This is a genomic window from Lutibacter sp. Hel_I_33_5 (genome assembly GCF_007827455.1).
In the GTDB taxonomy this organism is placed as follows: domain Bacteria; phylum Bacteroidota; class Bacteroidia; order Flavobacteriales; family Flavobacteriaceae; genus Polaribacter.
In genome coordinates, this window is record NZ_VISM01000001.1 from 115,344 (window position 1) to 230,686 (window position 115,343).

At 29.0% G+C, this 115,343-nt stretch carries 105 protein-coding genes and 1 tRNA gene (2 of these 106 cut by a window edge); 49 read left to right on the forward strand and 57 right to left on the reverse strand.

The genetic code is table 11. From position 1 onward, the window contains the following. The 10 genes from OD91_RS00530 to OD91_RS00575 form a co-directional block, all read left to right on the forward strand. On the forward strand, positions 1-607 hold the 3' portion of the coding sequence (locus OD91_RS00530) for a glycosyltransferase family 4 protein (protein WP_144894459.1). The gene continues 542 nt to the left of window position 1, outside the view; the window shows 607 of its 1,149 coding nt (coding positions 543-1,149); the start codon falls outside the window, past its left edge; it ends in the stop codon at positions 605-607. Continuing rightward, complete coding sequence (locus tag OD91_RS00535; RefSeq protein WP_144894460.1) at positions 597-1,598, forward strand: glycosyltransferase family 2 protein; 1,002 nt, start codon at positions 597-599, stop codon at positions 1,596-1,598. The genes OD91_RS00530 and OD91_RS00535 overlap by 11 nt, the downstream gene beginning before the upstream one ends. Further along, positions 1,595-2,710: a glycosyltransferase gene (locus OD91_RS00540; RefSeq protein ID WP_144894461.1), complete on the forward strand. Its 1,116-nt coding sequence runs from the start codon at positions 1,595-1,597 to the stop codon at positions 2,708-2,710. Before OD91_RS00535 ends, OD91_RS00540 begins: the two co-directional genes overlap by 4 nt. Continuing rightward, entirely contained in the window at positions 2,711-3,784 is a 1,074-nt protein-coding gene (locus OD91_RS00545; RefSeq protein WP_144894462.1) for a glycosyltransferase family 4 protein, read from the forward strand. Continuing rightward, positions 3,778-5,106 carry an O-antigen ligase family protein gene (locus OD91_RS00550; protein ID WP_144894463.1) on the forward strand — a complete coding sequence of 443 codons (1,329 nt, stop codon included), beginning with the start codon at positions 3,778-3,780 and terminating at the stop codon, positions 5,104-5,106. The genes OD91_RS00545 and OD91_RS00550 overlap by 7 nt, the downstream gene beginning before the upstream one ends. Beyond that, positions 5,093-6,073, forward strand: a complete 981-nt coding sequence (locus OD91_RS00555; protein WP_144894464.1) for a hypothetical protein — start codon at positions 5,093-5,095, stop codon at positions 6,071-6,073. The genes OD91_RS00550 and OD91_RS00555 overlap by 14 nt, the downstream gene beginning before the upstream one ends. A gap of 90 nt (positions 6,074-6,163) precedes the next feature. Next, a complete protein-coding gene (locus OD91_RS00560; protein WP_255513124.1) occupies positions 6,164-7,174 on the forward strand; it encodes a glycosyltransferase family 4 protein in 1,011 nt (336 codons plus the stop codon). Next, on the forward strand, positions 7,174-8,496 hold the full coding sequence (locus OD91_RS00565; RefSeq protein WP_186434360.1) for a phenylacetate--CoA ligase family protein: 1,323 nt from the start codon (positions 7,174-7,176) through the stop codon (positions 8,494-8,496). The genes OD91_RS00560 and OD91_RS00565 overlap by 1 nt, the downstream gene beginning before the upstream one ends. Beyond that, complete coding sequence (locus OD91_RS00570) at positions 8,489-9,238, forward strand: glycosyltransferase family 2 protein (protein ID WP_144894467.1); 750 nt, start codon at positions 8,489-8,491, stop codon at positions 9,236-9,238. The genes OD91_RS00565 and OD91_RS00570 overlap by 8 nt, the downstream gene beginning before the upstream one ends. A gap of 51 nt (positions 9,239-9,289) precedes the next feature. Continuing rightward, the gene (locus OD91_RS00575) at positions 9,290-10,672 is read left to right on the forward strand and encodes an exopolysaccharide biosynthesis polyprenyl glycosylphosphotransferase (protein WP_144894468.1); all 1,383 of its coding nucleotides are present in this window, start codon (positions 9,290-9,292) and stop codon (positions 10,670-10,672) included. Here OD91_RS00575 and OD91_RS00580 read toward each other — a convergent pair. From OD91_RS00580 to OD91_RS00590, 3 genes are all read right to left on the reverse strand, one after another. After that, positions 10,655-11,821, reverse strand: a complete 1,167-nt coding sequence (locus OD91_RS00580; protein ID WP_255513125.1) for a DUF4105 domain-containing protein — start codon at positions 11,819-11,821, stop codon at positions 10,655-10,657. The two genes, OD91_RS00575 and OD91_RS00580, sit on opposite strands and share 18 nt — an antisense overlap. Positions 11,822-11,823: 2 nt before the next feature. Then, positions 11,824-12,894, reverse strand: coding sequence for a PorV/PorQ family protein (locus tag OD91_RS00585; RefSeq protein WP_144894469.1), 1,071 nt, complete (start codon positions 12,892-12,894; stop codon positions 11,824-11,826). 80 nt (positions 12,895-12,974) lie between these two features. Next, complete coding sequence (locus OD91_RS00590; RefSeq protein ID WP_144894470.1) at positions 12,975-13,949, reverse strand: YheT family hydrolase; 975 nt, start codon at positions 13,947-13,949, stop codon at positions 12,975-12,977. An 82-nt stretch (positions 13,950-14,031) separates the two neighbouring features. Between OD91_RS00590 and OD91_RS00595 the strand changes: the two genes are divergently transcribed. Together OD91_RS00595 and OD91_RS00600 are read left to right on the forward strand one after the other, a co-directional pair. Next, positions 14,032-14,769, forward strand: coding sequence for a phosphatidylcholine/phosphatidylserine synthase (locus OD91_RS00595; RefSeq protein WP_144894471.1), 738 nt, complete (start codon positions 14,032-14,034; stop codon positions 14,767-14,769). Then, complete coding sequence (locus tag OD91_RS00600; RefSeq protein ID WP_144894472.1) at positions 14,766-15,983, forward strand: ATP-binding protein; 1,218 nt, start codon at positions 14,766-14,768, stop codon at positions 15,981-15,983. The genes OD91_RS00595 and OD91_RS00600 overlap by 4 nt, the downstream gene beginning before the upstream one ends. Here the strand turns inward: OD91_RS00600 and lptB are convergent. From lptB to OD91_RS00615, 3 genes are all read right to left on the reverse strand, one after another. After that, complete coding sequence (gene lptB, locus OD91_RS00605; protein ID WP_144894473.1) at positions 15,980-16,714, reverse strand: LPS export ABC transporter ATP-binding protein; 735 nt, start codon at positions 16,712-16,714, stop codon at positions 15,980-15,982. The genes OD91_RS00600 and lptB overlap by 4 nt on opposite strands. A gap of 76 nt (positions 16,715-16,790) precedes the next feature. Beyond that, on the reverse strand, positions 16,791-17,594 hold the full coding sequence (gene tatC, locus OD91_RS00610; protein ID WP_144894474.1) for a twin-arginine translocase subunit TatC: 804 nt from the start codon (positions 17,592-17,594) through the stop codon (positions 16,791-16,793). Between the two features lies 1 nt (position 17,595). Next, entirely contained in the window at positions 17,596-18,567 is a 972-nt protein-coding gene (locus OD91_RS00615) for an SIS domain-containing protein (protein ID WP_144894475.1), read from the reverse strand. 173 nt (positions 18,568-18,740) lie between these two features. Between OD91_RS00615 and OD91_RS00620 the strand changes: the two genes are divergently transcribed. Next, positions 18,741-20,924, forward strand: a complete 2,184-nt coding sequence (locus OD91_RS00620; RefSeq protein ID WP_144896888.1) for a RecQ family ATP-dependent DNA helicase — start codon at positions 18,741-18,743, stop codon at positions 20,922-20,924. A gap of 70 nt (positions 20,925-20,994) precedes the next feature. Here the strand turns inward: OD91_RS00620 and OD91_RS00625 are convergent, their stop codons facing one another. The 7 genes from OD91_RS00625 to OD91_RS00655 all read right to left on the reverse strand — a co-directional run bounded on the left by OD91_RS00625 (position 20,995) and on the right by OD91_RS00655 (position 32,510). After that, the gene (locus tag OD91_RS00625; protein WP_144894476.1) at positions 20,995-25,239 is read right to left on the reverse strand and encodes a T9SS type A sorting domain-containing protein; all 4,245 of its coding nucleotides are present in this window, start codon (positions 25,237-25,239) and stop codon (positions 20,995-20,997) included. Positions 25,240-25,323: 84 nt separating this feature from the next. After that, complete coding sequence (locus OD91_RS00630; RefSeq protein ID WP_186434361.1) at positions 25,324-25,965, reverse strand: response regulator transcription factor; 642 nt, start codon at positions 25,963-25,965, stop codon at positions 25,324-25,326. A gap of 81 nt (positions 25,966-26,046) precedes the next feature. Continuing rightward, the gene (locus OD91_RS00635; protein WP_186434362.1) at positions 26,047-27,945 is read right to left on the reverse strand and encodes a sensor histidine kinase; all 1,899 of its coding nucleotides are present in this window, start codon (positions 27,943-27,945) and stop codon (positions 26,047-26,049) included. Between the two features lie 37 nt (positions 27,946-27,982). Then, entirely contained in the window at positions 27,983-28,555 is a 573-nt protein-coding gene (locus OD91_RS00640) for a hypothetical protein (protein WP_144894478.1), read from the reverse strand. A 106-nt stretch (positions 28,556-28,661) separates the two neighbouring features. Further along, positions 28,662-29,339 (reverse strand): ZIP family metal transporter, encoded by a 678-nt coding sequence (locus OD91_RS00645; protein ID WP_144894479.1) that lies wholly within the window; start codon positions 29,337-29,339, stop codon positions 28,662-28,664. Next, positions 29,336-30,064, reverse strand: a complete 729-nt coding sequence (locus OD91_RS00650; protein WP_255513127.1) for a class I SAM-dependent methyltransferase — start codon at positions 30,062-30,064, stop codon at positions 29,336-29,338. Before OD91_RS00650 ends, OD91_RS00645 begins: the two co-directional genes overlap by 4 nt. Continuing rightward, positions 30,057-32,510 (reverse strand): T9SS type A sorting domain-containing protein, encoded by a 2,454-nt coding sequence (locus OD91_RS00655; RefSeq protein WP_144894480.1) that lies wholly within the window; start codon positions 32,508-32,510, stop codon positions 30,057-30,059. The genes OD91_RS00650 and OD91_RS00655 overlap by 8 nt, the downstream gene beginning before the upstream one ends. Before the next feature lie 62 nt (positions 32,511-32,572). On the opposite strand from OD91_RS00655, the gene OD91_RS00660 reads away from it, so the two are divergent. From OD91_RS00660 to OD91_RS00700, 9 genes are all read left to right on the forward strand, one after another. Next, positions 32,573-33,754 carry a class I SAM-dependent RNA methyltransferase gene (locus OD91_RS00660; protein WP_144894481.1) on the forward strand — a complete coding sequence of 394 codons (1,182 nt, stop codon included), beginning with the start codon at positions 32,573-32,575 and terminating at the stop codon, positions 33,752-33,754. Between the two features lie 944 nt (positions 33,755-34,698). Then, the gene (locus OD91_RS00665) at positions 34,699-35,790 is read left to right on the forward strand and encodes an AraC family transcriptional regulator (protein WP_144894482.1); all 1,092 of its coding nucleotides are present in this window, start codon (positions 34,699-34,701) and stop codon (positions 35,788-35,790) included. Between the two features lie 85 nt (positions 35,791-35,875). Beyond that, on the forward strand, positions 35,876-37,189 hold the full coding sequence (locus tag OD91_RS00670) for an amidohydrolase family protein (protein WP_144894483.1): 1,314 nt from the start codon (positions 35,876-35,878) through the stop codon (positions 37,187-37,189). Positions 37,190-37,242: 53 nt separating this feature from the next. Continuing rightward, entirely contained in the window at positions 37,243-37,815 is a 573-nt protein-coding gene (locus OD91_RS00675) for a hypothetical protein (protein ID WP_144894484.1), read from the forward strand. A 38-nt stretch (positions 37,816-37,853) separates the two neighbouring features. Further along, the gene (locus tag OD91_RS00680; protein WP_144894485.1) at positions 37,854-38,279 is read left to right on the forward strand and encodes a thiol-disulfide oxidoreductase DCC family protein; all 426 of its coding nucleotides are present in this window, start codon (positions 37,854-37,856) and stop codon (positions 38,277-38,279) included. Positions 38,280-38,385: 106 nt separating this feature from the next. Beyond that, entirely contained in the window at positions 38,386-39,117 is a 732-nt protein-coding gene (locus tag OD91_RS00685) for an NAD(P)-dependent oxidoreductase (RefSeq protein WP_144894486.1), read from the forward strand. A gap of 15 nt (positions 39,118-39,132) precedes the next feature. Next, positions 39,133-39,993 (forward strand): alpha/beta fold hydrolase, encoded by an 861-nt coding sequence (locus tag OD91_RS00690; protein WP_144894487.1) that lies wholly within the window; start codon positions 39,133-39,135, stop codon positions 39,991-39,993. Between the two features lie 10 nt (positions 39,994-40,003). Continuing rightward, positions 40,004-40,339: a hypothetical protein gene (locus tag OD91_RS00695; RefSeq protein WP_144894488.1), complete on the forward strand. Its 336-nt coding sequence runs from the start codon at positions 40,004-40,006 to the stop codon at positions 40,337-40,339. A gap of 11 nt (positions 40,340-40,350) precedes the next feature. Then, positions 40,351-40,926 carry a hypothetical protein gene (locus OD91_RS00700; protein ID WP_144894489.1) on the forward strand — a complete coding sequence of 192 codons (576 nt, stop codon included), beginning with the start codon at positions 40,351-40,353 and terminating at the stop codon, positions 40,924-40,926. 825 nt (positions 40,927-41,751) lie between these two features. Here OD91_RS00700 and OD91_RS00705 read toward each other — a convergent pair. Together OD91_RS00705 and OD91_RS00710 are read right to left on the reverse strand one after the other, a co-directional pair. Beyond that, positions 41,752-42,093: a P-II family nitrogen regulator gene (locus OD91_RS00705; RefSeq protein WP_144894490.1), complete on the reverse strand. Its 342-nt coding sequence runs from the start codon at positions 42,091-42,093 to the stop codon at positions 41,752-41,754. Between the two features lie 20 nt (positions 42,094-42,113). After that, positions 42,114-43,367: an ammonium transporter gene (locus OD91_RS00710; protein WP_255513128.1), complete on the reverse strand. Its 1,254-nt coding sequence runs from the start codon at positions 43,365-43,367 to the stop codon at positions 42,114-42,116. Between the two features lie 221 nt (positions 43,368-43,588). On the opposite strand from OD91_RS00710, the gene OD91_RS00715 reads away from it, so the two are divergent. The 4 genes from OD91_RS00715 to OD91_RS00730 all read left to right on the forward strand — a co-directional run bounded on the left by OD91_RS00715 (position 43,589) and on the right by OD91_RS00730 (position 47,061). Continuing rightward, a complete protein-coding gene (locus OD91_RS00715) occupies positions 43,589-44,575 on the forward strand; it encodes a sensor histidine kinase (RefSeq protein WP_144894491.1) in 987 nt (328 codons plus the stop codon). Positions 44,576-44,577: 2 nt separating this feature from the next. Further along, positions 44,578-45,300 (forward strand): LytTR family DNA-binding domain-containing protein, encoded by a 723-nt coding sequence (locus OD91_RS00720; protein ID WP_144894492.1) that lies wholly within the window; start codon positions 44,578-44,580, stop codon positions 45,298-45,300. 124 nt (positions 45,301-45,424) lie between these two features. Then, positions 45,425-46,261 carry a T9SS type A sorting domain-containing protein gene (locus OD91_RS00725; protein ID WP_144894493.1) on the forward strand — a complete coding sequence of 279 codons (837 nt, stop codon included), beginning with the start codon at positions 45,425-45,427 and terminating at the stop codon, positions 46,259-46,261. 131 nt (positions 46,262-46,392) lie between these two features. Next, a complete protein-coding gene (locus tag OD91_RS00730; RefSeq protein WP_370511749.1) occupies positions 46,393-47,061 on the forward strand; it encodes a pseudouridine synthase in 669 nt (222 codons plus the stop codon). 1 nt (position 47,062) lies between these two features. Here the strand turns inward: OD91_RS00730 and OD91_RS00735 are convergent, their stop codons facing one another. The 5 genes from OD91_RS00735 to OD91_RS00755 all read right to left on the reverse strand — a co-directional run bounded on the left by OD91_RS00735 (position 47,063) and on the right by OD91_RS00755 (position 51,980). Further along, positions 47,063-47,242 (reverse strand): CPXCG motif-containing cysteine-rich protein, encoded by a 180-nt coding sequence (locus OD91_RS00735; protein WP_144894495.1) that lies wholly within the window; start codon positions 47,240-47,242, stop codon positions 47,063-47,065. 2 nt (positions 47,243-47,244) lie between these two features. Next, positions 47,245-48,249 (reverse strand): NADP-dependent oxidoreductase, encoded by a 1,005-nt coding sequence (locus OD91_RS00740; protein WP_144894496.1) that lies wholly within the window; start codon positions 48,247-48,249, stop codon positions 47,245-47,247. Positions 48,250-48,263: 14 nt separating this feature from the next. Beyond that, entirely contained in the window at positions 48,264-50,252 is a 1,989-nt protein-coding gene (locus OD91_RS00745; protein WP_144894497.1) for a thiamine pyrophosphate-dependent enzyme, read from the reverse strand. 105 nt (positions 50,253-50,357) lie between these two features. Next, entirely contained in the window at positions 50,358-50,849 is a 492-nt protein-coding gene (locus tag OD91_RS00750) for an Lrp/AsnC family transcriptional regulator (RefSeq protein ID WP_255513271.1), read from the reverse strand. An 81-nt stretch (positions 50,850-50,930) separates the two neighbouring features. Next, entirely contained in the window at positions 50,931-51,980 is a 1,050-nt protein-coding gene (locus tag OD91_RS00755; protein ID WP_144894499.1) for a M14 family zinc carboxypeptidase, read from the reverse strand. Positions 51,981-52,310: 330 nt separating this feature from the next. Here OD91_RS00755 and OD91_RS00760 point away from each other — a divergent pair, with 330 nt between their 5' ends. Then, positions 52,311-52,676, forward strand: a complete 366-nt coding sequence (locus tag OD91_RS00760) for a helix-turn-helix domain-containing protein (RefSeq protein ID WP_144894500.1) — start codon at positions 52,311-52,313, stop codon at positions 52,674-52,676. A gap of 112 nt (positions 52,677-52,788) precedes the next feature. Here OD91_RS00760 and OD91_RS00765 read toward each other — a convergent pair whose 3' ends face one another. Beyond that, complete coding sequence (locus OD91_RS00765) at positions 52,789-53,994, reverse strand: NADH:flavin oxidoreductase/NADH oxidase family protein (protein WP_144894501.1); 1,206 nt, start codon at positions 53,992-53,994, stop codon at positions 52,789-52,791. A gap of 193 nt (positions 53,995-54,187) precedes the next feature. On the opposite strand from OD91_RS00765, the gene OD91_RS00770 reads away from it, so the two are divergent. Then, positions 54,188-54,976 carry a peptidase MA family metallohydrolase gene (locus OD91_RS00770; protein ID WP_144894502.1) on the forward strand — a complete coding sequence of 263 codons (789 nt, stop codon included), beginning with the start codon at positions 54,188-54,190 and terminating at the stop codon, positions 54,974-54,976. Positions 54,977-55,130: 154 nt separating this feature from the next. Further along, positions 55,131-55,607, forward strand: a complete 477-nt coding sequence (locus OD91_RS00775) for a GNAT family N-acetyltransferase (protein WP_144894503.1) — start codon at positions 55,131-55,133, stop codon at positions 55,605-55,607. Between the two features lie 123 nt (positions 55,608-55,730). Here the strand turns inward: OD91_RS00775 and argH are convergent, their stop codons facing one another. From argH to OD91_RS00830, 11 genes are all read right to left on the reverse strand, one after another. Continuing rightward, positions 55,731-57,011 carry an argininosuccinate lyase gene (argH, locus tag OD91_RS00780; protein ID WP_144894504.1) on the reverse strand — a complete coding sequence of 427 codons (1,281 nt, stop codon included), beginning with the start codon at positions 57,009-57,011 and terminating at the stop codon, positions 55,731-55,733. Between the two features lie 102 nt (positions 57,012-57,113). Beyond that, positions 57,114-58,181, reverse strand: a complete 1,068-nt coding sequence (locus OD91_RS00785; RefSeq protein ID WP_144894505.1) for a M20 family metallo-hydrolase — start codon at positions 58,179-58,181, stop codon at positions 57,114-57,116. Between the two features lies 1 nt (position 58,182). Further along, positions 58,183-58,959 (reverse strand): acetylglutamate kinase, encoded by a 777-nt coding sequence (gene argB / locus OD91_RS00790; RefSeq protein WP_144894506.1) that lies wholly within the window; start codon positions 58,957-58,959, stop codon positions 58,183-58,185. 96 nt (positions 58,960-59,055) lie between these two features. Continuing rightward, positions 59,056-59,994, reverse strand: coding sequence for an acetylornithine carbamoyltransferase (locus tag OD91_RS00795; RefSeq protein ID WP_144894507.1), 939 nt, complete (start codon positions 59,992-59,994; stop codon positions 59,056-59,058). Between the two features lie 7 nt (positions 59,995-60,001). After that, positions 60,002-60,766, reverse strand: coding sequence for a glutamate 5-kinase (proB, locus tag OD91_RS00800; RefSeq protein ID WP_144896892.1), 765 nt, complete (start codon positions 60,764-60,766; stop codon positions 60,002-60,004). A 1-nt stretch (position 60,767) separates the two neighbouring features. Next, the gene (locus OD91_RS00805) at positions 60,768-61,961 is read right to left on the reverse strand and encodes a glutamate-5-semialdehyde dehydrogenase (protein ID WP_144894508.1); all 1,194 of its coding nucleotides are present in this window, start codon (positions 61,959-61,961) and stop codon (positions 60,768-60,770) included. An 11-nt stretch (positions 61,962-61,972) separates the two neighbouring features. After that, complete coding sequence (locus OD91_RS00810) at positions 61,973-63,103, reverse strand: aspartate aminotransferase family protein (protein WP_144894509.1); 1,131 nt, start codon at positions 63,101-63,103, stop codon at positions 61,973-61,975. A 1-nt stretch (position 63,104) separates the two neighbouring features. Continuing rightward, positions 63,105-63,899 (reverse strand): pyrroline-5-carboxylate reductase, encoded by a 795-nt coding sequence (proC, locus tag OD91_RS00815; RefSeq protein WP_144894510.1) that lies wholly within the window; start codon positions 63,897-63,899, stop codon positions 63,105-63,107. Between the two features lie 10 nt (positions 63,900-63,909). After that, on the reverse strand, positions 63,910-64,887 hold the full coding sequence (gene argC / locus OD91_RS00820; protein WP_144894511.1) for an N-acetyl-gamma-glutamyl-phosphate reductase: 978 nt from the start codon (positions 64,885-64,887) through the stop codon (positions 63,910-63,912). A gap of 3 nt (positions 64,888-64,890) precedes the next feature. Continuing rightward, positions 64,891-66,069, reverse strand: coding sequence for an argininosuccinate synthase (locus OD91_RS00825; RefSeq protein WP_144894512.1), 1,179 nt, complete (start codon positions 66,067-66,069; stop codon positions 64,891-64,893). After that, positions 66,066-66,686, reverse strand: a complete 621-nt coding sequence (locus OD91_RS00830) for a GNAT family N-acetyltransferase (protein ID WP_144894513.1) — start codon at positions 66,684-66,686, stop codon at positions 66,066-66,068. Before OD91_RS00830 ends, OD91_RS00825 begins: the two co-directional genes overlap by 4 nt. 433 nt (positions 66,687-67,119) lie before the next feature. On the opposite strand from OD91_RS00830, the gene OD91_RS00835 reads away from it, so the two are divergent. Then, positions 67,120-68,058 carry a hypothetical protein gene (locus OD91_RS00835; RefSeq protein WP_144894514.1) on the forward strand — a complete coding sequence of 313 codons (939 nt, stop codon included), beginning with the start codon at positions 67,120-67,122 and terminating at the stop codon, positions 68,056-68,058. A gap of 7 nt (positions 68,059-68,065) precedes the next feature. Here OD91_RS00835 and OD91_RS00840 read toward each other — a convergent pair whose 3' ends face one another. From OD91_RS00840 to OD91_RS00860, 5 genes are all read right to left on the reverse strand, one after another. Continuing rightward, positions 68,066-70,510, reverse strand: a complete 2,445-nt coding sequence (locus OD91_RS00840) for a M1 family metallopeptidase (RefSeq protein WP_144894515.1) — start codon at positions 70,508-70,510, stop codon at positions 68,066-68,068. Positions 70,511-70,636: 126 nt separating this feature from the next. Then, positions 70,637-71,179 (reverse strand): DUF4252 domain-containing protein, encoded by a 543-nt coding sequence (locus OD91_RS00845; protein WP_144894516.1) that lies wholly within the window; start codon positions 71,177-71,179, stop codon positions 70,637-70,639. Positions 71,180-71,190: 11 nt separating this feature from the next. Further along, entirely contained in the window at positions 71,191-71,727 is a 537-nt protein-coding gene (locus OD91_RS00850; RefSeq protein WP_144894517.1) for a DUF4252 domain-containing protein, read from the reverse strand. A 33-nt stretch (positions 71,728-71,760) separates the two neighbouring features. Next, positions 71,761-72,189, reverse strand: coding sequence for a hypothetical protein (locus OD91_RS00855; protein WP_144894518.1), 429 nt, complete (start codon positions 72,187-72,189; stop codon positions 71,761-71,763). Beyond that, on the reverse strand, positions 72,176-72,685 hold the full coding sequence (locus OD91_RS00860; RefSeq protein ID WP_144894519.1) for an RNA polymerase sigma factor: 510 nt from the start codon (positions 72,683-72,685) through the stop codon (positions 72,176-72,178). The genes OD91_RS00855 and OD91_RS00860 overlap by 14 nt, the downstream gene beginning before the upstream one ends. Positions 72,686-72,840: 155 nt before the next feature. On the opposite strand from OD91_RS00860, the gene OD91_RS00865 reads away from it, so the two are divergent. From OD91_RS00865 to OD91_RS00875, 3 genes are read left to right on the forward strand one after another with little or no spacing between them, the layout of a single operon-like run. Beyond that, complete coding sequence (locus OD91_RS00865) at positions 72,841-74,304, forward strand: S41 family peptidase (RefSeq protein WP_255513130.1); 1,464 nt, start codon at positions 72,841-72,843, stop codon at positions 74,302-74,304. Next, complete coding sequence (locus OD91_RS00870; RefSeq protein WP_144894520.1) at positions 74,305-75,741, forward strand: S41 family peptidase; 1,437 nt, start codon at positions 74,305-74,307, stop codon at positions 75,739-75,741. Continuing rightward, positions 75,671-76,186, forward strand: a complete 516-nt coding sequence (locus tag OD91_RS00875; protein ID WP_186434363.1) for a hypothetical protein — start codon at positions 75,671-75,673, stop codon at positions 76,184-76,186. The genes OD91_RS00870 and OD91_RS00875 overlap by 71 nt, the downstream gene beginning before the upstream one ends. Here the strand turns inward: OD91_RS00875 and OD91_RS00880 are convergent. Continuing rightward, the gene (locus tag OD91_RS00880) at positions 76,183-77,136 is read right to left on the reverse strand and encodes a patatin family protein (protein ID WP_144894522.1); all 954 of its coding nucleotides are present in this window, start codon (positions 77,134-77,136) and stop codon (positions 76,183-76,185) included. The genes OD91_RS00875 and OD91_RS00880 overlap by 4 nt on opposite strands. A 151-nt stretch (positions 77,137-77,287) precedes the next feature. Here OD91_RS00880 and OD91_RS00885 point away from each other — a divergent pair, with 151 nt between their 5' ends. The 3 genes from OD91_RS00885 (at position 77,288) to pepT (ending at position 80,051) form a co-directional block, all read left to right on the forward strand. Then, the gene (locus OD91_RS00885; RefSeq protein ID WP_370511732.1) at positions 77,288-78,220 is read left to right on the forward strand and encodes a WD40/YVTN/BNR-like repeat-containing protein; all 933 of its coding nucleotides are present in this window, start codon (positions 77,288-77,290) and stop codon (positions 78,218-78,220) included. A 124-nt stretch (positions 78,221-78,344) separates the two neighbouring features. Continuing rightward, positions 78,345-78,773 carry a hypothetical protein gene (locus tag OD91_RS00890; RefSeq protein WP_144894524.1) on the forward strand — a complete coding sequence of 143 codons (429 nt, stop codon included), beginning with the start codon at positions 78,345-78,347 and terminating at the stop codon, positions 78,771-78,773. 39 nt (positions 78,774-78,812) lie between these two features. Beyond that, a complete protein-coding gene (gene pepT, locus OD91_RS00895; RefSeq protein ID WP_144894525.1) occupies positions 78,813-80,051 on the forward strand; it encodes a peptidase T in 1,239 nt (412 codons plus the stop codon). Between the two features lie 134 nt (positions 80,052-80,185). On the opposite strand, the gene OD91_RS00900 is transcribed toward pepT, so the two are convergent. Beyond that, positions 80,186-80,725 carry a 1-acyl-sn-glycerol-3-phosphate acyltransferase gene (locus tag OD91_RS00900; protein WP_144896894.1) on the reverse strand — a complete coding sequence of 180 codons (540 nt, stop codon included), beginning with the start codon at positions 80,723-80,725 and terminating at the stop codon, positions 80,186-80,188. A gap of 47 nt (positions 80,726-80,772) precedes the next feature. Here OD91_RS00900 and rmuC point away from each other — a divergent pair, with 47 nt between their 5' ends. Continuing rightward, complete coding sequence (gene rmuC, locus OD91_RS00905) at positions 80,773-82,095, forward strand: DNA recombination protein RmuC (protein WP_144894526.1); 1,323 nt, start codon at positions 80,773-80,775, stop codon at positions 82,093-82,095. A 134-nt stretch (positions 82,096-82,229) separates the two neighbouring features. Here rmuC and glyA read toward each other — a convergent pair whose 3' ends face one another. Beyond that, the gene (gene glyA, locus OD91_RS00910; RefSeq protein WP_144894527.1) at positions 82,230-83,504 is read right to left on the reverse strand and encodes a serine hydroxymethyltransferase; all 1,275 of its coding nucleotides are present in this window, start codon (positions 83,502-83,504) and stop codon (positions 82,230-82,232) included. A 200-nt stretch (positions 83,505-83,704) separates the two neighbouring features. On the opposite strand from glyA, the gene fahA reads away from it, so the two are divergent. After that, complete coding sequence (fahA, locus tag OD91_RS00915) at positions 83,705-84,982, forward strand: fumarylacetoacetase (RefSeq protein WP_144894528.1); 1,278 nt, start codon at positions 83,705-83,707, stop codon at positions 84,980-84,982. Between the two features lie 14 nt (positions 84,983-84,996). Here the strand turns inward: fahA and OD91_RS00920 are convergent, their stop codons facing one another. Together OD91_RS00920 and ytxJ are read right to left on the reverse strand one after the other, a co-directional pair. After that, complete coding sequence (locus OD91_RS00920) at positions 84,997-86,538, reverse strand: DEAD/DEAH box helicase (RefSeq protein ID WP_144894529.1); 1,542 nt, start codon at positions 86,536-86,538, stop codon at positions 84,997-84,999. A gap of 62 nt (positions 86,539-86,600) precedes the next feature. After that, positions 86,601-86,990: a bacillithiol system redox-active protein YtxJ gene (gene ytxJ, locus OD91_RS00925; RefSeq protein WP_144894530.1), complete on the reverse strand. Its 390-nt coding sequence runs from the start codon at positions 86,988-86,990 to the stop codon at positions 86,601-86,603. A 155-nt stretch (positions 86,991-87,145) separates the two neighbouring features. Between ytxJ and clpB the strand changes: the two genes are divergently transcribed. Beyond that, entirely contained in the window at positions 87,146-89,752 is a 2,607-nt protein-coding gene (gene clpB / locus OD91_RS00930; RefSeq protein WP_144894531.1) for an ATP-dependent chaperone ClpB, read from the forward strand. A gap of 81 nt (positions 89,753-89,833) precedes the next feature. After that, the gene (locus tag OD91_RS00935; protein WP_144894532.1) at positions 89,834-90,328 is read left to right on the forward strand and encodes a histidine phosphatase family protein; all 495 of its coding nucleotides are present in this window, start codon (positions 89,834-89,836) and stop codon (positions 90,326-90,328) included. Here the strand turns inward: OD91_RS00935 and OD91_RS00940 are convergent. Next, positions 90,325-91,062 carry a DUF6503 family protein gene (locus tag OD91_RS00940; protein WP_144894533.1) on the reverse strand — a complete coding sequence of 246 codons (738 nt, stop codon included), beginning with the start codon at positions 91,060-91,062 and terminating at the stop codon, positions 90,325-90,327. The two genes, OD91_RS00935 and OD91_RS00940, sit on opposite strands and share 4 nt — an antisense overlap. Before the next feature lie 100 nt (positions 91,063-91,162). Between OD91_RS00940 and smpB the strand changes: the two genes are divergently transcribed. The 5 genes from smpB (at position 91,163) to OD91_RS00965 (ending at position 94,917) form a co-directional block, all read left to right on the forward strand. Beyond that, a complete protein-coding gene (smpB, locus tag OD91_RS00945; RefSeq protein ID WP_144894534.1) occupies positions 91,163-91,624 on the forward strand; it encodes an SsrA-binding protein SmpB in 462 nt (153 codons plus the stop codon). Further along, positions 91,621-92,535 (forward strand): geranylgeranylglycerol-phosphate geranylgeranyltransferase, encoded by a 915-nt coding sequence (locus tag OD91_RS00950; RefSeq protein ID WP_144894535.1) that lies wholly within the window; start codon positions 91,621-91,623, stop codon positions 92,533-92,535. The genes smpB and OD91_RS00950 overlap by 4 nt, the downstream gene beginning before the upstream one ends. A gap of 100 nt (positions 92,536-92,635) precedes the next feature. Then, the gene (locus tag OD91_RS00955) at positions 92,636-93,217 is read left to right on the forward strand and encodes a Maf family nucleotide pyrophosphatase (RefSeq protein ID WP_144894536.1); all 582 of its coding nucleotides are present in this window, start codon (positions 92,636-92,638) and stop codon (positions 93,215-93,217) included. Between the two features lie 116 nt (positions 93,218-93,333). Beyond that, positions 93,334-94,287, forward strand: coding sequence for a transketolase family protein (locus OD91_RS00960; protein ID WP_144894537.1), 954 nt, complete (start codon positions 93,334-93,336; stop codon positions 94,285-94,287). Positions 94,288-94,305: 18 nt separating this feature from the next. After that, positions 94,306-94,917, forward strand: coding sequence for a porin family protein (locus tag OD91_RS00965; protein ID WP_144894538.1), 612 nt, complete (start codon positions 94,306-94,308; stop codon positions 94,915-94,917). 73 nt (positions 94,918-94,990) lie between these two features. Here OD91_RS00965 and OD91_RS00970 read toward each other — a convergent pair whose 3' ends face one another. After that, entirely contained in the window at positions 94,991-95,857 is an 867-nt protein-coding gene (locus OD91_RS00970) for a peptidylprolyl isomerase (protein WP_144894539.1), read from the reverse strand. A gap of 81 nt (positions 95,858-95,938) precedes the next feature. On the opposite strand from OD91_RS00970, the gene OD91_RS00975 reads away from it, so the two are divergent. Then, positions 95,939-96,313: an RNA-binding S4 domain-containing protein gene (locus OD91_RS00975; RefSeq protein WP_144894540.1), complete on the forward strand. Its 375-nt coding sequence runs from the start codon at positions 95,939-95,941 to the stop codon at positions 96,311-96,313. A gap of 3 nt (positions 96,314-96,316) precedes the next feature. Further along, positions 96,317-96,820 carry a phosphoribosyltransferase family protein gene (locus OD91_RS00980; protein ID WP_144894541.1) on the forward strand — a complete coding sequence of 168 codons (504 nt, stop codon included), beginning with the start codon at positions 96,317-96,319 and terminating at the stop codon, positions 96,818-96,820. Here OD91_RS00980 and OD91_RS00985 read toward each other — a convergent pair. The 4 genes from OD91_RS00985 to OD91_RS01000 all read right to left on the reverse strand — a co-directional run bounded on the left by OD91_RS00985 (position 96,812) and on the right by OD91_RS01000 (position 106,190). After that, positions 96,812-97,330 (reverse strand): shikimate kinase, encoded by a 519-nt coding sequence (locus OD91_RS00985; protein ID WP_144894542.1) that lies wholly within the window; start codon positions 97,328-97,330, stop codon positions 96,812-96,814. The genes OD91_RS00980 and OD91_RS00985 overlap by 9 nt on opposite strands. 133 nt (positions 97,331-97,463) lie before the next feature. After that, the gene (locus OD91_RS00990; RefSeq protein WP_144894543.1) at positions 97,464-99,008 is read right to left on the reverse strand and encodes a RagB/SusD family nutrient uptake outer membrane protein; all 1,545 of its coding nucleotides are present in this window, start codon (positions 99,006-99,008) and stop codon (positions 97,464-97,466) included. 17 nt (positions 99,009-99,025) lie between these two features. After that, complete coding sequence (locus OD91_RS00995; protein WP_144894544.1) at positions 99,026-101,914, reverse strand: TonB-dependent receptor; 2,889 nt, start codon at positions 101,912-101,914, stop codon at positions 99,026-99,028. 190 nt (positions 101,915-102,104) lie between these two features. Continuing rightward, positions 102,105-106,190, reverse strand: coding sequence for a hybrid sensor histidine kinase/response regulator transcription factor (locus OD91_RS01000; protein WP_144894545.1), 4,086 nt, complete (start codon positions 106,188-106,190; stop codon positions 102,105-102,107). A gap of 387 nt (positions 106,191-106,577) precedes the next feature. Here OD91_RS01000 and OD91_RS01005 point away from each other — a divergent pair. Together OD91_RS01005 and OD91_RS01010 are read left to right on the forward strand one after the other, a co-directional pair. Next, positions 106,578-106,661 (forward strand) — tRNA-Leu (locus OD91_RS01005). 73 nt (positions 106,662-106,734) lie between these two features. Next, positions 106,735-107,532, forward strand: coding sequence for a carboxypeptidase-like regulatory domain-containing protein (locus OD91_RS01010; protein WP_144894546.1), 798 nt, complete (start codon positions 106,735-106,737; stop codon positions 107,530-107,532). 247 nt (positions 107,533-107,779) lie between these two features. Here the strand turns inward: OD91_RS01010 and OD91_RS01015 are convergent, their stop codons facing one another. The 9 genes from OD91_RS01015 to OD91_RS01055 form a co-directional block, all read right to left on the reverse strand. After that, a complete protein-coding gene (locus tag OD91_RS01015; protein ID WP_144894547.1) occupies positions 107,780-108,610 on the reverse strand; it encodes a prohibitin family protein in 831 nt (276 codons plus the stop codon). A 37-nt stretch (positions 108,611-108,647) separates the two neighbouring features. After that, positions 108,648-109,040 carry an acyl-CoA thioesterase gene (locus OD91_RS01020; protein WP_144894548.1) on the reverse strand — a complete coding sequence of 131 codons (393 nt, stop codon included), beginning with the start codon at positions 109,038-109,040 and terminating at the stop codon, positions 108,648-108,650. Positions 109,041-109,042: 2 nt separating this feature from the next. After that, positions 109,043-111,061 carry a VWA domain-containing protein gene (locus OD91_RS01025; protein ID WP_255513131.1) on the reverse strand — a complete coding sequence of 673 codons (2,019 nt, stop codon included), beginning with the start codon at positions 111,059-111,061 and terminating at the stop codon, positions 109,043-109,045. Between the two features lie 87 nt (positions 111,062-111,148). Further along, complete coding sequence (fabG, locus tag OD91_RS01030) at positions 111,149-111,895, reverse strand: 3-oxoacyl-[acyl-carrier-protein] reductase (protein ID WP_144894549.1); 747 nt, start codon at positions 111,893-111,895, stop codon at positions 111,149-111,151. Between the two features lie 108 nt (positions 111,896-112,003). After that, the gene (gene sucD, locus OD91_RS01035) at positions 112,004-112,876 is read right to left on the reverse strand and encodes a succinate--CoA ligase subunit alpha (protein WP_144894550.1); all 873 of its coding nucleotides are present in this window, start codon (positions 112,874-112,876) and stop codon (positions 112,004-112,006) included. 116 nt (positions 112,877-112,992) lie between these two features. Then, positions 112,993-113,919, reverse strand: coding sequence for a UDP-3-O-(3-hydroxymyristoyl)glucosamine N-acyltransferase (locus tag OD91_RS01040; protein WP_144894551.1), 927 nt, complete (start codon positions 113,917-113,919; stop codon positions 112,993-112,995). A gap of 2 nt (positions 113,920-113,921) precedes the next feature. After that, the gene (efp, locus tag OD91_RS01045; protein ID WP_144894552.1) at positions 113,922-114,488 is read right to left on the reverse strand and encodes an elongation factor P; all 567 of its coding nucleotides are present in this window, start codon (positions 114,486-114,488) and stop codon (positions 113,922-113,924) included. 48 nt (positions 114,489-114,536) lie between these two features. After that, a complete protein-coding gene (gene lpxA, locus OD91_RS01050) occupies positions 114,537-115,319 on the reverse strand; it encodes an acyl-ACP--UDP-N-acetylglucosamine O-acyltransferase (protein ID WP_144894553.1) in 783 nt (260 codons plus the stop codon). 3 nt (positions 115,320-115,322) lie between these two features. Then, on the reverse strand, positions 115,323-115,343 hold the final stretch of the coding sequence (locus OD91_RS01055; RefSeq protein ID WP_144894554.1) for a bifunctional UDP-3-O-[3-hydroxymyristoyl] N-acetylglucosamine deacetylase/3-hydroxyacyl-ACP dehydratase. Its footprint extends 1,371 nt past the window's final position; 21 of the gene's 1,392 nt are visible here — the last part of the coding sequence; its start codon lies off the right edge, out of view; its stop codon occupies positions 115,323-115,325.

Below are 115,343 nucleotides of genomic sequence, written 5' to 3' on the forward strand. Positions count from 1 at the left end.
AAAAAGATTTAAACCAAACTATCAAGAAATAATACCAAAATCATTATTATATTTTGGAACAATTGCTCGTAAAAAAGGGGTGTTAGAAATAGCTAAAATTTTTAATAAAGTAATTGAAAAAGATGAAACTATTAGATTGTTTTTTTTAGGAAGAGATAATAAAGATTATCTTTCTGGAACTTCTACTTTAAGAATGTTTAAAGATTTATTATCAATAAAAGCTAGAGAAAATTTTTTTTATAAAAATGCGGTACCATATAATGAAGTTAAAAAGTTAATAAATAAAGCTGAAGTTATAATATTACCTAGTTTTGCTGAAGCATTACCGATGACTTGGCTTGAGGCAATGGCTATGGAAAAGGCTATTGTAACTTCAAATATTGGTTGGGCAAATGAAATTATGATAGATGGAGAAACTGGATTTACATGTAATCCTAAAGAACATGAAAATTATGCCAATAAAGTTATTAATTTATTTAATGATAAAAGTTTAGCAAAAAAAATGTCTAAAAAAGCAAGACTAAGAATAGTTAGCTCTTTTAATCAAAAAATAATATTTGAAAAAAATTATGAATTTTATAAACAATTAATTAGAAATGAAGTTTAGTCTAATAATTTGTACATATATGCGTCCTCAATCGATTTTAACATTGTTAAAATCTGTAAATGAGCAAATGTTGTATCCAGATGAAATAATTATAGTTGATGGCTCTACAGATGATAAGTCTAAAGAAATTATTGAAAAGAATAATTTCAAAAAATTATTATATTATAAAGTTGCAGAAGAAAATAGAGGACTAACAAAACAGCGAAATTTTGGTATTAATAAAGTCTCTAAAGATATTGAAGTTGTTTGTTTTTTAGATGATGATATTGTACTTGTAAAGTCTTATTTTAAAAATTTACTTACTGCATATGCGTTCTATTCTGATGCTGGTGGAATTGGTGGCTACATTATTAATGAAGTAAAATGGAGACCTTTAAAAGTAAATGAAAAGCCAAAGTTTAAAGATTATGTTATCGATGGTTGGGTAAGAAACTTAGGTGGTAGAAATGTGATAAGAAAAATACTGGGATTGTTATCAAATGAACCTCCCTGTATTATGCCAAAATTTTCTAATGGTTTTTCGGTTTCATATTTGCCACCTAATGGGAAAATTTATAAAGCAGAGTATTTCATGGGAGGAGTTTCTTCATTTAAAAAAAAAGTATTAGATTCTATTAAATTTTCTGAATATTTTACTGGATATGGCCTTTATGAAGACTTAGAATATTGCCTGAGAGTTTCAAAAAAATATAAGTTATATGTAAATACTGCAGCAACTCTTTTTCATTATCATGAAGAAAGCGGTAGGCCTAATAAATACAATTATGGTAAAATGGTAATAAGAAACGGATGGTATGTATGGCGAACAAGTGTTAGTTATCCATCATTAATTACTCGTTTTAAATGGAATACTATTATGCTTATTTTAATGATATCTCGTTTTACAAATATATTTACTACAACAAATAAGAAAGAAGCTTTTGCAGAATTTATAGGAAGAAAAGTAGGTTTATTAACATTATTATTTAATAAACCTAAAATTCAAGAATGAAATTTGCAATAATAACACATGTAATTCATAAAAAAGAGCATGGTTCTTTTTATGCATATGAACCTTATGTTCGTGAAATGAATTTATGGCTAAAAAATGTTTCTAAAATTAGAATTGTAGCGCCATTTTCAAAAAATAAAACTACTAATATTGATGAAAGATATAGGGCTAAAAATATTGATTTTAAGCAAATAAGTAGTTTTAATGTATTAACTTTTAAGAACAAAATAACTTCATTATTTAAAATACCTTTTATTGGTTTTGAAATAATTAAGAGTTGTTATTGGGCAGATCATATTCATTTACGCTGTCCAGGAAATATAGGGTTGCTGGGTTGTATTGTACAAATATTTTTTCCATTAAAAAAGAAAACTGTAAAATATGCTGGTAATTGGGACCCTAATTCTTTAAATCAACCTTTAAGTTACAAAATCCAAAAATGGATTATATCGAATACTTTTCTAACTAGAAACTGTAAAGTATTAGTTTACGGAAATTGGAAAAATCAAACAAAAAATATAATTCCTTTTTTTACAGCTTCATATACTAAAGAAGAAATAAATCAAGTTGAGCCTAAACATTTTTCAACAAAAATAAAATTTATTTTTGTTGGTGCATTTAGTATAGGTAAACAACCTGGATTATCTGTGAAAATAATTAAAGAATTGTTAAAAAAGGGTTATAATGTCCAATTAGATATGTATGGTAATGGTGTGGAGTATAAAAAGGTGGAAAAATATGTTTTTGATAATAAGATTAATAATAATGTTTTTTTGCATGGAAACCAATCTAAAGAGGTTGTGAAGTTAGCTTATCAAAAAAGTCATTTTTTAGTTTTTATTTCAAAATCTGAAGGTTGGCCTAAAGTTATTGCTGAAGCTATGTTTTGGTCTTGTTTACCCATATCAACTAAAGTTTCTTGCGTACCATATATGCTAAAAAATGGAGAAAGAGGTGTTTTGATAAAGAATAACATAAACGAAATTGTTTCTAATATTGAGTTATTAATTAATAATGAAGATATTTATCAAAAGAAAGTAATTAGTGCAAAAAAGTGGTCTCAGCAATTTACTTTAGATAAATTTTCTTACGAAATAAAACAATTTATATAGTTGGAAAAATTAAAAATTTTACAAATAATTGACTCTTTAGATATAGGGGGAGCAGAAGTCTTATCTATAAATATAGCTAATGGTTTAATTTTTAAAAATGTAGATTCGCATATATGTGTTACAAGAAAAGAAGGGGGATTAAAAAACAATATTAATGAAAATATTGGCTACCTTTTTTTGAATAGAAAATTAATTATAGATATTAATGCTATCATTATTTTAAAAAAATATATAAAAAAAAACACTATTGGAATTATTCATGCGCATTCAACTTCATATTTTGTTGCTTTTTGTTTAAAGTTGATTTATCCTAAAATTATTATTATTTGGCATGACCATTATGGTAAAAGTGAGTTTTTAAAAAGTAGAAAACTCTACCCTTTAAAATTTATGTCTTACTTTTTTCACTATATTATTTCTGTTAACAGTAGTTTGGAAAAATGGTCAAAAGATAATTTATTAACTCAAAATGTATCATACTTGAGTAATTTCTCACATTTTAGTAATATTAAAAAAGTTACTAAACTAGAAGGCCTTGAAGGTAAAAGAATAGTTCATTTAGCTGGTTTTAGAGAACAAAAAGATCATTTAACTTTATTAAAAGCCTTTAATGATGTTTTAAAAACAAATGCAGATTGGACTTTACATCTAATAGGTAAAGAATATAAAAATAATTATTCAAGATCAATTAGAGATTATGTAAAGAAGAATAATTTGGAAAGAAAAATATTTTTTTATGGTGTATGTCATGATATAAAACATATTTTATCACAAGCTTCAATCGGAGTATTGTCTTCAAAATCAGAAGGATTACCTATTTCTTTATTAGAATATGGTTTGGCTAAATTACCAGTTCTAGTTACTAAAGTTGGTGATTGTGGAATTGTAGTAAGTAGAAAAGAACAATTAGTTGAACCAAATAATCCAAGTGATTTTTCTTTAAAATTAAAAAATCTAATCAAAAATGAAAAATTAAGAGAAGTCCTTGCGGATAATTTATATAAAAAAGTTAAATTAGAATTTAACAAAGAAAAATATTTAAATAGTTTAATTGATATTTATAAAAAATGTTAAATTTTATTTCGGAAAATAAATTTATTGTTATAATAATCCATATTTTAATTGGGTATTTAGCAATTTTTTCTTTTTTTTCAAAATTTATTATTATTATTATTATTATAATTGGAATTTTACTAATCATTATTAATAAAAACAAAAATGAGGAAGCTTTAGTATTATCAGGATATATAGTTGGTTCTGAAGTTTTTTTTAGAATGACTCAAGGTTTTATTTTATATGAAACGGGTAAATATGCAGTAATTTTATTTTTATTATTGGGGTTAATACTTGGTATAGTCAAGCAAAAAATCGCTATCCCCTTTTTCATTTATCTTTTTCTATTGATTATTGGTATAGTTTTCACTAAAGTTCCTGAAGGTGAATCTTTGCGTAAAGCGATTCTCTTTAATTTAAGTGGACCTTTAATGCTAGGTATATGTGCAATTTATTGCTACAAAAGAGTTATTACTAATAAAGAAATAATAAATGTATTATTTTATATGTTACTACCTATTTTTTCTACAGTTGCTTATTTATTCTTTAGAACACCAGATATTAAAGAAATAGTATTTGGTGGAGCTGCAAATTTTGAAACTTCAGGAGGATTTGGGCCAAATCAGGTAGCAACAATATTAGGGGTAGGGATTTTTATTTTATCAATTTTTATTTTAAAAAAAATAAAAATATCAGGTTATGTAATTTTTGATGGAATATTATTATTGTATTTTGTTTATAGAGGTTTATTAACTTTTTCAAGAGGAGGAATAATAACGGCAGTCATCGCATTACTGTTTTTTTCTTTTTTTTATATTTTATATCAAAAAAGATCTTTACATTTATTTTTTAAATATGTTATTGTTGGTAGTTTTATAACATTGTCTATTTGGATATATACCTCTAATATAACAAACGGAATGTTAGATAATAGATATTCTGGTAAAAATGCAAGAGGGGTACAGAAAAAAGATATTAGTTCTGGGAGAGTAAAACTTATAGAGGAACAATTTAGTAGCTTTATGGAGTCACCTCTTTTTGGCTTAGGTGTTGGTAACGGTAAATTTGAAAGAGAGAAAAATACAGAAAAAATTACTTCAGCATCACATAATGAAATTACTAGATTGATTGAAGAGCATGGAATGATTGGAATAATAATTTTGTTTATTTTATTTTTTTTTCCCATTAAGATATTGTATAATTCTAACAATTATCAAAAAGCTTTTTTACTTTCTTTTTTTTTATTTTGGTTTTTAACCATTAGTCATTCAGGTATGAGAATTGCATTTCCTGGTTTTATTTATGGTCTTAGTCTAATTTATATTAAACATGAAAAAAATTAAATATTTTATTGTTATCATTATTATTGTAATAATTTATTTTAACAATAATTACCCTTTTTTCACTTATGGTTCTTTAGGATGGTCGGTCGGTTATCAGTTTGTAAAAGAGGATTCTCTTTTTAATTTATCTATAAAAAATGGAAGCATCATATCTAGTTCAAAAATAAACACATTTAATAAAAATAATGAATCTATTTTTATTGCAGATCCTTTTTATATTAAGCATAATGATAAAATTTATCTTTTTATTGAAAACCAAGTAAAAAATGATAATGCTAGAATTGATGTTTTAATATCTAAAAACGGTATTGATTTTGAATATGGAGGTTTAGCTTTAGATGAAAATTTTCACATTTCTTACCCACAAGTATTTAAAGATGAAGAAGGTTTTTATATGATTCCTGAAACAAAAAACAGTAATAATGTTTTACTATATTATACCAATAACTTTCCTTATGATTGGAAAATAAAAGATACATTGATAAAAAATGTTAGGTATAAAGATCCGACATTGGTTAGTTTGAAAAATAAAAAATATTTGTTTACTGTAGATGATGAATTAAATTTATACATTTTTAAATCTAAAAAAATACAAGGACCTTGGGAATTGTGTAAAAATTACAGAGAGAAAAAAGGAAACGAAGCAAGGCTAGCTGGTAGGTATTTTAAATATAAAGATAAAATTTACCTTCCATTTCAAAATTTATCTAAAGGATATGGAACAGGTGTGTCTTTATATTCAGTTAGTCTTAAAGACAATGAAATTAAACTAAAAAAAGAGAAACATCTATACTTAAAACCTGAAATTGAACTTGATTTTTTCAATAAAGGGATGCATCATTTGGATGTCCAAAAAGTTTTTGGAGGATATTTTATTACTTATGATGGGCAAAGAAGAGACAATAGAATTCATTTTAATTGGAAAAGAACAATTAAACATAATTTAATAGATTTAGGATTATATTGAAGTTAAAAAATAAAATTTCTAATGATCTTTCTAACAAATAAGTTTCAGCAATAATTAAATGTTTTTCAAGTAAAATGTTTATTAATAATAATGGTTAAAAAAGTTTTATATATTGGAAATGATTTATCGCTTAATACAAAGTATAAGGCTTCATTATCTACGCTTTCAGGATTATTAATAAAAGAAGGTTTCGATTTAGTTATTTCATCAGATAAAACAAGTAAGGTTTTAAGACTATTAGATATGTCTTTATGTATAATAAAAAACAGAAAAAAAATTAATTATATTTTAATTGATACATTTAGTACTTCAGCTTTTTATTATTGTTTAATCACCTCTCAAATTGCAAGAGTTTTTAAATTAAAGTACATTCCAATTTTGCATGGGGGAAATTTACCCTCAAGATTGAATAAGTCTAATTATTTTTCGAAATTAATTTTCAGTAATTCTTATAAAAACATAGCCCCTTCCAATTATTTAAAATTTGAGTTTGAAAAAAAAGGATTTATGGTTGAATATATTCCAAATATTATTTCAATTGATAATTATTTATTTAAAGAAAGAAAAAAAATGCAGCCAAACCTTTTATTTGTGAGAGCGTTTTCTAAAGAATATAATGTTAAAATGGCAGTTGATGTTTTAAATGAGCTAAAAAAGTCTTTTAATGATGCTAAATTATGTATAATTGGACCTGATAGAGATGGTAGTAAAAAAGAAATAGAACTATACATAAAACAAAAAGGACTTAATAAAAATATTGAGATTACAGGAGTATTATCTAAAAAAGAGTGGCATAAAAAATCAAAAGAATTTGATATATTTATTAATACTACAAATATTGACAATACACCAGTTAGTGTTATAGAAGCTATGGCATTAGGGCTTCCAATTGTTTCTACCAATGTGGGGGGTATTCCTTATTTACTTAAAGATAAAGTTGATGGGATTTTAGTTGAAAAAGGTAATGTTAACCAAATGGTGAATAGTATTAAAAAAATTCTCAATAATAATTATCCTAAACTTCAAGTAAATGCGAGGAAAAAAGCAGAAAGTTTTAGTTGGTTAAATAATAGAAGTAAATGGTTAAAAGCTCTAAGTTAATGACTTACAATAAACTTTTAGAAAAATTTTTTTTACCTATCGGTGATACCTTTTTAAAAACTATTTTTATTAATTCAATAAAAAGGTGGAGAAATTTTGATAATTTATCAACATCAGAAATTTTATTTAGACAAAATAAATCATTAAAAAAAATTCTATTGCATGCCAACAGAAAACTATTATTATATAATAAAATTAAATTGAAAGGTGATAATCCGAATGAATGGATAAAAAAATTCCCTGTATTAACAAAAGATTTTCTTAGAAAATATCCAGAAAAATTATTAACTATTAATGAAACAAAAAATTTATTTAAAATTTATAGTAGCGGTTCTACAGGAGAAAGTACTTATGTTTATATGGATAAACAAGAACTTTCTTCTTTACAAGCTTTATCTATCCATTTATGGGAGTTAATGGGTTATAAAATAGGAGATAAAGTATTGCAAACTGGTATTTCACCTAAAAGAACTTTTTTAAAGAAATCTAAAGACATTTTATTTCGCACATATTATATTAATGCATTTTCTCTAGCTGCTGATGATTTAAAAAAAATATATTATACTTTAAAAAAGTATAAAGTAAAAAAAATAATTGGTTACCCTTCTGCCATCAATATAATTGCTAAATATATAATAGAAAATAATCTACAAATAAAAATAGATGTAATTATTGGTTTGGGTGATAAATTATTTGACGGTTATAGAAAAAACATTAGAAAAGCTTTTGGAGTAGAAATAAAAGAATCTTATGGTTCTTCAGAAGGTTTTCAAATTGGTTTTCAAGTTGATTTAAAGTATATGTATATATTTTCACCTCAAACTTATATTGAAATTTTAGATGATAATAATATTGCAGTAAAAGATGGAGAATTAGGTAATGTTGTAGTTACCAGGTTAGATAATGAAAAAATGCCCTTAATTAGGTATAAAATAGGTGATTTAGCAATTAAATTACCAAAAGAAAATTATCCTAAAAAGAGAAAGTATAATTTTCCTCTATTACAAAAAGTTATTGGTAGAGATACAGATATTGTAAAATTACCGAATGATAAATATTTATTCGTTCATTCTTTTACCGGAATTTTTGAGTATATAAAAGAAATTAAACAATTTAAAATAATACAGAAAGAATGTGACTCTATAGAGGTACTTTACGTTAGAGGTAAAAGTTTTAATAAAAAAGTATTATATAAAATAAATAGAAAGTTAAAAAAAATAATAAATCATGAAAATTTTAAAATTACTTTTACTGAAGTTAAAAAAATACCATTATCAAAATCTGGGAAAGTTCAAATATTAGAATCTTGGTTAAATGAATAATTTAGTTTCAATTATTACTCCTAGTTACAATTCTTCAAAATATATTGAAGAGACTATTAAAAGTGTTCAAAATCAAAAACATACAAATTGGGAGCTTTTAATTACAGATGATGGTTCTAAAGATAATTCTGTTGAGATAATATTAAAACTTTTAAAAAAAGACAAAAGAATAAAAATATTTCAAATCCAAAATTCTGGACCAGCTATAGCAAGAAATAATTCAATAAAACATGCTAAAGGAAAATATTTAGCTTTTTTAGATAGTGACGACATATGGTTTTCAAATTTTTTATCTGTCTCTTTAAAAAAAATCTTATTTACAGAAGGTTTTGTTTTTGCTTCTTATAAGCGCTGTCATGAAATTACTTTGAAAGAAGTTTATAAAGATTTTATTGTTCCAGAAAAAGTATCATATCAAGACATATTAAAAACTAATTCAATTAGTTGCCTTACTGCATTTGTTGATATAGGTAGATTAGGTAAAGAGTTTATGCCAGAAGTAATATTTAGACAAGACATGGGTTTATGGCTTAAATATTTAAAAAAAATTAAATTTGCAGAAGGCATCCAAGAACCATTAGCTATTTATAGAATTAGAAATAAATCTCACTCTAGAAATAAAATAAGGATATTAAAACCTCAATGGTTTTTTTATAGACATATAGAAAAAGCTAGTGTTCTTAAATCTATTTATTATATGATTATTTGGGCGTTTTATGGCATGAAAAAATATATTAATTAAAAATTAATCTTCATTAACTTTGGATTTAACTTGAATCTTCCAAAATAAATAATGAGCAAATCATTTTCCCATATCAATATTTCTGAAAGAAAACTTTTACTACGTTTTTTTGATGTTCTTTTTCCTTTATTTTTTTTATGGATAACTAGTGTATATAGTGATTATGCATATTTTAATTTTAGCAACCCTAAAATACTTGTTTGGTGTCTTGTATTGAGTTTTTATATTGTTCTTTTTGGGGAAATATTTCAACTTTATAATTTAAAAACAACTTATAGTAGATATATTGTATTTAGAAATGTATTTATAACATCATTAGTTGTAACCATAGCTTATATTTTTACACCAATAGTATCACCTTTATTACCCCATGAAAGAGTTCATATTTTGTATTTTTTCTTACTAATTACTTTTTCAATATTTTCATGGCGAATACTTTATTTAGCTGTTTTATATAAACCAAAATATTTTAAATCAATTGTTATTATTGGAGGAAAAGAGAATGTCAAAAGATTATTAAGTATTATAAATGTTAAGCAACAGCATAATATTATTAATTATATATCTGATACTAATATTGATGAAAGTGATAAATTTTTAGATATTAATAATGTTAATATTTACGATGAATGTTTAAATGCTAATGTTTCTGAGGTTATAGTTTCAACAGATAATTTATCAAATGAGTTAACTAATAAGTTAAATAAAGAAATGATATTATTATTTGAAAAAGGAATTAATATCACAAGTTTTGAATCTTATTATGAAGACAATACAGATAGAATTCCTAAAGAATATTTAGATCATAATTTTTATAAAAAAATAAGCTATAGTGAGAATAATTATAATAGAATGTATTTATTTATACATAGAGTTGTAGATGTATTAGTGTCTATTTTTGGATTGATATCTTTTTTACTAATCCTTCCTTTTATATTTGTTGGAAACCTACTCGGAAATAGAGGTTCAATTTTTTATACCCAAGAAAGAGTTGGCTTAAAAGGTGAGAAGTTTAAAATATACAAACTTCGTTCTATGGTTTCTAATGCTGAACAAAACGGTGCGGTTTGGGCTGTTAAAAATGATGTTAGAATTACTTCTTTTGGAAAGTTTTTAAGAAAAACTAGATTAGATGAAGTACCACAGTTTATTAATATTTTAAAAGGTGAAATGAGTCTAATTGGACCAAGGCCTGAAAGACCTGAATTTGTTGATAAATTAAAAAAAGAAATTCCATTTTACGCTATAAGAAATGTTATTAGACCAGGATTAACAGGTTGGGCACAAGTAAATTACCCGTATGCAAATACAATTGAAGAACAAGAAAAAAAATTACGCTACGATTTATATTATATAAAAGAAAGAAGTACTTTTTTAGACTTTAAAGTTTTAATAAAAACCATTTCTACTATTTTATTATTTAAAGGTCAGTAATCTTTTATAAAGAGACATATATCTATAGAATAGCAATAATAATAATGGTACAATTGAAGTAGGTAATAATTGTACTTTAAATAACCACACTATTGGAATTATTATAAGTAAAATCAATAAAAGACCTACATATTTTTTTACCCATATTTTTTGTTGATTTCTTAATAAAATAAAACCTAACAATAGGTTAGGAGCAAAAGCCCATAAAAAATTAAAGTTATTTGGTGTTGTAGAATGATTGGTGAAAAACCAAAGAAAAACAATCAATAAGCCAATTAAACCAGTAATAAAAAATAATATAAAATCGAACCATTTAGATCTTTTATTCTTTTTCACATCTATAAATGTGATAAATATTCCAATTAGAGCGATAATTGAAAAAAATGAAAAAGGATTAAATATTTCAAGTTTTGTTTTAGGTTCTTTAAAATTTAAAATTGAATGCTCTTTCTTTATTAAGTCTTCATCCGTTTTTTTTCCTTTATTTAACGCTTTATAAACATAATCCGGTAAGTACATGTATTGAGAAGCTGATGCTTCTTTATCTAATTTACTACCTAATGCCAAGTTTATTCCGAAACTACCCCAAGTATTCCAATGAATTTCTCTATTCATTAGTTCTCTAATAGTTAATTTTTGAGAAGCATAAGTATCATCAAAGGTTACTTTATCTTTTAAAATTATGGTTATAATATCTCTTAATTTAGTAGCACAATTGTCAAAAAAAGGATCGTAATAATAGGATGCATTTTCAGGTTTAGCATTATTTTCAAGGTATTCAAAAAATGCTTGATTCTGCTCTAAATTTAGATTTAAAACCTGTTCTTTTACCCAGCGTTTTTCTTTTTGATTACTACGGACAAAATAATGAAATGGATATTTAGCTAATTTATAAAGTAATCTTCCTTTTGTAAAATTTAATATAAAATTAGGTGCTTTAAAATCAAATATTCCATAATTATAAATATCATCAATATTTAAAGATGTGTCTTTAATTCTAATTGCACTATGTCCAAATTTCTCATATAATTCTTCTCCAGGTCCAGCAGTAATAATACTTATTTCTGATTTTTCTGAAAGTTCTAAATTTTGTGCATTTAATCCGAAGAAAGAAATCAATAAAAAAAAGAGAAGATATTTTTTCATCATTTTTATTGTCTAAAAAATTGATAATCAATTTTAATTGAAAAAACGTTAGAAAACAAGGCATTTCCAACACTTCCAATATTAGTTAAGGCATAATCTATGGATATCCCATTATATTTAAAACCAACACCAAAATTTGGCTGAATAGATAGTGATTGAGAATTATCAAACTCTGTAATATTTTGAATATTTCCAACTCCGCCACGTAAATACACAATTTTATCAAAATCTAATTCAAATCCAAAAGTTGGATCTAAACTAATTACATCAGAAGATAAAGCATCGTTTGTTTGTGCGAATCTTACATTAAAATCAAATTCAGTTAATAAGCTAAAATAAGAGTCAATTTGCCAATACTTAGCAATTCCTAATTGCATTTTAGGTTTGGTAAATTCTGTAGCTGTTGGTAATGTTTGATTTTGACCAGGAATCGCATTTTTAATTTTATCAAACTCAGTTTCATTTATTGCCCAAGAATTAAAGGTAGTAGTTATGTCTCTGACCATTAATCCAAATTTCCATGTATTTCTTTCAAACTGAATTCCAGCATCAAAACCAAAACCCCAAGAAGACGCAAAACCGCCAATTATTCTTCTTACAATTTTTGCATTTACACCAAAATGCAAATCTTTAAAAAGTAATTTTCTTGCATATCCTATGTTAAGTGCATAATCTGCGGCTGAGAATAAACTGATTTTATTAAAATCTATATTTCCTTGACTGTCAATTAATTCAGTTGTGTTTAAAATATCATCAACACCAAATCTAATGACAGAAACTCCTAGAGCACTTTCGTCATCTATTGGCATTCCGAAAGAAGCAAAGTTGTAATTTGCGATTCCAGCGAAATAAGAAGCATGCATTAAAGAGCCTTGATAATCTTCTAAATTCATTAATCCCGCAGGATTCCAATATCCAGCATTTACATCATTACTAGAAGCAACAACAGATTTACTCATACCCAATGCAGCTGCATCTACACCAATGTTTAAAAATTCATTGGAATAATTTCTAAACGCTTGTGCATTTAAAAATAGAGGAATAATAAGGCTTAAAGTGAAAATTATCTTTTTCAAATGATAAAACTTGATTGATTACAAATATCTTAATTCTTACTAAAATAACTGATGATTTATAAAGATATTGTTTAAGAAGATTAGAGTTGAATTTTTTGCTGAATAAATATTGCTATTTTATTTTCTAGCCAGTTGTTTTCAGATTGAGTAAAAGAAGACATAAATCCGCAGTGTCCACCATATTCTGTTTCTGTAAAATAAAAGTACTCAGAAGCTTTAGCTTCCTCAAAAGGAAAGCATTCTTTTGATAAAAAAGAATCATCTTTTGCATTGATTAATAAAGTAGGTCTATCAATTTTTGATAAATAGGGTTTAGAACTTGCTTTTTGCCAATAATCTTCCGGGCTTTCAAAACCAAATACAGGAACTGTATAAAGATGTTCTAAATGCTTAAATTTTGTTGCTTTAAATAACTTGTCTTTATCTAATTGATATTCTGGAAATTTATGATGCTTTTCTAAAACTTTGTTTTTCATCGTTTTAAAAAAGATTTCCATGTATAATTTGTTTTTAAACTTATCCATTTCTTTTTCTGCACTGGCAATGTCTATAGGTACAGAAGTAGCAATTCCTCCTTTAATTTTTGATGATAATGACGCAACATATTCTCCTAAATACTTTAATGTTAAATTACCTCCTAAACTAAAGCCAATAATTACAATATTTTCATACTCATAATTTTCTAATATATGTTTTACTACAAAATCTATATCTTCAGTTTTTCCACTATGGTACGTACTTAAAAGTAAATTATCTTCACCACTGCAACCTCTTAAATTCATGCAAATGGCATCTAGACCGATAGTATTTAGTTTTTTAGCTGTTTTAATCATGTAATTAGATTCCGAGCTTCCTTCTAAACCATGAATTAATAATCCTAATTTTTTTGAACCAACAGTTGAGAAATCTAAATCTATAAAATCTTTATCCCAAGTAGTTATTCTTTTTCTTTGATAAGAAATAGTATCTTTCATAAAATATGGACGATACAAGGTATTAAAATGTCCGTTTTTAAAAGGAAGGGAAGGAATAAATTGAGATTCTAGAATCGGCATATAACAATCAAATTATTTTATGATAACAAAATATGATAAAAACTTTTAAAATTTCATATTTTCGTAGATATTCATTCAATTTATGAACATTAAAAAACACATTCCAAATTTATTAACATTAGGAAACTTATTCTGTGGAACTTTAGCTACAATTTTTGCGATCCAAGGAAACTATGAAAAAGCTGCTTTATTTTTTGCAATCGGTGTTTCATTTGATTTTTTAGATGGTTTTGTTGCACGACTATTAAATGTGCAAGGTGAGTTAGGAAAACAGTTAGATTCTTTAGCTGATATGGTGACAAGTGGAGTAGTGCCCGGTATATTTGTTTTTAAAATGTTGGGGGAAAATAACTCCCAAACTTGGTTAGATCATTTTTCTTGGATAGACGATACAATTCATCCAATTCAATATATAGGATTAATTTTAACTCTAGCTGCTTGTTATCGATTGGCTAAATTTAATATTGATACAAGACAATCTGATTCTTTTATTGGTGTACCAACACCAGCAATGGCTTTGTTTGTAATTTCTTTACCGTTAATTAGTATATATGCAAACAATCAATTTTTTCTCGAAATCATACAAAATAATTATTTTTTAATAGTTGTTGTAGTAGTATTTAGCTTTTTAATGAATGCTGAATTGCCTTTGTTTTCTTTAAAATTTAAAGGTTTTGGAATTAAAGAAAACGTAGTTAAATACTTGTTTTTAGTGCTATCTGTAGTTTTTTTATTGCTCTTTAAATTTATAGCAATACCTTTAATCATTCTGCTTTATATCTTAATTTCTGTCATAACTAATTTGAAATTAAATAAATGAAAAAACCAATAGTTCCAACTAATGAGGATGCTCGTTTAGAATCATTATTTAGTTATGATGTATTAGATACTTTACCAGAAGAAGAATATGATGCTATTACCAAAATTGCTTCAGAAATTTGTGATACACCAATTGCTTTAATTTCTTTGGTAGATCCAGAAAGACAATGGTTTAAATCACATCATGGATTAGATTCAAATCAAACATCAAGAGATGTCGCTTTTTGTGCCCATGCAATTAATCAACCAGACGAATTATTTATTATTCCTGATGCAAGTAAAGATGAACGCTTTTTTGATAATCCTATTACTAAGGGAGATCCAAATGTAATTTTTTATGCTGGTGCTCCTCTTAATACAGCAGACGGAAATACATTAGGAACTTTATGCGTTATTGATAATAAACCAAGAAAAAACTTAACCCAAGGGCAACAGGATTCATTAAAAGCACTTGCTAAACAAGTAATGGTTCTATTGGAATTAAGAAAAAAGAATGCCAAACTTAAAAAAGCAAATAAAGAGGTTTTACGATTAAATGATCAATTAAATCATTTCGCATATCGCTTAACACACGATTTAAAAACACCTATTAGAGGTATCAATTCATTAATCGACTTTTTAAAAGAAGATTACAATACGATATTTAAAGATTCTAAAGCTAAAGAATGGATAGATTTAATTTCTTCTAGAGCTGTTTATATGGATACTTTGATTGAAGAAATTTTAGCATACACAAAAGTAACCAATGAAGAAATTAAGTTTTCTAAATTTAATATTAAAGAATTAATAGAAACAATTTCTAACAATTCTGATATCGATTATCCTTTTAATATTGAAATGATTGGAATGGATAAAATTATTGAACATTCAAAAATAGGCTTGGTACAGGTTTTTCAAAATCTAATTTCAAATTCTAAGAAATTTAATAATAAAGAAAAATGTATTATTAAGATAAAAATGGATGTTACTAATGATAGTTATAATTTTACGTTTGAAGATAATGGACCTGGAATACCAGAAAAATATTGGGAAAAGATATTTGTAATGTTTGAAACATTAGATGATGCGAATGCAGAAAATACAGGTATCGGATTAGCAACAGTTAGATCTATTGTACAACGTTTAGGAGGGAATATAGTGTTAGAAAATAAAAAAGTAGATGAAAGTGGAGTCTGCTTTAAATTTAATATTGCTATTAAAAACTTAAATAATTAAAACTTCTTTTCTTTTAGCTCAAAATCTTTTCCTAGATACACTTTTCGTACTAATTCATCTTCAGCTAAATCTTTAGGAATTCCTTCTTTTAAAATTCCTCCTTGATACATTAGATAGGTTCTATCTGTAATCGCTAAAGTAGCTTGTACATCATGATCTGTTATTAAAATACCAATATTTTTATCCTTTAAATGTGCAACAATACTTTGTATATCTTCAACAGCAATAGGATCTACACCAGCAAAAGGTTCATCTAGCAAAATAAATTTAGGATCAGAAGCTAAACAGCGAGCAATTTCAGTTCTTCTACGCTCTCCACCAGATAATAAATCTCCTCTATTTTTACGAACATGACCAATATTAAACTCTTCAATTAATGATTCTAATTTATGCTCTTGTTCTTTTTTAGATAGGTCAGTAAATTGTAAAACCGACATAATATTGTCTTCAACAGATAACTTTCTAAAAACTGATGCTTCTTGCGCTAAATACCCAATTCCTTTTTGTGCACGTTTGTACATGGCAGCATCGGTAATTTCTTCATCATCTAAATAAATATTACCAGCATTTGGTTTAATCATACCAACAATCATATAGAAAGAAGTTGTTTTACCAGCACCATTTGGGCCTAAAAGGCCTACAATTTCACCTTGTTCAACTTGTAAAGAAATACCTTTTACCACTTTACGGCTTCCATAAATCTTTTGAATGTTATCGGCTCTTAAAATCATGCTTTATTGTTAAACTATATAACTTTGTAAAAGTAAACATTGAATTTTTTAGAATTCTTAAATTACTCTTAAACGATTAAACTTTCTTTTCTTGTTTTTTTATTACCATTCTAGATACAATAATACTTATTTGATATAATAACATTACAGGTACAGATACAATTATTTGACTTGCGATATCTGGCGGTGTTATAATTGCTGATAAAATTAATACCAATACTAATGCGTGTTTTCTATATTTTTTTAAGAATTCTGGTGTTACCAATCCAATTTTTGATAAAAAATAAATCAATACTGGTAATTCAAAAATTAAAGCAACACCTAGTAATGTATTAGTAACTAGGCTAATATATGATTCCATTTTAAAATTGTTTTCTATCATATCAGTAATTTGATAATTATAGAAAAAGTAAATAGACATAGGTACGATAACAAAAAAGCTAAATAATACACCTAAAAAGAATAGGAGAGAAGCTATTAAAATAAATCCTCTAGATTTTTTTACTTCATTTTGATGTAAACCTGGTGTAATAAAACGCCATGCTTCCCATAAAACATAAGGAAAGGTTATGATTAATCCTAAAATCATAGATGTCCAGATAGAATTCATTAACTGCTGTGTTAACGCTAAACTTTGTAGTTTCTCTGGGAATTGTAGATTGCAAAAGTTTGTATCTATTCCTATGCTCGTAAATAATTCGCAAAAGAATCTATAGGTGATAAAATCTGGTTTTTTATGCGCAAATAAGAAATTTTCATAGACTTCTGTCTGAAAAACAAATAAGACAATTGCAACAATAAAAATTACAGCTGCGCTTCTAACTAAGTGCCATCTTAACTCTTCAAGATGGGATAAAAAAGACATTTCTTTTTGTGCCATATTAAAAAATACCTTCTTTTAATAAATCATGTAAATGAACAACACCAACATATTTATTTTCATCATTAGTTACTAAAATTTGAGTAATAGAATTCTCTTCTAAAGTTTCTAAAGCATCAATAGCCATATCGTTTTTAGAAATTGATTTTGGGTTTTTACTCATAATATCTTTGGCAGTTAACGCATCAATTTTGGTTGTTTTTTTCAACATCCTTCTTATATCACCATCAGTAATAATACCTAAAATGGTATCATCATCATTTATAACGGCAGTAACACCCAATCTTTTTTCAGAAATTTCGATAATTACTTCAGAAACTGAATCGTTAGGATTAACTTTTGGTTGCTCATTATTTTTAATTAAATCATCTACTCTTAAATATAATCGTTTTCCTAATGCGCCACCTGGATGATATTTTGCAAAATCAGTATCTGTAAAACCTTTTAATTTCAATAAACAAACGGCTAACGCATCGCCCATAACTAATTGAGCAGTAGTGCTTGTAGTAGGAGCTAAATTATTAGGACATGCTTCTTTTTCTACATATGTATTTAAGGTAAAGTCAGCATTATTACCTAAAAAAGAGTCTTTATTTCCAGTAATTGCAATTACTTTATTGTTAGAATTCTTAATCAATGGAACTAAAACTTTTATTTCAGGAGTATTTCCACTTTTAGAGATACAAATTACGACATCATTTTCTTGAATAATTCCTAAATCGCCATGAATTGCATCTGCAGCATGCATAAAAATAGCAGGTGTACCTGTAGAATTAAAAGTAGCAACAATTTTAGTGGCAATATTTGCACTTTTACCAATTCCGGTAACAATTACTCTACCTTTTGCTTTTAAAATAAACTTAATTGCATTTTCAAAATCAGAATCAATTAAATTTACTAAATTAGCTATAGCTTTACTTTCAATAAGTATAGTCTCTTTAGCAATCCCCAAAATATTCTTTATGTCGTTCAAGGTATAAAGTATGTCTGTTTATAATAGATTGTAAAAGTAGCTAATATTTTATGGAACGTAAATATTTTCTGTAAAGAAACTAAATAAACAATCGATTGTTTTTTACAATTATATTTTTTGTAAATTAGATTTGGTTATTTTACACTTTTAAACATATAATGGAGAACAGTAAAATGGATTTATACGGGCCTTTAAAAAAGTTCTTTGGATTTAATAAATTTAAAGGATTACAAGAAGAAGTAATTGCAAGTATTTTAAATAATGAAAATACATTTGTAATTATGCCCACTGGTGGTGGAAAATCACTTTGTTATCAATTACCAGCACTTATTAAAGAGGGAACAGCAATAGTTGTTTCTCCATTAATAGCGTTGATGAAAAATCAAGTGGATGCCATACGTGGTATTTCTGAAAATAAAGGAATAGCACATGTTTTAAATTCGTCTTTAAATAAAACAGAAATAGCTCAGGTAAAAGAAGATATTAATAATGGTATTACTAAATTATTATATGTAGCTCCAGAATCTTTGATAAAAGAAGAGTACGCCTCATTTTTAAGAACACAAAAAATTTCTTTTGTGGCTATAGATGAAGCACATTGTATTTCTGAATGGGGACATGATTTTAGACCAGAATATAGAAATTTAAAAACGATCATCAGTCAAATTGATGATGTTCCAATTATAGGACTAACTGCAACTGCAACAGAGAAAGTACAAGAAGATATCTTAAAAACATTAGGTATGAGTGATGCTAGAACTTTTAAAGCATCTTTTAACAGACCTAATTTATTTTATGAAGTAAGACCAAAAACAAAAGAAGTAGAAAAAGATATTATCCGATTTGTAAAACAGCGAATAGGTAAATCTGGAATTATTTATTGTTTAAGTAGAAAAAAAGTAGAAGAAATAGCACAAATATTACAAGTTAATGGCATAAATGCTGTTCCATATCATGCAGGTTTAGATGCAAAAACACGTGTTAAGCATCAAGATATGTTTTTAATGGAAGATTGTGATGTAGTTGTAGCTACCATTGCTTTTGGAATGGGAATAGATAAGCCAGATGTACGATATGTTATTCATCATGATATCCCAAAAAGTTTAGAAAGTTATTATCAAGAAACTGGTAGAGCGGGTAGAGATGATGGAGAAGGGTATTGTTTAGCTTTTTATGCCTATAAAGATATAGAGAAATTAGAAAAATTTATGGCTAATAAGCCTGTAGCTGAACAGGAAATCGGTCATGCTTTGTTGCAAGAGGTTGTTGGTTATGCGGAAACTTCTATGAACAGAAGAAAATATATTCTGCATTATTTTGGTGAAGAATTTGACGAGATTAATGGCTTAGGAGCAGAAATGGATGATAATACTAAAAATCCAAAAAAGAAGCACGAAGCAAAAGACAATGTTGTAAAAGTAATAGAAGTAGTTAGCAAAACGAATCAAAAATATAAATCTAAAGAAATTGTAAATACGTTGGCTGGTATAGAAAATGCGATGTTAAAATCACATAGAACTCCAGCGCAACCATTTTTTGCAATAGGTAAAGACAGAGAGCCACATTATTGGATGGCATTAATTAGACAGTTACTCGTTTCTGGTTATTTACGTAAAGAAATTGAACAATACGGAGTTTTAAAAGTGACTGATAATGCTTTGGAATATTTAAAAAATCCAACTACTTTTTTAATGACTGAAGATCATATTTATGATCGAGAAGATGATAATTCAATAATTACCAATGCAAAATCTAACGGAGGTACAACAGATGCTAAATTAGTTTCTATGCTTAAAGATCTTAGAAAAAAAGCTGCAAAAAAGCAAGGTGTACCGCCTTTTGCTGTTTTTCAAGATCCTTCTTTAGATGATATGGCGTTAAAATATCCTATTACATTAGAAGAACTTTCTACGGTACATGGAGTGGGAGAAGGGAAAGCAAGAAAATTTGGTAAGGAGTTTATAAATTTAATCAACGTTTATGTTGAAGAAAATGATATCATTCGTCCAGATGATTTAATAGTTAAAAGTACAGGCGTAAAATCTGGCTTAAAATTATACATTATTCAAAATACTGATAGAAAATTACCTTTAGATGACATTGCTAAATCAAAAGGACTCACAATGAGTGAGTTGATTAAAGAAATGGAGGTCATTATTTTTTCTGGAACAAAATTAGATATCGATTATTCTTTAGATGATTTATTAGATGAAGAACAGCAAGAAGAGATTCATGAGTATTTTATGGAAGCTGAAACTGACGATATTGAAGAAGCTTTAGATGAATTTGATGGGGATTATGATGAGGAAGAACTTCGTTTAATGCGTATTAAGTTTATTAATGAAGTGGCTAATTAGATTTAAAATTTTATAAAAAAAGAGGTTGATTTAAAAAATCAACCTCTTTTGGGAAAAGTAAATAACTATTTTATATTTTAATTATTTTTTTAATTATTTTTTTGTTTTCTGAAATTATTGAAGCAAAATAAAGACCTTTTTTAAGATTTAAAACACTAACTTCTGTTGTTTTTGAGTTTAATTTTCTCTTAATCACTTCTTTTCCAGTAATATCATAAATACTTAAATCAGCATTTAATTTATTATTTAAATGAATAATAAATTTATTATTAACAGGATTAGGATATATACTAACTTCATTTAATATATCATTAGTCAATACAGCAGTAGCATCAATTTTAAGAGTAATATTTGCCCTTCTAATAACCAAATCGTTTACTAAACTGTTTTTTATTTCACAATGGTAGATACCATTATCAGATTCTTTAGCATTACTAATTGTAAAACTATTTTTGTTTGCTCCAGATATTAATATATTATTTTTGAACCATTGATATATGTTTCCTGTAGCATTCTTCTGATGACCTATTCTATTTATTCCTTGATCATCAACAACAAACGTGATATCTTCACCTGGTGCTATTGTTGTTTCTATAGCCTCATCTCTAGTGAATTGTGGGGAGTAACCTAAAAATTCATACCCGTTAGCTTCGACTAAAGGTTGAAGATCTGAAAAATCAAAATAATTTAGTTGTATACTTAATCTTTTATTTCCTTTTTTATTTATAATTTCTATAGGTATTTCACCTTCAAATTCATTTCTATCTGCAAAAATATCATTAATTTCTGCAAATTCTTTTGGTAAATTCCCTTTTATTTGACAATCTTGAATTCTAAGTTTATCTAGTTTTGGTAGTTTATAAAGTTCTTCCTGTAAAGGTAATTGTAAAGAAATTTTAGATAAGTTTAACCATTCTAATTCTTGCATGTTTTTAATTTCTTGAGGAATACCATTTGGTAATTTTAAATTTGTATACCCAATTAATAAATGAGTTAGCTTATTTAGTTTCCAAAGTTCTAAAGGTACATTTCCAGTAATACCTAAGTTATCAAAAATCCAAAATTGCTTTAAAGTTGTTAAATCGCTAATTTCAGAAGGTAAATTCCCCTTTAAATTATTATATGTTAAGTCTAAAATTTCAATTCTATTATCATCATTAAATGTAATTCCTGACCAAGTAGAAATTGGGGAAGTCAAATCCCATTTTCTAGTCCATTCTGCTCCATTTGTACTATCATAAATAGCTTTTAAAGCTGTGAAATCTGGATGCGTATTTGCATTTGGGCCAACTGTAAAAGGATAAGAAGTTAATAATAGATTAGTTATGTTTGAATTTGTGACTTCTAGATCATAATCACCATAATCATCTTCAGAAGTTATTTTTAATGTAAAATCTTTGTCATAACTTACAACTCTTTTACTACCATCACTATTTCTTTTGAACCAGAAATATGTATTATTGGTTCCAGAAACATCAGATATAAAAGTATAAGATTCATTAATAGCTAAACTTTTATCTACATTTTTATCTAAATATTTTTGTGGTGCATATGAAAACACAAAACTTGATTGATATTCAGAAAATTCATCTTCAAAATCTCCAAATTGGAATTTATTATCATTAATATAAAGGTAAATAAGATTCGTGTTTTTTGAAAAATCTGGTATATTACCACTAAAATAATTACCATTTATTAATAAGCTTTCTAGTGAATTAAAACTCACTATAGAATTAGAAATTGATCCATCAAATGCATTATTATTAATTTCTATATATTTAAGCTTAGTCAAGCTATCAATATTTTCTAGAATTTTACCTGTAAGTTGATTATTAAATAAGCCTAAATATTTTAAGTTTGATAAGTTGTTTAAACTATCGGGTACGTCATTCCACAAACTACAATTATAGAGAGATAACCATTCTAAATTAGATAAGTTTCCAATCCCACTTGGTATTTCTCCATAAAGATTTTGATTTCCTGATAATTGAAGTGTATTTAAAAATTCTAAATTTCCAATTTCATTTGGAATTTTTCCAATTAAATTATTGTCATGTAAATTTATAAATTTAACTCTATCATTTTCCATTGATATACCATACCAAGAATTTATCGTTTTATTTCTGTCTAACCAATTTGAGTTATTTTCCCAAGTTACACCAGAAGTGCTATTATATAAGGCTACTAATGCATTATAATCAGGGTGTGTTACTGGATCAAGTCCAATAAAAAAAGTGCCAGATTCTAAAATTAATTCAGGAATTAAAGTGTTTTTTATTTTACAATGATATGCACCAAACTGATTTGATTCAATATTAGTTAAGTTAATTGAAGCATTGGTTTCACCACTAATAATATTATTTCCTTTATACCATTGATAAGAATTTTCACTTCCAGATACAGTAACGCTAAGTGATAAATTTTCACCAGGAGTAATTAAATGATGAATTTCCTCACTAACATTTTTTTGTGGCGAATAATAAGAATTGTTATTCCAACTAGATTCTAATGTTTTGTAGAAATTAAACTCATCTTCTAAATCTTTAAATTGAAACCTATTATATGATATATTTAGCAATTTTAAATTTGGAAACTTTGAAAGTTTTCCACTAAAATTATTATTGTTTAAAACAAGATTATTTAGATTTGTAAAAGTGCTAAAGTATTCTGGAACATCACCTATCAATTCATTTGAATCTAACCAAAGATGATTTAATTTATTAAGATTAGCATAAGTTTCTGGTATTTCTCCAGTAAAACTATTGCCACCTAAATCTAGTAATTTCAAATCTGTTAGAACACCTAATTCGGGAGGTAATTCTTCTAATAATTTATTTCCGTAAAAAGAAATTGATTCTAAATGTTTTAAGGCGGAAATATCTTTTGGTATTTTCCCTAACAAATTATTATTATTTAAATTGATTCTAACTACTCTATTTCCTGTAACTTTTATACCATACCAATTATCTATTGGTTCAGTTTCACTTAACCAATTATCTTTATGTGTCCAATTATCTCCATTGGTTGAATTATAAATAGCAATTAATGCATTTCTTTGTTCTTCAGAAACTTTTCCTTTAAGCTTAACTAAATTTCTAAATAGTTTTAACTCTGGTAATGTGCTACTTGAAGCGATACAGTAATAATCATCCATATCCATATCATTAATATTCTGGACTTCATAAATATTTGAAGTAGCTCCTTCTATAATAACATCATTTAATCCATATCTGTCTCTATACCACTGATAAGTAACATTTGTTCCTGGTACGATTTTCATTTCCAATGTCTTAGAATCTCCTAATTTAACTTGGTGCTCTTCAAAATCATCTTTTAAATTTTGTCTTTCATAATAAAAACTAGGTAAATTTTTATTACTATTAAAATTGGTTTCTATATCCTCAAAAGAAAAATCATTGTACCTTATATCAACTATTTTCAATGAATTCATTGAACTTAAATCTGGTACAGTACCTTTAAAATTATTATAATAAATAGAAAATTCTTCCAGAGTAGAAAAATTATTTAAAATATTCGGAATTACACCAGTGATATTATTTCTATCTAATTTAATTTTTTGAACAAAACCGTCTTTAACTGTAATTCCATTCCAAAAAGATACTGGTTCTGTAGAATTCCAGTTAGAATTATTTGTCCAATTATCACCATTTAAGCTATTGTATAATTGGGTTAAATTACTTTTTTCAGTAACTGAAACATCTAATGGGATATTTATTTCTATATCAGAACTAAATTGATCGCTTCTGTAGATTGCAATATAATATGCAGTATCTTTTGTAACATTAACACTTGTATTTTGTCCTAATTCACAATTGGAAATTAAAGATAATTGACTCTCATTTGTGATGTTTAGGTCTTCTGCTTTGTAAAAAATAACAAACGAATTTCCGATACTATTAAAATTATCATAGATTTTAGCAGATGCAACACCATCATTTTCAGCTTTAAATTTATAATAAATTAAATTAAAACCAATAATATCACAGCCACTTTGACCACCTTTTGATAAAGGTGAACTAAAAATGTCTATAGAATAGTTATGGAATGGGCTAGAGTTAACTAATGTTGCATTTTCTACAGAAAAATTATTTGAAATAGTGCGTATTCTTTTTTGCACCTTTTTAGGAGGGATAACCGATAAGGTTTTATTTATTTTATCAGGATTATCAATTCTTTTTTTTACATCAAAATGGTGGTTTTTTTTAAATTTTGAAGTATTTTTCTTTATTAATATCTTTTGTGCATTTAAAGAACTAATAAAAAAAACAAATAAATAAAGTATTCCTCTTTTCATAATAAATAAGTTTTTGATTATTCATTACAAAAGTATGCTTTAATAAATATTGTCGCAATACTTATATGTAGGTATATAATGAATTTAAAACTGATATTTTTTATCAATAGCATACTTAATTAATTCATTTCCAGTAGCTAGTTTAAGTTTTCGAATCATATTTTTTCTATGGGTATCAACCGTGGTTTTTGCAATAAATAATTCTTCAGAGATTTGTTTGGAGGTTTTTCCGTTAGCAATTAAAGTTAAAATATCTCTTTCTCTAGATGATAAAACTACTTTATCAGATTTACCTATCACAACATTTTTATCGATGTAATCATTCATAAAATTAAAAGCTACATTAGGATCAAAGAATGTTTCTCCGTTTGCAACCGTATTAATCGCTTTAGAAAGCATTTTAATTCCAGAGTTTTTTAGAATATAACCCGTTGCACCAGCATCTAACATTTGTTTAATAGCATCTGGTTGATCAAACATAGTCATCGCGAGAACAAAAATATGAGGAAATTTCTTTTTAATCTTTTTTGTAGCTTGAATACCATCCATTATTGGCATTCTAATATCTGTAATTACAACTTTAGGCTGCTTTAAAGAAACTAGCTTCACTAACTCTTCGCCATTATTGACTGCTCCAATAATATTGATATCTTCATCATATTCGAAAAAAGACTTTACGCCATCGATAAGCATTTGATGGTCTTCTGCCATAGCAACAGTAATCATAGGTAAATATATTTAAGGGGTTAATTTAATGATAAAAATATTAAAAATGGGTTACATTTTTAATACCCATTACTAAGTAATTTAAGAAATAGGAATATTAATTATCGTAGAAGTCCCTTTTTTGAGGGTAGAATCAATTTCAAAAGTACCCTCTAAATGTTCTATTCTAGTTTTAATAGAACTAATACCCATACCGTTTTTAAGATTGATTTTATTTATATCAAACCCCTTTCCGTTGTCTTCTATAATAATATTTAGATGATCATCATAATGTGCAAGATTAATAGTAGCATTGGTTGCTTCTGCATGTTTAATAATATTGGTAGTCAATTCTTGTACTATTCTAAACACACTTATTTCTAGACTGTTATCAATTGGTTTGTCTAAACCGTAATCTATTACCACAATATTAATTTTATCTGCAGATGATATTTTTTCTGCCATCATTTGTATGGCAACCAATAAACCTTGATTTGCAATAACTCCAGCATTTTTTGCATGTGCAATACTCCGGACTTTCTTATAGGTTTCATCAATTAATCCTTCCGTTTTTTGATATAACTCTTCTTGATTAAAATGTTTTTTCTCTCTATTAATTTTTAAATTCTCAAAATGTAATTTTAAGGTTGCTAAAACACTACCAATATTATCGTGTAAATCTTCTGCAATACGTTTGCGTTCTTTTTCTTGACCATCTACCATAGCATTAATAGTGGTCAACTCTTGTTCTTTTATTAATGTAATGTTCTTTTGCTTTTCTAGTTCCTTTTGTTGTAAAGCAAGTAATCGTTTTTTACGCGAGTTTTTAAGATTTAAATAACCAATAGTACCGCCAAACAAAATAAATAGGAGAGAACCTATTAAAAAGTTGCTGTTTTGTTTACGTTTGTTTTCAATTTCTAAGTTATCTTGTTTTAATTGTAAATTCTCAATTTCTTTATCTTTAGAATTTAATTCTTCTCTAACTTTTGAGACTTCAGTATAATGCTTTTGAAAATTTAAGTTATAACTTGAAAAACGTGCTTTTCTTTCATAAATAAATGCAGAATCATATTCTTTTAAATTGTAAAAATGACCAGCCTTATAAGCATTTATATAAAAAATATTATCCAAACTATCGTTAACATTTATAAAACTATAAGCGGTTTTAAGGTAACTTAACCCTTTATTGTGCTCGTTTTTTTTAGTACTTACTCTAGAAAAGTGAAATAAAATACTTAGTTTTTTAGTTTTATAATATTTTTCATTTGTTGTTAAATTCCAAGCTTTCAAGTAAAATTTTTCAGCAAGGTTTGGTTTTTCCCAGATAATGGAATTTCCTTTTTGAATATAATAGAATAAAAGTGGTTTATATTGTTGTTTAAATGTAGCAACTAAGGAATCAAATTTGTGAATTAGACTTTTTTCAATATTACTAGATTTTTTTCGATTCTCATCATATGTTTTCGATTGTCCATAAAGCTTATTTTTATAATTATAATAATAAAGCCAATCAATTCCATCCTCACATAATTCTTTATATTTATTTAAGTGATTTTTATATTTACCATCATTTTGAAGTGAACCTTCGGCGTAAAAGTGTAAAATTGAAAGTAAGCTGTACTTAATTAATGGTTTATTTCCTGCTTTTAAACCTATTAAGCATGCATTTCTAAAATATTTAAATGAATTAACTCTATCTTTTTTATAATTTAATAGTAAATAGCCTTTAATTAAATTCTGCAATGAATTATTTATTTTAGAATTCGATTTAATAACTTTAAACTCTTTAATTTTTAATTCCATTTCTGAAATTAAAGAAGTGCCATTATCAGCAATAATTTTTGTTAGTAGGTTGATTAATTCATTAACTGATGATTTGTTTTCTAAATTAATATTATGAGCTTTTTTAAATTCTAATTTTTTTAAATTCTCAAAATATTTATCCAAATATGAGTAATCTTCAGAATGATTTTGTGAAAAATTATTCTGAAGAAACATAATTAAAAACAACAAAAACATGTGTTTTCTCAAATTATTATTTTATAATATTCAATAATGAAGTTTTACAATTTCCACCAGTAGCAGCAAGCTTATTTTTTTTATCTGTTGTTAAAGGAGTGTTAATGAATTTACCTATTAATTCCTTAACAGATTTATTTCTATTATTTGGAATAATATTTTCACCACTTCTATAATAGAATTCACTATCAAAAACCATTGAGGAAAAAGGGCTACTAACTTTATTTAAGGGATGAAGAAAACGTTCTATAAAAATCGTATCTGAATTACTAATGTCAGTTACATTATTTAATTTTAAAGTGGTAGATTTATTCGTAGAAAGCCCTTGCACTTCAATTGCAATCTTTAAAATATCTCCATCGACTTTAGATTTATTCTTATCTTCTAATGAGTTTTTAGTAGCAAAACCTAAATTAATTGGTCCTTTGTAATTTACTAATTCTAAAGATAAAGACGCTTTATCTTCACTTATTTTACCATAAATTGCATAAAAGGTTCCATAGTTTTGACTTGCATACATAAATTGATAATGAAAAGTTTCATTAAGATCAATTGAACCTAATAATAATTGTTCATATTGGTTTTCCATTTTAATTATTTTTTAAGATTAATAATACTCCAAATATCAAAAAACTATAAAGCAATTTTATACCTACAAATAAGTATATTTTAGTACCTAAATATAAGTAGAAAAACTATAAAGTAAAAATAGTCAGTAGAACACCTAGAAGAATGGCCATAAACTTTTGAAAGTTAAATTTATGATTTTCAGTGCTTTCAAAAAGTATAATGGTAGAAATATGTAAGAAAACACCAATAATTAAAGCTGTAATTTCTTTTGTATAGGTTGTTAAAAAAGGAACAATATCTGCCAATAAAACTCCTAAAGGACTCATAAATGCAAACACTGTTAAAAATAAAATAATAGTTTGTTTAGCAAATTTAGCATGAATTAAAAAAGTTGTTAAAACAATGGCAATCGGAATTTTATGCACTACAATAGCCCATAATAAATTATCTCCAGAATGATGAATTGGCAATCCTTCAGAAAAGGCATGCAAGCATAAACTCACAAATAATAAGGTAGGAAATTGTTTTCCGTCGGTATGTACATGAATATGTCCATGTTCTGCACCTTTTGAGAAAGATTCTAAAACAGATTGTAAAATAATTCCTAATAGAATAAAAATTCCTAATTGTTTATAATTAGTAGTTCCACTATAGACTTCAGGTAAAAGATGTAGAATAGTTACGGAGAGTAAATAGGCACCACTAAAGGCTAATAATAAACGTACAATTTTATTGCTAGGTTTTGATAAAACTACCAAAACAGCTCCAAAGACTACAGATAAAATTAATAATAAATAGGTCATTTAGCTACTAAAATTAGTCTATTAGAATTATTAGTAAACGAAGATAAATCATAATCTCCAAAAATATGTTCTATTGAAAATCCAACTTCTTTAAAATATGAAATTAATTTTTCAGATTCTAAATACTTTACACGTTCAGTGTAGGAGTGATCCTCATTATCAGCATTAAAAGAAATATGTTTTTGAATAAATCCATCTACAATTTCACGCTGAATATTAAATGAAATACCGTCAATTTCTTTAACTTCTTTTTCAACAAGATTGTTTTTTACTTTTAACACATTCATAAAGTCAAACACAAAATATCCGTCTTTATTTAATCCTTGTTTTATATTATCAAGAATTAATACATCTTCTTTATCATCATCAAAATAACCAAAACTAGTGAACAAATTAAAAATAGCATCATAGTTTTGTCTAAAAGGCTTACGCATATCATGCACTTTAAAATGTAAGCTGTCATTTTCAAATTTCTTAGCAGATTGAATACTATTTTTAGATAAATCTCCACCAGTAACTTTATAACCTAATTTGTTTAAAAAAACAGCATGACGTCCTTTTCCACAAGGCAAATCAAGAATATGAGTTGTTAAAGGAAGTTTTAGAAAATCAGTGATATTTCGCATAAATAATTGCGCATCAGAATCATCTCTATTTTTGTATAAAATGTGATAATATTTGGTATTAAACCAATCGGTAAACCAATCTTTTTGGGAGTTATTCAATTAAAATTTTACTTTTATAATGTGTGTTATTCTTATTTCTTACTTCTAAAATATACAATCCTTTTTTTAGGTTTGACGTATCAATTAGTAAAGAATTACTAACATTAGTGTATTTTTTTTCAATTACTTTTTTTCCTGTAATATCATAAAAAACAATCTTCATTTCCGCAGAAATTACAGAATGCAAATCTAATTTAATTTTATCATTTGCAGGATTTGGATATACATTTTTTACAAAAGAGATTTGATCAGAAGTTAGGTTAAGAGAAGAAGTATTAAAAGTGAAGATTCCTCCACCAAAAGTACCTGCAAATAAATTGCTACCATCTCTAGAAAATTCTAAGGTAGTTACAGCTCTATTATCAAGTCCTGTATTAGTAAGTACCCAATTTTGACCCCCGTTTGTACTTGCATAAATTCCTGAACGCATATCAGAAGCTACAATATGATTTTTATTACCTGGGTTTACTTTTACGTTAGTAATGATTTTATTTCCAGAGCCATCTAATAATTGCGTCCAATTAGTACCATTATCAGTAGATTTATAAACACCATTATCTTTTGTGCCAACATAGATAACTGAATTATTTTCTGCTAAGGTGATACTAAATATACTCTTATCGACTAGGTTTAAACCTATTGGAATCCATGTTGTACCTCCATCTGTAGAATGATATATTCCAGAACCTATAGTTTCTCTTAAACCAACATAAACATTGTTTTCATCAGTAGAATTTATAGCTAATGCAGTAATATTTAGATTTGTATTTGGTATTGAAGCTAGACCTCCAACTTCTGTCCAAGTTTCCCCAGCATCAATAGATTTATAAACCCCATAACTATCTTGAATATTAGTATCTTCTGGATTATTATAGAAAAACTGATATGCAAAACCTGCATACATTACATTTGGATTGCTTTGACTAATAGCAATTTCTTTTACTCCATGTCTATCAGTAAAAGCACCAGCATTAGCATTAGGATGGTCAAATTTTGTTGTCCAATTTTGTCCTCCATCTGTACTTTTAAAAATTAAACCTTCATGTTCATCAGTAACAAACATTGTGTCACTATTTGTTGGATGAACTGCTGCTGAATACCATTCAGCAGAACCTCCCGCATCTCCATAAAATAATCCCGTATAAGTATCTCCATTATTTGAAGATTTAAAAGGACCACTTCTACCAACTGCTATAAAACCTGATGAATTTTGATTGTCAACGGCAATTTTATGAATTGTAGCTCCTGTATATCCTTTTCCTAAAGTAGTCCATGTTTTTGCACCATCTATTGATTTAAAAATTCCTCCACCATAATTTGCAGCATATAAAATATCTGGATTTGTTTTATCTATGGTAATTTCAATAGGAACTCCGGCTCTAATTCCTGGAGGTCCCCAAGATTGAGGAGAGGTTGGTGTACCTCCTCGATGTCCTGTCCAAGTAGCTCCTCCATCAATACTTTTATAAAAAGCATAGTCACTTGCCGCATATACTATATCATTGTTAGAAGGCGCAATTTTTACAGCTGTAAAAATTGCTTCTGAATATCCAGGTAAAATAACATCGGTTGGGGCGATTACTTGAGTCCAACTTGTTCCACCATTTGTAGATTTAAATACTCCTCCTTTTATGGGCGTAGGATAATTATTTTCAGCATTATTTCCTGTTGCAATATATAATAAGCCTGGAGTTGCAGAATCTGACATTCCGCCAACAAATAGACTTCCAGTAATTCCTGTATTAGATGGATTCCAACTTGCACCACCATCTGTGGATTTTAATATTCCAACACCAGTAATATTATTTGCTTCTCTATCAAAAATACCTGTTGAAGAAACTAAATTAGTAGGATTTGCACCAATACAAAGCCATCTAGCTAAACTATCTCCTTCCCAAATTTTAACCCAATTTTCTCCACCATCAATGGTTTTATAGATAACACCTTTTACTTTTTCAAATTCATTTCCTTGATTCCCAGTAGGAACTTCGCCACTTGCATATACAATATTAGAATCACCATTTACAACACTAATCTCTCTAAAGACGATATTAGTTTCGGTAATCCCGTTTGTTTTTTTTATCCAATTTTCAGCCGAATCTGAGGATTTAAAAATTCCGCTATCAAATTGTGTTCCTGCCCAAATAGTTGTCGGATTATTTTGATCTATAGCAATAGTAAAAACGGGTATGGCATCATCAGAAATCCCAGTTCTAGAGGTTATTCCGTTATTTTTGGGAACCCAAGTTGTTCCTCCATCGCTACTTTTATGCACGCCACTAAATGCATCTGTAATATAAATTATTTGATTATTAGTAGGGTGAATTTTAATGTTATATCCTAATCCACCAATTGGGCCTCCAGTTCTTTGCCATTGTTGACCAACTAAAAATGTATTAGATAACAAAAAAGTAAATACGATTAGTTGTACGAATTTATTTTTCATAATAATATAGATTAAGTATTAAAAAGGGAGTATAATCAAAGGTATTAAATTATTTTTGCAATATGAACAAAGATTTTAAAATGACGGCAACTACGCTTTTTGGTTTAGAAAGTGTGCTTGCAGATGAGTTAAAAAAACTAGGAGCACAAGATATAAAGGAAGGAGTTAGAAGTGTTTCTTTTAGAGGTGATACTGGTTTTATGTACAAAGCAAATATTGCGTTACGTACAGCTGTTCGGATTTTAAAACCTATTAAGACGAGTAAAATTTTTGATGAAGAAGATTTATATGAGTCTATTCAGAAAATTAAATGGGAAAAATATTTAGATGTAGAAGGTACTTTTGCTATTGGAGCAGTTGTGAATTCTAAGAATTTCACTTCAAATTCACATTATATTTCTTTAAAATCTAAAGATGCAATCGCAGATTATTTTAGACATAAATATAGCAAAAGACCTAATGTAGATTTAGATTTCCCAGATTTAAAAATCCATATTCATATTCAAAAAGATTGGTTAACGGTTTCTTTAGATTCTTCGGGAGATTCTTTGCATAAACGTGGCTATAGAACTGCTACTAATATTGCGCCTATAAACGAAGTCTTGGCAGCAGGAATGGTTTTATTATCGGGCTATACTGGAGATGAAAACTTTATTGATCCTATGTGTGGTTCTGGTACCATTTTGATCGAAGCTGCAATGATTGCCAATAATATTCCAGCAAATATCAATAGAAAACTATTTGCTTTTGAGAATTGGAAAGATTACGATGAAGACCTGTATTTTACCATTCAAGATGCATTATTAAAGAAAATACGATCTTCTCATTTTAAAATTATGGGATTTGATAAAGCGCCATCTGCTGTACAAAAAGCAAAAGCGAATGTAGAAAACGCGAACCTAGATGACTTTATTGGCGTACATCATGTTAACTTTTTTAATTCTACTAAAGAAGTTTTCGGAAACACCACAATTTTGTTTAACCCACCCTATGGAGAGCGTTTAAATATTGATATTCCAGAGTTTTATAAAAAAATAGGGGATACGCTTAAACATAATTACCCAGGCTCTACAGCTTGGTTAATTACTTCTGATATACAAGCGTTAAAACATGTAGGGTTACGTACATCTAAACGTATTCCTTTAAAGAATGCTGATTTAGAATGTCGATTTGTAAAGTACGAATTGTATGAAGGCTCTAAAAAAGTAAAAGAGCGTAAATATATTTCGGATACAGAAGAATAGCAATTTATTGTCATTGCGAAGTTTACTTTTTTGTAAACTGTGGCAATCTCTCTATAAGTAACTGATTACTTCGTTAACTCGCAATGATGCTTATTAATAAGTGTAAAAAACGATGTGTTTTTTAATCAAAACTTGACATGTTTATTAAGTGTTTTGAAAACAAGAAATTTCAAATTTTTGTTTATATAATTTCTCCTGTCTTTTGCAAATTGTAAGTTCTGTTTTTCCTTTATATAGATATTTATATAACTTTTGACTTTCTCTTGTTGCATACCTTATTACGTAAGAAGGTTTTTTTGATTGTTTATTTAAGCCTATTTCAAATAAATGTTTTTCTATTGATTTTAAAAATTTAATAGATCCAATTGTTATTTGAGATAGTAATGTAGTATTGTGTTATAAAATAATCGAGTACTTGGTAGCGGCTATTTTATATAACGGCTAATTATAGCTATCAAATAAACCTAAAAGTTAACTAGCCGTAATTTCTTTTAACATAATATCTATCGATATAAACCTAAAGGCACTATATCTATAATTATGTGTAAATAGCCTGAAAAACGGCTATACAGAAATTACTGTATATTTGTACTATAATGTTCTGCGTTATGTAACTTGAGCTTTGGTTAAAAGCGAAAGTAGTTACATAGTTTCTTGAAAAATTTACTCCAAAAGTTTCTTTACGATGTTAATGGAACACTTTTTATGCGACGACGTAGGAGGGAAGCATAATGTGTGTGGAAAGATTGTTAAAACAAACCTTTCAATGATTGGAAATCATTATTTGTAAACTATATTTGGATTTGATAAAACCTCGTAATGATGATCTTTTCTTGCGAATCATTATATTGCTGAATGTAAATCACATATTTAGTCACAACTAACTATCTATGAATATATCGTAATACATTATTAAAAACTAATAAAACCTATAATCTAAATTTTTGTCATCAATCAATATTCCATTATTAGAGACAGTCTCACTTTTGGCTACACTTCATTGCTTAGTTTTAAGCTTAGTAATTCTGTTTTCAAAGTTTTTCAGAAGTAAAACCAATAATTATTTAGGGTTTACTTTATTAATTATCGCTATTGTTGGAATTAATAATTGGTTTTGGGATATCGGTTCCAATCCAATAATAATTAGCTTACTAGATTTATTTCTTTGGCAATTCTTATATCCAACAACGCTATTTGTTTTCTTTTATAAAACCTCAAATAATACTTCGGGTATTACACAACGTTTAAAGTTTTTTTACCTGCCTTTTATTCTATTAAGTGCACTCAATATCTTTTTGTCTTTAAGTACAACTTTTCAATTGTATAATCTACCAGATATTGTTTTAAAATACATCCCTATATTTTATAAAACAATTAGCTTTTTTTCTATTGTTTTTCCTGTTTATATGATTATCCTCTCCTATAAATATACGCTAGCTAAAAAGAACAGTTTGAGTAAAAAGTGGTTAAAATATCTTTTGGGTTTTCTTTCGCTAATTATATTATTTGGAGTTGTATTAGAATCTTATCGATTTATCTTTTTAGAGAAATTACCACTAACTTATTTATGGACATTTAGTTCTATTTTTATTTATTGGTTAACCTATAAAGGGATGTACCAATTTAAATTGTCGAATGACCAATTTGAAATTAGAGAGATTACTAAAAGAGAAAAAAAGAAACCAATCAATTCTGTAAACTCTAAAAGTTCTCATTTTAAAAAATTAGTGTTTTTAATTGAAGAAGATAAAATACATCATAACCCAAATCTAAGCAGAGATAGTGTTGCTGAACAACTAGAAATAAGCAACAGTTACCTATCTCAAATTATTAAAGAAAATACTTCTGTTAATTTTTCAGACTACATTAATTCACATCGCATAAAGGATGTAAAACTAATGCTAAAAGACTCAGATTTTGATAAATATAGTTTACTCTCCATTGGCTTGGAATGTGGGTTTAATTCTAAAACATCGTTCTACACAAATTTTAAAAAAGAAACAGGACTAACACCCAAAGAATATAAGAATAAATAGGTTCTATTTTCTCAAGAGTATCGATTTCCGAACTACAAAAACTATTATGAGTAGTAGGTTTGCATAAAATTAATAAATCAAAACAATGCGAACACAAAAAAAATATCTATTGCTATTTATTCTAATGGTATGTTCTGTAGGTATGGCTCAAACTAAAACAATTTCGTTTGAGAATGTAAATGTAATTCCAATGGATACCGACACCATAATTACTAATCAAAGAGTAATTATAGCAAATGGTAAAATATTGAAAATTGAGCCAGCTTCTAAAACGATAACCATTCATATTGATGTTGCAATAGAAGCTTCAGGTAAATATTTAATTCCTGGTTTAGTAGAAACACATTATCATCTACAGAACAATATTGAGAATGAGTTCAAGCTTTTAATTGCAAACGGAATAACCTCTGCTAGAAACATGGCAGAATATGATGGTCAAGATCATATAAAAATAAGAGCGGTCGCTCAAAGTAATTCTATTTTGTCTCCTCATTATTACACAACCGGACCTTATCTTAATAGAAGCCATTTTAATCATATAGATTCTGTTGAAACCATAGTAAAGTACCATAAAGAAAGAGGTTATAATTATTTGAAAATTGCTGATAATCTACCAAAAGACATTTACTTAAAGTTATTAGAAACGGCTAGTAAACAAGACCTTGAAATTGTTGGACATGGACAAAGAGAACTACCGTTAGAATATTCATTGAGAATTAAATCTATTGCTCATGTTGAAGAGTTTATGAATATCTTTTCAAAAGAAGAGCGTACATCTATTAGTTATCTTAATAAAGCTGCAAAAGAAATTAAAACAAGTGGTGTTTATGTTTCGCCTACTCTTGGAATATTTGAAATGATTAGTCGATATGCAGATAAGACCAAATCTGAGATGTTGAATAACGACGAAAATATCAAATACTTACCAAAACATTATTCAGATTATTGGAAGTCTAACACTATTAATTATAGAAAAAACTCATGGTTCACTAAAAATGAATCATTAATCCGACTTGAAAATGAATTAGAATGGCAAAAGAAGTTCACCTTACTATTACATAAGCAAGGAGTACCATTAATGGCAGGAAGTGATACATATGGTTTATTTCTTCCAGGTTTTTCTCTTCATCATGAATTAGAATTAATCTACAGTTCTGGGCTTTCAGCATATGAAACACTTAAAACAGCAACAGTTGTTCCTGCACGTTATTTAAATACAATTTCACAAAGTGGAACTGTTACTGAAGGAAAATTAGCTGATTTAGTTTTATTAGAAAAAAATCCTCTTGACGATATTAGAAATACAAAAACAATTATAGGTGTTGTTATAAAAGGGAAATGGTTTAATAGAAAAAAGTTAAATAAAATATTATTAGAAGTAGAAAATTCGAACAAATAAAACGAACAACTACTCAAATACAAAACCGTTGTAAACAATCAAAAAAAATAACTATGAAAAAAATATATTATAAAGAAATAATTGAAATCGTTTGTCGATTGTATGTGTTCTTTTTTCTTACCATATATGGATTAGGAAAAGTAATTGGTGCCCAATTTTATACGGCTGCAAGAATGCCAGATGGATTGGATCTTATACCAATAGGACAAGTTTCAGACTTTGATTTGGCTTGGGTTTTTATGGGGCGTTCTTTTGGATATATGCTGTTCATTGGTCTAGCAGAAATTTTTGGAGCTTTTTTACTGCTATTTAATAAAACCAAACTAATTGGATCCCTTGTTTTAATCCCAATAATGGTTAACGTAATTGTATTCGACATATTTTTCCTTGACGAATATGGTGCATTAGCTGGTGCAACATTATATCTTCTAATGCTACTTACAATTCTTATTATCAATAAGGAAAAAATAAGCAAACTGTTAATAGAACTGGTTAGCACTAATAAGGTTTCTAAAATATCATTCAAAGAAAAGCTCATCAAATATTCAATTGTGCTAGTCATAATAATTTTGATTTTTATAGGAGATCAATTCATTGTGAATTTCTTTGGGCATGGAAAAGGATAAGAAATAATTGATTTCAACAAAACATATTTTTCAATCACATGAAACGGAATTCAAAGATTAAAGAAAATAGAAACATATTATTTTTTGATGGCGTTTGCACATTATGTAATAAAACAATTGATTTTTTTATAAAAAGGAATGATAGAAATACAATATTTTATGCATCACTGCAATCAAAATTTGCCAAGGATTTTCTAAGAACACAAGCTATTGATTCAAATAAAATGGAAACAATATTATATTTCTCAAAAGGAAAACTACACACTAAGTCTTCCGCAGTACTTATAGCTGTAAAGGAATTAAGTTCAATTCATCGTGGTTTCTTCCTTTTACTAATCATTCCAAAATTCATTAGGGACTATTTTTACGATATAATTGCTACAAAGAGATATAGACTATTTGGTAAATCAACAACATGTAGGATTCCAAATGAAAGTGAAATTAAACGCTTCATTTCTGAATAAGAATATAAAAATAATGATGAAACAGTAAAGATAATGATGCAGCATAATAGCTGTAACAAATTTCACTTTATTTCGTCGCATATAGTATATCAATCAATCAATCAAAATGACAGTTTTAGTAGTAGGAGCAAGTGGTGCCACAGGAAGTAAATTAGTAGAACAACTTCTAATTGAAAAACATAGGATAAAAATAATTGTAAGATCACCAGATAAATTACCAGAATCTTGGAAAACCAATAATGACTTACAAATTATAACAGCGAGTTTATTAGAATTAAGTGATATAGAAATGAGTGCCATTGTAAGCGATTGTAAAGCAGTTGCTTCTTGTCTAGGTCATAATATGTCTTGGAAAGGCATTTACGGACAACCTAGAAAATTAGTGACAGATGCTACACGACGATTATGCGATGTTATAAAATCAAATAATTTGCAAAGTCCTATAAAGTTTGTTTTAATGAACACTACAGGAAATCGTAATCGCGACTTAAATGAGCCTATTTCTTTTGCACAAAAATGTGTAATTGGGCTTCTTCGTTTGTTATTGCCACCTCATGTAGATAATGAGAAAGCTGCAGATTATTTACGTACACAAATTGGGCAAAACAATAATTTAATCGAATGGGTTGCAGTTAGACCAGATGGCTTGATTAACGAAGAAAACGTTTCCGATTATGAAATACATCCTTCACCAATTAGAAGCGCCATATTTAATGCAGGTAAAGTAAGCCGTATAAATGTAGGCCATTTTATGGCTAGTTTAATTACCGAAGACAACTTATGGAAGAAATGGAAAGGGCAGATGCCAGTAATCTATAGCAAATTACATCAAAATTAATATTATTAGTAAAAAATGGAATCATTATATAAATCTGAAACAGGAAAAGCTGAAATTTTAAATCTCTATAATCAAAAATTAAAGGATCTAAATATCAACTATCAGTATCATGAGGTTGAAACGGCTTTTGGTAAAACCAATGTAATTGTTACTGGAGATGCACCAAAACCACCAATACTAATTGTTCATGGTTCAAACGGATGTGCACCAATTGCTTTAGAAACATATTTTGGTTTAGACACACATTTTCAAGTTTTTGCCGTTGATGCATTGGCACAACCTAATAAAAGTGCAGAAACACGATTATCAATGAAAAATGTTGATTACGGACAGTGGTTACACGAAGTGATTGATAGTTTAGAGTTAAAAAATGTAACGCTTGCTGGATTTTCGTTCGGTGGACTGGTTATTCTAAAGGCATTAGAATTCAAAGATGCCAATATAAAAGAAGTGTTTTTAACAGCACCTGCATATATTGTTAATGGGAATCCCATAAAAGCATTATTTAAAGTGTTTATTCCAATGAAGCGCTATATAAGAACCAAGAAATCAAAATATGTAGAACGTTTTTTAAATGAGCTGTTTACAGAAAAAGATGCCTTTGCATTACAATTTCTCTCTAAAGTATTTTTGCATTTTAAAATGGATTTCACATCTGTTCCAGTAATACATAGGAGGGAAGCTAATTTAATAAAAACACCATTCACATTAATAGCAGCAAAAAATGACTTAATGTTTCCAGGTGAAAAAATGTTAAAAAGAGCAGAGAAGATATTTCCATCATTAAAGGAAACAATTTTACTTAAACACTCTAAACACGTACAAAATAAATCTGATAATAAAATGATTGTAGATCTAATTAACAAGAGTATTTAAAAAATAAACAATGAATATAAATAACAAGAGATTTATTGCAATTGAAAATAAAAGTGGATTATCCTCTAACGAAACTATTTTTCATTATTTCCAAAAAGGAAATACTATAACTGGAAAATATAATGGAGGTGAAATATTAGAAGGTTTTATTATTGGAAAGAAAACGGATGTGAATCAAGTTGAGTTTTTATTTCAGTGTTTAACTAAAGATAATGAATTGAGAGTTGGAGAATCTAAAGGTATTATTTCAAAAAATAAGTCAGGTAAATTAGAGTTGAAATTTGAATGGAATTGGTTGAATGGAGATTTATCAGGAGGAACATCTGCATACATTGAAATAACTTAAAAAAACAAAAAATGTCGATAACAAAAGAAGAATTAGTAGTTAAGAGGAATATATCTGGAAAGAAAGTTTTTTGGCTTTTCATTCTAACCAATCTAGTTTATGCTTTTATGTTAATGGTTACAATTCCGAATACAATGGCTTTTTCCAATGGAATGAAATTGTTAGATATGATGCCAACAGGATATGATTTTAATTATGTAAATAAATTGTTCAGTGATCTGGGTGACAATGGACGTGAAACGTATCTAACTAGCCAAATACCTGTAGATATGGTATATCCATTACTATTTGGGGTTTCCTATTGCTTATTAATGGCATATTTACTAAAGAAAATAAATAAACTAAAACCTTTTTTCTATTATTTATGCTTGCTACCAATAATTGCAGGAATTGCTGATTATATTGAAAACATGGGAATTATTACAATGTTGAAGACTTATCCAGATATTACAGAAACTACAGTTACTACAACTAATATGTTTTCAGTGATAAAAAGTATCTCTACAAGTGTTTTCTTTTTTGCTTTGATAGTAATCTTAATACTAGTTGGTATTAGTTTTTTTAAGAAATCAATTATTACCACTTAAGAAATATATTATAAATAATAAAAATTACTGATATTAATTAGAAATTAAAATCTCGATGTTAAACTTGGCCTCATAAAATTTTGGTAAAACAATAAGGTGAATTGAGTGTGCATATTTTAGGGGTTTAGTACTACAGTTTCTTAAGAGTTTCAATTATACAAGGGATTTCAAAGCAATCTTAATAAGTTACAATGTTTCCTAAAATATAGCGAATGAGCCGTTAATTGTTTCCAAAAGTTTATGCAGCCTTGAATTTTTGTTTCTTTTGTTTCAAGACAAAAGATAATGAAACACGAAAAAAAAGGATTAATTGAAGTTCTACATATAACAAGTGCATAGAATTTTATTTTTCATAAAATTTATGCTCTTGTGGCAATCCACGAGAATCGTCTAAAAATTTTTATTACGTACATTTTATCGAATACGCGATTTTTAATAAGAGCAAAAAGGTTAGCTTTTATTTTGGCGTTGGCAAGCGTTGGATAATTGTGTGTAAAATAAATTGCCAGAGCAATTTGATTTTTTAAAACAATCGAGCGCTTGATAGCGGCTATTTTACATAACGGCTAATTATAGATACAAATGTTTTATAAACGCTGCGAAGCAAACCGCTCATTAGTTTAATGACCCAAGTTCAAATTATTCTTGTGAAAACGACTGCTTATGGGATATTTTACATAATACTACATTATAGCTATCAAATGGATAAACCACTCTTATTAACTAAACAATACATTTGTACTATAATTTATATTATGTCAAATAGAGTTTTTAAAAATGTACATAAACATGTACACTCCTATATAAAATAATAATTAGTATTAATTAGATAATCGCTTTAGAACCTCTAGTTTTGGTTCTAATTCTAATAGCGTCTTCTACATTGTATACAAATATTTTTCCATCACCAACCAAATTCTCTGAGGCATTGTCTAGAATAACATTGATTCCTTTTTCTAAATTTTCATCACTAACAATGCAGATAATCATAATTCTAGTTTGCATTATCATAGATTGTTCTGTTCCTCTATAACGCTCAGAATATGTTCCTTGCAATCCAGTTCCTTTTACAGGAATTGCTGTAATACATGGTATTTCAGCTTCCTTTAAACCTTTTTGTACTGCTTTTAATTTAGAGGGTCTTATAATTGCTTCTATTTTTTTCATGTCTTAACTTTTAAAATTAATTATTCGAACGTTGTATATGCCTCTACACCAAAAGATACTGCATCAATACCAACTCGTTCTTCTTTAGCGGTAACTCTTATTCCGATTGTTTTCTTCATTATTTTTAATACAATAAATGTTATTGTAAAAGAAAAGATTCCGATAACAAAAACACCTAACGCTTGTACACCTAATAAAGCAGCGCCACCACCAAATAATAAACCACCTTCTGTAGCAAATAAACCAACAGCTAACGCACCAAATAATCCATTTACACCATGTACAGCAATTGCTCCTACTGGATCATCAATTTTTAATTTATCAATACAAATTACTGCTACATCTACTAAAACACCAGCAATTAAACCAATAACAATAGCAGAATTAGGTCCTACTACGTTACAACCTGCTGTAATGGCTACTAAACCAGCTAAAACACCATTTATAACCATCGTAATATCTATTTGTCCGTATCTAAAATACGTATATAACATGGTAGACATCCCTCCTGCTGCAGATGCTAAAAATGTATTGGTAGCAACAGTTCCTATTAATTCCCAGTTTCCAACGGCTCCTAAGGTAGAACCTGGATTAAATCCAAACCAACCGAACCATAAAATAAAGGCTCCTACGGCTGCTAATGGTAAATTATGACCAGGAATTGGATTTGCTTCACCATTCTTTTGATATTTCCCGATTCTTGGGCCTAAAACAATGGCTGCTGCTAAGGCGGCAAAACCTCCCATAGCATGTACTGCTGCTGATCCTGCAAAATCGTTAAATCCTTTAGCTGCTAACCATCCATTTGGATTCCATACCCAATTGGCAACTAATGGATACATTATTGAACAAAAGATAACTACATATACTGCATAGCTCCATACTTTCATACGTTCTGCTACGGCTCCTGAAACAATAGAAATTGCTGCAATAGCAAATCCTAATTGTATAAACCAGAATAATTTGTTAGACACGGTTAAGCCTAAGCCTAAGTCGTTTGAAGTTATTCCCATATCAAAAGCAAACCATCCGTTAGAGTTTCCGTAAGCAATACCAAAGCCTACAATATAAAAGGCTAATCCGCCAAAAATAACGTCTATTATTACTTTTGCGATAATACTCATAGAATTTTTTGATCGTACAAATCCTGCTTCTAGTAAGGCAAATCCGCCTTCCATAAAGAAGATAATTGCGGCACAAATTGCTACCCAAACGGTATCTATTGCACTAATTAATTCTGGTTGTTCTAAAACCATTGCTGCTGTGTTTTCCATAAAGTTAGTTGTTAATTAAAGTAGCTATAAATATAGGTTGGCTTTGTAAATATTCTCTATAGGAAATAATAAAAATGCCCTACTTAAATTATGATACTAATATTTAATTTGCGATAACGATGAAAATTATTCAATTTGTCTTTTTTAAATAGAATTCTTTACATTTATTGCCTCTTAAAAACTGAATTATCAAAAAAATAAAAAAAGAATATCTAGTTTTATTGTTTGCATGGCTGTTTTGGGCAACTGCAGAAATAGTTTCGTGGAGATACAATAATAAAAAAACAGATTTCCAAAATATTTTTACTGTTACTTTTTTACAATCTATTTTGGCTTTTATTTTTAATATTGCTGTAATACATATTTTTTTAAGAATTCAAAAAATTAATAAAAATAATAGCTATAAGTACTTTTTATATGGGTTCATTATTATTAGTTTTTCTGCTCTAATTGTATTTTTTAATTCTACTATTTACTTCCGTTTATTTAGAAATAGTAGTGAATTTATTGATTTACCAAACATTATTATTAATACACTTGAGAAAATTATTTATCTCGCAGGTTTTACTATCGTTTATTTTATGATTAGAAACCTAAAGCAGCTACAAGCTCAAAAAGAAGAAACATTAGCAGCTAAAAAACTGGCTTTAGAATCAGAATTACAACTACTCCAACAACAAATTAATCCACATTTTTTATTTAACACGCTTAATTCTTTACGTAATTTAATTACTAATGACACTGAAAAAGCAAGAAATATGGTAGATTATATTTCAGAATTTTTAAGAAGTTCAATCAACATAAATGATATTCCAAAGAAAGAGATTCAAGAAGAACTAAAGTTATTAGATAATTATTTAAACATTCAAAAAATACGTTGGGAAAAAGATTTAGTCATTCAAAAAGATATATCTAAAAATACGCTTACTATCTTAGTTCCGAGTTTAATTTTACAGCCTTTAGTAGAAAATGCTATTAAACATGGTATGAAATCTGGACAGGTTTTAACTATTGCTATTTCTATCCAAAAAGAGAATGATTATTTATCAATATTAGTTAGCAATAATGGTGAATTAAAAGGCACTAAAAAAGGAAATGGAACTTCTAATATCATAAAACGACTTCAATTATTATATAAAAATGATGCTAGTTTTAAGTTGTATGAAAAAAATGGATTCGTATATTCTGATGTTAACATTAAAATTTAATTTTGAAAACTAGAGTTTGTATTATTGATGATGAACAATTAGCTATAAATGAGCTTACACTCTTATTATCTGATTATAGCGATATAGAAGTTTGTGCTACAGCGAAATCTGCTACTGAAGCTATTTCAATAATAAATAAGAATAAACCAGATATTGTTTTTTTAGATATTCAATTAAAAGAAACCAATGCTTTTACGATCATTGATAAAATAAAAGTAAAAACACATATTATATTTGTTACTGCTTATGATGAATATGCGGTAAGGGCTTTTAAAATAAATGCTTTAGATTACTTACTTAAACCTGTACTTAAAGAAAGACTTTCAGAATCAATTAACCGATTTTATACTAAGGTTTCGCCAAAAAAAGTTGAAGAATTAAAATATAAATACTCAGATAGAATTATTATCAATCAAAAGAATGAATTCAAATTAATTTCAATAAATGAAATTATTGCCATAACTGCTGATGGAGATTATACGTGTTTATTGTTAAAAAATGATTCAAAAAAATTAGTCCTAAAACCTTTGTCTGATTGGGAGAAACTACTTCCCTATCAAAATTTTGAGCGCATCCATAGAAGTACAATCATTAACCTAGACGCTATTGATAAAATTGAAAAAAGCTTTAATAATACGTGCAAGGTGTTTTTAAAAAACAACCCACTACCCTTTCAGATGAGTCAACGATTTACTTCAAAATTTTTAAATAAGTATAAAGCTTAATTTTTTTTACCGACTTACTTGTTCACTTACCTATAAAATTCTTCACTAAAAGGTAAACTAGTTTCTAATAAGCAATTTCAACTCTAAATTGCATAGAAATAACTAAACAAACAAAATTATACTTATGAAAACAATTACATTAAAACTATCTGTGGTATTGTTTACTTTACTCTGCAATAGCATAGCATTTGGACAATGTGCAACTACTGCTAATATATACTCATTTGTATATGATGGAAAAACGTACGAAGTTATTAAAGAAAATAAAAACTGGCTTGATGCAGCTGCTTGTGCAGTAGAAAGAGGTGGAATTTTAGTAGAAATTAATAACGTAGCAGAACAGAATGCAATTTACACACAGCTAAATTCAAATGCTAACATTACGAATAGCAATACAAAAGCTCCAGATGGTGGTGGTGGCTCTTATGTTTGGATTGGTGGTAATGATTTGGATACTGAAGGTAAATGGGTGTGGAATGGAAATAATGATGATGAATCCACACAATTTTGGGAAGGTACATCTAATGGAAGTGCTGTAAATGGATTATATAGTAATTGGGGAAATGAGCCGGATGATTGGAATGGACAAGATGCATTAGCGTTATCCTTAAATGGGTGGCCACTTGGAGTTGCGAGTGAATGGAATGATGTAGATCATACAAATACACTGTATTATGTTGTAGAACATCCAACTATACTTTCTGTAGGTGATAATTTTGATTTTAATAAAAGAATTAAACTATATCCAAATCCTGTACAAGGTTATTTAACGATAAAAACAAGTGGGATTGACTTACACAGTATTGTAGTCTATAATGCAATAGGTAAAAGAATATTTGAAAATAAAAAAGAAAATTTAGTTTCAAAAAAAATTGATTTATCTAATTTAAATAATGGTATCTATTTTATTAAAATCAGTACAAAAAATGGTAAATCTATTATTAAAAGAGTCGTTAAATAATATTACTTTATCTGTAAAAGTAATTTGATTAAGACAGTATTAAGTTTAAACTTTTGAAGGTATCTTTGTTTTTTAATTATTAAACGTATCTACCTATCAATTTAGAAATTATTTTCGAAGACAAATACTGTATTTGTGTACGTAAGCCCAATAATATGTTGGTTCATCATGCATATCATTCTAGAAATGTTATAGAAGAACAATCGTTATTGCAATTAATGGATGAAGAAATTGGTGGTAAGTTTTACCCTATTCATCGTTTGGATAGAAAGACTTCTGGAATACTATTATTAGCAAAAGAAACAAAATTTGTTTCTAAATTTCAAGAACTGTTTACTAATAATGAAATTCAGAAAACCTATTATGGTGTTGTTCGTGGATTTTCTCCTGAAACAAAAACAATAGATTCGCCTGTAAAAGGACGCGATGCTAATGTGCATAAAGAAGCACTAACCCATTTAAGAACTTTAGAGAATATTACCTTAGATATTCCTGTAAAACCTTATGATTCTTCACGTTATAGTTTAGTTGAAATGTCACCAAAAACAGGAAGAATGCATCAATTAAGAGTGCATACAAACAAAATTAGTCATCCTTTACTTGGTGATACAAAATATGGAGATAAAAACCATGATACCATGTTTGATGAAAACTTTGGATGGAAAAACATGTTTTTACACGCAGGTTCGTTAGCGTTTAATCATCCGTTTACCAAAGAAGAGTTGTTTTTAAAAGCATCATTCCCAAAAGATTGGATTTCTTTATTTGATGAGTTTACGTGGAAAAACCCATTGAAATAAGTTATTGCTCAATTGAATGACTGCTAAATGATGCTAACTCACCATTTTCAAACATTGGTGTCAATTCTATCGGATTACAGCACACCTCACAATCTTCAATATAAGTTTGTTTTGAAACACTAGTATCTAAAATCATAGAAACATTTTCCCAACAATGCGGACATTGAAAAAAATGTTCCATTTTTAATCCTCTTTAACTTTTAAAACTAGTTTTCCTTTTTTATCACCATTGAACAATCGTTCGTAAGTTTCTTTAAAATTTTCTATACCAGTATATATATCTTCTTTAGATTTTAATTTTCCTTCTTTCATCCAAATAGCCATTTGATGTGCAGCTTTTCCATAATCTTTTGCATAATCCATAACGACCATACCCTGCATAGAAGCTCTATTTACTAATAAAGATAGATAATTGCTAGGGCCATCAATTTTGGTTGTATTATTATATTGAGAAATTGCACCACAAATAACAACTCTTGCTCGCATTCTAAGTTTAGAAAGTGCCGCGTCTAATATTTTTCCACCAACATTATCAAAATAAACATCAATTCCTTTAAGGCATTTTTGTTTTAAAGCAGAATATATATTTTCCGATTTATAGTCTATCGCTTCATCAAATCCTAATTCATTTAATAGGTATTCACATTTATCTTTACCACCAGCAATTCCTATTACTTTACAGCCTTTTATTTTTGCTATCTGGCCAACAACACTCCCAACTGCTCCAGCAGCTCCAGAAACTAAAACAATATCGCCTTCTTTTATTTTTCCGACTTCTAAAATTCCAAAATAAGCTGTCATTCCTGGCATTCCAAGAGTTCCAATATACATAGGCATTGGCGCTAAAGAATCATCTACTTTATACCAATTATCACCATTTGTTATTGCATATTGTTGTACTCCACCCCAACCTGTAACACAATCACCAACTTTAAAATTAGGATTGTTATTTACTTTAATTACTTTTCCTATTGATCCCGATCTCATAACATCATCAATAGCAACAGGATGTATATATGATTTTGTATCATTCATCCAACCACGCATTGCTGGGTCTAAAGAAACATAATGATGCTCAATTAATAATTCTCCATTATTTAATTCTGGAATATCAGAAACTTCTAAACTCCAAGTATTCTCATTTGGTACTCCAACAGGGCGTTCTTTAAAGATGATTTGTTTATTCATTCTATCTATTTTTATTAATAATTTATTAATGCTAAAAGTGATGATTCAAAACTATTTTTAGCTTGATATTGTTTTTCTAATTGAGGAACAAACGGAATCGGGGTTTCTAAACTAGCCACTCGTTTTACAGGTGCGTCTAATTGTTCAAAACAATTTTCTGTAATTAAAGCAGAAACATCGCTGGCAATTCCGCCAAACATAGAGTCTTCCTGTAAAATTATAGCTTTTCCTGTCTTTCTTACTGATTGATAAATAGCTTCAGTATCCAGAGGTTGTAAACTTCTTAAATCAATTAAATCAGCAGAAATTTGACTGTTTTTTTCTAATGTTTCTAAGGCCCAGTGTACACCAGCTCCATAAGAAATAATGGTTACATCATCTCCTTCTTTTAAGACTGCTGCTTTACCAATTTCTAAGGTAAAATAACCCTCCGATACTTCTTGATATACAGAGCGATATAACCCTTTATGTTCAAAGAACAATACAGGATTTGGATCATTAATCGCAGCATTTAATAAGCCTTTTGCATCTTGTGGAAATGCTGGGTAAATTACCTTTAAACCCGGTGTTTTTGTAAACCAAGCTTCATTTGTTTGACTATGGAATGGCCCTGCTCCTACGCCTCCACCACATGGCATTCTTACCACTACATCAGCGGGTTGAGACCATCTATAATTAGATTTCGCCAATAAATTTACAATCGGATTAAAACCAGACGACACAAAATCTGCAAACTGCATTTCCATCACTGCTTTCATTCCGTTAATAGCCAATCCGTAAGCTGCTGCTACAATCGCCGATTCGCAAATAGGCGTATTTCTAACCCGTTCTTTTCCGTATTTTTCTACAAATCCGTCAGTAATTTTAAAAACACCGCCATACTCGGCAATATCTTGTCCCATGATGACTAGATTATGATGTTTCCGCATAGATTGCTCTAAACTCTTAGAAATAGCGTCAATTAAGCGAATATTCTTAGTTTCTGAGGACGGATTTACATTAACAGACTCATAAGAAGTATACACATCATTTAATTCGGTTGTTAGATTCGGAATAATCTCTTCTTCATCATAAGCCATTTTTAAATGTACGTCTATTTCATTTTTTATTTCTGAATGATATTCTTCATCTAATGCATCCGTTAAAATCTTTTTCTTTACTAAATAAACTCTATAATTCGAAATAGGATCTTTTGCTGCCCATGTATCCATTAAATCTTTAGGAACATACTTTGTACCACTCGCCTCTTCATGTCCACGCATTCTAAAGGTTTTAAATTCCAGTAAAATCGGACGTGGATTCTCACGAACGCTTTCAGCTATTTTAGAAACTTCAGTATATACTTCAATGATATTATTACCATCAATTATATGATTTTCCATTCCGTAGCCTTTCCCTCTATCGGCTAAATGCTCGCAATTATATTGTTCTGATGCAGGTGTCGATAATCCGTATCCATTATTTTCAATACAAAAAAGTACAGGTAAACTCCATACGGATGCTACATTTAAGGCTTCATGAAAATCACCTTCGCTAGTTCCTCCTTCTCCAGTAAACACAGCACAAACTTGATTATTTTTCTTTAATTTATTTGCTAAAGCAATTCCGTCTGCAACACCCAATTGTGGACCTAAATGAGAAATCATTCCCACAATATTGTATTCTTGAGTTCCAAAGTGAAAACTACGATCTCTACCTTTGGTAAAACCATTCATTTTACCCTGCCATTGAGAGAAAAGTCGATGCAGTGGAATTTCTCGTGTCGTAAAAACACCTAAATTCCGATGCATGGGTAACATATATTCATCTTTTGTTAAAGCAGAAGTTACTCCAACAGAAATAGCTTCTTGACCAATGCCACTAAACCATTTAGAAATTTTACCTTGTCGTAATAAAATCAACATCTTCTCCTCTATTAATCGAGGCTTTAGCATTGATTTATAGAGCTTTAATAGTGTACTGTTTTCTAAAGTATTCTTAGAATACGAAATCGATTTAGACATTAATTATAACTTGAATATTTATTACAAACATAACGAAAAATATAGTGCATAAAAAAACCTTATTTAACTAAAAATAAGGCTTTGTAATTATTTGTTGATTACTATTTAAAATTCTTTAAATATAGCGTGCATCATACGTTTCTTGTCATTGATACTTTCTTCTAAAGCAATCATGGTTTCTGTTCTGTTCACTCCAGGAATATCATCTATTTTATAGATAATCTCTTTAGCATCTTGTGTTCCTTTTGCTCTAACTTTACAAAATATATTATACATCCCAGCAACTACATAGGCTACTGTTACATTTGGTATTGCTCTTAAGTTTTCAATAACAGTTTGTGTCATAGAAGTCTTTTCAAGAAAAATTCCAACATGAGCAATAAAAGAATAGCCCATTTTTTCATAATTCAGGGTTAATGTAGATCCTTGAATAATACCTTCATCTTCCATCTTTTTAACTCGTACATGGATAGTCCCAGCAGATACTAATAATTTTTTAGCAATATCTGTAAATGGTGTTCTTGCATTTTCTATTAAAATGTCTAAGATTTGATGATCAATTTCATCTAGGATAAATTTCTTCATTGTTTGTTTTATTGAATAAAAGTCAAACAATTATACGAAATAATAAGGAAATGGTAAAATAAAAAGGGAATATTCGAATAAAATTGAATAATTTTAACTTTCGAAAACGATTTCGGAATGTCCTTTATGTCCAGGAAGATCTCCTTTTTGATGTTTTACTAAAGATGAAACTAAGGTAGAATTGATGATTTTATATTCATATTGATAGCCAATATCGTCTTTTAAATTTGGATTTCTATGGATTACATCTAAGAACGATTTATCATTATTTGGTATCTCAAAATAAGGCTCATATTCTTCAAAATTTGAAGCTGTAGCAATATGATAGATTCCCTGTAAAAGTGCATAGTAATTATATTTACGCACTTCTTCTCGGTCATAATCGTTTTTATAATGCCCCGCTTCAATTAAAATAGTATTATAGCCAAGTTTTTGAAAGGTATCTCCCGTTGCTGTTGGATAAAACTCGTCTGTATATCTCCCAACATGATTCGGAATTACCTGTTGCAATAAAGCATTCATAGCAACAATAACATTCATAGTAAGTTTTCTGCCACTAGTTAACGCTCTAGATTCTTCTTCAGATGGTGCTAAGAAAGAGATGGTTGCCGGGTTATCGGTATTTTCTACACCAAAAATAGTACGTTGATCGTGCAGATTAAAACAATATGTTGGATTAAAATCATCTAATGTTTTTCTTAATAGGGTACTTTCTTTTGCTTCCAAAGCCACAGCGTCCCTGTTTAAATCAACCTCATTAGCATTCACACGTGTAAATCGTTCGGAACCATCAGGATTTAACATTGGGATAATTTCAAGCGTACATTCTTTTAAAATAGTACTAGAAATAGCCTCTTCTGTGTTTTTAAGCATGTTTAACAAGTCAAAAACTGCTTTTGTTCCTGTTGCTTCATTTCCATGCATTTGACTCCAAATAAGGATCTTTTTCTTCCCAGAACCGATGCTAAACTTATAAATAGGTCTATTTTCTTCTGAAAAACCAATTTGTACTACCGAAAAATGAGTAGCATGGTTTTTTATTAAAGGTTCAATATCTTCAATTCGAATCCATCGACCAAAAAGTTTCTCTTCTTTTATGGTTGAATATAGCGTTTCTAATGTAGCATGTTCAATGATATTCATACTGTATAAATTGACTACAAAAATAGACTTTATTTTTTTACTGATTACAATTGTAATTCAAAGAATAGTTACAATTGTAAATAGGTGAATTCACGTAAAATGTTACATTTGAAAACAATTTTATGGATCCTCATTTATAAACTATTCTTCTTCCATAATTATTGCAGTAAATTAATCATATTTAAAATTAAATAATTTGATATTAGCTAATTATATGATTTATATAAAGTAAAACTTTAATATATTTCACATGTATAATTGTAATAGTAGAACTCTTTTTTAGTATTTGAAAAATAAAACTTTACATTTGTAACAAACAAATACGTTACAATGGTAAACTCTGAAGATTTTATAAATAGGCTAAAAAAAATCATGGAAGTACATCAATTAACAGCATCAAATTTTGCTGATAAAATCAATGTGCAACGCTCTAGTATTTCGCATATTTTATCTGGAAGAAATAAACCAAGTTTAGATTTTGTTTTAAAAGTGACTTCAGTTTTTGAAGATGTAGATATGTATTGGTTATTAAATGGAAAAGGAACGTACCCAAAAGAAGCTGCAAGCCTCCCTTCTACCCCATCTTTATTTGAAAATGCACAGCAAGTATCAAGAAAAAGTTCATCTAGCCATAAAGGGATAGAACGAATTGTTGTTTTTTATAGTGATGGTACGTTTGAAGAGTATAATAAGTAATCATTACTAAATCATTGTCACTCCTGCGATGGCGGGAATCTCATGAAAAACACGTAAAAGCAAATGGATTCCTGCTTTCGTAGGAATGGCAGCATAGATTATTTGTCAAAATCTAAAACACAGTTTCTTTAATAAAATTAAAGAATACAGACCAAACACTCAATTTTGGATTTGGAACCTCACCTTTACCCATCCTTTTCATTTGTTGAGAAAAATAAGAGATATCTAAGAAACCCATTTTATCAATAAATTTTAAACCGGTTTTTACTGGCGGAATATGTGCTTCTGTCCTACTACCTTCAAAAAACTCTTTAGAAAGGTGCGGAAATACAGCAAAAGGTCGCGCTAAGCCAACAAAATCTAGTTCATTATTCTCAATTGCTTTTTCCATTATATCTAAGGTTCTAAATCCTCCAGTTAATAATAAGGGAACTTTTGTTTTTGCTCTTGCTTTTACAATGAACTCTGCAAAATAAGCCTCTCTTTTTTTTGTACTTTCTTTTATCTTTTTTCCAGCTCCCATCATCGCTGCTTTTTCATACGTTCCACCAGAAACTTCAATCATATCAATTCCTTCAGCAGACAGCATTTCTATAACTTCTAACGATTCTTCTTCAGTAAAGGCTCCTCTTTGAAAATCGGCAGAATTTATTTTAATTCCTATAGGAAAACCAGGGCCAACTTTTTTTCTCATGTTTCTATAAATCTCCAAAGCAAAACGTGCTCTGTTCTCTAAAGAACCTCCCCATGTATCGGTACGTAAATTTGTTAATGTAGAAAGAAACTGACTTACCAAATATCCATGAGCTCCATGAATCTGCACCCCTTTAAAACCTGCTTTTTTAGCAGTTAATGCGCAATCTCCAAAACCATCTATACATTTCCATATTTCATCCTCTGTCATTGGTCTAGGCTTTGGAAACATGGATTTTATAGGCAATTGAACATCGGAAGCACTTACTACATCTTTATTAAATTTAGGCGATTGTCTTCCTGGATGATTAATTTGCATCCAAAGATGACTTCCATGTTTTTGTGAAACAGCTGCCCATTCTTTAAGTTCTGTCATGTAGGTTACATCTTCCACTACCACATTTCTAGGCTCATTCAATGCTTTACTATCCATCATTACATTTCCAGAAATCAAAATTCCTGTCCCTCCTTCTCCCCAAGTTTTATACAATTTAAGGATGCGTTCAGAAGGTTTTCCGCCTTTATCAGCATTATTTTCACTCATTGCAGATTTTACGATTCTATTAGGAATGGTAACACCGCAAGGTAATGTGAAGGATTGTTGTAGTTTTTTTGCTGATTTCATTAAGAATACGGATTAGCTTGTGAATGGAAATTTAGTTGGTTGTAAATTACATAATATTAATTAATATATATTGTAAAAGGTTGTTTTTTCTGTTGATTTTCTAATCTAAAAAACCGAACTTAGCTAACTACGAATATAATACATTGAACGTTGAATATTCGTGTTAACGTTGTTGGTAATTAAAATTCAAAAAATGAAATTAGGAAAAATAATAATCATTATTTTAAGTGTATTTATTGTGAGTTGTTCAAATAACTCAGAAAAAAAAGAAGAATGGTCAAAAATTACAAGAGAGAGTAAAAAAATTAATAATATAACGTACTATTTCTCTTCCGAGATTGATATCCTTAGAAGGAATTATGCAATAAAGGAATGTCAAAATTCTATTATTGAAAACCTCAAACTAATTAAAGAGACTGAATTTACAAATGAAATGGATATTGAGTTTGTGGAATCTAGAAAAGAAATGTTAAAATATACTGGAATGGGAGCACAAGGAATGGCTTTTCCCAAAAGAAATACATTGTTCACTTTATTAAAAGATGAAGGTTCTCCTATAAAACACGAAGTGATGCATATGATAACAATGTATAAATGGGGGATTCCTTCAGAATCATCTACTTGGATGAATGAAGGACTTGCTACTTATGCTGGTGGAAGTTGTCCTGGGTTTTCTTTATCAGAATCTTATAAATATTTCATTCAAAGTAAGAAAGTTATATCAATGAAAAATTTAGCTATTAATTTTTATGGGAATCCTGAAATGATAGCTTATACTCAAAGTGCATTTGTATGTAAATTCTTGATTGATAATTATGGTTTGGGAAAATTTAAATTATTATGGAAAAATGGATTTAATGAATTACAATCTATTTATGGATTTAATAATCAGGAATTAGAAATGAGTTTATTAGAATTTATTACTAAAAAATATTCGACGGAAATTGAATTTAATTGGAATAAATTTAATGAGGGATGTTAAATTCTACCTAAATACTGTATGAAATTAATTCTGATTTTAGCCAGTTTACGAATGTCTTCGCGGACTTTCTATCTGTGTTTTATTTGCTAAATTAGTTCTTACTCACGCAACGAAATCATACATTAGACCGATTGCATTAATAAAGAAAACTGAATTGAAAATTAGAGAAACACATAGAAATGATTTTAGCATTTCAACTGACAAGGATAAATTAGATATTTTGAGCATTCATAAATTTCTTGCAGAAGAAACTGATTGGGCAAATGGAATTCCAATGAATACTTTAAAAACATCAATTGAAAACTCTTTGAATTTTGGGCTTTATTACAAAAACCAACAAATTGGCTTTGCTAGAATAATTTCAGACTATTCAACTATTGCATACTTAGGAGATGTTTATATTCTAAAAGAGTATAGAGGAAAGGGATTAAGTAAATGGCTGATAAATGAAATAATGGAACACCCTAATCTCCAAGGTTTAAGACGTTGGATTTTATTAACTGATACAGCTGAATGGCTTTATAAAAAGTTTGGGTTTACGGAATTACCTAAACCTGAATTTTATATGGAGAAACATAACCCAAATGTATATAACGGAATAGATAAAATTAATGCCAATAATGATGTATAAAAATAATTGTTGTTTAGTGCTTAATCAAAGGTAGTTGTGTGTTTACAACGTCTAAATTTTCTGCGAAAATTTCTAGCAATCAAACCAGTAACAATTCTTTCACAAATCCGTTAACGAAAGTCTTTAATAAAACTCTGGATATTTAGCTCTAATTTCATCTAAACTCAAATTATGAATACTCCCAACATGACTATGTTTCTTAGTCATATCTGGTTCATAGGTTCCGTTTTCTACTTTAGCACCAATATCTTTGTAAGCGTCTCTATACGTCATTCCGTTTTCTACCAAGGTGTTCATATTATCAACCGTAAATAAGAATTTGTACTTGTCATCGGTTAAATCAATATCCTTTAAAATAATTTGTTGAATCGCATAATTAAAAATGTCTAAAATATCTTTTACATCTTCAAAAGCATTTATAATATTTTCTTTTAATAGTTGATAATCTCTATGATAACCACTTGGTAAGTTGTTTGTAATCAGAACCATTTCTGTATGCAGAGCCTGAATTTTATTACACTTTCCTCTAATAAGCTCAAAAACATCTGGATTTTTTTTATGCGGCATAATACTACTTCCAGTTGTTAATTCATTTGGAAACGTAATAAATCCAAAATTCTGACTCATATACAAACAAATATCCATTGCAAATCTACTAAGCGTATTACATAATCCGCCCAAAGCACTTGCAATAGAACGTTCGCTTTTTCCTCTACTAAGTTGAGCAGCAACTACATTGTATTTTAAGGTTGCAAAGTTTAATTCTTTGGTCGTTAATTCTCTATCAATAGGAAAAGAACTTCCATAACCAGCAGCAGAACCTAACGGATTTTGATCTACAATTTTAGAAACAGCGTTTAAGACATATACATCGTCTATTAATAATTCTGCATATGCTGAGAACCATAATCCGAATGATGAGGGCATTGCCACTTGTAAATGCGTATAGCCTGGTAATAGATGATCTTTATTTGTTTCTGCTAGGTTTAACAACGTATCAAAAAGTGTTTTGGTCTTTGCATTTATTTCTGATAAGTTTTCCTTGTAATACAGCTGTAATGCTACCAAAACTTGATCGTTTCTAGAACGAGCTGTATGAATCTTCTTACCAATATCCCCTAGTTTTTTGGTCAATTCGAACTCAATTTTAGAATGCACATCTTCAAAAGAATCTTCAATAACAAACGTTCCGTTTTCTATAGAAACAGCTAATTCTTCTAATCCCGCTTTTAATTGCTGATACTCATCAGAAGATAAAATATTGATAGACGCCAACATTTTAGCATGCGCTAAAGAAGCTTGAACATCATATTTTGCAATATGAATGTCAATTTCTCTATCGTTACCAACAGTAAATGACTCTATTTTTTTATCGATTGAAAATCCTTTATCCCAAAGTTTCATTTCTTCTTGGTTTTTGGTTTGTCTGGTCGAGCGCAGTCGAGACCTAAATTAATTTAGTTAATATAATAAACCTCTCGACTGCGCTCGAGGAGACATTGTAAGTTAAACAATTACTCGATTCAACAATTCAACATATATCTTCACTCCTTCTTCAATTTCTGCTAAATATATAAACTCATTTGCAGAATGTGAACGTGTACTATCACCAGGGCCAAGTTTTAATGATTGACAACTTAAAACTGATTGATCTGATAATGTTGGCGATCCATAGGTTTCTCTTCCCATTTCAATTCCTGCTTTGACTAAATCATGCTCTACAGAAATAGATGAGGAATTTAGTCGTAAACTTCTTGGAGTTATTTTTGTACAAGGTGATTGTTCTTGTAAAATAGCTGCAATTTCTTGATTAGAATAGGCATCATTTACACGAACATCAACAACTAATTCTACATGAGCAGGCACCACATTGTGTTGCTTACCAGCATTTATTTGAGTTACAGTCATTTTTACATCACCTAAAGCTTTAGAAAATTTATCAAATTTAAAGTCTTTAAACCACTGTAAAACATCTATGGTATTATAAATTGAATTGTTGTTATTTGGATGTGCTGCATGACTTGGTGTTCCTTCAATTACAGCATCAAAAACTACTAAACCTTTTTCTGCAACCGCTAAATTCATTAATGTTGGTTCTCCAACAATGGCAACATCAATATTTGGAATTATTGGTAACATAGAATTTAATCCATCAGGACCACTACTCTCCTCTTCAGCTGATGCTACAATTACCAAATTGTATTTCAAATTTTCCTCAGCATAAAAATGTGTAAACGTAGCCATTAAAGAAACCAAACAACCTCCAGCATCATTACTTCCCAAACCAAATAATTTTCCATCTTTTACAATCGCTTTAAAAGGATCATTTGTATACGCTGAATTTGGTTTTACAGTATCGTGATGAGAGTTTAACAACATTGAAGGCTTACTGTCATCAAAATATTTATTGGTTGCCCAAATATTATTTTTAGTCCTTTTAAACGGAATTTCATTTTCTGTAAACCAAGCTTCTATTAATAAAGCGGTGTTTTCTTCTTCAGATGAAAAGGATTGCGTTTCAATCAAATTTTTCAGTAAAGAAATTGCGTTTTCTGTTAATTTTTCGATTGCCATTTTATAAAGTGATTGTTGTAAAATTATCGTTGTCATTGGTTAACATAGCTGTATTTCCAATATGTACTTTTTGCACGCCATTATGTAAAGCATCAAAACAATTGTCTAATTTCGGAATCATTCCATCAGAGATAATTCCGTCTTTTAATAATTCTTGATAAGTTTTTGAATTGATGTTTTTAATTACAGATTCTTTATCATTAAAATCTTGTAAAACGCCATTCAACTCAAAACAGTAATAAATAGATGTATCATAAATTTCGCTCATTCCAACACCAATTGTACTTGCAATTGTATCTGCATTGGTATTTAGTAATTGACCTTTTCCATCATGCGTAATTGCACAAAACACAGGTGTAAAATCGGCTTTAATTAATTTATCTATTGAATTATGAGCAACCTTTTTTACATCGCCAACAAAACCATAATCAATTTCTTTAACGGGTCTTTTATCAGATTGAATGCTATTAATATCTGCTCCTGTTAAACCTATAGCGTCAATTTGTAACGCTTGTAATTTAGCTACTACATTTTTATTCACCAAACCTCCATACACCATTGTAATTACTTCTAATGTTTCAGCATCGGTAATACGTCTGCCCTCAATCATTTTTGATTCAATTCCCAATTTAGAAGCTATGTGAGTTGCTCGTTTTCCTCCACCATGAACTAAAATTTTATTGCCTTTTAGCTTAGAAAATAAATGTAGAAAAGAATTTAAAGATGATTCATCTTCTATTATATTTCCTCCAATTTTTATGATTGATAGTTTTTTCATACTAGCTGAACTTGTTTCAGTTTCCTTGTTTATTTATGTCTCCTCGAGCGCAGTCGAGAGGTTAATTAGTTCTCGACTGCGCTCGAACTGACAATCTTATAATTTCTCTATAATTTTTTTCAATACTAATTGAGCAGCGTACGTTCTATTATTCGCCTGCTCTATAACTAACGAAGCATCACTGTCTAAAACAGCGTCTTCTACAACTAAATTTCTTCTAACTGGTAAACAATGCATAAACTTAGCTTCGTCAATTTTTTCTTTGGTAATCATCCAACTTGGATCTGTATTTAGCACTTTTCCATACTCTTCATAAGAACTCCAGTTTTTTGTGTACACAAAATCTGCATCTTTAAAAGCCTCTTTTTGATTGTGATAAATTGGCGTATCTTTTGTTATTGCTGGATTTAAATCATATCCTTCAGGATTTGCAATTACAAAATCAACATCCATTTTTTGCATCGCTTGCACAAAACTATTACCAACTGCATGTGGTAATGCTTTAATGTGAGGTGCCCAACTTAAGACAACTTTTGGTCTCTTTTTGGTTGTGCTTTCTGCTATGGTAATTGCATCAGTTAAACCTTGTAAAGGATGACCTGTAGCACTTTCCATACTAACAATTGGTACAGAAGCAAATTCTATAAAAGAATTTAAAACGTGTTCTGATTCGTCTTTTTCCTTGTCTGTTAAACTAGGAAAAGCTCTTACAGCAATAACATCACAATATTGAGAAACTACAGCAGCAGCCTCTTTTATATGCTCTGCAGTGTTACCATTCATAACAGTTCCATCTCCAAATTCGATTCCCCAAGCATCACCAGAAACGTTCATTACAATAGGATCCATACCTAAATTTAAAGCAGCTTTTTGAGTACTTAAACGTGTACGTAAACTCGAATTAAAGAATAATAAACCTAATGTTTTGTCTTTCCCCAACTCTTTATTTACTAAAGGATTTGCTTTAATTTCTTTGGCTTCATCAATCCAAGAATTGATATTATCTATGTCGTTTATGGATGTATAATTCTTCATCTTCTATCTATTTTATTTTTGTAAACTGAACTTTATTATCAAAAGCTTTCGTGATAAAATTATCTTCTAAACCATTTACAATCCATGTTTCTATGTTTGCTTTTTTTGCTAATAAAGCAGATTCTATTTTAGATTCCATTCCACCACTTCCATGAGATGATTTTGAGTTTACTATTTCATGTTTTAAACTATCAATGTTGGTGACATTTTCTATAGTTTTAGGAGAGCTAGAATTTATAGAATCTTTTGTGTAAATACCATTGGTATTTGTTGCTATTATCAATAAATCTACATTTAATAAAGAAGCTGTTAATGCTGCTAGTTTATCATTGTCACCAAATTTAATTTCATCAGTAGCAACCGTATCATTCTCATTGATAATTGGAATATAACTATTGTTTACCAAAACATTGATGGTATTAACAATATTGGTCTTACTTTCTTCCTTTTCAAAATCTGAATAAGACAAAAGACATTGAGAACTTAATAAGCCATATTCTCTAAATATTTCTTGATATATTCTGATTAAATGTGGTTGACCGATTGATGCTAACGCTTGTTTTACAAATATTGCTGACTGTTTACTTTCTAGTTTTACAAATTGTTTTGCAACTGCAATAGCACCCGAACTTACAATTATAAACTCACATGTATCTTTAAGTTTAGCAATCTGATTTGCTATATCTTCTATTTTTCCTCTAGAAATATTATCAGTTTCTTTTGTAAGCGTATTAGAGCCTATTTTTAGTAAAATTCGTTTCTTTTTTAGCATACTATCTTGTTTGTCCATTTCCATGTACATACCATTTATTGGTTACTAAATGCTGTAACCCAATAGGTCCACGTTGATGTAATTTATCTGTACTTATTGCTAATTCTCCTCCTAAACCCAATTGCCCACCATCTGTAAAACGTGTAGATGCATTATGATACACTGCTGCCGTATCTACATTTTCCATAAAAAGTTTTGCTTTTTCTATGTTTCTGGTGATGATAGCTGCAGAATGTCCACCAGAATATTTATTGATTTTAGCAATACTAGCTTCATTAGATGCAATTTCTCCAATGACTATTTTATAATCTAAAAATTCTTCAAACCAAACATCGTCTGATTGAATTACCTCAAGTTTATTTTCCTGAGCAATCGTTGAATCTCCAATAACATTAATTTTTGATTCTTGTAATTTCGAAATTAATGAAGCAATAAAATTCTTTTTATTCGGTAAATTTTCATCAATTAGCACTTTATCAACTGCATTACAAGCAGATATTTTTGATTTCCCGTTTAAAATAACATCAATTGCAATGTCTAGATCAGCTTCTTCATCAACATACACAAAGTTATTTCCTCTACCACTAATTATTACTGGACAAGTAGCGTGTTGTTTTACAAAAGCAATTAAACGTTCTCCACCTCTTGGTACAATTAAATCTACTTTTTGTGTCGGTTTTTCTAAAAATGATTGCGTTTCTGTTCTATTGAATTTTAAGTATTCTACCCAATCCGTTGTTGCATTGTGTTGTATTAATGCTTGATGCCACAATTCCACAATTTTCAAATTAGATTGTAACGATTCTTTACCACCTTTTAATAAGATCTTATTTCCTGATTTAAAGGCAATTCCTGCTGCTTCAACAGTAACATCTGGTCTAGATTCATAAATAATTAAAACCGATCCAAAAGAAGCCGTTTTATTATACACTTGCATTCCATTATCATGCTTAAAACTAAAACGTTCTACACCAACTGGATCTTCTTGTGAAGCCAAATGTATTGCAGCAGCAATCATTTCATCAACTTTAGCATCATTTACTTTTAAACGATCAAACATAGAAATGTCTCCACCTTTATAAGCTTCTAAATCTTTTTTATTGATGTTAATGATGGATGCTCGTTCTTGATCTAACAACGCAGCCATGGTAAGTAATACGTTATTTTTAGTTTCTATGGATAAAAGCGTATTCATTCTGTAATTTTCTATTTATTTAAAGCGTCTTTTAGAGCTTCAAAAAATTGATTGATATGTTCTTTCTTAACTGTTAATGGCGGTAGAATTCTTAATAATTTCTTATTCATTGCACCGCCTGTAAAAATATGATAGTCATAAATTAATTTTTTACGTAAATCACCTACTTCAAAATTAAATTCTAATCCAAGCATCAACCCTTTTCCTTTAATATTTTTTATTTGAGGAATTGTGTTTGCTTTTTTAATGAAATACTCCGAAATGGTGTTAACATTATCAATTAATAATTCATCTTCAATAGTTTTTATAACTGATAAACCTGCTGCACAAGCCAAATGATTTCCGCCAAAAGTGGTTCCTAACATTCCAAATTTAGCTTTTATACTTGGGTGAATTAAAATTCCTCCAATAGGAAAACCATTTCCCATTCCTTTCGCAATAGATACTATTTCTGGAGTTACATTATAATGTTGATAAGCAAAGAATTTTCCAGAACGTCCATAACCAGACTGCACTTCATCAGCAATAAAAAATGTATTATTTGCTTTACAAATAACATCCACTTCTTCGTAAAATTCTGCAGTAGCTTCATCTAAACCTCCAACACCTTGAATAAATTCAATAATTACAGCACATACATCGCCTTTTTCTACTTCTCTTTTTACACCTTCAAGGTCATTTAATTCTAAAATAGTTACTTGTTGTTGCGCATTAATCGGCGCAATAATACTTTTATTATCTGTAGCCGCAACCGCTGCTGAAGTTCTACCGTGAAATCCGTTTTTGAATGCAACAACTCTAGGTTTACCTGTTTTAAAAGAGGCTAATTTTAATGCATTTTCATTCGCTTCTGCACCAGAATTACATAAAAAAAGTTGATACTCTTTACATCCAGAAAGTGATTCTAATTTATCCGCTAATTGCTTTTGTAACGGATTCTGAATTGCATTCGAATAAAACCCTAATTTTTCTACTTGATTAGTAATTGCTTCTACATAAGTTGGATGCGCATGACCAATAGAAATTACAGCATGACCTCCGTATAAATCTAAATATTGAGTATTATTTTCATCATATACATAAACATCCTTGGCAGAAACAGGAGTTACATCATATAATGGATATACGTTAAATAATGACATTTTAATTCTTTTTTAATTGGTTGATTTTTTCAAAAGATGCTACAATTCCTTGAATTAAAGCAGAACTTAAACCTTGATGCTCCATTTCATTTAACCCTTCTATAGTACATCCACTTGGTGTGGTTACTCTATCAATTTCTTGCTCTGGATGTCTTCCAGATTCAATTAATAAACTAGCTGACCCAAAACACGTTTGTACCGCTAATTCATGTGCTTGCTCTGCTTCAAACCCTAACTGAATAGCACCTTGTGTTGTTGCACGAACTAAACGCATCCAAAAAGCGATTCCACTTGCACAAATTACTGTAGCAGCTTGTACTAAATCTTCTGGAATAATCATGGTAGTTCCTAATTGATTGAATATCTCTTGAGCCAATGGCACCTCATTTTGTCCAGCTTTATTTGCAGCAATACAGGTCATTGATTTACCTATAGAAATAGCTGTATTAGGCATAATTCTAATGATTTTTTTATCATCACCTAAAATAGATTCAATCCTTACTGTGTCTACTCCTGCAGCTACAGACATAATAATATGTTTCTCTGTAATCTTTGGTTTTACACTTTCTAAAACAGCATCAATATGTTTAGGTTGAAGTGCAAAAAGCACGATATCTGAATTTTCAACAGCTTGCTCATTATCATTTGTTAAAAAAACATTTTCAACGCTTTCAAAGGCTTTTACCGCTTTTGTATTTCTATCACTTAAATACAATGAGGTAAATGATTTATTTTTAATCAACCCCTTTGCAATTGAACTTCCTAAGTTTCCTGTTCCTATTATGGCTATTTTCATATCGTTTATTTTAAAAATAAGTAGCTTTAAGATTTAACCCTAAGGTTTCTTCTAAACCGAACATTAAATTCATATTATGAATTGCTTGTCCAGAAGCTCCTTTTAAAAGATTATCTATGGTACTTGTTATTAGTAATTTATCGTTGTGTTTGTGTAAATGCAACAAGCATTTATTAGTGTTTACAACTTGTTTTAAATGAACATCGTTGTCGGAAACAAAAGTAAATTTTGAATCTTTATAGAATTCATTGTAGATATCTTTAGCTTCCTCTAAAGAACCATCAAATTTTGTGTACACAGTTGCAAAAATTCCTCTTGAGAAATTTCCTCTATTCGGCATAAAATTGATGTCAGAATTAAAACTTTCTTGTAATTGATTTACTGTTTGATTAATTTCCCCTAAATGCTGATGTATAAAAGGTTTATAGTAAGAAAAATTATTATCTCTCCAAGTAAAATGTGTAGCTTTAGATAAGGAAGTTCCTGCACCTGTTGCACCAGTAACGGCATTTATATGAACATCGTTATTTAATACGCTTTTTGCTGCTAAAGGTAAAATTGCCAATTGTAAAGCTGTTGCAAAACAACCTGGATTTGCAACATAAGTAGCATTTTTTATCTTCTCTTTTTGTAATTCTGGTAGCCCATAAATAAATTCTTTTCCTTCAAAAACCGCATCGACAGTTAATCTAAAATCATTACTTAAATCGATAATTTTAGTACTTTCCGAAAATTTATTTTTTTCTAAAAATGCTGTTGAATTTCCATGACCTAAACATAAAAACAAGACATCTATGTCTGTATTTATAGTATTGGTGAATTTTAACTCTATAGAACCTACCAAATCTTGATGAACATCACTTAGCTTATTACCTGCATTCGATGTACTATATACAAAGTTTATGGAAGCCTTTGGATGATTTAAGACTAATCTAATCAATTCTCCAGCTGTATAACCTGCGCCACCAATAATTCCTATCTGTAACATTTTTTAATTATTTACTTGTTGATAAATTCTATTTTGATTTCCAAGAATTTTAATAAATCCTTTTGCTTCATCAGCAGTCCAACCTTTGTTCATTTCTCCGTAAGAACCGAATTTATCATTCATTAAATCGTGTTCTGAACTAATTCCATCTACTGTAAAATGATAAGGTTTTAAGCTCACAAAAACATCACCCGAAACATTGGTTTGACTATTTTCTAAAAACGCTTCCATATCTCTCATTACTGGATCTAAATACTGACCTTCATGCAAATGCATTCCGTAAAAACTAGACAGATATTCTTTATGTTGCATTTGCCATTTTGTAAGCGTATGCTTTTCTAATAAATGATGGGCTTTTATTGTAATTAACGCAGCAGCAGCCTCAAAACCAACTCTTCCTTTTATTCCAACAATGGTATCACCAACATGAATATCTCTACCTATTCCGTATTTAGATGCGATATTATTTAAATCTTCAATGTTCTTTTCTGCTGAACCTTCAATTCCGTTAACAGCTGATAATTCACCTTTTTTGAAAGTCAATTTTACTTTTTCTTCTTCACTTTTTTCTACTTGAGAAGGATATGCAGCTTCTGGCAATGGTTTTTCTGAAGTTAATGTTTCTTCACCACCAACGCTTGTTCCCCATAAACCTTTGTTTACAGAATACTTAGCTTTGTTCCAATTCATATCGATTCCGTTACTCATCAGATAATCAATTTCTTCTTGTCTAGATAATTTTTGATCTCTAATTGGCGTAATAATTTCTATTTCTGGAGCTAATGTTTGAAAAATCATGTCAAACCTTACTTGATCATTACCAGCGCCAGTACTTCCATGAGCAATATATTTAGCATCAATACTTTTTGCATATTCAATAATTTCTATGGCTTGGATGATTCTTTCTGCACTTACAGAAAGCGGATAGGTATTGTTTTTTAATACATTTCCAAAAATTAAATACTTTACTACTTTTTGATAAAAAGTAGCAACAGCATCGATATTTTTATAGGTAGCAACTCCCATTTTATAAGCATTTGCTTCAATTTTAGTGATTTCATCCTTTGTAAATCCACCAGTATTTACACTAACAGCATGAACATCATAACCTGCTTTTGATAAACTAACAGCACAATAAGACGTGTCTAAACCTCCACTATAGGCAATAACTAATTTTTTCATTTTTTATCTTTTTTTAAGAATAAAGTTTGCTTAATGCTTTTAAGTCTTGTAAAAACTTTACCCTTTATCTTTTTAGTTTCTTTTTGTTCTTGTTGTTTCTTTGGATCAAACAACATTCCTGTACACAAACACATTTTTTGTTCTGTTCTTGTTAAAACATCATAGTTTTTACAAGTTTGGCAACCTTTCCAAAAAGATTGATCTGAAGTTAATTCAGAAAAAGTAACAGGTTTGTAACCTAAATCGCTATTCAGTTTCATTACTGCTAATCCTGTGGTAATACTAAAAACTTTAGCTTCAGGAAATTTTGTTCTAGAATGTTCGAAAACAACTTTCTTAATTTTTGTTGCTAATCCTTTTCCTCTATAATTAGGATGTACAATTAAGCCAGAGTTTGCAACAAACTTTCCATGATCCCAAGATTCTATATAGCAAAAGCCTGCAAATTTATCACCATCTAAAGCTATTACAGCATTTCCTTTTTCCATTTTAGAAATGATATATGCTGGTTTTCTTTTTGCAATTCCGGTACCTCTAACTTGTGCAGCGTCTTCGATGGTTTCGCAAATTACTGTAGCGTAATGACTATGTGATTTATTAGCAATTACAATTTCCATTGTATTTGTTTTTTTAATTTGTGTTTATGTAATGTTCTGTTTGAAAGTAGAACCGGACTCACCTAAGTTCTATAAATAAATGTGTACCCTTACGGGCGACGAACGGGAGAAATACGGCGTGTAGAAAGACGGTTATTGCTCAGAATAACTTGACTTTTAAATGATGATATTTTATTGTTTTGTTTCAAAAGAATAAAAATTTCTTGTTGTATTTCTTACTATTTAACACAACAAATCTATAAAGTAATTTAGAATAGCAATAAGAAAAGGTGTTTTTTATTTAAAATTTCATTCATTTTTATGAATATGAAAAAAAAAGAATGTTTTTTTTAAAATAAATTCATTTGAACCTCTTATAAATATTTTTTATGTAGGTAGGGTAAATAGCTTTTCACTTGTTTTATTGATATATACCCGATAAAACACCCATAAAATGAAAAGCTTAAATAACATAACGAAAGTAATTTTTGCCATCATATTTCTAATCAACTCTTCTTGTAGTAAAGAGGATAGTATTATAAGTGATACAGAGATGATAAATTCTATAGAAGTAGATAGTACCAATGATAGTGAGGATATTTCAGCTTCACTTGTAAAAGGTGCTATTACATTATATACCGTTAATGGAACTGAAATTGAAAAAAAGATAGATTATGCTGTTTCTGGTACGAATCTAGCCTTACAAAAGAATATAAAAAAACATGATCAAGTCTGGAATTTCATCAAAAAAGTTACTCCAACAAAATATTTATCTATGATTAAAGAGTTTTTGGTTTTTAATGGAGAGGCTGAACAAATTGGTGGATTTGTTACTGATATTGATAATGATTTATCAAAATGGACATTAGGAATTGCAATAGAAGATATTGATGGAGATGGAGATTTAATTCATATTGTACTTCATGAAGTTGCACATATTATTACGTTAAAGAAAGATCAGGTTGACGAAAATAAAACTAGTGATGATTGTAAAACAATTGGGTCTTATTCTGGTTGCGTAAAAGGGAATTCTTATTTGTATGAGCTTTATGTAAATTACTGGGGTGATATTAAAAAAGATAGAGAAGAATTATCAAAAGAGCAACTTTACCAAAAATATCCTGATAGGTTTGTCACTGAATATGCAGCTACGAATCCTGGTGAAGATATTGCAGAAGTAATAACAGAATTTATTAAACAACCTAAATCATCAAATACATCTATAGCTAACAAAAAAATCAACTCGATGTATAACCATTCAGAGATTGTTGATTTTAGGAATTATGTAATAAGTAACATTAATACAACTTCTGGTTCTAGGCTTAGTAGAATTGCAACTAATAATTCAAAAAGGAAAAAGCATAAATGCGGTAGAATTCACAAAGGATTATAAAGGAATATTACAATAATTTTGCCATTGCTGTTTTAATAATCTCAGTATTTCTGTCTCTTTGTGGATGATTTTTAACTTTTTGAGATCGAACCATTTTACGCATTAAGTTAATAACAACTTTATCAAAATTGAACTGTTTAAACTGATTTCCTTTAACAACCATATCATCTGTTAAGTTTTTAATGGCTTCGGTGTTGTTACTTTCAGAAATTAATTTAAATGCTTTTTGATATATTAATTTTGTTCTATCATCACCTTGAATAAACATACCAGAAAGAACATTTTTAGCAATAAATGGTAATTCTTCGGTATCGTTTTCTTCGATAAATATCTTTGTTAATGGAGTAGCAATAATTTTTCTTACCTCATCTGGCAACGATTTAGATTTTGTAATTGCTAATTGTTTGTTTACATAATACATGCTAACCAACCCTTTTCCTAAAACAGAATACGATTCGCTATTTAATGCTTTTCTAAAAACTGGTATTAATTCAGGATCAGTTAATTTTCCTAATGTTTCTACTGCTGCTGCTTGAACCATTGTCTTTTTATCGGTATTTGCAATCTGCATAATCTTAGTAATCACTCCTTTTTTTGAATGCTTATTAATAAGGTTGATATTTTCTAGAGCTAAGATTCTAATTTTATAAAAAGGGTCACTCATTGCGTTTGCAATTGCATTAAACGCAACTTTTTCGTCTTGTTTGTTTGATACTTCTAGTAAGGCTTCCCTCCTATGCATATAGTTTTTTGCATACTTAAGCTGAAAAATATAATCGCTCAATACTTTATTTTCATTCACTTCACATAACAAAACACCATCAGCATTTACCTGTATTAAACTAGGTTGTTTTGTATATGGTAATTTAAAAGAAGCATCTTTATCGTTTACAAATACATGATGTCTTGTGGATTTTTCGCCTTCAAAAATATCAATAGCTAGCGGAAATTTAAACTCGTCTGCTTGTAATTGATATACATTAACAGTTACCGTATTTTCTAAGGTATTATAATCGTAAGAAATTTCTAGTTGCGGATGTCCGCTTCCAAAAAACCATTGATTAAAAAACCAATTTAAATCTTTCCCTGTTAGTTTTTCAAAAACCAAACGTAATTGATGTGCTTCTGCTGCCTTGTATTTATTTTCTGTTAAGTACATATTTAAGCCTTCATAAAAAGCAGTATCTCCAAGATATGTACGTAGCATATGTAAGATTGCACCGCCTTTGTTATAGCTTACCGCATCAAACATATCTTCTTTATCGGCATAATCGAATCTCACTAGATTTTTTTCAAAATTCTGACCGTCTTTATATCCTTTTATCGCTTCAAATAAATGAGCATCTGCGTCTTCTTTCCCATATTTATATTCTCTCCATAAATACTCACTATAATTTGCAAAAGATTCGTTTAAGCTAAGGTTAGCCCAACTTTCTATAGTGACTAGGTTTCCAAACCAATGATGAAAAACTTCATGTGCAATGGTATCTTCTTGCTTATTTTCATCAATTAATTGTCCTGGTTTTTGATAAGCTTGTTCTCCATGAATAACAGCGGTAGTATTTTCCATAGCACCAGAAACATAATCTCTTGCTACAATCTGACTGTATTTATTCCATGGATATTCAATTCCTAATTTATCAGCAAAAAAGCCAATCATAGCTGGAGTGTCTCCAAAAATTGCTTTTGCATCTGTAGCATATTCTTTTTCTACATAATATTCTACAGGAATATTTTTATACGAGTCTTTAATAACTTCGTACTCACCAACTCCCATAAAGAACAGATAGGGTGCGTGTTTTTGATCTAGTTTCCAATAATCGGTTCTGTTAGTTCCTTTTTTAGCCTGATTTACCAAGGCTCCGTTTGATAAAGTTTTATACTTATCTGGAACTGTAATGTAAATTTCTTGTGTCGTTTTTTGATTTGGTGCATCAATCGTTGGAAACCAGCATGAACTTGCTTCTGTTTCTCCTTGAGTCCAAATCTGAGTTGGTTTATTTTTATCGATTCCGTCAGCGTTAATAAAATACAACCCTTTAGCATCGCTTATTGCTGCACTTCCTTTTTGCTTCACTTTTTCTGGCCTTGCTGTGTATTTAATATATAAAGTGAATTCTTCGTTTCTTTTATATTCTTTTGGTAATTCTATGGCAATTTTTGCGTCATCATAATGATAATCTAAATCAATATTATTTAGTTGCACTTTATGAATAATCATCGTTTTTGCATCTAAAACAATTTTATTGGTTGCATAAAAGTGAGGGGCGGCAGTTACCCATTCTTCTCCGTTTAATTGCTTCTCTTTAAAATTAAAATCGACTTTTAATTTTGTATGTATCAAATTATGAACTTTCTCTCTTTCTGCTCTATATTGTTGATTGCTTTGAGAAAAAACAGTTAAAAAGGATACAATAAATATTAAGGGGAGCATTTGTTTTAGAAACTTCATACATCTATTCTTAGGAAAGTTTCAAAAGTACTAAATAATAGTATTAGAGTTGTTAATACGCAGTTAAAAAGAAAAAGCCATAACTTTAATTAGTTATGGCTTTTAATATATTTGGTGGGGTTTTATTTATTTCCCTTTAAAAATAGCGCTGAATTGTTTTAGACCAACATTGTCTGCATCTACTTTAATGTTTTTCATCATTTCGATGATCTTACCAGGATTCATGTTTTCTCCTAATAATCTTGCTACTCCTACTCCAGCATCTTTTCCATGTCCGTAAGCAATAACTTCATCTATAGAATCTGAATCTCCAGTATAATAAAGATTTACTTTTATGCCTTTAGATTTCATACTCATAAGGCTTTTGTAATCGCTGTTACCTTTAAATAACTTGTTTAATGTTGCTTTTTCTGTTTCAAAAGCAGCTTCATTTCCTTTAATTGGTAATGCAACTAGGTTTATTTTACGAATACTTTTTAGTGTTTCTTTTACATCATCTGAAACATCATTAGACCGAAGTTGTAAAAAACTTGTAGGAACATCAACGGTTATAAAACCTGTCTTATCTTGACTATCTACTAAATATTGCTGTAATGATGTATCATTCTTACACGATGTAAGCAAGACAGCTACAAATAATATAGATAGTATGGTTGTTATTTTTTTCATGTGTTTTTTGTTTAGTCTCTATTAACTTTTACCTTAACACCATTCTTTTTAGTGTATGTGTCAGCTAGTTTAGAGATTTTATTAATATCTATGGTACCTGTTAAAGAAACAATTACAGAATCAACATTTTCTTTTGTCTTTTTATTAATACCTCTTACAAACATTAATACTTCGCTAACATAATCTTTGTTTTTTCCTGATTTGACATAAATCTTAACTCTAGAATCGTCTTCTTTTACACGCATTAATTCGGTAAGTTTAGATCTTTTTACAGCAGATTTCACCATGCCTTCCATGGTGTTTGCGATAGCATTATCATCAGTTGTAAAGACTTTTAATTCCTTAAGTTCATTTATCATACTGAAAACCTCCATAGCATCATTACCTTTTAAGTTATCAGGATTAAATTTTGATAAAATTTCAAAAGCATCTTTTGTTACTACTACAGATGTTACACCATCCATGTCTTCTAATTTGTCAAATAAAGATTGACCTTGGCTTAAGATTGGCGCTGCCACAAACGCTATTAATAGGATTATTTTTTTCATGATTTCTTATTTTGTTTACTTCTATTATTAATTTTACTTGGTTTTAAATATTTTATGTACTGTGTTTTCATAAGTGTATAAGCTAGCTACTGCTTTATCACCTTTTTTAAGATTTACAGAGAGCATTTTTAATGCTTTTTGTACTTCTGCAAAAGTCTTTCTTTGTTGATATTCTTTGTATTGTGCGTTACCAACATACACACTTAATAATAAGACTACTGACGCTGCTACAGATAACCATTTAAAGTTCTTTCTTTTAGATTTCTTAGATTCTAACTCAATGGTTTTTGTAAAGGTTTCGTCTTTATTGCTTTGAAAATAACTAAATAGCATAGTATACTCTTCTAGATGTGGAGCAACATTGTTTGATAAGAAATAGTTTCTTAAGGTTGCTTCTTCTTGCAAAGTAGTTTCTGCGTTTAGGTATTTTTTTACTAATTTTTCTATGTTAGCTAACTCCATAGTTGTGCTTTTTAATTAATTCTTCTCGTATTGTTTTTCTGGCTCTAGATAATGCTACTCTAATTGCTGTAGGCTTCATATCCACCATTTTTGCTATTTCATCAAAATCATATTCTTCAACATCTCTTAATTGAATAATAATCTTTTGTTGTTCTGGTAAGTTTTCAATCAATCTGTGCACTTGGTTAACACTATCTTGATATTCTAACTTTTTATCCAGAGACGTTTCCTTTTCTTTATAATTACTATGAACCAATGTTAAATTACTCGCTTGTTTAGACTTTAATCTATCAAAACAATAGTTTTTTGTCATCGTCATTGCAAACGCTTCTACATTCTTATAATCCCCTATTTTTTCTTTTTTATTCCACAATTTAAAAAACAATTCTTGCGTAGCATCTTCAGCTTCTTCAGTAGATACAAGCAATCTTTTTGCTAATCTGAATACTTTGTCCTTAAACGGTAAAACAACTTTTAAAAAGTCCGATTGGTTCATTTGTTCTGTTTACTTTCTTTGTAAAACTACTTATTTATATTTGGTTCTACATCTTTACGACGACACATAAACTATTTTGTTACATCTAGGTCTAAAATAATACTAGATTTACTTAAATTGCGTTTAATTAATACTCCTAATCTGAATATTATACAATGATAAAACGTTTAAAAATAGTCATTCTTTTAACTTTAATGATATTTATGTATCAATGCGAGAAGCTGTACATAATACCACAAAACTTAGAAGTACATGATTTTGCTTGGAAAGGCTTAAACGCATATTATTTATATCAAGACGAAATACAAGATTTATCTGACCGACGATTTAATTCTGATTTACAACTAGAAAATTATCTTCAAAATTTTTCAACTCCAGAGAATTTATTTGCTAGTTTATTAAAATCATCGGATACTGCTTCTAAGATTATTAGTGATTTTAATATGATTAATCAGATTACGGATAGAACTTCTTTTACAACGGGGATGGAGTTTGGTATTTTAGAAGAACCAGATACTATTAATAATGTAATTGGCTATGTTTCTCACATACTACCTAATTCTAATGCTACTTCTAAAAACATTACAAGAGGAGATTTTTTTTACGGAATAGATAACGTTACAGATACTATTCAATTAACTAAGGAAAACTATCAAGATTTATTAATAAATACCACAGATACAATAAAACTATTATTCGCTGATTTTGATGGAGACTCAATTATTCCGAATGGTAAAAAGGCAAACTTAATAAAAAGAAACTATACGCATGTACCTGTTTTTTCTCGAAAAACTATCAATCATAATAGTACGAATGTTGGGTATTTATTATATAATAACGACTTTTCCTCAAGGTATATTAACGATTTAAATAACGCATTCTTTTCTTTTAAAAATGAATCAGTTAACGAATTGATTCTTGATTTGAGATATAATATTGGAGGCGGTAGTTTTGAAAAAACAGTCACAGAATTAGCCAGTATGATTACGGGACAGTTTGATGAAGAAACACTTCTTAAAAGACAATGGAATACAAAGGCACAACCGTGGTTTGAATTAAATCAACCTGATTCATTATTAGTTAAATTTCCAAAGAATATTGACTCACAAACAGCTATAAATAGTCTAAACCTAACAAAAGTATATATCATCCTTAATGGCTCTAATTATACAGGTTCATCTTCAATTGAATTATTAATAAATAGTCTAAAACCTTATATAGAAGTTCATGTGGTAGGAAATCAAACTACAGGAAATAATACAGGTGCTATTACATTATACAATTCTATAGATTACGATTCTATTGGAAAAAACACGAATCATATGTATGCTTTACAACCTAAAGTGTTACGATTTTTGAATAAAAATGATGAAACCTTTGCCACAGGAATTACACCTAATTTTACCTTGTGTACAAATGAAGATATTCTTAACTTAGGGGTTTTAGGAGAAGTGTCGGACCCTATTCTAAATAGAGTATTAGAATATGTAACCACTGGAGGAATAAACACAATGACATGCAATCCTAATAATTTTGAATTTCTGTATCACTCAATAGATTCACAAAGAGTTACTGATACCGGTGTTTTTATAACACAGGATTTACCAAATACCAATTAAATGAAAAAAATTAATCTAGTTATCGTTTTATTTTTAATATTACTTACATCATGTAATAAAAATGAACTTTCCCAAACAAATGCAACAGAACAAGATAAAATAAATGAGTTTATTTGGGATGGAATGAGAACATATTATTTATGGCAAGAAGACGTACCTACTTTAAATGATAAGCGTTTTTCAACTTATAGTGATTTATATCTTCATTTTAGAAACTACTCAACTCACCAAGGTGCATTTGAAAGTCTTTTATATCAAAAAGGAGTAACTGACCGGTTTTCTTGGATTGAAAAAGATTATGTTACATTAGAAAACTCTTTTCAAGGAATAAATACTAGTACGGGTATGGAGTTTAGTTTAGTTCGATATAAAGACCTTAGGACCAATGTTTTTGGGTATGTGCGTTATGTAATTCCAAATTCTAATGCAGAAACTAATAATGTTACTAGAGGAATGCTATTTAGTACTGTAGACGGTACACAAATTACAGAATCTAATTTAAGAGATTTATTATTTGGAGATAATACTTCCTTAACTATCGGTTTAGCAGATTATAATAATGGAAACCCAAGTGCCAATGGCACTTCTTTTACTTTAAATAAAACTGAGTTACAAGAAAATCCAATAGCTATTACAAAAGTATTACAAGAAGGTTCTAAAAAGGTAGGATATTTATTATATAATCAATTTGCAAGTTCTTTTGATACGCAATTAAATGCAGCATTTGCTAATTTCAAATCGCAGGGAGTTACAGATTTAATAGTAGATTTACGTTATAATGGTGGTGGTTCAGTAAGAACAGCTACACGTTTAGGTGCTATGATTACAGGTCAATATGGAGGAGAATTATTTTCTAAGCAAATTTGGAATCAAAAAGTATTAGATGCAAATGATGCAGATCAATTTTTAAATAAATTCCCTAGTACTATTGATAATCAACCTATTAATAGTTTGGGATTAACAAATGTTTATTTTATTGTTTCTGGAAGCTCAGCCTCTGCTTCAGAATTAGTAATTAACGGGTTAAAAGCTTACATAAATGTTAAGCTTATTGGCACAAAAACCTATGGAAAACATGTAGGATCAATTACTTTATATGATTCTGATAATCTACGTAAAGATGGCGCTAATTTAAATCCTTCGCATAGATGGGCAATGCAACCAATTGTGTTAGAAATTCAGAATAAAAAAGGAGAAAATGAACCGAATGGATTCGTGCCTGAGGCATTGTTAGGAGAAGATATTAGTAATTTAGGTGTTTTAGGAGAAAGATCTGATCCTTTATTAGCAAGGGCTTTAAAATATATAACTACAGGTTCTCCGAATGCTAGAATTAGTAATTATAGTATCAATACAATTTCTTTTGATGAAATCTCAAATTCAAAACAAGAAAGTCCAATGGGTAATAATATGTATGTTGAGTTTGATTTTGAATAAAATAACTAAATATAGCATTGCAATAAGCTTAATATTATTTTTTTCGCTGCATATAAATAGTCAGGAAAATGAATTAAATGGCTTTTCTAAAAAGGAATTGAATAGATTAAAATCTTTTGATACTATTTTTAATGACTATAAATTCAATAATAATTTTGTTAATTTAAATCTAGAGAATGTTCTTTTTTATGATAAAAAAAGACGCCAAAATAAAACTTGGGCATGTATATTTACAGGAGCAAGTGCAATATTACTTATCCAAGGAATTGCGTTTGATACAAGAGATAATGGCATATCTGATCTTTTTTCAGATGTTTCTTATCTAGGTTCTGCAATATATTTAGGAGCATCGATACCTTTTCATATCGGTATAAGAAAAAACAAAAAATTAAAAGAAAAAAAGCTATTGTTTGTTGTAGATGAGCTAAAAAATAATCAAGATTAAGAATTCTTTAATCCCTCCTCTATTTCTTTATTTTCAATCATTTCTGGTCTAAACTCACTCATAGATTCATCATCTCGTTTTTTTGCATGTTTATAACCAAGTTTCCACCATTTCTTCATTAAAACTTTATCAAAAACTAAAGAATTAGTAGTTAATACAGTTGGTGTATAGTATAAATTGAGTTTTACATTTTTGTGTTTTGCAGATAGTTTACCAATAGTAATATTATGTCTTTCCACATGTTCTAGCATAAAATCGAACACATCTAACATTAAAGAAAACGGATTTTTAGAAGGAATTCTATTGGTTTGTACAACTTCTGTTTCTAAAATAATTGCATCAATTTCTGTGGCTCCTCTTGCAATCGCTTCTCTAATTGGTACCAAAGCTCCAAAACCACCATCTGCATACTGTTGACCATTTTTTTCTAATAAACTCATAAATGGAACATAATTACATGATCCCCAAATCCAATCACAAAAATCATCATAAGAACAATCCATTATCGACTTATATTCAATCATATTGGCAGTTAGATTAGAAACTGTAACCACAACATCTTTGTTATTTTTTCTAATCTCTTCATACATTTCTTTGGTAACGTTGTTCTTTATCAGTTTTCGTAAGTTTTTACTTTCACCAAAGGTTTTTCTACCATTTAAAAAATTCCAAAAAGTATTTAAATGCCTTATAGATATCACTTTTGTTCCATGTACATTTTTTACTTTAAACGGACTATTACTAAATATAGTTTTTTGATTTACAGAAGTATAGAGTTTTTTTAACTCTTTAACCATACCAAGTGCCAAATGAGAAACCATTAAACTACCCGTAGAAGTACCTAAAAATAAATCGTACTCCTTTTCCTTAGTTTTCATAAGGTATTGCACTACACCACCTGCAAATGCTCCTTTACTCCCACCTCCAGAAATTACCAATGCTTTTTTCACTATTAATGAATGTTTTACCTATTTTAGTTGCACAAAAATATCAAAAATGAATCGATATTCGCTTTTAATACTAGTCGTCTTTCTTTTTTTTTCTTGCAAAGAAGAATATCAACCTAGAAATTTAGATAAAATAACCCTCCAAAAGTTTACAATGGATAGCTTAAATATACGTGCAATTAAAGCTATAAGTGACGATGAGGTTTATTATGCTGCAGCCAATGGAGATTTAGGATATACAAAAAATGGTGAAAATTTTATATCCTATAATTTTAAATATGATAGTCTAATTCCTAATTATAGAAGTTTAGACAGTAATGGCAACCATTTTTTCGCCTTATCAGTAGCAAACCCAGCATTATTATATAAGTATAATCAAAATGGTTTATATCTGGTTTACAAAGAAGAACACGAAAAAGTATTTTATGATTCGTTAAAATTCTTTGAGGATGGAAAACATGGAATTGCTGTTGGAGATCCAACAGAAGACTGTCCGTCTATAATTTTAACGTCTGATGGAGGAACTACTTGGAATAAAATATCATGTGATAAGTTACCAAAATTTGAAGTAGGAGAAGCCTTTTTTGCAGCCAGTAATACTAATATTAAGATTATTAAAAATACAGTTTGGATTGCTTCAGGAGGAAAAAAGTCAAGAATTTTAAAATCAACAGATAAAGGGCACACATGGACAATTTATAATACACCTATAATTCAAGGAGCTGCAGCTACCGGTATTTTTTCTATTGATTTTGCTGATGAGAAAAATGGAATTGCTATTGGTGGTGATTATACAAAACCCACTGAAAATAAAGCCAATAAAGCAGTTACTAATGATGGTGGAAAAACTTGGAAGCTAGTTGCTGATGGACAGAATCCAGCCTACAAAAGTTGTGTGCAATATGTGCCAAATACAAATGGAAAAGAAGTTTTTGCTGTTGGAAAAACAGGTGTATCATTTTCTAGTGATGGCGGATTTACCTGGAAAGAAGTTTCTAAAGAAGGTTATTATACCATTCAATTTGTAGATAAAAATACCGCTTGGTTATCGGGGCATGAAAAAATTGGTAAACTTTTGCTACACTAATATGAGATCGTTTTTATATTTTTTATTTATATTCACAATAATATCATGTACATCCAAAACAGCTTTGCAAAAAGCATGCAATTGTTCAAATATAAGTGAGACTAATTTAGAAACGGTTTTTGATATGAAAAAACTGTTTTCAACAGAGATTCCAAAAAACTGGAAAACAAACCTGTTTTATGATGATGTTCAATCGTCTATTTATACTGCAGATACTACAAAACAATTAACTGAAACAACCTTATTAGATATTACGTTTGTAAATCAAAAAATAGTATTTGACAGTATTTTTAAGCAAAAAATGCTTAAAAAACATCAAAGTAATAAATTATCATTGCTAAAATTTGAGCAAACTACCTTATTAAATAAGCCAGCAATTTTAGATATTGCAAAAGGAACAAAAGGAAATTTCCCATATCAAATAGCAAATCTTTTTGTAAAAATTAATGCATCTAATTTTATGCATGTAAAAACAGAGGTTTATGGAGATTCGTTAGTAAATGAACGATTATGTAAATCAATCAATTTAATAGAAAGAATTCAGCTTAAATAAGCATTTTTATTACATTTGAACCTAAACAAAAGAATCAAAATGAATAAACAACAAATCATCAACAGATTTATAAGTTATGTAACTGTAGATACTGAATCAGATCCAAATAATCCAGCATTTCCAAGTACCGAAAAACAATGGAATCTAGCTAAAATGTTAGAAAAAGAATTAAAAGAAATTGGATTATCAGATGTAGAATTAGATGAGAATTGTTACATCATGGCAACCCTACCAAGTAATATAGACTATGAAGTACCAACAATTGGCTTTGTGGCACATATAGATACAAGTCCAGATTTTACAGGTAAAAATGTGAAACCAAAGATTCATGAAAATTATGATGGTGGTGATATTGTTTTAAATAAAGAAGAGAACATTATTTTATCGTCAAGTTATTTTGATGATTTATTGCAATACAAAGGACAGACCATTATTACTACCGATGGTACTACCCTACTTGGAGCAGATGATAAAGCGGGAGTTACCGAAATAGTTTCTGCGATGGAATATTTAATTCAGCATCCAGAAATTAAGCATGGAAAAATTAGAATTTGTTTTACACCCGATGAAGAAGTTGGAAAAGGTGCCCATTTATTTGATGTAGAAAAGTTTGGAGCAGCCTGGGCATATACTATGGATGGAAGTCAGATTGGCGAATTAGAATATGAAAATTTTAATGCAGCTGGTGCAAAAGTTACCATAACTGGTAAAATTGTACATCCTGGATATGCAAAAGGAAAAATGGTAAATTCTATGCTTATCGCAAATAAATTTACAAGTATGTTGCCAGAAAAAGAGATTCCACAAGAAACTACTGGGTACGAAGGTTTCTTTCATTTACACGATATTCATGGGAATGTAGAACAAACAGTGTTACAATACATTGTTAGAGATCATGACATGGAGTTGTTTGAAAAAAGAAAAGAATTAATGCATACAGTTGCCAAAAACATCAATCATTCTTTAGGAAAAGACCTTATTGAAGTAGAAATTAAGGATCAGTATTATAATATGAAAGAAAAAGTAGTGCCTGTTATGCATATTGTTGATATTGTTGAAGAGGTAATGAATGATATGGGTATTACTCCACTTATTAAACCTATTAGAGGCGGAACAGATGGTTCACAATTATCGTATAAAGGATTACCATGTCCTAATATTTTTGCTGGCGGACATAATTTTCATGGTCGATATGAATATGTTCCAGTAGAATCTATTATTAAAGCAACTGAAGTTATTGTTGGGATAGCAGAGAAAGTTACTGTAAAATTCAAATAAAAAAGCGACCTAAAAAGGTCGCTTTTACGTATTTTAAGAATAATAACTAAAATCCCCTAAAAAATAGTTATTAGTTCCATATTGCAAAAATAGTTTTTCTGATTTATATATTTATAGGGGAAAACACCCTTTTTTTAAAATTGATTTGGTTTTTTACCTTTTATTCCTTTGTAAAAATCTTCAAAAAATTTAAAGTCAGTATCTAAATCGTTTGTGATGGTATATGGCTCAGAAATTTTGACTTGTTTATTACCAAAATCTAGGGTTGCCATAACAATAGGTACATTGGCACCTTTAGCAATATAATAGAACCCTGTTTTCCAAGTGTCCACTTTTTTTCGTGTTCCCTCAGGTGATAAAGCAAGTCTAAATTCATCTTTAGAGTTGAATACGTCAACAATAGCATCAACTAACTTATTATTCTTGCTTCTATCTACAGGAGTTCCTCCTAATGATCTAAAGATAAAACCAAACGGTCCTTTAAAAAGTGAATCTTTTCCTATAAAATTAATTTTTGCTCCACTAGTATTTCTAGCTAAAATTCCTATTGGAAAATCTTGCCAACTCGTATGTGGTGCAGCAATAATTACATATTTTTTTAACTCTAGAGGGAATTCTCCTTTAATTTTCCACCTTAAAATAGTATGAAAAATAAATTTTGAAAAAGCTTTTATCATTATTGATTTTAAAGTGATAAATTTAAGGACTTATTTTTTATAGAATGAATGAATTATTAGTTTACATACTTATTAGTGTTGTTTTTGTTTCAATAGGTTTATTTTTAGGAACTTATATTTCTAAACTTAAATCTGAAAAAGAAAAAACTTCGCTAAAAGAAAGAAATGTATCATTAGAAAGCACACAAAAAACTGCAGAAAAAACCATTAACGAGTTACAAGCAGATATAAAATCTGTCTTATCAGAAAAAGAAGACTTAATAAAAGTTAATGTTCGGCAAGATGCAGATTTACAGAATTTGCAATTAAAGTTGGAAGAAAATAAAGGAGAGGTTGAAAAATTACAAGAAAAGTTTACCAAAGAGTTTGAAAATTTAGCCAATAAAATCTTAGACGAAAAGTCTAGTAAGTTTACAGAACAGAATAAAGAAAACTTAAAAGTAATCTTAAATCCATTACAAGAAAAAATTAAGGTTTTTGAAGATAAAGTAGACAAAACTCATAAAGAAAGTATCGATTATCATGCAGCTTTACGTCAGCAAATTTTAGGGCTAAAAGAGTTGAATCAGCAAATGAGTAAGGAAACGATCAACCTAACAAAAGCCTTAAAAGGTGATTCAAAAACCCAAGGTAATTGGGGTGAATTGGTTTTAGAGCGTGTATTGGAAAAGTCTGGATTAGAGAAAGATAGAGAGTATTTTGTTCAGCAAAGCTTTACGAATGATGAAGGGTCAAGAGTCTTACCAGATGTGGTTATCCATTTACCAGATAATAAAAAAATGATTGTAGATGCGAAGGTTTCATTAACAGCCTATGAGCAATATGCAAACTCTGAGAATGAAGATGAGAAAAATCAATATTTAAAAGAGCATATAAATTCTTTGAAGCGTCATGTTGAACAATTATCTGCAAAAAAATACGAAGACATTTATAAAATTGAATCCCCAGACTTTGTGCTATTATTTATTCCAATTGAGCCCGCTTTTGCAGTAGCACTGAATTCTGACAATACCTTATATAACAAAGCTTTTGAGAAAAATATTGTAATTGTTACTCCAACAACTTTATTAGCTACACTACGAACCATTGATACGATGTGGAATAACGAGAAGCAACAACGGAATGCGATAGAAATTTCTAGGCAAGCAGGTGCTTTGTATGATAAATTTGAAGGTTTATTAAAAGATTTAATTGGTGTTGGTAAAAAGATTGATGCTTCTAAAACGGATTATAACGCCGCTATGAACAAGCTTTTTGAAGGAAAAGGTAATTTGATTACGAGTGTAGAAAAGTTGAAGAAAATGGGTGCTAAAGCTAAAAAAGCACTACCCGATAATATCATTGAACGGGCTAAGGAGAATGAGTAAGAATGCTTTCTCGAGCGCAGTCGAGAGGTTATATAAGGTCTCGACTGCGCTCGACCAGACACGACATTTAATATCATAAAAAAAAGACCGCCTTAATAGGCAGTCTCATTTATACTTAATAACCACAAAGTGGTTTACATTACAAATAATCTTCTTGAACTCATCATATAAGAAACTTGCTCTGCAATTGTTTCTAAAACAACTTCGTTATCAGCATTTACAATTGCTTCATCAATAAAAGCAACAATTGTTTCCATATCTTCTTCTACTAAACCACGAGTAGTAACCGCAGCCGTACCAACTCTAATTCCAGAGGTAACAAATGGAGATTTATCATCAAAAGGAACCATGTTTTTATTTACGGTAATATCTGCTTTTCCTAAAATGATTTCAGCGTCTTTACCAGAAATATTTTTATTACGTAAATCGATTAACATACAGTGATTATCAGTTCCACCAGAAATAATTTCATATCCTCTAGCAACAAATGCTTTTGCCATAGCAGCTGCATTTTGTTTTACCTGAATCTGATATTCTAAAAACTCATCTGTTAACGCTTCACCAAAAGCAATAGCTTTAGCAGCAATAACATGTTCTAAAGGCCCTCCTTGATTTCCAGGAAAAACTGCTGAATTAATCAATGTTGACATTTTCTTTAATTTTCCTGACTTTAATGTTAATCCGAATGGATTTTCAAAATCTTTACCAATCATAATCATTCCACCTCTTGGTCCACGTAAGGTTTTATGTGTCGTTGTAGTAACAATATGACAATGAGGCAATGGATCGTTTAAAATACCTTTTGCAATTAATCCTGCTGGATGAGAAATATCTGCCATTAAAATAGCACCAACAGAATCAGCAATAATTCTAAAACGTTCAAAATTGATATCTCTAGAATACGCAGAAGCACCCGCAATAATTAGTTTAGGCTGCTCTTTAGTTGCAGTTTCTTGAATTTTATCATAATTTAAAACACCTGTCTCCTTCTCTACTCCATAAAAAGATGTCTTATATAATTTACCAGAAAAGTTTACTGGAGAACCATGCGTTAAATGCCCACCATGCGATAAATCGAATCCTAAAATTTTATCTCCAGGATTTAAACAAGCTGCAAAAACAGCAGTATTTGCCTGAGAACCAGAATGCGGCTGAACATTTACATATTCTGCACCAAATAATTCTTTTGCTCTATCAATAGCGATTTGCTCTACAACATCAACAACTTCACAACCTCCATAATACCTTTTTCCAGGATATCCTTCAGCGTATTTATTGGTTAAAACAGAACCTTGTGCTCTCATTACCTGATCGCTTACAAAATTTTCTGAAGCAATTAATTCTAAGCCATTTAACTGTCTTTCGTTTTCTTCTTGAATAAGGTCGAAAATCTGATTATCTAGTTGCATTATTTTGTGTTTTTTAAAGAAGGTCAAAAATAGCAAATTCCGTTTTCAAAATATTGACTTTTTAACATATTTTTTAATAGTTCCTTAAAATTATTAATTTCTTATTAAATAGCTCGTAAAAATTAATTTTCTTCAATAATTTATTTTAAAAATGAGAAAAAAATATGTAGGTTTGATAAACAATATTTAAATAGATACGTATGAAAATCACAGCAAATAACCCCAATAGAAAATCATGGATAAAAGTTGATGAAAATTCAGATTTTCCGATTCAGAATATTCCGTTTGGCGTATTTATTACAAAAGATGATATTATAACTATTGGTACTAGAATTGGTGACTTTGCTATTGATTTAGGCGCTTTTCATCAATTAGGGTATTTTAATGGAATTCCATTGACAGATGATATTTTTCTTCAAGATAATTTGAATGATTTTATTGCAGACGGACGTAAAACGTGGCGTTTGGTGAGAAATAGAATTGCTGACGTTTTTGATGTTACCAATGGTAGTTTACGAGATAACGCTGTACATAAGGATAAAGTTATCTTTAGAATGGAAGATGTAGAAATGTTGTTACCCGTTGCTGTGGGCGATTACACCGATTTTTATGCAAGTAAAGAACATGCAACTAATGTTGGTTCTTTATTCAGAGATCCAGAAAATGCGCTATTTCCAAACTGGTTACAAATTCCTATTGGATATCACGGAAGATCTTCTTCTATTATTCCTTCTGGAACACCAATTAGACGTCCTGTTGGGCAATCGAAACCTAATGAAGGTGAAACTACGCCTAATTTTGGACCTTCAAAGTTATTAGATTTTGAACTTGAAATGGCTTTTATCACAACTGATTCAAATAATTTAGGAGATCGAATTCCTATTGAAGATACTGAAGAATATATTTTTGGCTTGGTGCAGTTTAATGATTGGTCTGCAAGAGATATTCAAGGCTGGGAATATGTGCCTTTAGGACCATTCTTAGGGAAAAATTTTGCTTCTACAATTTCTCCTTGGATTGTTACGTTGGATGCTTTAGAACCTTTTAGGGTTGAGAATCCAAAACAGGTATACAAACCACTTCCCTACTTAAAACAAGAAGGAAAAGGGAGTTATGATATTAAACTGCAAGTAGGAATTCAACCAGAAAATGGTGAAGAAACTGTGATTGCTAATTCTAATTTTAAGTATATGTATTGGACAATGGCGCAGCAATTGGCACATCATACCGTAAATGGGTGTAATGTGCGTTCTGGTGATATGATGGGAAGTGGAACTATTTCTGGACCAACAAAAGATAGTTATGGTTCTATGCTAGAATTAACCTGGCGTGGACAAAATCCTGTACAATTAAATGATGGAACTACTCGTAAATTTATTAACGATAATGATACCGTAATTATGCGTGCTCATTGTAAAAATGACAACGTACGGATTGGTTTTGGTGATTGTGTTGGTAAGGTATTGCCTGTTAAATAAATTAAATATTTAACCTACTCCTCCTCTACAGGCGGATGTCCAAAAATTTCTTCGAAGACTTCGTCAAAATTTGCACGTAAATATGCGTTTAATTTTTTACGATAATCGTCTCTAAGCCAATCTATAAAGTTATGGGTACTTTTAGAAATACATTTCGAATATCTGTGAATTCTATCATCAATATCGCCACCTAATTTTTTAGCTAATAACAAAGCGTCATAGACATCTTCGCTATTCTCTATACACATTATTGCGTGGTGTTCAATAGATTTTTCTAGTACTTTTTTAGAAGATTGCCCAGAACGAATGGTGTCTACATACACTTTTTTAACATCAAAATATAAATCAGAAGCTTTTGCAAATTCGGCTTTTACATCATGAGGTAATTCATATCTAAAAGTACTTTCAATATCTTCATCTGATAAAATAGCATCTAAATAATAATCTGGATATTTAAACATGCGTTGCCAGTCTAGATCTGCTCCCCAAGGACCAAATCTGTGGAAATTGTTTCCTAAATCAATTACATCAAAACTAGATTTATTGTTTAGGATACGAGAACCACGTCCAATCATTTGATAATATAACGTCAATGATTTTGTTGCTCTATTTAAAATAATAGATTCAATGGTAGGTTCATCAAAACCAGTAGTTAATATACTTACAGATGTAATAATAGCTCCAGGAGTTTTCTTAAACCAAGTAAGAATTAAATTTCGTTCTTTTTTTGTATTGGTATTATCTAGATGTGCAATTGGATATCCAGCTCTTTTAAAAGCTTCAAAAACAGTGATTGACGTGTTAATACCATTATTAAAAATTAATGTTTTTTTACCTTTACTACGCTCTTCATACCCTTGTAAAAGCTTAGATAACATATCTGAATTGGTATATAAATCTTCAGAAGATTTTACCGTATAATCACCGTTTGCACCTACTTCTAAAGAGGTTAAACCAACATTATAAGAATAGATATTTGCTTGTGATAAAAATTCGTTTTTTATTAAGTAACTAATAGGTTCACCAACAATTAACTCCTGATAGTTATCATTCATTGGTAATTTAATATTAGAACTTAACGGTGTAGCCGTTACTCCTAAAATAAAAGACTTATCAAAAAACTTAAAAATCTTCGTAAACGAGTTATAATGTGCCTCATCAACAATAACAAGTCCGATATCTGTAATATCTAATTTATCTTCGTTTAACCTATTTTTTAAGGTTTCTACCATCGCAACAAAACAATCATAATCTCCTTGATCGTCTAAATTTGCTGTACTATTAATTATTTTGTTTTCAACCTTAAACTCACTCAACATGTTAGAAGTCTGCTTACTTAGCTCAATTCTATGAGTAAGCACTAAAACTTTCTTTTTGTAGGTCTTTAAATACTGACGAACAATTTCTGAGAAAATAACTGTTTTTCCACCACCAGTAGGTAGTTGGTATAATAAATGATAGTTCTCTGGTGCATCTTCAAAAGCTTTAAATATTTGATAAATAGCATCTTTTTGATACTCATAAAGCTCCTTTTCTGTAGTTTTTGACTCAATCATTTACCTTATAAAATTAGGCGGTAAAAATACTACTAATTATAGGTTATTTAACAATAAAACGCTTAAAATTTAGATAAATCTATTTGAGTGATGTCATAATGCGAAGTATAAGCGATAGCTTCTTGATTTTTAATGACTAAGAGTTGTGGTGATTGATGTTGTACTTGAAATGTATATCCAACTTCGTTTGATAACTCTCTATAGTTTAATAAATCTAGGTAATACACCTTAAAATCTTTCAACTCTTCAGTTATATTTTTCTCAAATTGTTTGATTACCATTCTACTAATTCCACAACGAGTAGAATGCTTAAAAATGGCAATGGTTTCAGAATTTGATGTTTTTTTTACGTCTTCCAATTGTGCTAAAGAAGTTAATGGAATCCAATTCACATTAGATTTTACTTCTTCTTTTGGTGTTTTACTTCCGAAAATATTATTTAATAAACCCATATATTTATATTGTCGTAATAATTTTAAAACCTTTCATTAAGTCAAAAAGTCAGTATTTACAAGGCTTTTAAAGACAAAGTGACTGTTTTAAAACTATTTTTTTAATTGGTATTAAGTTTGACTCCTATAGAAATGTAAATATAAAGTTTAAGAAGATGAATTTTAATAATTATACGATAAAATCGCAAGAAACCATTCAGCAAGCGCAACAATTAGCGCAAGAAATGGGTCATAATCAAATAGAAAATGAGCATATTTTTAAAGCCCTGTTTTCTGTTGATGAAAATGTGTTGCCTTTTATCTTAAAGAAATTAAATATAAATATTAATGTTGTTCAGCAAATACTAGAAAAGCAGTTAGTTAGTTTTTCTAAAGTAAGCGGAGCAGAATTAATGCTATCTAGAGAAGCAAGTAAAAGTTTGAATGAAGCATCAATTATTGCTAAAAAAATGAAAGATGAATATGTTTCTATTGAACATATTTTATTAGGCATTTTTAAATCTAAAAGTAATATTGCTCAGGTTTTAAAAGATCAGGGAGTTACAGAAAAGTCACTAAATTCAGCTATTGAAGAATTAAGAAAAGGAAATAGAGTTACTTCACAAAGTGCAGAAGAAACGTATAATTCTCTTTCTAAATATGCTAAAAATTTAAACCAACTTGCCCAAGATGGAAAGTTAGATCCAGTAATTGGACGTGATGAAGAAATACGAAGATTACTACAAATATTATCACGTAGAACAAAGAATAACCCAATTTTAGTAGGAGAACCAGGAACAGGGAAAACTGCGATTGCAGAAGGATTGGCGCATAGAATTATTCGTGGAGATGTACCCGAAAACCTAAAAGATAAAATTGTGTACTCGTTAGATATGGGCGCATTAATTGCGGGAGCTAAATTTAAAGGTGAATTTGAAGAACGTTTAAAATCTGTTATAAAAGAAGTAACAACTTCTGAAGGAGATATTGTTTTGTTTATTGATGAAATTCATACACTTGTTGGTGCTGGTGGCGGTCAAGGTGCTATGGATGCAGCCAATATTTTAAAGCCTGCATTGGCACGTGGAGAATTGCGTGCAATTGGAGCAACTACCTTAGATGAATATCAAAAATACTTCGAAAAAGACAAAGCATTAGAACGTCGTTTCCAAAAAGTAATGGTAGATGAACCAGATACGGAAAGTGCAATTTCAATTCTACGTGGAATCAAGGAAAAATATGAAACACATCATAAAGTCCGTATAAAAGATGAAGCCATTATTGGTGCAGTAGAATTATCGCAACGTTATATTACCAATCGTTTTTTACCTGACAAAGCGATTGATTTAATGGATGAAGCGATGGCTAAATTGCGCATGGAAATTAATTCTAAGCCAGAAGAATTAGATGTGTTGGATAGAAAGATTATGCAGATTGAGATTGAAATTGAGGCGATTAAGCGTGAAAATGATGAAACGAAGTTAAAATCTTTAGGTATTGAAGTTGCCAATCTAAAAGAAGAACGTAACGAAATTAACGCTAAATGGCAATCAGAAAAAAGTGTTGTTGATGCTATTCAAACGTTAAAAACTGATATCGAAAATTTTAAATTAGAAGCAGATAAAGCAGAACGAAATGGCGACTATGGTAAAGTTGCAGAGTTACGTTATGGTAAAATAAAAGAAGCAGAAGAATCATTAGAAGAACAACAAAAACTATTAGCAAATCAGCAAGAAAATGCATTAATTAAAGAAGAAGTAATTTATGATGATATTGCTGAAGTTGTTGCAAAATGGACAGGAGTTCCTGTAACAAAAATGTTACAATCAGAAAGAGAGAAACTATTGAAGCTTGAAGACGAATTGCATAAACGAGTTGTTGGTCAAAATGAAGCAATAGAAGCTGTTTCTGATGCTGTAAGACGTTCTAGAGCTGGTTTGCAAAATCCTAATAAACCCATCGGTTCATTTTTATTTTTAGGAACAACAGGTGTTGGTAAAACAGAATTAGCCAAGGCACTTGCCTCCTATTTGTTTGATGATGAAAACGCGATGACGAGAATTGATATGAGTGAATATCAAGAAAGTCATTCTGTAAGTAGATTGGTTGGTGCGCCTCCAGGTTATGTTGGTTATGATGAAGGCGGACAATTAACGGAAGCTGTGAGAAGAAAGCCTTATTCTGTTGTTCTTTTAGATGAAATTGAAAAAGCACACCCAGATACTTTTAATACATTATTACAGGTTTTAGATGAAGGAAGATTAACCGACAATAAAGGTCGCGTTGCAGATTTTAAAAACACGATTATAATTATGACTTCAAATATGGGAAGTCATATTATACAAGAAAAGTTCGAAAATCTAAAAGGTGATATTTATACGACGATGGAATTGGCAAAAACAGAGATTTTAAGTTTACTTAAACAAACGGTACGACCAGAGTTTTTAAATAGAATTGATGATATTATTACGTTTACACCATTATCACAAGAGGATATCAAACAAATTGTAAAACTACAATTGAAAATGGTAAAGAAAATGATTGCTGAACAAAACATCACTTTTGATGCAACAGATGAAGCAATTACTTATTTAGCTCAAAAAGGATATCAACCAGAATTTGGTGCAAGACCTGTAAAAAGAGTAATTCAGAAAGAAGTGTTGAATCAACTTTCTAAAGAGATTTTAGCTTGCAAAATAACGACAGATAGTATTGTTTTACTAGACTCTTTTGATGATACCTTGGTTTTTAGAAATCAATCTGATTTAGTAGAAAACACATAAATTAAAAAACTTTATATTTTGGGAAGCTAAAACTAGTTTTAGCTTCTCATCTTTTTTATATTCGTAGCATAATTAAAATACATGAAGAAATATTTTCTCCTCTTAATTTTTGTTTTTACAACTTTAGTTAGTTTTTCTCAACAAGTAACTACGTATTATCTAATTCGTCATGCAGAAAAAGTTAGAAAAGATAAAACGAATGAGAATCCTGAATTGAATGAAAAAGGTTTAGAAAGAGCAAAAAAATGGAGCGAAGTATTTAAAAATGTTTCTTTTGATGCGATCTACTCAACACAATATAAACGTACAGTTGGAACAGCAATGCCAACATCAGAAGCACAAAATTTAGAAATTCAGTTTTACAATCCTAGAGATATGTTTAACAAAAAGTTTGAAGTAGAAACTCACAAAAAAACTGTTTTAGTTGTTGGTCATAGTAATACAACGCCGTTTTTTGTGAATGCTATTTTAGGTGAAGAAAAGTATCAACAAATAGATGATAACAACAATGCTAACTTATACATTGTTACAGTTGTAGGCGTTAAAAAAACAAGTACCTTATTAAAGATTGATTAATCTAAAAGCTCCACTTTTACATTTTCCAAAATAATCTCTGAGACCTTTTTTAATTGATTTTGTTCAAATGCTTTATCTAAGTTTATTAACTTAATATCCTTACTTTTTGGTTTGTAATTATAGTAATCTACAAAGCGAATTCCATTCCTATTACATTGTTCTTTTAAAACTCTAAAACGTTTTCCTCCTCCATTTGTGTGATAAGAATACGCCAAATAATCTATTAAAAAATCTTTTTTACCAATCCAATAAATAAATACATCTTCAAAATCTTCTCCACCACCTTCTTCAGAAAAAGTAATTTCAACTTTATAATATTCTTCTTTATTAATTATTGCTGATGGTAATATCTTTTTTTGAACAGCTTTATCATTTAACCCAAATGGTAATACCGAAAAATAATGCACAGAATTTACTGAATTGCTATATTTTGGCCCCATAGAATCTGAGACAGCTATAGGAAAATCATTTATAAAACGCTTAAAACCATTATTAGATTTAACATCTTTAATTAATGAATCATTTTTTTTTAAAGTTCTTTCAAGAGTATAATCTCCATCTTTTCTATATGCTTTATATGTTTTATCTCTAAAATTAAAGCTAATAATAGAACTCGATACTTTATTAGAGCCAGATTCAACGATAGATTTGTCAATGATTTGTTGTGCAGTAAGTTGTTTTTCAGGTTGTTTACAAGAAAGTATGAACAAAAATAATAGTAAAGAGTATCTCATTGAGTTTTGTTTCGTTTTGTCGATTTAATGGTTACAAAATTACACTTCTTTATCTTAATCAAAAATGTATCTTTGTTAAAATAAAATTGGTAGGATTACTGTGCAAAAAAACATCAACATACAAAATAAAAAAGCCCGTTTCGAGTTTGAAATCATCGATAAATTAGTTGCTGGAATTCAGTTAACAGGAACAGAGATTAAATCGATTCGTTTAAGCAAAGCTAGAATTACAGAGAGTTTCTGCGAATTTAATGAGCGTGGTGAATTGTTTGTTGTGAATATGTATATCGAGGAATATATTTACGGACATCAGTTTAATCATAAACCCAAAAGTGAACGTAGATTATTACTTAATAAGCGTGAGCTTAGAAGTCTACGAAAAGATGTGGAAGCCAAAGGAAATACAATTGTTCCATTACGCCTTTTTATTAACGATAGAGGGTTTGCTAAATTAGAAATTGCCTTAGCAAAGGGTAAGAAAACGCATGACAAGCGCGAGGTTCTTAAAGACCGAGATAACAAACGTGATTTAGCGAGAATTAAAAAGAGTTTTAACGCATGATTTCTTTCTTGAAACTCATTCGTTATAAAAACCTATTGATGGTTTTATTAACGATGGTTTTAACAAAATATGCGTTGATTCATTCAGTTGTAAATCAATCAATTATAAACATTTTTCAATTCACAATTTTATGTGGAAGCGTATTATTAATAACAGCTGGAGGTTATATTATTAATGATATTTATGATATTGAAGCTGATAAAATAAATAAGCCAAATAAGGTTTTTATTGATAAAACTATTTTTAATAAAAATGCTTGGACTACCTACATTATACTTAATTTAACTGGCTTGCTTTTAGGTTTTTATATTTCTTTTATGAACAATATAGAAGCCGTTATAATATTTATCTTTGTTTCATTTGGGCTTTTTTTATATTCTTCTTTTTTTAAAAGAAAAGTATTACTTGGAAACATTCTAGTTTCTTTTTTTATATCTCTTTGTATTTTTATCGTCTTTGTATTTGAAAACAATAGTTCAAATAATTCTTTATTAAAATTAATATTAGGGATTTTTAAAACTATAGAAATAATAGTACCTCTTTTTGCCTATATCATATTTTCTTTTCTTACCACTCTGATTAGAGAAATTATAAAAGATATAGAAGATGTTAATGGTGATTTAAAAATTAATGCTAAAACGTTACCTATTGTTATTGGTAGAAAAAGAGCTTCAAAAGTCGCTTTTTTCTTTTCATCAATTTTATTAGTATTTCTTATCGTTGTTTTAAAAATAATTGCAGAAGAAACTATTTTCTTACTATACGGTATCGTTTTTATTTTACTTCCACTACTCTATTTTAAATATAGATTATGGATTTCAGAATCAAAAAAAGACTATTCATATTTAAGTAAATTGATGAAAATAATTATGTTTTTAGGAATTATATCAATGTTGTTGTTTATTTTCTAATAAAGAATCTGTCATTCCTGCGAAGGCAGGAATTCATAAAATAAGAAAAGTTTAATAAAAGTAAATTCCTGTTTTCACAGGAATGACAAATATGAAATAAATGCTCAGAGAAAAATTAAAAAACTACAGTATCATTTTAGCTTCTGGTTCTCCTAGAAGACAACAATTCTTTAAAGATTTAGATCTAGATTTTGAAATTAGATTAAAAGAAGTTGAAGAAATTTATCCAAAGGAGTTAAATGGATCAGAAATTACGGACTTTTTAGCAGATTTAAAATCAAAGCCTTTTGATAATGAATTAACAGGTAAAGATGTTTTAATCACTTCCGATACCATTGTATGGTTTAATAATACAGCTTTAGGAAAACCAAAAAATGAAGAAGATGCATTTACGATGTTACGATCATTATCTGGTAATAAACACGAAGTTGTAACATCAATAAGTATAAAAAGTATTCATTTTCAGAAGATTATAAACGATACAACATCTGTTTATTTCAAAGAATTAACTGACGATGAAATACATTATTATATAAAAAACTATCAACCTTTTGATAAGGCTGGTTCTTATGGAATTCAAGACTGGTTTGGTTTTATAGCTGTAGATAAGATTGAAGGAAGTTATTTTAATGTTGCAGGATTACCTGTTCATAAATTGTATAAAGAATTAATGAAGTTGTAGATTTCATTTTTTACAACATTATGTTAAAAAATCTTTATTCTATTCTCTCTTTTCTCTTCTCTAAAGAAAAATAAAAGTTTATTTTTACGCAAAATTTTACAACACAACAATTTAGAATGAAAAAATATACATACACAGAAAAGAAAGACACAAGATCTGGTTTTGGTGATGGTTTAACGGAGTTAGGAAGAACAAATTCAAATGTAGTAGCTTTATGTGCAGATTTGGTAGGTTCCTTAAAAATGGGGCAATTTATTAAAGAAAACCCTGATCGTTTTTTTCAAGTAGGAATTGCTGAAGCAAATATGATGGGTATTGCTGCTGGTATGACTATTGGAGGTAAAATTCCATTTACTGGAACATTTGCAAACTTTTCTACAGGTAGAGTATATGATCAAATTAGACAATCTATTGCATATTCTGATAAGAATGTGAAAATTTGTGCTTCGCATGCTGGTTTAACCTTGGGTGAAGATGGCGCAACACATCAAATTTTAGAAGATATTGGAATGATGAAAATGTTACCTGGAATGACGGTAATTAATCCTTGTGATTATAATCAAACCAAAGCTGCTACCATTGCTATTGCAGAACATGAAGGGCCAGTTTATTTACGTTTTGGAAGACCAAAAGTGCCGATTTTTATGCCAGATGATGCTAAATTTGAAATTGGTAAAGGAATTCAACTTACAGAAGGAACTGACGTTACTATTGTAGCAACAGGACATTTAGTTTGGGAAGCTTTACAAGCTTCTGAAAAATTAGAAGCACAAGGTATTTCTGCAGAAGTAATAAATATTCATACAATTAAACCTTTAGATGAAGACATCATTTTAAAATCGGTTGCAAAAACTGGTTGTGTTGTTTCTGCTGAAGAGCATAATAAATATGGAGGTTTAGGAGAAAGTATTGCTAGAACGTTAGCATTAAATACTCCAGTTCCACAGGAATTTGTTGCTGTAAATGATAGTTTTGGTGAATCTGGAACTCCAGCTCAATTAATGGAGAAATACAACATTAATGATGTTGCCATCGTTAATGCAGTACAGAAAGTAATAAAAAGAAAATAATAACTATAAATTATAATTATGAAAAAAGTAGTATTCGTATTTTGTTTGTTTCTAGCCGGGACACAATTTTCAAACGCTCAATTACAATGGGGTTTAAAAGGTGGTTTAAACTATAACTCAGATTCTTTTACTAATGTAAAGAATGATGTTTTAGCTGGTGCAGGAAGTGAAACTGGTTACCATGCTGGTTTATGGTTTAGAGGAAGAATTCCTATTGTTGGACTTTCTATAAGACCAGAACTAGTATATACACAAATTAGTAATAAAGTTGCTTTTGCTCCTGCTACAGGAATTGCAAATACTACTTTTGATCTTAAAAAAATTGACATTCCTGTTCTTTTAGAAAAAGGGATTTTAAAATTTGGTAGAGTGTTTGCTGGACCATCATTTCAGTATATAGTAAATTCTGGATTTGGTTTAAATACTTTAGGAGATGTTGATGTAAATGATTTTACAGTTGGTATACAATTAGGTGCTGGAGTTGAGTTCGGTAAATTAGGCGTAGATGTTCGTTGGGAACGTGGTTTCTCAGGAATTGAAAGTGTAATAGCTGGAAATACCTTAGGTAATAATATAAGCTTTGATACTCGAGTAAATCAAATAATTGTAAGTTTATCTGTTAAACTATAACAGTTAAAATTTATATAACAAAAAAGGCTCTTGAATTTTCAAGAGCCTTTTTTATTTTATTACTTTTTATTTTTTAACTATCCGAATCTAAATAGTTAGGTATCCCATCACCGTCAGTATCATCATTTCTAGGATCTCCATCACCATTTGTATCTTCATCTTTAGTTAACTTTCCATCATTGTCATCATCTGGATCACTCATATCTGCAAAGGTATCACCATCAGTATCATCATTCCTAGGATCTCCATCACCGTTAATATCTTCATCTATTGATGCCACACCATCATTATCATGGTCTGTACCCTCAACACTATCAAAAAGATTAACATAATAAATTAAATTTGCTTCTGTAGGTATAACTGGTAAGTTACCAATATTTCTATATGCTATTCCAGAAGGAATAAAAATGATACCATTTCCACCACCAATATAAGTAATAGGGCCATTATTAGTTGTGTTTTTTCCTCCTTTAAAATTAGTAAACCCATGTAACCATCCTTCAACAGCAATACTAGTCGGGTTAAACCATGTAGCAGCATTTAATTTTTGTACAGGAATATAGTCTATTGAATCTTTAATGTATCCTAAATGATAATTTACTAGAATTGAATCTATAATAGTAGGATTCGGTTTATTTGGAACAGGATTTCCTTCAACTTTTACATAAGTATATAAATTATACTCAATTTCATTGAAAGTAACTTTTTGTGTTTTTAGTTTTGAGTCACTAAATAAATTCGTTTTACCAGAGACAATTGGTTTTATCGAATCAATAGAGGTATCATAATAATGACCTTTAAAAAACTCTATTAATAACGTATCATCAATCTTTGCTTGTGCTTCATGGTCAAAATCATCTACAAATGTCCCATCATCTCCACAAGAATATACAATAACAGAAAAAGTTATTAGCGCTATAAAATATTTTAATTTATTCATTTAATAATAGAAAATTTAGTGCCGCAAGTTAGCATTTTTATACCTTTGTAAAAAGGGAAACTATAAAATTTAACTTTTTTTATGAGAGTAGATAAATATCTTTGGTGTATTAGACTCTTTAAAACTAGAAATGTTGCTACAGAAGCCTGTAAAAAAGGACGTATTAAGCTGAATGACAAAAGCTTAAAACCTTCTAAAGAACTATTTGGAAATGAAGAACTTGTAATTAGAAAAAACCAAATAAATTATAAAATTAAAGTTTTAGACATTCCTCCAAATAGAGTCGGTGCGAAATTGGTAGATTTATATAGAAAAGATTTAACAGATAAGAGTCAGTTTGAAAAAAATGAACTATTAAAATTTGCAAAAGATTACTATAGAAAAAAAGGTACTGGTAGACCTACAAAAAAAGATAGAAGAGATATTGAAGGTTATAACGAAGAAAGTATTGATTAATTTATGACAACAACAAATAATATTATTTTAACATCTGTAGAAGTAAATCAAAAAATTAAAAGAATTGCTTATCAAATATATGAAAGCAATAGTTCTGAAAAGGAAATTATTTTAGCTGGTATAGCTGGAAATGGATTTGTTTTTTCAAAGTTATTAAAAGATGTTCTAATCAAAATTTCCGATATAAAAATAAACATTTGTGAAGTTTATGTTGATAAGAAAAACCCACTTAAACCAATCACTACTAGCCTATCTTCTTCTGAATATAAAAATAAAGCAATTGTTTTAGTTGATGATGTTTTAAATTCTGGAAGCACATTAATTTATGGAGTAAAACACTTTTTAGATGTTCCTTTAAAAAGATTTAAAACTGCGGTATTGGTTAATAGAAATCATAAAAAGTATCCTGTAAAAGCTGATTTTAAAGGGATTTCATTATCTACATCTATAAAAGAGCATATTATTGTAGAATTTTCTTCTAATAGCGGAATTGCTTATTTACTGTAAAATTACTTTTAATTCTTTTGCTATTTCTTTTTTTGTTTTATTATCGGTAGTAACAATTATGCTTGCTTTTTCATAAAAAGAACTTCTTTCAAACAAATGTTTACCAACAAATTCTAAAATTTTATCATCATCTAAATTTGCTACTAATGGTCTATTTTGCTTTTTCTTAATAAGCCTATTAGTAATTTTATGAATACTAGCTTTTAAATATATAGAAGTTGTGTTTTTATTTTTTAAAATAAATTCCATGTTATTAGAATAACACGGTGTTCCACCTCCTAATGAAAGAATAAAAGAGTCTTCTATAGATAATAGTTCCTTTAAATATTCTGTTTCTTTAAGCCTGAAATATATTTCTCCTTTGTCAGCAAAAATCTCTTTAATGCTTTTATTTTCTTTAGTTTCAATATAATCATCTAAATCTTTAAAAGGTAGCGCTAACTTTTTAGCTAAACGTTTTCCAATCGAAGATTTTCCGCTTGTCATATAGCCTAATAAAACTATTTTCATTTATTTTATTTTTAACAAATATCGATAAATATTTAATTTATTTATTTTTAAAATAAATAAAAAAGCCTTTTCTTTTAAAAGAAAAGGCTTATCGTAAATAATTAATTCAAATATATATACTATTTACAAATATTTAATCGTTCAATTCAGGTGCTAAATCTAATTGAGATTGAGGTATAGGTGAAAAATAAAAATATTTTCCACTCGCATCTGTTGATGGAGTTTTGCTGTGTGAAACATCTACATCTTCTAATGCCGATCTATTACCTAAAGCGGCTGCAGCTTTTTCCATACGTACTAAATCATTCCATCTTTCATATTCGCCAGCAAATTCCCATTTACGTTCTGTGAATGCTAAATCTTCAATGTTCCCATCAACCGCAGTTAAAGGTGTTGTAGCTCCTGCTCTATTCCTAACATCATTTAAAGCTTTCCAACTATTCGCTGTTACATTTCCTGCTCTCCCAGAAGCCTCTGCATAAATTAATAATACTTCTGCATAACGCATAAAATATCTATTAATATCATTTCTTGTTGTGTTTACAGTTTCTGAAAAATCTCCACCAACAATTTTTCTAAACATCGGATGTCTATCAGTAATTTTAGCTTCACTCATAAAATCTGCACCAATAGGTTCATCTGCTCTAGGGATTTTTTCATGAATATATGTAGCATCAAAACGCTTCATTGTACCATTTTTAGTAGCTTCAGTTTTTTGATCATTATAAAATGCTATTTCCCCAAAAGTTTCATTCCAACCACCAGCTGCATTTGTTAAACCTAAACGACCAGTTGTTCTATTTCCAACACCACACCCAACAGTACAGCCAATCAAGGTAAATATGCCTTCATTATGTTTAAACCTACCATCTTCTGTCCACATAGCTCTAAAATCAGTAGCTAAGTCAAATCCATATACAGATTTATCTTTAATAACCTCCCAAGATTTACTAGCAGCTAAAGCATACTTACTTAAGTCTTTTTCTGGATAACCTGCCCATTGTAAATATAATCTAGCTAAATATGCTTTAGCAGACCCTTTATTTGGTCTTGTACCAACTGCAGGAATTCCAGGATAAACATTAGGCAATAATGTTTCTGCTTGTTTTAAATCTGCTTCTATTTGTTTATAAATATCAACAAAAGAAGCCCTTTTTAATTTATCATTAGAAGTAGGTTTTAGTTGAATTGGTATTCTACCATACGTTCTAGTTAAATGCAAATATGCAAATGCTCTAATAAAATATGTCTCTCCTAGTAATCTTTGAATTTTACCTGCATCTCCTTTTATATTATCAATAATAGATATAGCTGTATTTGCAGTAGCTATTGCTCTATAACAGCCATTATATGCATTTCCTAAACGTGCCGATCCTGGTGTTTGTTGTCTCCAATCTGAATCTCTAAACCCAGCTTTATTACTAGTAGAACGAGTAGAAATATCATCACCTGCATAACCGGTTATAAAAAATGCTGACCATTGCGCATCATTTTGAATCCTGCTATACATACCAGCTACAAGAGTTTCTAATGCTGTATCTGAATTTAATGCTGCTGGATCAAATTGTACAGAGTTTGGATCTTCTTCTAAATCTGCACATGAAATTATTAAAAGAACCAATAGTACAAATGCGCCCATTTTGGTCCAAAATTTTCTATTTATTTTATTTATTATCATAATATTATTTTTTAAAATTATAAACCTATGTTAACTCCAAAAGTAAAAGTTCTTGGGTTTGGTAATGCTCCAAAATCTAATGATGGTGTGGTGTCAGAAGTAGATGCACCAGTTGATGAAACTTCTGGGTCATAACCAGTATAGTCTGTAATTGTAAGCAGATTTTGTGCACTAGCAAAAAACTTTAATGAACTTAACCATTTTACATCAGAAAAATTATACCCTAAAGAAATATTACTTAATCTAATAAAACTACCATCTTCAATATATCTAGAAGAGTTAATATGATTGGTACCTCCTGTTGGACTACCTGGTAAAATTGAATCTGCATGTGTTGCATTTTTAACATCACCTCCACCTAGCGATATAATACCTCTTGTAGCATTTAAAATGTCGTATCCATGAACACCTCTTACTAAAATATTTAAATCAAGGTTTTTATACGTTAAAGTATTATTTAGACCCCAATTAAAATCTGGTAATCCATTTCCAATTTGGCTTTGTCCAGCAGCGTCATATTGAGCATCACCATTTGCAGCAACTCCAGTATAAGTATATCCGTAAAATCCTCCTAAAGGTTCTCCTACCTTATTTATATAAAGGTTAGCTCCAGCACCACCTGGATTAATTCCTGCAGGTCTTGATAATAATTGATTAGCACCTCCTAAATTGATAACTTTATTAGAAACTGAAGAAAAAGTTAAATTAGAATTCCAATTAAAATCTCTTCTATCTACAACATTTGCAGAAAGACTTAGATCGAAACCTGTATTTTCTACTTCCCCTAAGTTAGTTCTAAAAATACCTCCTCCGTTAGACTGCGGTACATTTAGATCTAATAACAAATCTGTAGTATTTTTTTTATACCAATCTACACTAACATTTATTCTATTTTCTAATAAACTAAAGTCTGCACCAATATTTATTTGTTTTGTTGTTTCCCAAGTTATATTAGGGTCTACAATTGCACTTGCACCTGCACCAACATTAAATGATGTTCCACTGAAAAAGAAATCATTTCTTGTTACACCAGGATAGGTAGAATTTGCAGGTATATCTTGATTACCAGTTACACCATAACCAGCTCTTAAACTTACATCATTTAAAAAAGAATCTTCTGAAATAAATTCCCCTAAATTATATTTTGCAGATATAGAAGGAAAATACCCAACTCTATTACCTTCTCTAAATTTTGAAGACTCATCTCTACGAACTGTACCTGTTAAATAAAGATTTTCCCCAAAACTTAGTTCAGCTCTAGCTACAAATGATTCTATAGAAGTTTTATTTTCATTTGCTCCAACTGAAGGTTTACCAATTTCAAGATGATAAAAAGCGTTTGATAACCCTGAAATTGCAAAATCTATTGAATTTATGTTTGCATTTTTAATAGTTGATGTTTGCATTTCATAAACACCAGTAAGTTTTAGATTATTTTCCCCAAAATCTTTATTCCAAGTTAAAATATTACTAAGTTGATAATCATATGTTCTTATAGAATTAAAAGTTGCTCTAGATTTAGCGTTAGAATTTGATCCAGCCGGTATTCCTTCAAAAATTTCATTATTAAAATGAGTAGTTGAAGAACCTAACAATGTTGTTAAATTTAAATTATCAGAAATATCATAAGATAAATTTAGATTTGCATTAGTTCTATCTTCAATTAAATTTCCATCTCTTTCATTTTGTACGGCAATAGGATTTACTAATATAGATCCTTTACCTCCACCTGCTAAATTATAATCTCCATTAGAATCTCTAACAGATAAAGCAGGATTAAAAGATAATACATTTACAATTCCACCTCTAGTATCTGAAGATGCTCCTGCACCACCTCTTACCAAGTTATGTGAATCTTCTCTTGAACCATAAACATTTAATCCAACAGATAATTTATCTGTTATATCAGCATTTAAATTACTACGTAGAGAATAGCGTTTATAACCAGTATTTAAAACAATCCCATCTTGATCTACTAAATTTCCTGACAAGTAATAATTTAAGCTACCTTCATTCCCGCTTGCAGAAACTTGTACATTATTAGTTATTCCAGTCTTAAAATATTCATCTTGATAATCTGCTCCACCATTAGAAACTGTTGTTCCTGCTGAAGTTGCAAATTGAGATGGAGATAAAAGATTAATTTTATTTGGTACTTTAGAAATTGAAATAAAATTATTTACATTTACTTTTGGCTTCCCAGATCTACCTTTTTTTGTAGTTACCATTACTACACCATTTGCTCCTCTAGAACCATAAATTGCTGTAGCAGAGGCGTCTTTTAATACATTAAAGCTTTGTATATCATTAGCATTTAAACTAGATAAGTCACCTCCGATAATCCCATCAATAACTATTAATGGAGCATTATTTCCAGTAATTGAATTAGAACCACGAACACGAATTTTGATATCACCACCTGGAGCACCAGAATTTCTAGTAACACTTACACCAGCAGTTCGAGACTGTAAAGCATCTTCTGCTCTTGTTATAGGTTGCCTTTCAAAATCTTTTGATGATATTGAAGAAATAGATCCTGTTAAATCTGTTTTTCTTGCTGTACCATAACCAATTACTACAATTTCGTCTAATTGAGCACTGTCCGTATCTAAAACAACATTTATAGTAGTACTATTCCCTACTATTTTTTCTGATGTTTTATAACCAAGAAAGCTGAATACTAGTACATCTCCAGCAGAAGCATTGATAGTATATTTACCATCAAAATCTGTACTTGTTCCGTTTGTAGTACCTTTAACAATCACATTTACACTAGGTATTGGTTGATTGTCTTCACTTGAAGTTACTGTACCAGATATAGCACTTTGGCCGTACATGGAAGCACTTATAAAAAACAACATGCAGATACCTACAAACTGTTTAATTAAAGAGATCTTTTTTTTCATAAAAGTTAAATTTAAGTTTTAAGTTATTTATTATCTTGTAAAATTATTTCTATTTAGCGATTATCAGAAGGTTAAATAATCATTATTTAAGGGGGTAATAGTTTTATATTTAATGAATTCCTTAGTAATAGCTTAATTTAATAAGTATATAGAATGATTTATTTGATAAAACTTAAGGTAGATAGAAGAATTAAGATTCTTGTTTTATTGGAGTATTAGTAGTTTTATTTTTTGCTCTATACTTTGTTGGTAAAGTGTTAAAAGTCTTTTTAAAACTATTTCTAAAATATTTTAAATCGTTAAATCCTAAACTATAGGCAATTTCTGAAATATTCATTTGTGTTTTAGCAATTAATTGCGCTGCTTTTTTAAGCCTTATAGATCTAATAAACTCAGAAAGTGACTGACCTGTTAAAGCTTTAATTTTTGTATACAATAATGTCCTACTCATATTCATTTTTTCAGTAAATAATTGAGTATTAAATTCTGACTCAGTCATATTCTCTTCTACAATAATAAAAGCTTTCTTTAAGAATTTTTCATCTGCGGAAGTAACTGTTAATTCTTTAGGCGATAATAACAAGTCTTTTTTATATTTAAGAATCATATTCTTTCTTAAATTAAGTAAATTATTTACTTGAAGCTTTAATATTTTAGTATCAAATGGTTTTGTAACATAAATATCTGCACCAGTTTCATACCCTTTTTTATGTGCTTTAATAGATGTTTTTGCTGTAAGCATTATAATAGGAATATGACTTGTTTTAATATCTGTTTTTATTGCGTTACACATTTTAACTCCATCCATAACAGGCATCATAACATCACTTATTATGATATCTATTGGATTTATTTGAGCTTGTTCTATTCCTATTTTACCATTTTCTGCTTCATATACATTGTAATTATCAATAAATATCTTTTTAATAAATGCTCTTATTTCTATATTATCTTCTACTAATAAAATAGATTGTTGCGATTCTTTAAATTCAGATTTTTTTTCAACCTGTATAGGTTTAAAAATAGTAGGTTCATTAAAAATAGTAGGTTCAATGCTTTGTTCATCATCTTCAAAGCTAATTTCTTCAGAGGTAAAATGTTCTTTACCTATTGGTAATAAAACGATAAATGATGTTCCTTTTCTTTGGCTACTTTTTACATCAATTTTTCCTTTATGTAGTTCAACGATGTCTTTAGCTAAAGATAACCCTACTCCTGTTCCTGTTCTTATTTTATTTCGATCTCCTAACTGAAAAAATCTATCAAAAATATTAGGCAGTTCATTTTTAGGGATTCCATCACCAGTATCTTTAATTTCAATTTTAAGTTTCTTTTCTTTTGATAATGAAACATTTACAGTTATTATCCCTCCATTGGGAGTAAATTTAAAGGCATTAGATAAAAGGTTAATAATTACTTTTTTTAGTTCTATAGGATCAAACCAAACATTAATAACTTCTTTAGAGGTAATAAAGAAGTAGTTTATATTTCTTTGTTTAGCAAGTTCTTCAAAAGATAGTTTCACGTTTTTTAGAAATGGAACGATGTTCTTTTTGGATACTTTAATTTTTAATTTTCCTGCATCAGATTTTCTAAAATCTAGTAATTGATTAATTAATTGTAATAAAGTAATTACGTTACCATACATCCCTTTAAGTTGATATTGAGTTTCATTATCTCCTTTTTTATTTTCTATTAATTGTTGTAATGGACCAGCAATTAAGGTTAGTGGCGTTCTAAAGTCATGAGATATATTTGTAAATAATTTTAGCTTTAATTTATTAAGCGCAACAATCCGCTCTCTATCATCTTTTTCTTTTATTAATTCATTTTTCACTTTTATTCTAGCCGAAATTAAAATATTGATATAATAACTAATTCCTAAAATAATAATGGTATAAATTAAAAAAGCCCACCAAGTACTCCACCATGCTGGAAGAATTGTTAAGATGATAGAATCACCTGCTTCATTCCAAACACCATCATTATTAGCAACCTTAACTTTAAAGGTATATTCTCCTTGATCAATATTTGTGTAATTAGCAGTTCTATTGTTACCTATTTTCTTCCAATCTTTATCAAAACCGTCTAATTTATATGCATAGTTGTTTTTATTTGATTGTGAGTAACTTAATCCTGTAAAACTGACACTAAAATTATTTTGATCATGCTTTAATGTAATATTAGAAATAGAATCTGTAATCTTTAAATAGGATTCATTATTAACACTTAAATTATAAATGTCAATTTTAGGCACAAACATATTTACATTTATATCATTTGGGTTGAAATATGTAAGACCATTAACACCACCAAACATTAATTCATTATTTGAGGTTTTAAGAAAAGCATTATAATTAAACTCATTCCCTTGTAAACCATCAGATACATCAAAGTTTTTCTTCTTTTTAGAAATTAAGTTTATTTGACTGATTCCTTTATTAGTACTTATCCAAATATTATCATTTTCATCACCTAGTATTCCATAAACTATTTCATTAGGTAACCCTTCAGCAATACCATATTTAATAACAGATTTTTCATCTTTATTATAATACAAAAGGCCATCACCTTCCGTTCCAATCCAGTAATTATCATCTTTATCGATGTAAATACAATTCATTGTTTTAGAGGTGATTACTTCTTTTCTTTCGTTTACTAAAACAATTTTATTTTGCTTTCTTGTATGTATATTAACTTTTTCGAGACCTTGTGATCCACAAACAAGCAAATAATTCGGGTCTTGAGATTGTACAATACTCGTTATTGATTTTATTGAATTATCAAGTTTATAAAACGATTTAGTTTTTGTATTATGAAAATATAATCCACCAGCCAAAGTACCAACCCATAAATTATTGTTGTTATCTTCAAACAGTGATAATACTCTTAGATTTGAATTAGCATTACCTACAATTTTTTCGGAGTTAAATGTTTTAAATTTATAGGGTTTCTGTTTAGTATTTAAAAAATTAAGCCCTTTATCATGTGTTCCAATCCAAAGATTTCCATTGTGATCTTTAATTAATGATTTAACATTATTTGAACTTAAACTATTTTTGTCTTTAGGATTATTTGTTAAATAGGTAAATGCTTGTGTTTTATTATTGTAAAAATTAATTCCACCACCTTCAGTTCCAATCCATAGGTTTTTATTTTCATCTTCAATTATTCCACTTACAATCTTATAATTAAGCATATTTTTACTGTTTCCAGAACTAAATTGCTTAAAAACATTAAAACTTTTATCGAAATAATTAACACCTCCAGCCCAAGTTCCAATCCACATGTCACCTCTTGAATCTTTAAAAATTTTATAGATAGAATTTTGACTTAAACTTTTCGGATCATTCTCATTGTGAAGAATGTGATTAAATGTATTTTCTATTTGATTATAAATATATAATCCAGAGTAAGTTCCAATCCATAAATTACCGAAGTAATCTTCAGAAATGCTTCTAACGGCACTTGTAATTTCTTTTTTACTTTTATATTTAAAATCAACAAAAATGTTTTTACTTTTATCTAATATTGATAGACCTTTTTCATACCCAAGCCAAATGTTTTCATGCTGATCAACATATAAAGTTGGGAAATTATTAATATGATCATTTATAGAAACACCCACTGGATAACTATAATGAGAATACGTTTTATCGTTTAAATTAAATAAATCTATACCCCTAACTGTACTTATCCAAAGTTTATTATTTATAATAGTAAAACTTCTTGTTCTTGTATCGCTTAATAGACTATTGCTGTTTTGAGGAAAAACATTAAAATTTGATATGCTGTCTTTTTTTACCTCAAGTTCGTTTATTCCATTATTTGTGGCAATTAAAAGCTTGCCTTCTTCAATTTCTGCTAAATCCCAAATATCATTATCACTAATAGAATTTTTAGTTAAATGATGCTTATAACGTTTAAAATTATTTTTTTGGGGATTATACTTATTCAACCCATCTTTAGTTCCTACCCATAAATTTCCATAAGTATCTTCATGAATTGTTGTTATCCAATTATGACTCAAGCTTTCAGAATCTTCAGAATTATGTCTATAAATTACAAAATTGTATCCATCATATTTATTTAAACCATCTCTAGTACCAAACCAGATATAACCTTTTTTATCTTGATATATATCAATAACGGATCTCTGAGAAAGACCGTCTTTTGAAGATAAATGTTTGAATTTTAAATATTTAAATTCTTGTGAATTAATATTATGAAATACAAAACATAATATTAAAATAAGTAATTGATACTTTTTTTTCATTTTTCAATTAATTGATATACCCTATCGGTAAACTTCCTTTTACTACTTAATTATATAGTAACTAATAATAGTTTTAAAAGTTATGTCATTTAGGCTTTATACAAAATCTCCTATTGTGATATTAATACACATGTTTTAATAATATTCAATACAGATAGCAATTAAATAGGTTAAGTATAAACCTTACGCATTAATTTTTTATAAAAGTAATAAATAAAAATTAAATACAATCGATTGTATTAAACAAAATAAAAAACAACATCAATTTAATATACTGACAAACAAAGTATTAATCAGATGATAAAATAATAGAGATAATAACTTTTTTTTGTTAAAAACATTAATAAAATACAAGTATAGAATATCTATATTTGTCATTATTATCAAGCACATGTGGCGGAATTGGTAGACGCGCTGCCTTGAGGGGGCAGTATTCGAAAGGATGTGGAAGTTCGAATCTTCTCATGTGCACATTTTGGAATACTTTTTGATTTCTTTTGGTTAACATTAACAATTCTATCATACATATTAAGTATTATTGCATATGCAAAAAATCATTACGCTCTTACTTTTAGTTCTATCTATAAGTATTTATTCTCAAAATGACCAATCTAAATTAAAAGGTCAGATTATTCATGGAGAATCTAAAAAAACATTAAGTGCTGCTCACGTTTTAAACTTAAACTCTGTAGAAGGTACTATAACAAACGATGTAGGTTTGTTTGAATTAACAGCAAAAGCAAATGATACCGTTTTAGTTTCTTATCTAGGTTATTCATCTATCAAATTAAAAGTAACAAACGATTTATTAAAAGGAAATGAATTAGTGATTGCACTGTATGAAAAACCAGAAGAAATTAGAGAGGTAGTTATTAAATCTACTCAATTGATTGGTGTTTTAGAAGTTGATGTTAAGCAAGTACCAAAAGATAGATTTACTAGAATCCATATAAACGGATTACCACAAACTTATGAAATTGGTAGGCCAAAAGGAAAAGACTTCTCCTCGCCTCTTGCAGGATTATTTCAGCCCGTAGACTTTTTATATAGTTTATTTGGGAAAAAGCCTAAACAGCTTAAAAAATTACAGAAATTAAAAAAAGAAGACGGATTACGTAAAATGCTAGCTGGTAAATTTGATAGAGAAGTAATGATGGAATATCTAGAAATGGATAGACAAGAATTATCAGAATTACTAACAGATTGTAATTACTCTGAATACTTTATCAAAAAAGCGTCTGATTTACAAATGATTGAAGCGGTTTTAGATTGTTACGAAAACTTTAAAGCTTTGAAGAAAGGTAAGATTGAACGAAATAAAATTCCAGTTGACAAAAACTAATTTTTAATACTAAATAACTTCAACTAAAAAGGCTCAAAACAAGTACGTTTTGAGCCTTTTATCAACTATTAAAAACTAACTAAATATCAAATAAAATATTTTTACATATTCTAAATGATACACTTGTTTGACGTTAGTTTAGAAATATTGTTACAAGATTAAATCAGTTTAACAGAACTTTAAGAAATAAAAAAATCCGACTCGTAATACGAATCGGATATATAATATGTCTTAATTGTTATATAATCTATTGATTTCCTAATATAATTGGCATACCTGTTTTTCCTGCACCAATTAATACCACTTTACTATTTGGAGATTCAGACAGTTTTAACGTAGCTTCAATCCCTTTATCCTGTAAAATTTTATCTGTTAATGATGCACTTAAAATTTTGTTTGCATCTGCTTTACCTTGTGCTTCAATAATTTGTTTTTCAGCTTCTTTCTTTGCTGTAACTAACCTAAACTCATATTCTAAAGATTCCTGCTCTTGTTTTAATTTACGTTCAATTGCAGTTTTAATTGTGGTTGGTAAGGTTACATCTCTAACCAAAACTTCATTCAATTGAATATGCTGTTTGTCTAATATCTTCTTTGTTTCAGTGAAAATTTCTTCTTGAATTACATCTCTTTTACTAGAATATAATTGTTCAGGTGTATAACGTCCTACAACACTTCTTGCTGCTGAACGAATAGCTGGTTGAATAACTCTAGAGATATAATTTTCTCCTTTTTCTTTATGTAAAAGCCCTATTTTTTCTGATTGTGGTTGAAACCAAGCTGATGCTTCTAATTGAATTTCTAATCCGTTAGAAGATAATACTTGCATTTTTTCAAAGATTTCTTGTTGTCTTACCTCATAAACAAAAACCTTATTCCAAGGCATTACTATATGAAATCCTTCACCCATAGGTGCTTCATCAGTTACAACACCACCACCAAAAGTTTTATATAAAACACCTGCTTGACCAGATTTTATTGTTTCTGTTGATTTTGAAAATAAGATGATTAAAATTGCACCTAATATTATGAATAAGAATCCTTTTTTTGGAAACTGTAAATCTACTTGATTTGCCATTTTTATTTTTTTTAAGTTATTTCAAATTTACGATATATTATTTATCTTTTAATCTGTCTTTAACAAATTCTACTTTAGTTTTTCCATGTTTTTTAGGAACTCCATTTTCATCTAATGAAACCATTACTATTTTATCTATTATAATGATTACTTTATGTGTTAGTTTGTTTCTTACTTCACATTTTAGTGTAATAGAGGAATTTCCAAAAGACAAGACTTCCATCCCTATTTCGATTATATCTCCTTGTTTTGCTGAACTTACAAAATCAATTTCCGACATGTATTTTGTAACTGTTCTTGGAATTTCTAACTGAATGATGGCATAAATGCCTAATTCTTCATCTATCCATTCTAATAATCTACCTCCAAATAAAGTTCCGTTTGGATTTAAATCTTGTGGTTTTACCCATTTTCTTGTGTGAAATCTCATGATTATAATTTTCCGTAATATTTTCTACTAAACCATTCAATAGATAACAATCCAATAACTAAAAATAATATCCATTTCCAATCAATTAAATTTTGTTCTTTTTCAATTGATTTTTGAGTGGTATAATATTTTTTATCATTTATGAGCTCATTTAACAAATCATCTTCCTGATTATTAAAAAAGAGCTTCCCTCCTGTTCTATTGGCTAATTTCTCTAATTTATCTGCATTCGCATTTGTAAATTGTTCTTCAACATTGTATTCTGTAACTTTAAATTTACCATATCTACTAACATTTTCTCCAAGTACAGAAACTTTATAGGAATAATTTCCAGCAGTAATATTTTCTAATGAAAGCTGAAATGAATTATTCATTAAAGAAAAAGGATACTTTTTTTGTTTCTTAGTATCAGTATTTGTTAACGTTAACTCCAAAATAGCCCTAGCATCAAATTGATAGTTTTTATCAACATAAAAAGCAGAAATTGGAATGGTAGCATTTGAAGGATATAAACTTTCTGAAGAAACTTCTAGTCTTTTCCTTTTTTTGGTTGAAGCTAAATATTGAACAAGATTGCCAATAAAATCATCAAAATCTTCAAAAGAACTCGATTGTCTAAAACTTGCCCCACGCCATTTCCAAAGACCTTCTCCAAAAATAACTCCGTATTTTTTTGAATTTTGTTCAAAAGAAGATACTAAAGGCTGTGTAGACTCTAACCCGTTTATTTTTTGATACAATAAAGTCTGATGATGCTCACCCAAAGAGATTTGACCGAATTTATCTTTTAATGGCGGAAAATCACTGAAACCAATATCTTTTTGAAAATACGTTAAAAACTGATCATTATAAATTGCTCCATAATTTTCTGATTGATAAATTGCTTTTTTATTAATTCCTAGATTAAGCGAATTAATAAAATTCCAATCTGCCTTATCACCCGAAATTAATAAGAAATTTGAAGTTTCTTTAGTAAAGAATTTTCTGAAATTATTATTTGGCTGGTAAAATATAACTAACTGATAATCTTTAATTTGTTTGTTAAACTTATGTACTAGTTCTATATCAACTTTTCGCTGTTTATTACTTTCTATAGCTTTTTTTAACGTACCTAAATCTGGATGGATAATTGAAGAAAGAAGTAACACTTTAGTTTGCTCATCAATTACTTCAACAGAAAAACGTTTACTATTGTTTTTAGTATTCTTTTCATCTTGCAATTTTCTAATAGATGCCGTATAATACTGTTGACCAACTTTTGTAGAACTTAGATTCGCTACAATAGTCTGAGTATTATTTTCTGGTGATAGTGTGATTTTTTTAGTGAATAATGTTTTACTACCACTATAAATAGATAACTGAGTATTAACGGTTTCTTTTCCGTCATAAAAAACTAAAGCTTCAACTGGAAACTTATTTTTTATATAACTATACTTATTTATATTTAATTGAGAAAGCTTAACATCTTTGTATTGAGTAGTATCACCTATTACTAAAGGAAAAACAGCTTGTTTAGACTTTACATATTCATAATCGTTACCTATAGTTTGGTTTCCATCAGAAATTAAAATACTTGTATTTAATGTATTTTTGTTAAGCTGATTTACTGCACGTAAAGCTTCTGATATATTTGTCTGACTTCCAGTAAAATCTAAACTATCTACTGTTTTCGTATTGTTATCAAAAGATAAAAAAGTAACATCAAACTTAGTATTTAATGATGTATTTGATTTTAATTTATCAATAAATTGATATATATATTCTTTTTGATTGAAATAGCTAGTAGAACTAGAATTATCAACCAATACAGATAATACCGGTTTTGTATTTTTTAATTGAGTAGTAGTAATTTTTGGGTTGATAAAAAGTAATGACAATAAAAATAAGCTTAATGCTTTTAAACCAAACCAAACATAATTGATGCTTCGTTTATCTTTATTTTTAAAAAAATATTGAAAATAAGCAACACCAACACTTAGAAAAAGTGCTAAAACTATATAGAAAATTGTTGTGGTTTGCAAATGCAATAATTTAATTCGAAAGATATTAAAAAAGAAACCTGTAGCAAATTAATGCTACAGGTTTTAACTTATTTTTTGTTTATTTTTTTATGTTAACATTCCACCATCAACAGAAAGTGTTTGTCCAGTAATATAACCACTCATGTCTGAAGCTAAGAAAACACATGCATTTGCAATATCTTCTGGTGTTCCACCACGTTTTAAAGGAATATTGTCTCTCCATTCTTGAACAACTTTCTCATCCAGTTTTCCTGTCATTTCAGTTTCAATAAATCCAGGAGCAACCACATTTGATCTAATATTTCTAGAACCTAATTCTAAAGCAACAGATTTAGAAAACCCTAAAATACCCGATTTAGATGCTGCATAATTAGCTTGACCAGCATTTCCTTTCAATCCAACAACAGAACTCATATTAATTATAGAACCAGCTCTTTGTTTCATCATTGGTCTAATAACCGCTTTTGTTAAGTTAAAAACCGATTTTAAATTAACTTCAATTACTTTATCGAAATCATCTTCAGAAATACGCATTAATAAGTTATCCTTTGTAATACCTGCGTTATTTACTAAAATATCGATAGTTCCAAATTCTTCTAAAACACTTTTAGCTAATTCTTGAGCTGCATCAAAGTTTGCTGCATTCGATTGATATCCTTTAGCTTTTACACCTAAACCTTGTAATTCGATTTCTAATGCTTTTGCAGCATCTACAGAAGAACTATACGTAAAAGCAACATTTGCACCTTGTTTTGCAAATTCAACAGCAATACCGCGTCCAATTCCTCTTGTTGCGCCAGTAACAATTGCTGATTTATTTTCTAGTAATTTCATTCTAAAATTTTATTTGGTTGATTGTATGTCAAATATAAAAAAGAAATTCCCGAGATATTGAAATTAATTCAATATAAACGAGAATTTATATACGTTATCTTGTAATTTTTATTTTAATACTGATGCTATCATTTCACCAATTTTAGCTGGTGAACTTACTACATGCACTCCGTTTTCTGCTAATATTTTCATTTTAGCTTGTGCAGTATCATCTGCTCCACCTACAATTGCTCCTGCATGACCCATTGTTCTTCCTGCTGGTGCAGTTTGACCTGCAATAAAACCAACAACTGGTTTTCTATTTCCATCAGCTTTAATCCATTGTGCAGCTTCTGCTTCAAGGTTTCCGCCAATTTCACCAATCATTACAATAGCTTCAGTGTCATCATCATTCATTAATAATTCAACAGCTTCTTTTGTTGTTGTACCAATAATTGGATCTCCACCAATACCAATAGCTGTAGTAATGCCGTATCCTTGTTTTACAACTTGGTCAGCTGCTTCATAGGTTAATGTTCCAGATTTAGAAACAATTCCAACTCTACCTTTTTTAAAGATAAAACCTGGCATAATACCAACTTTAGCTTCGTCTGGAGTAATTACACCTGGACAATTTGGCCCCACTAATGTACAGTCTTTAGTGTCAATATACGCTTTAACTTTTACCATATCGGCAGTTGGAATTCCTTCAGTAATACAAATAATTACTTTAATTCCAGCTTCAGCAGATTCCATAATTGCATCTGCAGCAAATGCAGGCGGTACAAAAATTATTGAAGTATCTGCTCCTACTTTAGTTACAGCTTCATCTACAGTATTAAAAACTGGTTTCCCTAAATGTTCTTGACCACCTTTTCCTGGAGTTACACCACCAACAACGTTGGTTCCGTAATCTATCATTTGTCCAGCGTGAAAAGTTCCTTCACTTCCTGTAAAACCTTGTACTATAATTTTTGAATCTTTATTTACTAAAACGCTCATTAGTTTATTTTTTATTCCCATTGTCCTGCGGACATTTCCCAAAGGGAAAGTAAAATGGAATTTGATTTAATTTTATGCTGCAAAAATAGTTTATTGAATGATTTTAAAAAAGAATTTTATCCATTCTTTCTCTCTTTTAATAAACGTTTTATTTCAGCCATTTCTTTTAATTTTTCTCTTGATTCTGATATGGGTGTTCCAAAATAGCTTTTCCCTCCTGTTACTGACTTTGTAACGCCAGTTTGTCCAAGAATAACAGCTCCTTTTCCAATTGTTATTCCGCTATTGGTGCCAACTTGTCCCCAAATAGTAACTTCATCTTCAATAATACAACATCCCGCAATACCTGTTTGAGCTGCTATCAAACATTTTTCACCAATAATAGTATCATGTCCAACATGAACTTGATTGTCGATTTTCGTCCCTTTTCCTATTGTTGTATTTCCCGTTACTCCTCTATCTATAGTGCAAGAAGCTCCTAATTCAACATTATCTTCTAGAACTACTTTTCCTCCTGAAATTAATTTATCAAATCCTTCTGGTCTATTTTTATAATAAAAAGCATCACTTCCTAAAACAGTGTTGGATTGTATAACTACATTATCTCCAATATCACAATTATTATTAATCGTAACATTTGCATGAATAGTACAATTTTCACCAATAACTACATATTCTCCTATAAAAACATTAGGCTGAATAATAGTATTTTCTCCAATGATTGCAGTATCAGAAATATTATTTTTTGATGCTATAAAAGGATTAAAATGTTGTGTGAGTTTGTTAAAATCACGAAAAGGATCATCAGAAATTAACAATGATTTTCCTTCTGGGCAATCAACTTCTTTATTGATTAAAATAGTAGTTGCGGCTGAATTTAAAGCTTTATCATAATATTTTGGATGATCCACAAAAACAATATCTCCATTTTCTACAACGTGAATTTCATTGATTCCAGTTATTTCAAAACTTTCATCACCAATAAAATCAACCTCTAATAAATTAGCTATTTGTTGAAGTGTTTGTGGATTTTTGAATTTCAAAATTACTCTTTAATTCTTTCTTGATACGTTCCTTTTGTAGTTTCAACCTTAATTTTATCTCCTTCATTAATAAATAAAGGTACATTTACTGTTGCTCCACTTTCAACAGTTGCTGGTTTCGTTGCGTTTGTTGCTGTATTTCCTTTTACACCAGGTTCTGTATGCGTTACTTCTAAAATTACACTTGCTGGCATATCAACAGATAACGGCATGTCATCTTCAGAATTGATTATCACAGTAACTACTTCTCCTTCTTTCATTAATTGAGGAGCATCTAATACATCTTTTTGCAATTGTATTTGAGTATAATCTTGTTGATTCATAAAATGATAGGTATCTCCTTCATTATATAAATATTGAAATTTATGTGTTTCTACACGTACTTCATCAATTTTTCTACCAGCAGGAAATGTATTATCAACTACTTTACCGTTGGTTACACTTTTTAATTTAGTTCTTACAAACGCAGGCCCTTTACCTGGCTTTACATGTAAAAACTCTACAACTTTATATATATCGTTGTTATATTTAATACATAATCCGTTTCTAATATCTGATGTTGTTGCCATTTTCTTTTTTGTTTATACTTTAATTAACAAGTTAGTTTTATTATTTTTTTATCCTCCCCAATACCCTTTCATAATTCCACGTTGAGAATTACGAATAAATAAAATGATCTCATCTCTTTCTGGAGTTGCTTCCATTTCAGCTTCAATCTTTTCTACTGCTTGTGTGGTATTATAATTTTTTTGATACAGAATTCTATATATATTTTGTATTTCTCTAATTTTATCTGCACTAAATCCTCTTCTTCTTAATCCTATTGAATTAATTCCGACATAAGACAAAGGTTCTTTTGCAGCTTTAGTATATGGAGGAACATCTTTTCTTACTAAAGATCCTCCCGAAACCATTGCATGATCTCCAATATGTATAAATTGATGAATGGCTGCTAAACCTCCAATAATTGCATGTTTTCCAATAATAACATGACCTGCAAGCGCTACACCATTAACTACAATCGAATTATCACCTAAATAACAATCATGCGCAATATGTGCTGTTGCCATGATTAAACAATTTTTTCCGATTGATGTTTTACCTGAAGCTTTAGTTCCTCTATTAACCGTAACACATTCTCTAATAGTGGTATTATCTCCAATAATTGTTAAAGAATCTTCACCCTCAAATTTTAAGTCTTGCGGAATTGCAGAAATTACAGCACCAGGAAAGATTCTACAGTCTTTACCTATTCGTGCGCCTTCCATAATAGTAACATTAGAACCTATCCAAGTTCCAGAACCAATTGTTACATTATTATGAATGGTTGTAAAAGGTTCTATCACAACATTTCTTGCAACTTTTGCTTGTGGATGAACATATGCTAAAGGTTGATTCATAACTTATTGTTTTTTTGCTATTTG

Excerpts from the sequence above, each read along its gene's own strand:
- OD91_RS00535 (WP_144894460.1), top strand. The coding sequence starts at position 597 with ATGAAGTTTAGTCTAATAATTTGTACATATATGCGTCCTCAATCGATT.
- OD91_RS00540 (WP_144894461.1), top strand. The coding sequence starts at position 1,595 with ATGAAATTTGCAATAATAACACATGTAATTCATAAAAAAGAGCATGGT.
- OD91_RS00550 (WP_144894463.1), top strand. The coding sequence starts at position 3,778 with ATGTTAAATTTTATTTCGGAAAATAAATTTATTGTTATAATAATCCAT.
- OD91_RS00555 (WP_144894464.1), top strand. The coding sequence starts at position 5,093 with ATGAAAAAAATTAAATATTTTATTGTTATCATTATTATTGTAATAATT.
- OD91_RS00560 (WP_255513124.1), top strand. The coding sequence starts at position 6,164 with ATGGTTAAAAAAGTTTTATATATTGGAAATGATTTATCGCTTAATACA.
- OD91_RS00565 (WP_186434360.1), top strand. The coding sequence starts at position 7,174 with ATGACTTACAATAAACTTTTAGAAAAATTTTTTTTACCTATCGGTGAT.
- OD91_RS00570 (WP_144894467.1), top strand. The coding sequence starts at position 8,489 with ATGAATAATTTAGTTTCAATTATTACTCCTAGTTACAATTCTTCAAAA.
- OD91_RS00575 (WP_144894468.1), top strand. The coding sequence starts at position 9,290 with ATGAGCAAATCATTTTCCCATATCAATATTTCTGAAAGAAAACTTTTA.
- OD91_RS00580 (WP_255513125.1), bottom strand. The coding sequence starts at position 11,821 with ATGATGAAAAAATATCTTCTCTTTTTTTTATTGATTTCTTTCTTCGGA.
- OD91_RS00590 (WP_144894470.1), bottom strand. The coding sequence starts at position 13,949 with ATGCCGATTCTAGAATCTCAATTTATTCCTTCCCTTCCTTTTAAAAAC.
- OD91_RS00595 (WP_144894471.1), top strand. The coding sequence starts at position 14,032 with ATGAACATTAAAAAACACATTCCAAATTTATTAACATTAGGAAACTTA.
- OD91_RS00600 (WP_144894472.1), top strand. The coding sequence starts at position 14,766 with ATGAAAAAACCAATAGTTCCAACTAATGAGGATGCTCGTTTAGAATCA.
- lptB (WP_144894473.1), bottom strand. The coding sequence starts at position 16,714 with ATGATTTTAAGAGCCGATAACATTCAAAAGATTTATGGAAGCCGTAAA.
- tatC (WP_144894474.1), bottom strand. The coding sequence starts at position 17,594 with ATGGCACAAAAAGAAATGTCTTTTTTATCCCATCTTGAAGAGTTAAGA.
- OD91_RS00620 (WP_144896888.1), top strand. The coding sequence starts at position 18,741 with ATGGATTTATACGGGCCTTTAAAAAAGTTCTTTGGATTTAATAAATTT.
- OD91_RS00625 (WP_144894476.1), bottom strand. The coding sequence starts at position 25,239 with ATGAAAAGAGGAATACTTTATTTATTTGTTTTTTTTATTAGTTCTTTA.
- OD91_RS00630 (WP_186434361.1), bottom strand. The coding sequence starts at position 25,965 with ATGATTACTGTTGCTATGGCAGAAGACCATCAAATGCTTATCGATGGC.
- OD91_RS00635 (WP_186434362.1), bottom strand. The coding sequence starts at position 27,945 with ATGTTTCTTCAGAATAATTTTTCACAAAATCATTCTGAAGATTACTCA.
- OD91_RS00640 (WP_144894478.1), bottom strand. The coding sequence starts at position 28,555 with ATGGAAAACCAATATGAACAATTATTATTAGGTTCAATTGATCTTAAT.
- OD91_RS00645 (WP_144894479.1), bottom strand. The coding sequence starts at position 29,339 with ATGACCTATTTATTATTAATTTTATCTGTAGTCTTTGGAGCTGTTTTG.
- OD91_RS00655 (WP_144894480.1), bottom strand. The coding sequence starts at position 32,510 with ATGAAAAATAAATTCGTACAACTAATCGTATTTACTTTTTTGTTATCT.
- OD91_RS00660 (WP_144894481.1), top strand. The coding sequence starts at position 32,573 with ATGAACAAAGATTTTAAAATGACGGCAACTACGCTTTTTGGTTTAGAA.
- OD91_RS00670 (WP_144894483.1), top strand. The coding sequence starts at position 35,876 with ATGCGAACACAAAAAAAATATCTATTGCTATTTATTCTAATGGTATGT.
- OD91_RS00675 (WP_144894484.1), top strand. The coding sequence starts at position 37,243 with ATGAAAAAAATATATTATAAAGAAATAATTGAAATCGTTTGTCGATTG.
- OD91_RS00680 (WP_144894485.1), top strand. The coding sequence starts at position 37,854 with ATGAAACGGAATTCAAAGATTAAAGAAAATAGAAACATATTATTTTTT.
- OD91_RS00685 (WP_144894486.1), top strand. The coding sequence starts at position 38,386 with ATGACAGTTTTAGTAGTAGGAGCAAGTGGTGCCACAGGAAGTAAATTA.
- OD91_RS00690 (WP_144894487.1), top strand. The coding sequence starts at position 39,133 with ATGGAATCATTATATAAATCTGAAACAGGAAAAGCTGAAATTTTAAAT.
- OD91_RS00695 (WP_144894488.1), top strand. The coding sequence starts at position 40,004 with ATGAATATAAATAACAAGAGATTTATTGCAATTGAAAATAAAAGTGGA.
- OD91_RS00700 (WP_144894489.1), top strand. The coding sequence starts at position 40,351 with ATGTCGATAACAAAAGAAGAATTAGTAGTTAAGAGGAATATATCTGGA.
- OD91_RS00705 (WP_144894490.1), bottom strand. The coding sequence starts at position 42,093 with ATGAAAAAAATAGAAGCAATTATAAGACCCTCTAAATTAAAAGCAGTA.
- OD91_RS00710 (WP_255513128.1), bottom strand. The coding sequence starts at position 43,367 with ATGGAAAACACAGCAGCAATGGTTTTAGAACAACCAGAATTAATTAGT.
- OD91_RS00725 (WP_144894493.1), top strand. The coding sequence starts at position 45,425 with ATGAAAACAATTACATTAAAACTATCTGTGGTATTGTTTACTTTACTC.
- OD91_RS00735 (WP_144894495.1), bottom strand. The coding sequence starts at position 47,242 with ATGGAACATTTTTTTCAATGTCCGCATTGTTGGGAAAATGTTTCTATG.
- OD91_RS00740 (WP_144894496.1), bottom strand. The coding sequence starts at position 48,249 with ATGAATAAACAAATCATCTTTAAAGAACGCCCTGTTGGAGTACCAAAT.
- OD91_RS00745 (WP_144894497.1), bottom strand. The coding sequence starts at position 50,252 with ATGTCTAAATCGATTTCGTATTCTAAGAATACTTTAGAAAACAGTACA.
- OD91_RS00755 (WP_144894499.1), bottom strand. The coding sequence starts at position 51,980 with ATGAATATCATTGAACATGCTACATTAGAAACGCTATATTCAACCATA.
- OD91_RS00760 (WP_144894500.1), top strand. The coding sequence starts at position 52,311 with ATGGTAAACTCTGAAGATTTTATAAATAGGCTAAAAAAAATCATGGAA.
- OD91_RS00765 (WP_144894501.1), bottom strand. The coding sequence starts at position 53,994 with ATGAAATCAGCAAAAAAACTACAACAATCCTTCACATTACCTTGCGGT.
- OD91_RS00770 (WP_144894502.1), top strand. The coding sequence starts at position 54,188 with ATGAAATTAGGAAAAATAATAATCATTATTTTAAGTGTATTTATTGTG.
- argH (WP_144894504.1), bottom strand. The coding sequence starts at position 57,011 with ATGAAACTTTGGGATAAAGGATTTTCAATCGATAAAAAAATAGAGTCA.
- OD91_RS00785 (WP_144894505.1), bottom strand. The coding sequence starts at position 58,181 with ATGGCAATCGAAAAATTAACAGAAAACGCAATTTCTTTACTGAAAAAT.
- argB (WP_144894506.1), bottom strand. The coding sequence starts at position 58,959 with ATGAAAAAACTATCAATCATAAAAATTGGAGGAAATATAATAGAAGAT.
- OD91_RS00795 (WP_144894507.1), bottom strand. The coding sequence starts at position 59,994 with ATGAAGAATTATACATCCATAAACGACATAGATAATATCAATTCTTGG.
- proB (WP_144896892.1), bottom strand. The coding sequence starts at position 60,766 with ATGCTAAAAAAGAAACGAATTTTACTAAAAATAGGCTCTAATACGCTT.
- OD91_RS00805 (WP_144894508.1), bottom strand. The coding sequence starts at position 61,961 with ATGAATACGCTTTTATCCATAGAAACTAAAAATAACGTATTACTTACC.
- OD91_RS00810 (WP_144894509.1), bottom strand. The coding sequence starts at position 63,103 with ATGTCATTATTTAACGTATATCCATTATATGATGTAACTCCTGTTTCT.
- proC (WP_144894510.1), bottom strand. The coding sequence starts at position 63,899 with ATGAAAATAGCCATAATAGGAACAGGAAACTTAGGAAGTTCAATTGCA.
- argC (WP_144894511.1), bottom strand. The coding sequence starts at position 64,887 with ATGTTACAGATAGGAATTATTGGTGGCGCAGGTTATACAGCTGGAGAA.
- OD91_RS00825 (WP_144894512.1), bottom strand. The coding sequence starts at position 66,069 with ATGAAAAAATTAGTTATTGCCTATAGTGGAGGTTTAGACACGTCTTAT.
- OD91_RS00830 (WP_144894513.1), bottom strand. The coding sequence starts at position 66,686 with ATGGAAATTGTAATTGCTAATAAATCACATAGTCATTACGCTACAGTA.
- OD91_RS00835 (WP_144894514.1), top strand. The coding sequence starts at position 67,120 with ATGAAAAGCTTAAATAACATAACGAAAGTAATTTTTGCCATCATATTT.
- OD91_RS00840 (WP_144894515.1), bottom strand. The coding sequence starts at position 70,510 with ATGAAGTTTCTAAAACAAATGCTCCCCTTAATATTTATTGTATCCTTT.
- OD91_RS00845 (WP_144894516.1), bottom strand. The coding sequence starts at position 71,179 with ATGAAAAAAATAACAACCATACTATCTATATTATTTGTAGCTGTCTTG.
- OD91_RS00850 (WP_144894517.1), bottom strand. The coding sequence starts at position 71,727 with ATGAAAAAAATAATCCTATTAATAGCGTTTGTGGCAGCGCCAATCTTA.
- OD91_RS00855 (WP_144894518.1), bottom strand. The coding sequence starts at position 72,189 with ATGGAGTTAGCTAACATAGAAAAATTAGTAAAAAAATACCTAAACGCA.
- OD91_RS00860 (WP_144894519.1), bottom strand. The coding sequence starts at position 72,685 with ATGAACCAATCGGACTTTTTAAAAGTTGTTTTACCGTTTAAGGACAAA.
- OD91_RS00865 (WP_255513130.1), top strand. The coding sequence starts at position 72,841 with ATGATAAAACGTTTAAAAATAGTCATTCTTTTAACTTTAATGATATTT.
- OD91_RS00870 (WP_144894520.1), top strand. The coding sequence starts at position 74,305 with ATGAAAAAAATTAATCTAGTTATCGTTTTATTTTTAATATTACTTACA.
- OD91_RS00875 (WP_186434363.1), top strand. The coding sequence starts at position 75,671 with ATGAAATCTCAAATTCAAAACAAGAAAGTCCAATGGGTAATAATATGT.
- OD91_RS00885 (WP_370511732.1), top strand. The coding sequence starts at position 77,288 with ATGGATAGCTTAAATATACGTGCAATTAAAGCTATAAGTGACGATGAG.
- OD91_RS00890 (WP_144894524.1), top strand. The coding sequence starts at position 78,345 with ATGAAAAAACTGTTTTCAACAGAGATTCCAAAAAACTGGAAAACAAAC.
- pepT (WP_144894525.1), top strand. The coding sequence starts at position 78,813 with ATGAATAAACAACAAATCATCAACAGATTTATAAGTTATGTAACTGTA.
- rmuC (WP_144894526.1), top strand. The coding sequence starts at position 80,773 with ATGAATGAATTATTAGTTTACATACTTATTAGTGTTGTTTTTGTTTCA.
- glyA (WP_144894527.1), bottom strand. The coding sequence starts at position 83,504 with ATGCAACTAGATAATCAGATTTTCGACCTTATTCAAGAAGAAAACGAA.
- fahA (WP_144894528.1), top strand. The coding sequence starts at position 83,705 with ATGAAAATCACAGCAAATAACCCCAATAGAAAATCATGGATAAAAGTT.
- OD91_RS00920 (WP_144894529.1), bottom strand. The coding sequence starts at position 86,538 with ATGATTGAGTCAAAAACTACAGAAAAGGAGCTTTATGAGTATCAAAAA.
- ytxJ (WP_144894530.1), bottom strand. The coding sequence starts at position 86,990 with ATGGGTTTATTAAATAATATTTTCGGAAGTAAAACACCAAAAGAAGAA.
- clpB (WP_144894531.1), top strand. The coding sequence starts at position 87,146 with ATGAATTTTAATAATTATACGATAAAATCGCAAGAAACCATTCAGCAA.
- OD91_RS00935 (WP_144894532.1), top strand. The coding sequence starts at position 89,834 with ATGAAGAAATATTTTCTCCTCTTAATTTTTGTTTTTACAACTTTAGTT.
- OD91_RS00940 (WP_144894533.1), bottom strand. The coding sequence starts at position 91,062 with ATGAGATACTCTTTACTATTATTTTTGTTCATACTTTCTTGTAAACAA.
- OD91_RS00950 (WP_144894535.1), top strand. The coding sequence starts at position 91,621 with ATGATTTCTTTCTTGAAACTCATTCGTTATAAAAACCTATTGATGGTT.
- OD91_RS00955 (WP_144894536.1), top strand. The coding sequence starts at position 92,636 with ATGCTCAGAGAAAAATTAAAAAACTACAGTATCATTTTAGCTTCTGGT.
- OD91_RS00960 (WP_144894537.1), top strand. The coding sequence starts at position 93,334 with ATGAAAAAATATACATACACAGAAAAGAAAGACACAAGATCTGGTTTT.
- OD91_RS00965 (WP_144894538.1), top strand. The coding sequence starts at position 94,306 with ATGAAAAAAGTAGTATTCGTATTTTGTTTGTTTCTAGCCGGGACACAA.
- OD91_RS00970 (WP_144894539.1), bottom strand. The coding sequence starts at position 95,857 with ATGAATAAATTAAAATATTTTATAGCGCTAATAACTTTTTCTGTTATT.
- OD91_RS00975 (WP_144894540.1), top strand. The coding sequence starts at position 95,939 with ATGAGAGTAGATAAATATCTTTGGTGTATTAGACTCTTTAAAACTAGA.
- OD91_RS00980 (WP_144894541.1), top strand. The coding sequence starts at position 96,317 with ATGACAACAACAAATAATATTATTTTAACATCTGTAGAAGTAAATCAA.
- OD91_RS00985 (WP_144894542.1), bottom strand. The coding sequence starts at position 97,330 with ATGAAAATAGTTTTATTAGGCTATATGACAAGCGGAAAATCTTCGATT.
- OD91_RS00990 (WP_144894543.1), bottom strand. The coding sequence starts at position 99,008 with ATGATAATAAATAAAATAAATAGAAAATTTTGGACCAAAATGGGCGCA.
- OD91_RS00995 (WP_144894544.1), bottom strand. The coding sequence starts at position 101,914 with ATGAAAAAAAAGATCTCTTTAATTAAACAGTTTGTAGGTATCTGCATG.
- OD91_RS01000 (WP_144894545.1), bottom strand. The coding sequence starts at position 106,190 with ATGAAAAAAAAGTATCAATTACTTATTTTAATATTATGTTTTGTATTT.
- OD91_RS01010 (WP_144894546.1), top strand. The coding sequence starts at position 106,735 with ATGCAAAAAATCATTACGCTCTTACTTTTAGTTCTATCTATAAGTATT.
- OD91_RS01015 (WP_144894547.1), bottom strand. The coding sequence starts at position 108,610 with ATGGCAAATCAAGTAGATTTACAGTTTCCAAAAAAAGGATTCTTATTC.
- OD91_RS01020 (WP_144894548.1), bottom strand. The coding sequence starts at position 109,040 with ATGAGATTTCACACAAGAAAATGGGTAAAACCACAAGATTTAAATCCA.
- fabG (WP_144894549.1), bottom strand. The coding sequence starts at position 111,895 with ATGAAATTACTAGAAAATAAATCAGCAATTGTTACTGGCGCAACAAGA.
- sucD (WP_144894550.1), bottom strand. The coding sequence starts at position 112,876 with ATGAGCGTTTTAGTAAATAAAGATTCAAAAATTATAGTACAAGGTTTT.
- efp (WP_144894552.1), bottom strand. The coding sequence starts at position 114,488 with ATGGCAACAACATCAGATATTAGAAACGGATTATGTATTAAATATAAC.
- lpxA (WP_144894553.1), bottom strand. The coding sequence starts at position 115,319 with ATGAATCAACCTTTAGCATATGTTCATCCACAAGCAAAAGTTGCAAGA.